At 73.5% G+C, this 82945-nt stretch carries 68 protein-coding genes (1 of these 68 running past the window's edge); 39 read left to right on the top strand and 29 right to left on the bottom strand.

Annotated features, from left to right (window positions below; genetic code table 11):
- Nucleotides 1-6105 (bottom strand): type I polyketide synthase (locus tag ABD343_RS34530; protein WP_344534070.1); only part of this gene is annotated, 6105 nt, incomplete at its 3' end.
- 224 nt (nt 6106-6329) lie between these two features.
- On the opposite strand from ABD343_RS34530, the gene ABD343_RS34525 reads away from it, so the two are divergent.
- The 4 genes from ABD343_RS34525 to ABD343_RS34510 are packed head-to-tail and all read left to right on the top strand — an operon-like array spanning nt 6330 to nt 10976.
- Entirely contained in the window at nt 6330-7247 is a 918-nt protein-coding gene (locus tag ABD343_RS34525) for a putative sugar O-methyltransferase (protein ID WP_344534068.1), read from the top strand.
- Nucleotides 7244-8263 (top strand): NAD-dependent epimerase/dehydratase family protein, encoded by a 1020-nt coding sequence (locus ABD343_RS34520; protein ID WP_344534066.1) that lies wholly within the window; start codon nt 7244-7246, stop codon nt 8261-8263. The genes ABD343_RS34525 and ABD343_RS34520 overlap by 4 nt, the downstream gene beginning before the upstream one ends.
- Nucleotides 8260-9564 carry a lipopolysaccharide biosynthesis protein RfbH gene (gene rfbH / locus ABD343_RS34515; RefSeq protein ID WP_344534064.1) on the top strand — a complete coding sequence of 435 codons (1305 nt, stop codon included), beginning with the start codon at nt 8260-8262 and terminating at the stop codon, nt 9562-9564. Before ABD343_RS34520 ends, rfbH begins: the two co-directional genes overlap by 4 nt.
- Nucleotides 9561-10976: an NDP-hexose 2,3-dehydratase family protein gene (locus ABD343_RS34510; protein WP_344534062.1), complete on the top strand. Its 1416-nt coding sequence runs from the start codon at nt 9561-9563 to the stop codon at nt 10974-10976. The genes rfbH and ABD343_RS34510 overlap by 4 nt, the downstream gene beginning before the upstream one ends.
- A gap of 25 nt (nt 10977-11001) precedes the next feature.
- Here ABD343_RS34510 and ABD343_RS34505 read toward each other — a convergent pair whose 3' ends face one another.
- The 6 genes from ABD343_RS34505 to ABD343_RS34480 form a co-directional block, all read right to left on the bottom strand.
- Complete coding sequence (locus ABD343_RS34505) at nt 11002-11997, bottom strand: Gfo/Idh/MocA family protein (protein WP_344534060.1); 996 nt, start codon at nt 11995-11997, stop codon at nt 11002-11004.
- 31 nt (nt 11998-12028) lie between these two features.
- On the bottom strand, nt 12029-13009 hold the full coding sequence (gene rfbB / locus ABD343_RS34500) for a dTDP-glucose 4,6-dehydratase (RefSeq protein WP_344534058.1): 981 nt from the start codon (nt 13007-13009) through the stop codon (nt 12029-12031).
- Nucleotides 13006-13914 carry a glucose-1-phosphate thymidylyltransferase RfbA gene (gene rfbA / locus ABD343_RS34495; RefSeq protein ID WP_344534057.1) on the bottom strand — a complete coding sequence of 303 codons (909 nt, stop codon included), beginning with the start codon at nt 13912-13914 and terminating at the stop codon, nt 13006-13008. The genes rfbB and rfbA overlap by 4 nt, the downstream gene beginning before the upstream one ends.
- 102 nt (nt 13915-14016) lie before the next feature.
- Complete coding sequence (locus ABD343_RS34490) at nt 14017-14865, bottom strand: SAM-dependent methyltransferase (protein WP_344534055.1); 849 nt, start codon at nt 14863-14865, stop codon at nt 14017-14019.
- Between the two features lie 279 nt (nt 14866-15144).
- A complete protein-coding gene (gene htpG, locus ABD343_RS34485; RefSeq protein ID WP_344534053.1) occupies nt 15145-17100 on the bottom strand; it encodes a molecular chaperone HtpG in 1956 nt (651 codons plus the stop codon).
- A gap of 107 nt (nt 17101-17207) precedes the next feature.
- Nucleotides 17208-18065 (bottom strand): TIGR02452 family protein, encoded by an 858-nt coding sequence (locus ABD343_RS34480; protein WP_344534084.1) that lies wholly within the window; start codon nt 18063-18065, stop codon nt 17208-17210.
- A 167-nt stretch (nt 18066-18232) separates the two neighbouring features.
- Here ABD343_RS34480 and ABD343_RS34475 point away from each other — a divergent pair, with 167 nt between their 5' ends.
- Nucleotides 18233-18940 (top strand): GNAT family N-acetyltransferase, encoded by a 708-nt coding sequence (locus tag ABD343_RS34475; RefSeq protein WP_344534052.1) that lies wholly within the window; start codon nt 18233-18235, stop codon nt 18938-18940.
- On the opposite strand, the gene ABD343_RS34470 is transcribed toward ABD343_RS34475, so the two are convergent.
- Both ABD343_RS34470 and gndA read right to left on the bottom strand, forming a co-directional pair.
- Complete coding sequence (locus tag ABD343_RS34470; RefSeq protein WP_344534050.1) at nt 18899-19105, bottom strand: hypothetical protein; 207 nt, start codon at nt 19103-19105, stop codon at nt 18899-18901. The genes ABD343_RS34475 and ABD343_RS34470 overlap by 42 nt on opposite strands.
- A 94-nt stretch (nt 19106-19199) precedes the next feature.
- Nucleotides 19200-20651, bottom strand: a complete 1452-nt coding sequence (gene gndA / locus ABD343_RS34465) for an NADP-dependent phosphogluconate dehydrogenase (protein WP_344534048.1) — start codon at nt 20649-20651, stop codon at nt 19200-19202.
- 136 nt (nt 20652-20787) lie between these two features.
- Between gndA and ABD343_RS34460 the strand changes: the two genes are divergently transcribed.
- Nucleotides 20788-21237, top strand: a complete 450-nt coding sequence (locus ABD343_RS34460) for an SRPBCC family protein (RefSeq protein ID WP_344534047.1) — start codon at nt 20788-20790, stop codon at nt 21235-21237.
- Nucleotides 21238-21458: 221 nt separating this feature from the next.
- On the opposite strand, the gene ABD343_RS34455 is transcribed toward ABD343_RS34460, so the two are convergent.
- Nucleotides 21459-21905, bottom strand: a complete 447-nt coding sequence (locus ABD343_RS34455) for a MerR family transcriptional regulator (RefSeq protein ID WP_344534046.1) — start codon at nt 21903-21905, stop codon at nt 21459-21461.
- Between the two features lie 28 nt (nt 21906-21933).
- Between ABD343_RS34455 and ABD343_RS34450 the strand changes: the two genes are divergently transcribed.
- A complete protein-coding gene (locus ABD343_RS34450; RefSeq protein ID WP_344534045.1) occupies nt 21934-22713 on the top strand; it encodes a methyltransferase domain-containing protein in 780 nt (259 codons plus the stop codon).
- A 7-nt stretch (nt 22714-22720) separates the two neighbouring features.
- Here the strand turns inward: ABD343_RS34450 and ABD343_RS34445 are convergent, their stop codons facing one another.
- Nucleotides 22721-24448 (bottom strand): bifunctional 3'-5' exonuclease/DNA polymerase, encoded by a 1728-nt coding sequence (locus ABD343_RS34445; RefSeq protein WP_344534044.1) that lies wholly within the window; start codon nt 24446-24448, stop codon nt 22721-22723.
- Between the two features lie 212 nt (nt 24449-24660).
- On the opposite strand from ABD343_RS34445, the gene ABD343_RS34440 reads away from it, so the two are divergent.
- Together ABD343_RS34440 and ABD343_RS34435 are read left to right on the top strand one after the other, a co-directional pair.
- Nucleotides 24661-25317 (top strand): TetR/AcrR family transcriptional regulator, encoded by a 657-nt coding sequence (locus tag ABD343_RS34440; protein ID WP_344534043.1) that lies wholly within the window; start codon nt 24661-24663, stop codon nt 25315-25317.
- An 85-nt stretch (nt 25318-25402) separates the two neighbouring features.
- On the top strand, nt 25403-25666 hold the full coding sequence (locus ABD343_RS34435) for a GlsB/YeaQ/YmgE family stress response membrane protein (protein WP_344534041.1): 264 nt from the start codon (nt 25403-25405) through the stop codon (nt 25664-25666).
- A gap of 106 nt (nt 25667-25772) precedes the next feature.
- Here ABD343_RS34435 and ABD343_RS34430 read toward each other — a convergent pair whose 3' ends face one another.
- The gene (locus ABD343_RS34430) at nt 25773-27038 is read right to left on the bottom strand and encodes a glycoside hydrolase family 18 protein (protein WP_344534039.1); all 1266 of its coding nucleotides are present in this window, start codon (nt 27036-27038) and stop codon (nt 25773-25775) included.
- 418 nt (nt 27039-27456) lie between these two features.
- Between ABD343_RS34430 and ABD343_RS34425 the strand changes: the two genes are divergently transcribed.
- Nucleotides 27457-28632: an acyl-CoA dehydrogenase family protein gene (locus ABD343_RS34425; protein ID WP_344534038.1), complete on the top strand. Its 1176-nt coding sequence runs from the start codon at nt 27457-27459 to the stop codon at nt 28630-28632.
- 282 nt (nt 28633-28914) lie between these two features.
- A complete protein-coding gene (locus ABD343_RS34420) occupies nt 28915-29862 on the top strand; it encodes an endonuclease/exonuclease/phosphatase family protein (RefSeq protein WP_344534036.1) in 948 nt (315 codons plus the stop codon).
- On the opposite strand, the gene speB is transcribed toward ABD343_RS34420, so the two are convergent.
- Nucleotides 29792-30928: an agmatinase gene (gene speB / locus ABD343_RS34415; protein WP_344534034.1), complete on the bottom strand. Its 1137-nt coding sequence runs from the start codon at nt 30926-30928 to the stop codon at nt 29792-29794. The two genes, ABD343_RS34420 and speB, sit on opposite strands and share 71 nt — an antisense overlap.
- A gap of 56 nt (nt 30929-30984) precedes the next feature.
- Between speB and ABD343_RS34410 the strand changes: the two genes are divergently transcribed.
- Complete coding sequence (locus ABD343_RS34410) at nt 30985-31974, top strand: ArsR/SmtB family transcription factor (RefSeq protein ID WP_344534032.1); 990 nt, start codon at nt 30985-30987, stop codon at nt 31972-31974.
- A gap of 58 nt (nt 31975-32032) precedes the next feature.
- Here ABD343_RS34410 and ABD343_RS34405 read toward each other — a convergent pair whose 3' ends face one another.
- Complete coding sequence (locus ABD343_RS34405) at nt 32033-32773, bottom strand: class I SAM-dependent DNA methyltransferase (RefSeq protein ID WP_344534030.1); 741 nt, start codon at nt 32771-32773, stop codon at nt 32033-32035.
- Nucleotides 32774-33060: 287 nt separating this feature from the next.
- On the opposite strand from ABD343_RS34405, the gene ABD343_RS34400 reads away from it, so the two are divergent.
- Complete coding sequence (locus tag ABD343_RS34400) at nt 33061-33636, top strand: hypothetical protein (protein ID WP_344534028.1); 576 nt, start codon at nt 33061-33063, stop codon at nt 33634-33636.
- A 166-nt stretch (nt 33637-33802) separates the two neighbouring features.
- Nucleotides 33803-35383, top strand: coding sequence for an MFS transporter (locus tag ABD343_RS34395; protein ID WP_344534026.1), 1581 nt, complete (start codon nt 33803-33805; stop codon nt 35381-35383).
- Here ABD343_RS34395 and ABD343_RS34390 read toward each other — a convergent pair.
- The 4 genes from ABD343_RS34390 to ABD343_RS34375 form a co-directional block, all read right to left on the bottom strand.
- Entirely contained in the window at nt 35370-36437 is a 1068-nt protein-coding gene (locus ABD343_RS34390; protein WP_344534024.1) for a methyltransferase, read from the bottom strand. The genes ABD343_RS34395 and ABD343_RS34390 overlap by 14 nt on opposite strands.
- Complete coding sequence (locus tag ABD343_RS34385; protein ID WP_344534022.1) at nt 36434-37261, bottom strand: helix-turn-helix domain-containing protein; 828 nt, start codon at nt 37259-37261, stop codon at nt 36434-36436. The genes ABD343_RS34390 and ABD343_RS34385 overlap by 4 nt, the downstream gene beginning before the upstream one ends.
- Nucleotides 37262-37460: 199 nt before the next feature.
- A complete protein-coding gene (locus tag ABD343_RS34380) occupies nt 37461-38123 on the bottom strand; it encodes an HhH-GDP family DNA glycosylase (protein WP_344534020.1) in 663 nt (220 codons plus the stop codon).
- A 104-nt stretch (nt 38124-38227) separates the two neighbouring features.
- Entirely contained in the window at nt 38228-39283 is a 1056-nt protein-coding gene (locus tag ABD343_RS34375) for a Gfo/Idh/MocA family protein (protein ID WP_344534018.1), read from the bottom strand.
- A gap of 152 nt (nt 39284-39435) precedes the next feature.
- Between ABD343_RS34375 and ABD343_RS34370 the strand changes: the two genes are divergently transcribed.
- The gene (locus ABD343_RS34370) at nt 39436-40590 is read left to right on the top strand and encodes an Rv3169 family protein (RefSeq protein WP_486387853.1); all 1155 of its coding nucleotides are present in this window, start codon (nt 39436-39438) and stop codon (nt 40588-40590) included.
- Nucleotides 40587-41696: a phosphotransferase family protein gene (locus tag ABD343_RS34365; RefSeq protein WP_344534016.1), complete on the top strand. Its 1110-nt coding sequence runs from the start codon at nt 40587-40589 to the stop codon at nt 41694-41696. Before ABD343_RS34370 ends, ABD343_RS34365 begins: the two co-directional genes overlap by 4 nt.
- A 106-nt stretch (nt 41697-41802) precedes the next feature.
- Here ABD343_RS34365 and ABD343_RS34360 read toward each other — a convergent pair whose 3' ends face one another.
- A complete protein-coding gene (locus tag ABD343_RS34360; RefSeq protein WP_425578348.1) occupies nt 41803-42234 on the bottom strand; it encodes a hypothetical protein in 432 nt (143 codons plus the stop codon).
- A 197-nt stretch (nt 42235-42431) separates the two neighbouring features.
- On the opposite strand from ABD343_RS34360, the gene ABD343_RS34355 reads away from it, so the two are divergent.
- From ABD343_RS34355 to fxsA, 5 genes are all read left to right on the top strand, one after another.
- Complete coding sequence (locus ABD343_RS34355) at nt 42432-42872, top strand: Lrp/AsnC family transcriptional regulator (protein WP_344534014.1); 441 nt, start codon at nt 42432-42434, stop codon at nt 42870-42872.
- Between the two features lie 75 nt (nt 42873-42947).
- Nucleotides 42948-44594 carry an amidohydrolase gene (locus ABD343_RS34350; RefSeq protein WP_344534012.1) on the top strand — a complete coding sequence of 549 codons (1647 nt, stop codon included), beginning with the start codon at nt 42948-42950 and terminating at the stop codon, nt 44592-44594.
- Between the two features lie 587 nt (nt 44595-45181).
- Nucleotides 45182-46975, top strand: coding sequence for an apolipoprotein N-acyltransferase (gene lnt, locus ABD343_RS34345; protein ID WP_344534010.1), 1794 nt, complete (start codon nt 45182-45184; stop codon nt 46973-46975).
- A complete protein-coding gene (locus ABD343_RS34340) occupies nt 46972-47739 on the top strand; it encodes a polyprenol monophosphomannose synthase (RefSeq protein ID WP_344534008.1) in 768 nt (255 codons plus the stop codon). The genes lnt and ABD343_RS34340 overlap by 4 nt, the downstream gene beginning before the upstream one ends.
- An 18-nt stretch (nt 47740-47757) precedes the next feature.
- Nucleotides 47758-48405 (top strand): FxsA family membrane protein, encoded by a 648-nt coding sequence (gene fxsA, locus ABD343_RS34335; protein ID WP_344534007.1) that lies wholly within the window; start codon nt 47758-47760, stop codon nt 48403-48405.
- Nucleotides 48406-48571: 166 nt separating this feature from the next.
- Here the strand turns inward: fxsA and ABD343_RS34330 are convergent, their stop codons facing one another.
- Both ABD343_RS34330 and ABD343_RS34325 read right to left on the bottom strand, forming a co-directional pair.
- Nucleotides 48572-48961: an RNA polymerase-binding protein RbpA gene (locus ABD343_RS34330; RefSeq protein ID WP_344534005.1), complete on the bottom strand. Its 390-nt coding sequence runs from the start codon at nt 48959-48961 to the stop codon at nt 48572-48574.
- Nucleotides 48962-49226: 265 nt separating this feature from the next.
- Nucleotides 49227-50648 (bottom strand): MFS transporter, encoded by a 1422-nt coding sequence (locus tag ABD343_RS34325; RefSeq protein ID WP_425578347.1) that lies wholly within the window; start codon nt 50646-50648, stop codon nt 49227-49229.
- Nucleotides 50649-50840: 192 nt separating this feature from the next.
- On the opposite strand from ABD343_RS34325, the gene ABD343_RS34320 reads away from it, so the two are divergent.
- On the top strand, nt 50841-51662 hold the full coding sequence (locus ABD343_RS34320) for an alpha/beta fold hydrolase (RefSeq protein ID WP_344534002.1): 822 nt from the start codon (nt 50841-50843) through the stop codon (nt 51660-51662).
- A gap of 44 nt (nt 51663-51706) precedes the next feature.
- Here the strand turns inward: ABD343_RS34320 and ABD343_RS34315 are convergent, their stop codons facing one another.
- Nucleotides 51707-52519 (bottom strand): glycerophosphodiester phosphodiesterase family protein, encoded by an 813-nt coding sequence (locus ABD343_RS34315; RefSeq protein ID WP_344534001.1) that lies wholly within the window; start codon nt 52517-52519, stop codon nt 51707-51709.
- On the bottom strand, nt 52516-53136 hold the full coding sequence (yczE, locus tag ABD343_RS34310; protein ID WP_344534078.1) for a membrane protein YczE: 621 nt from the start codon (nt 53134-53136) through the stop codon (nt 52516-52518). The genes ABD343_RS34315 and yczE overlap by 4 nt, the downstream gene beginning before the upstream one ends.
- 149 nt (nt 53137-53285) lie before the next feature.
- On the opposite strand from yczE, the gene ABD343_RS34305 reads away from it, so the two are divergent.
- On the top strand, nt 53286-54815 hold the full coding sequence (locus ABD343_RS34305; RefSeq protein ID WP_344534000.1) for an SCO1417 family PLP biosynthesis transcription factor: 1530 nt from the start codon (nt 53286-53288) through the stop codon (nt 54813-54815).
- Between the two features lie 317 nt (nt 54816-55132).
- Here ABD343_RS34305 and ABD343_RS34300 read toward each other — a convergent pair whose 3' ends face one another.
- The 3 genes from ABD343_RS34300 to thrS all read right to left on the bottom strand — a co-directional run bounded on the left by ABD343_RS34300 (nt 55133) and on the right by thrS (nt 58291).
- The gene (locus tag ABD343_RS34300) at nt 55133-56680 is read right to left on the bottom strand and encodes a P-loop NTPase family protein (protein WP_344533999.1); all 1548 of its coding nucleotides are present in this window, start codon (nt 56678-56680) and stop codon (nt 55133-55135) included.
- A 27-nt stretch (nt 56681-56707) separates the two neighbouring features.
- The gene (locus ABD343_RS34295; protein WP_344533997.1) at nt 56708-56902 is read right to left on the bottom strand and encodes a hypothetical protein; all 195 of its coding nucleotides are present in this window, start codon (nt 56900-56902) and stop codon (nt 56708-56710) included.
- 153 nt (nt 56903-57055) lie between these two features.
- Nucleotides 57056-58291 carry a threonine--tRNA ligase gene (thrS, locus tag ABD343_RS34290; protein ID WP_344533995.1) on the bottom strand — a complete coding sequence of 412 codons (1236 nt, stop codon included), beginning with the start codon at nt 58289-58291 and terminating at the stop codon, nt 57056-57058.
- A 210-nt stretch (nt 58292-58501) separates the two neighbouring features.
- Between thrS and ABD343_RS34285 the strand changes: the two genes are divergently transcribed.
- Together ABD343_RS34285 and ABD343_RS34280 are read left to right on the top strand one after the other, a co-directional pair.
- Nucleotides 58502-59824 (top strand): MFS transporter, encoded by a 1323-nt coding sequence (locus ABD343_RS34285; RefSeq protein ID WP_344533993.1) that lies wholly within the window; start codon nt 58502-58504, stop codon nt 59822-59824.
- 95 nt (nt 59825-59919) lie between these two features.
- Nucleotides 59920-60009 (top strand): K(+)-transporting ATPase subunit F, encoded by a 90-nt coding sequence (locus tag ABD343_RS34280; protein WP_344533991.1) that lies wholly within the window; start codon nt 59920-59922, stop codon nt 60007-60009.
- 661 nt (nt 60010-60670) lie between these two features.
- Here ABD343_RS34280 and ABD343_RS34275 read toward each other — a convergent pair.
- On the bottom strand, nt 60671-61897 hold the full coding sequence (locus ABD343_RS34275; protein ID WP_344533989.1) for a GNAT family N-acetyltransferase: 1227 nt from the start codon (nt 61895-61897) through the stop codon (nt 60671-60673).
- A gap of 216 nt (nt 61898-62113) precedes the next feature.
- Here ABD343_RS34275 and ABD343_RS34270 point away from each other — a divergent pair, with 216 nt between their 5' ends.
- Complete coding sequence (locus ABD343_RS34270; RefSeq protein WP_344533988.1) at nt 62114-63184, top strand: cation diffusion facilitator family transporter; 1071 nt, start codon at nt 62114-62116, stop codon at nt 63182-63184.
- A gap of 6 nt (nt 63185-63190) precedes the next feature.
- Here ABD343_RS34270 and ABD343_RS34265 read toward each other — a convergent pair whose 3' ends face one another.
- Nucleotides 63191-63985, bottom strand: coding sequence for a HEAT repeat domain-containing protein (locus tag ABD343_RS34265; protein ID WP_344533987.1), 795 nt, complete (start codon nt 63983-63985; stop codon nt 63191-63193).
- Nucleotides 63986-64020: 35 nt separating this feature from the next.
- On the opposite strand from ABD343_RS34265, the gene ABD343_RS34260 reads away from it, so the two are divergent.
- Entirely contained in the window at nt 64021-64560 is a 540-nt protein-coding gene (locus tag ABD343_RS34260; protein ID WP_344533985.1) for a pyridoxamine 5'-phosphate oxidase family protein, read from the top strand.
- Here ABD343_RS34260 and ABD343_RS34255 read toward each other — a convergent pair.
- A complete protein-coding gene (locus tag ABD343_RS34255; protein WP_344533983.1) occupies nt 64550-65074 on the bottom strand; it encodes a GNAT family N-acetyltransferase in 525 nt (174 codons plus the stop codon). The two genes, ABD343_RS34260 and ABD343_RS34255, sit on opposite strands and share 11 nt — an antisense overlap.
- Before the next feature lie 101 nt (nt 65075-65175).
- Here ABD343_RS34255 and ABD343_RS34250 point away from each other — a divergent pair, with 101 nt between their 5' ends.
- The 12 genes from ABD343_RS34250 to ABD343_RS34195 form a co-directional block, all read left to right on the top strand.
- The gene (locus ABD343_RS34250; protein WP_344534076.1) at nt 65176-65952 is read left to right on the top strand and encodes a GNAT family N-acetyltransferase; all 777 of its coding nucleotides are present in this window, start codon (nt 65176-65178) and stop codon (nt 65950-65952) included.
- Nucleotides 65953-66068: 116 nt separating this feature from the next.
- The gene (locus ABD343_RS34245) at nt 66069-68423 is read left to right on the top strand and encodes a GH92 family glycosyl hydrolase (RefSeq protein WP_425578346.1); all 2355 of its coding nucleotides are present in this window, start codon (nt 66069-66071) and stop codon (nt 68421-68423) included.
- Between the two features lie 186 nt (nt 68424-68609).
- Nucleotides 68610-70994 carry a phosphoketolase family protein gene (locus ABD343_RS34240; protein WP_344533981.1) on the top strand — a complete coding sequence of 795 codons (2385 nt, stop codon included), beginning with the start codon at nt 68610-68612 and terminating at the stop codon, nt 70992-70994.
- On the top strand, nt 70991-71566 hold the full coding sequence (locus tag ABD343_RS34235; RefSeq protein WP_344533980.1) for an HAD family hydrolase: 576 nt from the start codon (nt 70991-70993) through the stop codon (nt 71564-71566). The genes ABD343_RS34240 and ABD343_RS34235 overlap by 4 nt, the downstream gene beginning before the upstream one ends.
- 95 nt (nt 71567-71661) lie before the next feature.
- Nucleotides 71662-72618, top strand: coding sequence for a LysR family transcriptional regulator (locus ABD343_RS34230; RefSeq protein WP_344533978.1), 957 nt, complete (start codon nt 71662-71664; stop codon nt 72616-72618).
- A gap of 134 nt (nt 72619-72752) precedes the next feature.
- Nucleotides 72753-74150, top strand: a complete 1398-nt coding sequence (locus ABD343_RS34225; protein WP_344533976.1) for a carbohydrate-binding protein — start codon at nt 72753-72755, stop codon at nt 74148-74150.
- A gap of 134 nt (nt 74151-74284) precedes the next feature.
- A complete protein-coding gene (locus tag ABD343_RS34220) occupies nt 74285-75463 on the top strand; it encodes an acyl-CoA dehydrogenase family protein (protein ID WP_344533974.1) in 1179 nt (392 codons plus the stop codon).
- A 162-nt stretch (nt 75464-75625) separates the two neighbouring features.
- On the top strand, nt 75626-77971 hold the full coding sequence (locus tag ABD343_RS34215) for a serine/threonine-protein kinase (RefSeq protein ID WP_344533972.1): 2346 nt from the start codon (nt 75626-75628) through the stop codon (nt 77969-77971).
- Nucleotides 77972-78093: 122 nt separating this feature from the next.
- The gene (locus ABD343_RS34210; RefSeq protein WP_344533971.1) at nt 78094-79197 is read left to right on the top strand and encodes an NAD(P)H-dependent flavin oxidoreductase; all 1104 of its coding nucleotides are present in this window, start codon (nt 78094-78096) and stop codon (nt 79195-79197) included.
- Between the two features lie 225 nt (nt 79198-79422).
- Nucleotides 79423-80973, top strand: coding sequence for an acyl-CoA synthetase (locus tag ABD343_RS34205; RefSeq protein WP_344533970.1), 1551 nt, complete (start codon nt 79423-79425; stop codon nt 80971-80973).
- A 163-nt stretch (nt 80974-81136) separates the two neighbouring features.
- Entirely contained in the window at nt 81137-82612 is a 1476-nt protein-coding gene (locus ABD343_RS34200) for an amino acid permease (RefSeq protein ID WP_344533969.1), read from the top strand.
- A 10-nt stretch (nt 82613-82622) separates the two neighbouring features.
- Nucleotides 82623-82945, top strand: partial view of an alpha/beta fold hydrolase gene (locus ABD343_RS34195; protein ID WP_344533968.1) — the start only. The gene runs 394 nt beyond the window's last position; only the first 323 of its 717 coding nucleotides appear in the window; its start codon is at nt 82623-82625; the stop codon falls past the right edge of the window.

The raw sequence follows: 82945 nt of genomic DNA, 5'->3' as shown, positions 1-82945 counted from the left end.
CCGGCGCGGACGTTCGCCGCACGGCCACTCCACCGGCTCGGTCAGCAACCCCACAGCGCCGGACGACCAGTCCACGTGCGGCGAGGGCTCATCGACGTGCAGAGAGGCCGGAAGCACCCCGTGGCGCATCGCCTGCACCATCTTGATCACACCGGCCACACCCGCGGCCGCCTGCGTATGACCGATGTTCGACTTCACCGACCCCAACCACAACGGCCGCCCATCGGAACGCTCCTGGCCATACGTCGCCAGCAACGCCCCCGCCTCGATCGGATCCCCCAGCGTCGTCCCCGTACCGTGCCCCTCCACCGCATCCACATCGGCCGCCGTCAGCCGCGCACTCGCCAGCGCCGCACGGATCACCCGCTCCTGCGACGGGCCGTTCGGCGCCGTCAGGCCGTTGCTGGTGCCGTCCTGGTTGACCGCCGACCCGCGCAGCAGCGCGAGCACCCGGTGGCCGTTGCGCCTCGCGTCCGAGAGCCGCTCCAGCAGCACCAGGCCCACGCCCTCGCCCCAGCCCGTGCCGTCGGCCGCGGCGGCGAACGGCTTACAGCGGCCGTCCCGCGCGAGGCCGCGCTGGCGGGAGAACTCGACGAACGTCGCGGGTGTGGCCATCACGGCGACGCCGCCCGCCAGCGCCAGTTCGCACTCGCCCTGACGCAGCGCCTGGGCCGCGAGATGCATCGCGACCAGCGACGACGAACACGCCGTGTCCACCGTCATCGCGGGCCCTTCGAGCCCGAAGGCGTACGCGAGGCGGCCGGACATGACGCTCGGGGTACCGCCCGCGAGCAGGTAGCCCTCGACATCGGGGGCGGACGCGCTCCCGGCGGAGCCGTAGCCCTGGAAGGTGCCGCCGGTGAAGATACCGGTGTCGCTGCCCTGGAGGGACGCGGTGTCGAGGCCCGCGTTCTCGAAGGCCTCCCACGCGGTCTCCAGCAGCAGCCGCTGCTGCGGATCCATGGCCAGCGCCTCGCGCGGGCTGATCCCGAAGAACGCCGCGTCGAACCGCCCCGCGTCGTAGAGGAAGCCGCCTTCGCGTACGTAGCTGGTGCCGGGGTGGGCGGGGTCGGGGTCGTAGAGCGCGTCGAGGTCCCAGCCGCGGTCGGTCGGCAGTTCGGAGACGGCGTCCCTGCCTTGCGCGACGAGATTCCACAGGTCGTCGGGGGTACGCACGCCGCCGGGGAAGCGACAGGCCATGCTGACGATCGCGATCGGTTCGTCGTCGGTCCCCGCCTCGCGGGCCGGGGGGCGGCCGGAGGCGCGTCCGGCCGGGGCCGTCGTGCCGCTCAGCCGTCGGCGCAGGTACCCGGCGAGGGCCTGGGGCGTGGGCTGGTCGAAGACGACGGTGGGCGGCAGGTTCTCGCCGGTGAGGGCGGTGAGCTGGTTGCGGAGTTCGACGGCGGTGAGCGAGTCGAAGCCCAGTTCCTGGAACGGGCGCGAGGGCGGGAGCGCGGCCGGGTCCGGGTGGCCCAGGACGGCCGCGGCACGGGCCTGGACGTGGCGGAGGAGGATCTGGAGCTGCTGCGCGGGCGTGCTGTCCGCCAGTTCGCGGTGCAGCGGGTCGTCGCGATCGTGGTCGCGATCGCGGTCGCGCGCGCTGTCCGAGCGGGCGTCGCGGCCCCCGGGCTCCTGGTCCGCGTCCGGGACGAGCCCGTTCAGCAGCGGGCTGGGACGCCGCGCGGCGAACGTCGCGGCGAACGTCTCCCAGTCCACGTCGGCGACGGTGAGCGTCGTGTCGCCGTGGTCCAGCGCGCGGTGGAGGCTGGCGGTGGCGAGATCGGGGTCGAGCGCGGCGAGGCCGCGATTGCGCAGATAGGAGAGGGTTTCCTGGTCCGCGGCCAGGCCGATGTCGGCCCAGGGGCCCCAGGCCACGCTGGTGGCGGGCAGGCCGACGCCCCGGCGGTGCTCGGCGAGCGCGTCGAGGTACGCGTTGGCGGCGGCGTACGCGCCCTGGTGGCCGCTGCCCCAGGTCGCGGCGTTGGACGAGAACAGCACGAACGCCGTCAGGCTCAGGCCCCGCTCCCGGGTGAGTTCGTGCAGATGCCTCGCCGCGAGGGCCTTGGGGCCGAACAGGCCGTGCAGGTCCTCGGGCCCCAGCTCGGCGACGGGCCCGATGTCGGCCGTACCTGCGGCGTGCACGACGGCCGTGAGGGGGTGCGCCTCGGGGACCCCGTCGAGCAGCCGCCCCACGGCCGTATGGTCGGCCACGTCGCAGGCCGCGACGGTGACCTCGGTGCCCGACGCGCGCAGCTCGTCGGCGAGTTCGGCGGCGCCGGGCGCGTCGGGGCCGCGGCGGGAGACGAGGAGGAGGCGCGGCGCGCCCTGCTCCGCGAGCCGGCGGGCGAGGTGGGCGCCGAGTCCGCCGGTGCCTCCGGTGATCAGGGTCGTGCCCTCGGGCCGCCAGGGGGCGTCGTCGACGTCCTCCGGGGCGGGGGCCCGGCGCAGCCGTCGCGCGTAGGTGCCGGAGCCCCGGAGGGCCAACTGGTCCTCCGGGCCCTGGTCACCTGTCAGCAACGCGGCCAGCCGGTCGGCGGTCAGGGGCCCGGGTTCCGTCGGGAGATCGAGCAGGCCGCCCCACCGCCGGGGGTGTTCGAGCGCTGCCACCCGGCCGAGACCCCAGACGGCCGACTGGGCCGGATGGGGGAGAGGTTCGTCCGGCGAGACGGCCACGGCGCCCTGGGTCACGCACCACAGGGGAGCCTCGACCCCCGTGTCCCCGAGGGCCTGGAAGAGGGCGGTCGTCGCCGCGAGCCCGGCCGGGACCGCCGGGTGGTCCGGATGGACGGCGCCGCCGTCCAGGGGGAGGAGGCACAGCACGCCCGTCGGCGCCCCCGCCTCCTCGGTCATCTCGGCCACCTGACCGGCCAGCAGCGAACGAGCGGCCGTCGCGACGTCCACCTGGCCGAGGTGCACCTCGGCGCCCCGCGCACGTAGAGCCTGGACGGTCGTACGTACGGCGGAGTCGTCCTCGCTCCCCGAGGGCACGAACACCAGCCAGACGCCGCCCTCTCCACGTCCGCCCGGCTCTGTGGCGGGCAGGGGCGACCAGACGGCCCGGTACCGCCAGGAGTCCAGCCGCGCCTCCTCCCGCCGACGGCGCCGCCACTCGGCCAGGATCGGCAGCGCGGGCCGCAGCGTGTCGACGGCCCCACTGTCGTCGTCCAGCCGCATCCCGCTGGTCAGCGCCTCGACGTCGAGCTGCTCGATCGCCTGCCAGAGCCGTGCCTCGACGGCGTCGGGCCCGGCGGCCCGGGAGCCGTGCACGCTGGGCGGCGCGAGCCAGAACCGCTGGTGCTGGAAGGCGTACGTCGGCAGTGGCACGGCACGCGGTGGCCGCTCCTCCTCGGCCACGACGGCCGACCAGTCCACGTCGACGCCGGCGACGTGCAGCCGGGCCAGCGCCTGCAACAACCCGTCGACCTCGGGCTTCTTGCCCGACAGCGCCGGTACGACCAGCGGCTCCGCCCCGTCGTCACGGTTGGCCGCGACATCGTGGTGCTGAAGAGTGTGCTGGGCGGCGGTGGCCAGGACGGGGTCGGGGCCCAGCTCCAGATAGCTGCCGGCGTCGGGCCCGGTGCGGGCGAGGGCGGGGGCGAAGTGGACCGGTTGGCGGATGTGCTGGACCCAGTAGTCGGGGGACGCGATCGCGTCGTCGGCCGGTTGGCCGGTGAGGTTGCTGAGGAGGGGGATGACCGGCTGCCGGAAGTCCAGGCCCTCGATGGCGTGGTGGAAGTCCTCCAGCATCGGGTCCATGAGCGGGGAGTGGAAGGCATGACTCACGCTGAGGCGCTTGGTCTTACGTCCCTGGGCCTTCCATGCCTCGGCCAGTTCCAGGACGGGTTGCTCGGGGCCGGAGATGACGGTGCTGGTGGGGGTGTTGAGGGCGGCCACCGCCACACCCTCCGGCAGCTCCAGCTCCAGCTCCAGCTCCTCCGCCCCGGCCTCGATCGCGACCATCGCGCCGCCCTGGGGCAGTGCTCCCATCAACGTCGCCCGGGCCGCCACCAGCGCACACGCGTCCTCCAGGCTGAAGACCCCGGCCACATGGGCGGCGGCGACCTCACCAATCGAATGACCGATCACCGCATCCGGCCGCACCCCGAACGAACCCAGCAGCCGGGCCAGGCCGATCTGCAACGCGAACAGTCCGGCCTGCGCATACGTGGTGTGCTCCAGCTCGGATACCTGACCCTCGAAGACCACCTCACGCAGCGGCCGCTCCAGGTGCGGGTCCAGCAACCCGCACACCTCATCGAAGGCAGCAGCGAACACGGGGAATCGGCCGTACAGCTCAGCGCCCATGCCCACCCGCTGGCTGCCCTGGCCGCTGAAGAGCCACACCCGCTGCCCCGACGGGGCCGTGCCGCCGCCTCCGGGCACCACGACGTCTGGGTGTGCTCTCCCCTCGGCCAAGGCCTCGACCCGCGCGAGGAGTTCGTCCCGGCTCCCGCCGAGCACGAGGGCCCTGTGCTCGAAGAGCGTGCGCGTGGTGGCGAGGGACCAGCCGACGTCCCGTACGTCCGGTCCGGAGTCGGGGCCGGAGCCGGAGCCGGAGCTTGAGCCTGAGCCGGAGCTTGAGCCTGAGCCGGGGCCCGTGGTCAGCCAGTCGGCCAGGCGCCGTGCCTGGTCGCGCAGGGCGTCGGGCGTACGTGCCGAGAGCGCCCACGGGACGACGCCCGTGAGCGGTACGGGCGCGAGGGCGTCCTCGGCCTCCGAGTCCCCCTCTTCCAGGATCAGGTGGGCGTTCGTACCGGAGATGCCGAACGACGAGACGCCCGCGCGGCGCGGGCTCTCACCACGTGGCCAGTCCCGCTGTTCCGTCAGCAGTTCGATCGCGCCCGAGCCCCAGTCGACCTCGGGGGTGGGCTCGGTGAGGTGGAGCGAGGCGGGCAGGACGCCGTGCCGCATGGCCAGCACCATCTTGATGACGCCTGCCGCCCCGGCGGCCATCTGGGTGTGCCCGATGTTCGACTTGACGGAGCCGAGCCGGAGCGGGCGGCCCTCGGGGCGGTCCTGCCCGTAGGTGGCGAGGAGCGCCTGGGCCTCGATCGGATCGCCGAGAGTGGTGCCGGTGCCGTGGGCCTCTACGGCGTCGACATCCGCGGCGGTGAGCCGCGCGTCGGCGAGGGCTTCGGCGATGACGCGCTGCTGGGAGGGGCCGTTGGGGGCGGTGAGGCCGTTGCTGGTGCCGTCCTGGTTGATCGCGGATCCGCGGAGGACGGCGAGGACGCGGTGCCCGTTGCGCCGCGCGTCCGAGAGCCGTTCGAGCAGCAGGATGCCGACGCCCTCGGACATGGTCATGCCGTCGGCGTCGGCGGAGAAGGCCTTGGACCGGCCGTCGGGGGCGAGTACGCCGAGATCGGCGAAGCCCACGAAGGGCGCCGACGAGGACATGACGGCGACTCCGCCGGCCAGCGCGAGGGAGCACTCCGACTGGCGGAGCGCGCGCGACGCCAGGTGGAGCGCGACGGACGCCGAGGAGCACGCGGTGTCCACGGTGACCGCCGCGCCCTCCAGGCCGAGGAGGTAGGCCACCCGGCCGGAGACGACGCTGGCGGTGTTGCCGATGGTGAAGTACCCGGCGGAGCCGTCCGGCACCTGGGACGGGTCGGAGTAGTAGTCCAGGTGGTCGCAGCCGATGAAGGTGCCGGTCCTGCTGCCGCGCAGGGACCGCGGGTCGAGGCCCGCGTGTTCGATGGCCTCCCAGCACGTCTCCAGGGCGAGCCGCTGCTGCGGCGCCATGCCGATGGCCTCGCGGGGCGCGATGCCGAAGAACGCGGCGTCGAATCCGGCGACGTCGTCGAGGAAGCCGCCCTGGGTGGTGATGCCCGCGCCGGGACTTCCCGAGCCGGAACCGGCGAAGGAGTCCAGGTCCCAGTCGCGGTCCTCGGGCAGTCCGCCGACGCCGTCTCCGCCGCGCGCCACCAGGTCCCACAGCTCCTCCGGGGACCGTACGCCCCCGGGGAACCGGCAGGCCATGCCGACGATCGCGAGGGGCTCGTGCCCGGCCGCCTCGATCTCCTTCAACCGCCGCTGCGTGGTGCGCAGATCCGTGGTGGCCCGCTTGAGGTAATCGAGGAGCTTCTCTTCGTTGTTCGCCATGGCCCGCCTTGTCGCCCACTCCGCTGATGGTCGGGTGCCGGTGTTGTGGGACCACTCTCGGGGCGGTTCTAAAGGGCGCCTAATCCGGTCCTTTCGCCCGTCGGTGGTGGGTCGCGGGCGTCGTGGGCGGGGGTGTCCGGCGATATCCCGGGGTTAGACGGGCTTTAGAAGCGGCCGTGACGCTGGGCGGCAGGCAGCCGAGCGGCGATGGTGGGGAGAGTGGGATGGCACAGGCTTTCCAGGCGAGTCGGCAGTGGCAGCGCATCAGTGAGAGGTGGGTGACCGAGGAAGCGGCCGCCGATCTGACTGATTTCAAGTCCGACCCGAGAAACTTCCACCTCGCGCTCTGGGATCCGACCACGAACGGCGTCCGCTATCTGAAGGCGCTGCTGTACGAACTCGCGACGCGGCTCAGCCCGGAGGAATGGGCCCGGATCGAGAAAGTGCGCAACCGGGAGGTGGGAAACCCGCTTTCGGTGCGCATCGACGGCAGGCCGGTCTGCCTGGACTACCTCCAGGCCTCGCAGGAGCTGGGGTTCATCGAGAAGGCCGTCGAGCTGCGCGGCGCCCGCGTCCTGGAGATCGGCGCCGGTTACGGGCGGGTCTGCCACGCGATGCTGTCGAACTACGACCTCGCCGGGTACTGCATCGTCGATCTGCGGAACACGCTGGCGCTCAGCCGCCGCTATCTGCGCGAGGTGCTGGACGACGAGCAGTTCGCGAAGGTGCGGTTCGTGCCCGTGGACGAGGACGTGGAGGCCGCGTTGGAATCCTCCCGGTTCGACTTGTGTGTCAACGTCCACTCGTTCACCGAGATGGCCCCGGAAACGGTTTCCGCGTATCTCCGGCTCATCGACCGCTCGTGCACCGGATTCTTCGTGAAGAACCCGGTCGGAAAATACATCGACAAGAGCATGGACGGCTACGGCAAGGGCAACGAGGCCGTGCAGATGGCGCTGGAGAACGGGCCTCTCCGGCAGCTTCTCGACATTCACGACACCGAGGCCGTCAAGGCGGCCGTGCCCGCCTTCCTCTCCGCCTACCGGCCGGGCGAGGAATGGACCTGTGCCCGAGAAGGGCGCGGGCTCCCCTGGAGCTATTTCTGGCAGGCCGTGTACACGAAGAACAGCGCTCGCCCGTGACCGGCGGGCCGGTCCTCGTCCTGGGCGGATCCGGCTATCTGGGACGGCACATCTGCGCCGTGTTCGCCGATTCCGGTGCCACGGTCGTACGGGTGTCGCGGTCGGCGGCCCTGCCCGACACGACGCCCGGTGCGACGCCCGGTGCGAAGCTCGGTGCGACGCCCGATGCGACGTCCGCGGCGCCACCCCGCGCCGGGGCCCCCGCCCGTGCCGTCCGCATGGACCTGGCCACCGCCCGCACCGCCGAGCTGGCCGCGCTGTGCGCCGACACCGGGGCCCGCGTGCTGGTGAACGCCTGCGGCGCGGTGTGGGGCGGCGGAGAACGGGAGATGTCCGCGCTCAACGCCGACCTCGTCGGCCGCCTCACCGACGCCGTCGCCGGGCTGTCCCGCCCGCCGCGCCTCATCCAGCTCGGCAGCGCGTACGAGTACGGGCCCGCGCGGCACGGGGAGGCCGTCGACGAGGACTGGCCGCTGGAACCGGCCACCGCCTACGGGCGGACGAAGCTGCGCGGCTCGCAGACGGTCCTGCGCGCCGCGCGCGAGCACGGGCTGGACGGGGTGGTGCTGCGGGTCTCGGTGGCCTGCGGCCCCGGCGCGCCCCGCGCCAGTCTCCCCGGGCTCGTGGCCGCCCATCTCGTGACCGGCCGCGACGAGCTGCGGCTCGCGCCGCTGCGCTCCTACCGCGACCTGGTCGACGTACGGGACGTCGCCGTCGCCGTGCTCGCCGCCGCGCGGGCGCCCGCCCGCGCCGTCACCGGCCAGGTCGTCAACATCGGCCGGGGCGCGGCCGTTCCCGTGCGCAGGCTCGTGGACCTGCTGATCGCCTACAGCGGCCGTTCCCTGCGCGTGGTGGAGGAACGGCCGCCGGACGGGACCCGCTCCGACATGCCGTGGCTGCGGCTCGACATCGCGCGGGCGAGGCGGCTGCTGGGCTGGACCCCGCGCCGCAGCCTGGAGGACTCGCTGAGGGACCTGCTCGCGGACGCGGGCTGCCAAGGGAAGGACGGACGATGAACGAACGGGCCGCGCACATCCTCGACGAGGTCCGCAAGTACCACCAGGACATCCAGGACGGGGGCGGCTTCGTCCCCGGCGTCACCGAGATCTGGCCGTCCGGCGCCGTGCTGGACGAGGAGGACAGGGCGGCGCTCGTCGAGGCGGCCCTGGACATGCGGATCGCCGCCGGACGCAGCTCGCGCCGGTTCGAGTCCGCCTTCGCGCGCAGGATGAAGCGGCGCAAGGCCCACATGACCAACTCCGGCTCGTCCGCGAACCTCCTCGCCGTCTCCTCGCTCACCTCCCACCTGCTCGGGGACCGCGCGCTCAAGCCCGGCGACGAGGTGCTGACGGTGGCGGCCGGGTTCCCCACGACCGTCAACCCGATCCTGCAGAACGGGCTGGTCCCGGTCTTCGTCGATGTCGAGCTGCGCACGTACAACACGACCGTCGAGCGGCTGGAGCGGGCCATCGGGCCGCGCACCCGGGCCATCATCATGGCCCACACCCTCGGCAACCCCTTCGAGGCCACCGAGGTCGCCCGGCTCGCCGAGGAGCGCGAGCTGCTGCTGATCGAGGACACCTGCGACGCGGTGGGGTCCACCTACGACGGCCGACTGGCCGGCACCTTCGGCGACCTGGCCAGCGTCAGCTTCTACCCGGCCCACCATCTGACCACGGGCGAGGGCGGCTGCGTGCTGACCTCGAACCTGGTGCTGGCCCGGATCGTGGAATCGCTGCGGGACTGGGGACGGGACTGCTGGTGCGAGCCCGGCGAGAACGACACCTGCCGCAAGCGGTTCGCCTACCAGATGGGCACCCTGCCGACCGGCTACGACCACAAGTACATCTTCTCCCACGTGGGTTACAACCTGAAGTCGACCGATCTGCAAGGTGCCCTCGGCCTCAGCCAGTTGGACAAGCTCGACCACTTCTGCGCCGCCCGGCGCCGCAACTGGCGGCGGCTGCGCGAGGGCCTGGACGGGCTGCCGTGGCTGGTCCTGCCCGAGGCGACGCCCCGCAGCGACCCGAGCTGGTTCGGGTTCGCCCTGACCGTCGACCCCGAGGCGCCGTTCAGCCGGGCCGCGCTGGTCGACTTCCTGGAGTCCCGCAGGATCGGCACCCGCAGGCTGTTCGCCGGGAACCTCACCCGCCACCCGGCCTACATCGACCAGCCGCACCGGGTCTCCGGCGCGCTGACGAACAGCGATCTCATCACCGAGCACACCTTCTGGACCGGCGTCTACCCCGCCCTCACCGAGGAGATGATCGACTACGTCGTGGAGTCGGTCCGCGAGTTCGTCGGGAGCAACGGATGAGCGCCCCGGCCGGTACGCGCGGCGCCGCGTCCCTCCGTACCCCCGACGTGCGGCCTCGCGGCGACACCGGGCTGGCGGCCCGTATCGCCCGCTCGGCCGAGGCCCTCGCGGGCCCGGCGGCGGACACGGACGACGTCCTCGCCTGGCTGGAGAGCCGCCGCCGTGCCGTGCCGTTCGCGGTGGAGCGCATCCCGTTCGGTGACCTGGAGGGCTGGTCGTTCGCCCCGCACACCGGGAACCTCGTGCACCGCAGCGGCAAGTTCTTCACGGTCGAGGGGCTGCGCGCCACGATCGACGCGCGCAGGTGGAGCCAGCCGATCATCTGCCAGATGGAGGTCGGCATCCTCGGCATTCTCGCCAAGGAGTTCGACGGCGTCCTGCACTTCCTGATGCAGGCCAAGATGGAGCCCGGGAACCCGAACCTGCTCCAGCTCTCGCCGACCGTGCAGGCCACCCGCAGCAATTACACCAAGGTCCACAAGGGAGCGGCCGTCCGCTACCTCGAACACTTCACGGACCCGGCCCCCGGCAGCGTGCTGTCCGACGCGCTCCAGTCCGAGCACGGCTCGTGGTTCTTCCGCAAGCGCAACCGCAACATGGTCGTGGAGACGACCGAGGACGTGCCGCCGCACGAGGACTTCCGCTGGCTGACCCTCGGGCAGATCGCCGCCCTCCTGCGCCACGACCTCACGGTCAACATGGACGCCCGCTCCGTGCTCGCCGGACTCCCCGGACCGGACACCCCGCGCGCCCTGCACACCGACACCGGCATGCTGTCCTGGCTCGTCGAACGCCGCGCCGCCCACCAGACCTCCGCCGAGCGCGTCCCGCTCGCCGAGGTGCCCGGCTGGACGCGCGGGCCCGCGTCCGTCGACCACGAACGGGACCGCTATTTCCGCGTCGTGGCCGTCTCGGTGCGGGCCGGCAGCCGCGAGGTCGGCGCCTGGACGCAGCCGCTCCTCGAACCGCGCGGCCAGGGCCTCGTGGCCTTCCTCGCCCGCGACTTCGGCGGTGTCCCGCACGTCCTCGTGAGCGCCCGCGCGGAGGGCGGCTTCCTCGACACGGCCGAGCTGGGCCCCACCGTCCAGTGCACGCCCGGCAACCACGCGCATCTGCCCGCCGCGGAGCGGCCGCCGTTCCTGGACGAGGTGCTGTCGGCCGGGCCGTCGCGCGTCCGGTACGCGGCGCTGCACTCCGAGGAGGGCGGCCGGTTCCTGGACTCGGTCAGCCGCTGTCTCGTGGTCGAGGCCGAGGACGCGCACGAGCCGCCCGGCTTCCGCTGGATGTCGCACGCCCAGCTCGCCGCGTTCGCCCGGCACAGCCACTACGTCAACGTCCAGGCGCGCACCCTGCTGACCTGCCTGCGCGCGATGTCTTACGGCGACCGGCAGAACGGCTGGGGGGCGCCCTGAGCGAGCGGCGCGTCGGCGCGGCGCGTCAACGCGTGATCAGCACGGCTTTCTGTTCGACGTCCGCCAGCAGCCGCGCCAGCCGCAGACTCGACTCCGAGGCGTCGCCGGTGCCGCTGCCCGTACGGACGGCCCGTTCGAAGGCGCGCACCACGTTCGCGAACTGGTCATCGGCGCGCAGCGTGATCTCCTCGCGGTGGTCCTGCCGCTCCACCCTCAGCACCGGCCGGTGATCGGGCGGCGGGGTGAAGGCACGGTCGAGCGTCAGCCGTCCGGTACTGCCCGCGAACTCGCAGCTCGTCCGGTACGAGTGCTCCATGCCGAAGCTCAGATCCGCCGTCACGCCGGCCGCCGTGCACGCCAGGATCCGCCCGGCCACCACCAGGCCCGTGCCTGCCCGGAGGCGCAGCACGGCGTGGAGCACGCGCAGGTCGGGCCCGAGGTGGTGGAGCGCGGCCCGGACCGGGTAGAGGCCCATGTCCAGCAGGGCGCCGCCGCTCACGTCGGGCCGGTGGCGCATGTTGTCCTCGGGCAGCGGCGGGATGGTGAAGGCGGCGGCGAAGTCGCGGACCTCGCCGATCACGCCGTCGGCGAGCATCTTCCGCACGGAGGCGTGCTGGTCGTGGTGCGGGAAGGCGACGTTCTCCAGCAGCACGAGACCGCGCTCGGCGGCCAGCCGCAACAGGTGGCCGGTGTGCTCGGGGTCGTGGGTGAGCGGCTTCTCGGCCAGCACGTGCTTGCCGGCGCGCAGCGCCCTCTCGACCCACTCCGCGTGCAGCAGCGGCGGCAGCGGCACGTAGACGGCGTCGATCCCGGAGGAGGCCAGCAGCTCCTCGTAGCCGGCCGTCCCGCAGCCGAACGCGGCGGCGAACCTCTCCGCCCTCGCCGGGTCGCGGCTGGCGACGGCCACCGGTTCGACGCCGGGGGCGGCGGCGAGCGCCGGCAGCATGCGGCGCCACGCGATGTCCGCGCAGCCGAGGACGCCGCAGCGCAGCGGCCGTTCCGTTGTGTGCGAGGCCTCCATGGCCCGGCCCTCCCGAGGTCCGGTGTACGGGTCACGCGGTCAGACCGCGCTTGAGCGGCTCCCACCAGGCGCGGTTCTCGCGGTACCAGGCGACCGTCGCGGCGAGCCCGGAGGCGAAGTCGTGCCGCGGCCGGTAGCCCAGCTCCTCACGCGCCTTGGTGTCGTCGATCGAGTAGCGCCTGTCGTGCCCCTTGCGGTCGGGGACGTGGCGCACCCGGCTCCAGTCGGCGCCGCAGGCCGCCAGCAGCCGCTCGGTCAGCTCGCGATTGCTCAGCTCGGTGCCGCCGCTGATGTTGTAGACCCCGCCGGGTGTGCCCTCCGTGCGGACCAGCTCGACGGCCCGGCAGTGGTCCTCCACGTGCAGCCAGTCGCGCCGGTTGAGCCCGTCGCCGTAGAGCGGGACGTCACCGCCGTCGAACAGGCTGGTGAGGAAGAGCGGGATGACCTTCTCGGGGAACTGACCCGGCCCGTAGTTGTTGCAGCACCGGGTGATCCGTACGTCCAGGCCGTGGGTGCGGTGGTACGAGAGCGCGACGAGGTCCGAGGCCGCCTTGGACGCGGCGTAGGGCGAGTTGGGGTCCAGCGGGTCCTCCTCCGTGCTGGAGCCGTGCTCCACCGAGCCGTAGACCTCGTCCGTGGAGACATGGACGAAGCGCTCGACGCCGTGCCGCAGTGCCGCGTCCAGCAGCGTCTGGGTGCCCGTCACGTTCGTACGCACGAACTCCCCGGCGGCCGCGATCGAACGGTCCACGTGCGACTCCGCGGCGAAGTGCACGACCTGCCGGGCGCGGGCCGTCAGCCGGTCCACCAGGTCGGCGTCGCAGATGTCGCCCCGGACGAACGTGAGCCGGGGGTGGGTGAGGTCGAGGTTGTCGAGGCTCCCGGCGTACGTCAGCTTGTCCAGCACCGTGATCCGGGACACCCCGGCCGACTCCGCGGCGCCCGGCGCGAGCAGCATCCGCGCGTAGGCGGAGCCGATGAACCCGGCGGCCCCGGTGACCAGGAGATTCACAGCTCCTCCATGAACTCGGCCGGGGGCAGTCCCAGGCTGAAGTCGCGGGCGCGTTCCATGACGTACTGGCCGTAGGGCGAGTTGCCCATCGCGGCGCCCAGGGCGTGGCAGTCGTCGGGCCGGATGAAGCCCATGTACATGGCGATCTCCTCGACGCAGCCCAGCCGGGTGCCCTGCCGGTGCTGCACGTCGCGCACGAACCGGGCGGCGTCCAGCAGGGTCTCGTGGGTGCCGGTGTCCAGCCAGGTGACGCCCCGGCCCAGCCACACCAGCTCGGCCGTGCCGTCCTCCAGATACGCGCGCAGCACGTCGGTGATCTCCAGCTCGCCGCGTGCGGAGGGGGACAGGCCCTTGGTGACGTCCACGACCCCGCCGTCGAAGAAGTACAGGCCGGGGATCGCGAGGTTCGAGCGCGGCCGTTCCGGCTTCTCCTCGATGGAGACCAGCCTGCCGCGCGCGTCGATCTCGGCGACGCCGAACCGCTGCGGGTCGGCGACCTGGTGGCCGAAGAGGACGCAGCCGCGCAGCTTCCGGGCGCTGCGGCGCAGCAGGGAGGGCAGATTGGCGCCGTGGAAGAGGTTGTCGCCGAGGATCAGCGCGCACTCGTCGCCGCGGATGTGGTCGGCGCCGACGCGGAAGGCGTCCGCGATGCCGCGCGGCTCGTCCTGCGCGGCGTACGCGATGTCGAGCCCGAGCTGTCGGCCGTCGCCGAACAGGCTCTGGAAGACGGGCAGTTCGGCGGGCCGGGTGATGATGAGGATGTCCTGGATCCCGGCGAGCATCAGCACGGAGAGCGGGTAGTAGACCATGGGCTTGTCGTAGACCGGGGCGAGCTGCTTGGAGCCCACGAACGTGAGCGGCTGGAGCCGCGTGCCGTTCCCGCCCGCGAGAATGATGCCCTTCATCTCACCGCCCGCCCTCTCCGCGCGCTCCGCTTCGCGTCCACGGCATCGTCGGCCCCCGGTCCAAAGCCGGTCTAACGTGCGGCGAATCGACGACCCGCCCGTTCACGCGGCGACGGGCTTCCTGGCGGCGGCCACCAGACAGCCCACTGCCTCTCCGCCGCTCTGGGTGGCGGTGCCCGGGTGCGCGGGTTCGAGCGAGCCGAGCACCTCCTCGACGGAGACTCCGTGCTCCCGTTCGAACTCCCGGCGGCAGCGCAGGATCCCGTCGATCACCCGCATGAACGTGAACTTCGTGTGGTCGGTGACGTCGGTGAGCTCCTCCAGCTCCAGCCCCGCGTCGGCCATCAGCCCCGGATACGCCTCGAACCGGCCGAACGACGCGACGTCCCCGGAGTCGCCCGCCCCGTCGGTGCCGTCGCCCAGCGGAAAGGTGTCGGTGAGGACGATCCGTCCGCCGGGCCGCAGCACCCGCGCCATCTCGCGCAGCGCCACGGGCCGGTCCATGTGCACGATCGACTCGAAGGCGAGCACGGCGTCGAAAGAGCCAGCTTCGTGCGGCAGCCGCGTCACGTCGCCGTACTCGAAGCGCACGCGCTCACCCATCTCCGCCTCGCGGGCCAGCTCCACCGCCTGGCCGACCTGTTCCCGGCTGATCGTGACGCCGAGAACCCGCGCGCCCGTACGGGAGGCCACGCGCAGCGCGGGGCGGCCCACGCCGCACCCGGCGTCGAGCACGCGCTGGCCGGGCCCGACGCCGAGCCGGTCGGCGAGCAGGTCGGTGAAGCGGTCGGTGGCCTCCTCGGGGGAGCTGCGGTCCTGGGGCCCGTCCCAGTATCCGAAGTGCAGGTTGTCGCCCCACGCCATCCGCAGCAATGGGCCCAACGCGCTGTAGTAGTCGGTGATCTCTTCGCCGGTCGGGGACGTGGGGGGCGGGGCGGACGGGAACGTCATGCATTCCTCCCGGGGCTGGTGGTCCGGCACGGCTGCCGTCCCTAGACCCAGTCAGTGATCACCGAAGCCTCGGCAACGCCCGTCTAAAGTCCGAGGTCTCGCGCCCCGCGCCGCACAGCGCCCCGCGGATAGCCGGTCGCCGACTTCCGCACCCTTCTTCTCGATCGATCCATCAATTTCGGTTGTGGTCGATTCCGTCGCGATGTGGGCGAGCCGCATCCGCCGGTGTGCCCGCCCGTACGCCCGTGAGCGCGCACGGGCGGGCACACCGGCCGTGGGTCAGAGGCCCGCCGCCAGGCGGTTCGCGAGGAGGCGGGTGAAGCGGGACGGGTCGGCCAGTTCGCCGCCCTCGGCCAGCAGCGCCATCCCGTAGAGGAGTTCGGCGGTCTCCGTCAGGGCCGGGTCCTCCGCGTTCGCCGTGTGGGCGTCCTTGAGGCCGGTCACCAGGGGGTGGCCGGGGTTGAGTTCCAGGATGCGCTTGATGGGCGGCAGCTCCTGGCCCATCGCCCGGTACATCTTCTCCAGGTTCGGCGTGATGTCATGGGCGTCGCCGACGACGCACGCCGGGGACGTGGTCAGCCGGGAGGAGAGCCGCACCGACTTCACGTCCTCGCCCAGCGCGGTGCCCAGCCAGCCCAGGAGCGGCGCGAAGTCCTCGTCGCGCTGCTCGTCCTCGGCGCTCTTCTCCGCGCCCTCGCCGTCCCCGGAGCCGTCCGCCGCGTCCAGGTCCACCTGGCCCTTGGCGATCGACTGGAGCGGTGTGCCGTCGAACTCCCGGATCTGCTCGACCCACACCTCGTCGACGGGGTCGGTGAGCAGCAGCACCTCGTACCCCTTGGCCTGGAACGCCTCGATGTGCGGGCTGTTCTCCAGCCGGGTGCGCGACTCGCCGGTGAGGAAGTAGATGTGCTCCTGGCCCTCCTTCATCCGCGACACGTAGTCGCGCAGGCTCGTCTGCTCGTCGGGGTCGTGCGTCGAGGGGAAGGATGCCAGGCCCAGGAGGGTGTCCCGGTTGTCGAAGTCGGAGAGCAGGCCCTCCTTCATCGCCGGGCCGAACTCCCGCCAGAAGGTCCGGTAGCGCTCGGCGTCCTTCTCGCGCAGCGAGGTGACCGCCGAGAGGATCTTCTTCACCAGCCTGCGGTGCATGAGCTGGATCTGGCGGTCCTGCTGGAGCGCCTCCCGCGAGACGTTCAGCGACAGGTCCTGCGCGTCGACGACGCCCTTGACGAACCGGAGGTACTCGGGGAGCAGCGCGGTGCAGTCGTCCATGATGAACACCCGCCGCACGTACAGGTGCACCCCGCCGTGCCCGCCGCGCTGGTAGAGGTCCAGCGGCGCGTGGGAGGGGATGAAGAGCACCGCCTGGTACTCGAAGGTGCCCTCCGCGCGCGTGTGGACGGTCTCCAGCGGGTCCGTCCAGTCGTGGCTGACGTGCCGGTAGAACTCCTTGTACTCCTCCTCGGAGATCTCGTCCGCCGACCGGGCCCACAGCGCCTTCATCGAGTTGAGCGTCTCGACGGTCCGCTCGGGCGCCGCGTCCTCGCCCTCCGCGGCGTCCTCTGCCGGGCGCTCCACGGTCGTCCGTACGGGCCAGGGGATGAAGTCCGAGTGCTTGCGGACGATCTGGCGCAGCCGGCCGGTGTCCGTGTAGTCGAAGAGCCGGTCCTCCGAGTCCTCCGGCTTCAGATGCAGCGTCACCGCCGTGCCCTGCGGCGCCTCGTCGAGGGTCTGGACCTCGTACGTCCCCTCGCCCGCCGACTCCCAGCGGGTGCCGTGCCGCTCGCCCGCGCGCCGCGTCACCAGGGTGACCTTGTCGGCGACCATGAAGCTGGAGTAGAAGCCGACGCCGAAGCTGCCGATGAGGTCGGCGGAGGCGGCGGCGTCCTGGCTCTCGTTCGCCTCCTTCAGCTTGCGGGCGAACTCCGCCGTGCCGGACTTCGCGATGGTGCCGATCAGGCTCATGACCTCGTCGCGCGACATGCCGATGCCGTTGTCCCGCACGGTCAGGGTGCGCGCCCCGGGATCGGTTTCGAGCGCGACGTGCAGATCCGACGTGTCCGCTTCGAGTTCGCTGTCCCGCAGGGACTCCAACCGCAGCTTGTCCAGGGCGTCGGAGGCGTTGGAGATCAACTCCCGCAGGAAGACGTCCTTGTTGGAGTAGATCGAGTGCACCACCAGCTCCAGGAGCTGACGGGACTCGGCCTGGAATTCATGCGTCTCGACCTTGCCGCTCACGGCGATCCTCCCCAGAGTGCCTCTGACCTCACGAGGGAGGCGCTCCCCGGAACCGGGGCGCCTCCCGTCGGACCAGATCTTGCCTTTTCCGGGCGGGGGTGTGCCACCTACATCGGCTCCGCGCCGCCGAAGAGCGCACGGAACGGCTCGCGGACCGGCGAGGGCTCTCGACGGTCCAGGACCGCGAACGTGACGTGCGCGAAGGCCCCGGTGAGGGGCCCCTCGCCGCGCAGGTGCGCGGCGAAGGCCGCGGCGACGTCCGCGGGGCTGTTGCGGAACACGCCGCAGCCCCAGGCCCCGAGGACCAGGGCGCGAGCGCCCGACGCGGCGGCCACGCGCAGCACCTGGCCCGCGCGCCGGCGCAGTACGCCCGGGACCTCGGCGGACCGCTCGGGCGCCCGGCGCGCGACGACGCCCGCGTTGGGCGCCGGGCAGGTCAGGAAATCGGCGGTGAACGGGGCCTCCAGCAGGGTCCCCGCGTCGTCCCGGAAGACCGGCACGCCCGGGGAGTGGATCACCCGGTCGCTGTAGAAGGGGCTGCGGTCGGCGCGGTGCGCCGCGTAGAACTCCGGCACCTCGCGCAGGCAGCGGTAGAGCGCCGAGCCCCGGCACAGCGCCTCCTCCTGCGCCTGCGCTCCGTTGAGATAGCCGCCCCCGGGGTTGCGGGCGGAGGCGAAGTTGAGGACGGCGACCGGGAGTCCGGCGCGCCGCGTGAGCCGGTGCGCGGCCCGCAGACTGCCCTCGTCCGTGACCTCGACGACCGTACGGGCGGCGTCGGGGGCGGCCCCGGGGGGCGGCCCGGGCTCGGTCCCGGGGAGGGGCTCGGGGCCGTGGAGACGGGTGCGGGCGCGGGCCCGTCCGGCCGCCTCGCCGATCTCGGCGCGCCGCCCGTCCGCCGTGACGTACCAGCCGCGCTCCACGATCTCCTCGGTCTCCTTGGCGAGGGCCCGCATCCGCGCGCTCATCGCGCCGCCTCCGGACATCTCCCGCACCGCTGCCGCTGGTTGACGCACATGCCGGAACCGTAGCCGCACTCGCCGCCCGCCTCGAACGATATTTCAGGCGCCCCCGACGGCGGTCGCGTGTAATATGCCCAACGGCATTGAGGCCATTACGCGCCAGGGAGGTGCCGATGGACCGGGAGATCGTACGGGCCTGGGTCGAGGGATGGGTCGTCTCGCGCGGGGCGTCCCCGCCCGCCGAGGAGGAGTGGGGTTTCTACTACGACATAGGTCCCTTCCACAAGGCCGCCCGGTACGTGCTCGTGGAGCCCGACGAGGCGCGGGTGCGGGAGCTGACGCGCACCATCGGCGGCACCGGCGTCTGGCTCGCCGTCTTCGAGGAGCCCGAGCGCGTCCGCGAGTGGATCGCGCCGGGCTGGACGATCGGTGACCCGGGATACCTGATGACGACCACGTTCCGCCGGGCCGACACGTCCGGCCTGCCCGAGGGGTACGAGCTGCGGGTCTGGGAACGCGCGGGCGTCACCCGCGTCGTCGTCCGCGCCCCCGACGGCGGACCGGCGGCGCGCGGGCAGCTCGCCCTGCCGGACGGCGCCCGTACCGCCGTCGTCGACCAGATCGAGACCGTGGAGGCCCACCGCCGGCGGGGCCTCGGCCGCCTCGTCATGGGCGTGCTGGGCACCGCCGCGCTCGACGCGGGCGTCCGGGACGCGGTGCTCGCCGCGACCGACGACGGCCGGGCGCTCTACACCGCGCTCGGCTGGCGCGTGGCGGCCCCGCAGACCGACCTCTTCCGCGAGACGGCGGCAGGATCGGCCACGGAATCAGCCACGGAATCAGTCGCGGAACGAGCCGTCGGCGCGGCGCGCGTGGCCTGACAGCAGGTGGCGGCACTGCGGGCAGTGCCGCATCACGCCCTTCTTGACCAGGAACGCGATCCCGACCGTGACCAGATAGAGCAGGCCCACGGCCAGCTTCTGCGCGACCCGGCCCAGCCACGACTTGGTGCACGTCGCACAGTCCCGGCATCCGGTCTCCGCCATCACAAACCCCCTGTTCCGCGCGTCCCCCGTGGAGCGCCGTTCGAAGATCAGGACGCGGGAACAGGGCCGGGGAGTTGCGTTCCGCCGCGTTCGATCAGCCGCCGTCCGTACGGATCTCCTCGCGGTCGCCGCCCCAGAGGGTGTGGAACGTGCCCTCGCGGTCGGTGCGCTGATACGTGTGCGCCCCGAAGTAGTCCCGCTGGGCCTGGAGGAGCGCGGCGGGCAGCCGAGGGGCGCGCAGCCCGTCGTAGTACGCCAGCGCGCTGGACATGCCGGGTGCGGGGACCCCGTTGCGGACCGAGGCCGCGACCACGTCGCGCCAGGCGTACTGCGCCTCGCCCAGCTCCTTCGCGAACTCCGGGTCGGCCAGCAGCGTCGGCAGCCACGGGTCGCTGGTGAAGGCGGCGCGGATCCGGTCGAGGAACCGGGCGCGGATGATGCACCCGGCACGCCAGATCGCGGCCACGTCGGACAGGTCGATGTGCCAGTCGTACTCCTCGCTGCCCGCGCGGATCATGTCCCAGCCCTGGGCGTAGGAGATCACCTTCGAGGCGTAGAGCGAACGCTCCACCCCGTCGGCGAAGTCCGCCGCCTCGTCGCGGCCCATCGGCGTGCGCTGCGGGCCCGGCAGCGGGGACGCGGCGGTCCGCAGCTCGGTGTGGCCGGAGAGCGAGCGGGCGAAGACGGCCTCGGCGATGCCCGGCACCGGCGTCCCGAGCCCCAGCGCCGTCTGGACGGTCCAGCGCCCGGTGCCCTTCTGCTCCGCGCGGTCCGCGACGACGTCCACGAACGGCGCGCCGGTCGCCGCGTCGGTGTGGGTGAGCACCTCGGCGGTGATCTCGATGAGGTACGAGCCCAGGCGCCCCTCGTTCCAGCCGCGGAAGATGTCCGCGATCTCGTCGGGCGCGTATCCGGCGACGTCCCGCAGCAACTGGTACGCCTCCGCGATGAGCTGCATGTCCGCGTACTCGATGCCGTTGTGCACCATCTTCACGAAGTGCCCGGCGCCGTCCGGGCCGACGTGCGTCGTGCACGGGGTGCCGTCCGGCGCGCGGGCCGCGATCCGCTCCAGCATCGGGCCCAGCGACTCGTACGACTCGGGCGAGCCGCCCGGCATGATGCTCGGCCCGTTCAGCGCGCCCTCCTCGCCGCCCGAGACGCCCGTGCCGACGAAGTGCAGGCCGCGCTCGCGCAGGGCCGCTTCGCGGCGACGGGTGTCCTCGAAGTGCGCGTTCCCGCCGTCGATGATCACGTCGCCCGGCTCCAGCAGCTCGGCGAACTCCTCGATCACCGTGTCCGTCGGCCCCCCGGCCTTCACCATGATCATGACCCGGCGCGGCCGTTCGAGCGCGGCCACGAACTCCTCGGCCGTCTCGGCGGGCACGAAGTCCCCCTCGCCGCCGAACTGCTCGACCAGGTCGCGTGTCCTGCCGTAGGTGCGGTTGTGCACGGCGACCGTATAGCCGTTCCGTGCGAAGTTACGGGCGAGATTGCGCCCCATCACGGCCAGCCCCGTGACGCCGATCTGAGCCCTGCCACCACTCATGGTCCGCCGCTTCCCTTCCGCCGGTCCGCTGCTTCGTCGTCCCCGTCCTCCGATGGTCTCGCGCGCCGCCGGAATACGCCTCGCACGGCCGATTCGTTCAAGACCGAGGTGATCACGCGCGGCTACCGTCGCCCCCATGAACACCGAGAACGACACACCGCGCCGGTCCCGCCACATCGGCGTCCACGTCCGCCGCACCGCCGAGGACGTCTACGCCTTCGCCTCGGTCCCCGAGAACATGCCCGCCTGGGCCCACGGCCTGGGCCGCTCCCTGGAGAGGACCGGCGGCCACTGGGTCGCGGAGTCCTCGCCCATGGGCCGGGTCGTGGTCGACTTCGCGCCGGTCAACGAGCTGGGCGTCCTCGACCACGACGTCACGCTCCCCTCCGGCGAGGTCGTGCACAACCCGCTCCGGGTGATCGCCGACGGCACGGAGAGCGAGGTCGTCTTCACCCTCCGCCGCCGCCCGGGGATGAGCGACGCCGAGTTCGCACGCGACGCGGACATGGTCACGGCCGACCTGACCCGGCTCAAGGACCTGCTGGAGGGAGATACGGAGACGGAAGGGGAGGGGGAGGCGGGCTGAGGGGGGCGCGCCGCGCCGCGCCGCGTGGGGCGCGCTGAGCGGGCCACGCCGCGGGGGCCACGTTGAACGGGGGCGCCGAACCGGGGCCGCGCCCCGTGGGCCTCGCCGAGTGGGGGTGCCCGGCTCCTACGCGGCAGCCGAGCGAGGCCACGTCGAGCCGGGACCTCGCCGAGCCGGGACCTCGCCGAGCCGGGACCTCGCCGAGTGGGGGCGCCCGGCTCCTACGGGTCGCTCAGGAGGCGCCCGGCGTCCGCCGCCGTCACGCCCGCGCGCTCCCGTACCAGCTCCTGGAAGCGCGGGCACTCCGCGATGTCCTCGTGTGCGCAGTCCAGCGCGCACTGCACCAGCTCCAGCTCGGCGCGGGCCCGTGCCACGCGCTCGCGCAGCATGTCGCGCTGGGCGAGCAGCGTCGCCCGCTGCGCCGCCGGAGCGCCGCGCGTGAGGAGCGCCCGGGTCGCCTCCAGGCCCAGGCCCGCCTCCTTGGCGCGCAGCACGACCGCCACCCGGACCCGCTCCGCGTCCCCGTAGCGACGGCGGCCCGCGCCGTCACGGGGCGGGCGGAGCAGGCCGCACGCCTCCCAGTGCCGCAGCACATGCGGCGCGAGCCCGAACTCGTCCGCGAGCTGCCCGATGCCGACTCCCGTTCCGGGCCGCACTGTTGACCTCATGCCGACATTAAGTCGCAGCGTGGACGCCATGTCCAAGGACCAGCACACATCCGCTTCCCTTCCCCGCCTCGCCGAGCAGCTCGACCGCGCCGACGCCGCGCCCGGCGCTGCGGCCCTGCGGCAGCGCTCGTACGAGCTGCTCGGCCTCCGGGAACGTCCCGGCGCGCGCGTCCTCGACGCCGGCTGCGGCACCGGCCGTGCCGTCGGCGAGATGACCGGGGCCGGGGCACGCGCCGAGGGTGTCGACACCGACCCCGCGATGCTCGCCCTCGCGCGCGAACGGTGGCCCGGGGCCCGCTTCCACCGGGGCGACGCGCTCCGGCTCCCGTACGACGACGGGACGCTCGACGGCTACCGCGCCGACAAGCTCTACCACGCGCTGCCCGACCCGGCCGCGGCCCTGGCCGAGGCCCGTCGCGTCCTCGCGCCGGGCCTCGGCCGCGTCTGCCTGCTCGGCCACGACTGGGACGCGCTCGTCATCGACGCCGACGACCCCGGCCTCACCCGCGCCCTTGTCCGTGCCCGCGCCGCCGAACTCCCCTTCCCGCGCGCCGCGCGCGGCTACCGCAACCTGCTCCTCGACGCGGGCTTCCAGGACGTGCGTGCCGAGGCGCACACCTGGGTGCTCACGGGAGAGGACGCGCTGCCGCACCTGGCAGGCCACGTACGCGCCGCCGTCGCGAGCGGCGCGGTCGGCGCGGACGGCGCCGAGCGCTGGGGCCGCGAGCAGCGCCGCCGTGCCGCGGCCGACCGCCTCTTCCTCGCCATCCCCTTCTTCGTGGCGGCGGGCCGGGCGCCGGGCGACTGAGCGGTGGCTACTTCGCGTCGGCGTAGCACTCGACCACGGCGGTCGAGAACGCGAAGTTCACCGGTATCTCCCCGAAGATCACGCGGGTGGCCTGGGCGCCCGCCGCGCGGATCGCCTCCGCCGCCTGCCCGGCCTCGTCCTCCGGGCAGTGCACGATCACCTCGTCGTGCTGGAAGAAGACCAGCTCGGAGCGGGTCCCGGCGAGCCGCTGGCGCAGCGCGGCCAGCATCAGCACGGCCCAGTCGGCGGCGCTGCCCTGCACCACGAAGTTCCGCGTGAAGCGGCCCCGCGCGCGGGCCCCCGCCTCGGTGCGGCGCGGACCGGGTCCGCCGTCCCCGCCGCCCTCGGCGTCCGGCTCCGGGGCGGCGGGCCCGTCCTCGCCCTCCGTGCCGGCGGGCGGGCAGGTGCGTCCCAGGTACGTACGGACGAGGCGGCCCTCCTCGCCGGCGCGTGCCGCCTCGTCCACGTACGCGACGGCGGCGGGGAAGCGCTTGCGGAGCGCCGCGAGGTTCCGCAGACCGTCGCCGCTCGTCTGGCCGTAGATCGCGCCGAGCAGTGCCAGCTTGGCCTGGTCGCGGTCGCCGGAGAAGGCGCGCTCGGACAGCGCCGTGTACAGATCGCGCTCGGTGGACGCCGCCGCCATCAGGCCCGGGTCGCCGGAGACGGCCGCCAGGACGCGCGGCTCCATCTGCGCCGCGTCCGCCACCACCAGCCGCCACCCCGGGTCCGCGACGACGGCGCGCCGCACGACCTTGGGGATCTGGAGGGCCCCGCCCCCGTTCGTCGTCCAGCGGCCGGAGGCGGCGCCTCCCGGCACGTACTCCGCGCGGAACCTGCCGTCGCGCACCCAGGAGCGGAGCCAGGTCCAGCCGTGCGCGGTGTACAGCCGGTACAGCTTCTTGTAGCGCAGCAGGGGGGCCACCGCGGGGTGATCGACCTTCTCCAGCTCCCAGGCGCGCGTCGAGCCGAGCCGGACACCGGCGCGGGCGAACGCCTGGAGCACCTCGGCGGGCAGATCGGGCCGCACCCGCGCGCCGGGCCCGAAGGCCCGCGAGACCTCCTCCTCCAGCTCCACGAGCCGCCGGGGCAGGCCCCCGCCCGCGTACCGCTCGCCGAGCAGCTCGTCCAGCAGCTCCCGGTGCAGGTCGGCGCGCCAGGGGACACCGGCCCTGGTCATCTCGGCCGCCACCAGCGTCCCCGCCGACTCGCCCGCCAGCAGGAGCCGCATCCGGTCGGGGTGCACGGCCTCGCGGGTCCGGGCGAGCTGCGAGCCGTACACCTCCAGGAGCGCCTCCAGGGGGTCCACGCCGTCCGGCAGCGGGACGGGGCCCGCCTCGAAGAGCGAGGGCTGCGGGTCCGTCTCGCGGGAGACCGCGGGCGGGTCGGGCGGCTCCGGCAGCCGGTGCAGCCGCGCCCATGCGGCGGGCAGCGAACGGGGGCTCCCGGCCAGCCCCTCATGGCCGAGGAGCAGGGCCTCGGCGGCCTCCACCTCGTAACACCTCTCGACGCGGAGGCCCGCCGCGAGCATCGCCGGATAGACCGCGGCCGTCGAGCGCCACACCCAGCGCGCCACCCCGGGGCGCGCCCGCACGGCCGCGGCGGGCGACTCCTCCTCGCGCACGGGCCCCGCCGGGCGGCCCTCGCCGTCCAGCGGGCACACCAGGGCGCGGCCCCCGGCGGTCTCGGCGAGCGCCCACCGCTCGTGCGGCCGGACATCCTCGGCACTCTCGGTCATGTCAGCGAGTGTGGCAGCGGGGTCTGACAATCCCGTCCCGGCCTCGCCGTCACCGCCGGTCCGTACAGATCGCGCCGTCGACCCGCACCATACGGGCCAGAACTGAGCACCGTACGAACGATGGTGATATCCCGGACAACCACGGATGATGACGTTCTGTCATACTGCGGTCATTGCTTGGCACTTGGAGACATCGGACAGCAGGGACGGTCTTGGACGACAGCCAGCAGCGCGCGGCGGGCCCCGCGCCCGCCTCCTCCCGGGGTACGGAACGCTCCCAGGCGCGCCGTGCCGAACTTCTCGCGACGGGCCGCAGGCTGTTCGCCGACACGTCCTACGACGCGCTGTCCATGGACGACATCGCCCGTCACACGGGCGTCGCCAAGGGGCTGATCTACTACTACTTCACCAGCAAGCGGGGCTACTACCTCGCGATCATCGAGGACGCCGTCGCCGGGCTCGTCCTGCGCGCCGCCGGTGACCGGGACCTGCCGCCCGCCGAACGCGTCCACCGCACCGTCGACGGCTATCTGCGCTACGCCGAGCACCACCAGGCCGCCTACCGCACCGTCGTCACCGGGGGAGTGGGCCACGACGCGCAGGTCCTCGCCCTGCGCGACGAGGTGCGCGAGCGGCTGCTGGGCGCCATCGCGGAGGGCGCCTGGGGGACCACCGACGTCCCGCCGCTCGTCCGCGCCGCCCTCATCGGCTGGCTCTCCTCGGTCGACGGGGTCACCCTGGACTGGCTCGGGCGCCGGGAGCTGCCGCGCGACGCGGTGCGCGACCTGCTGGTCCGCACCCTGCGCGCGACTCTGGAGGCCATCGAGGAGTTCGAGCCGGACTTCCCCGTGCCCCGGTACGGACGCTGATTGGCGCAGCCCGGACCGACATACGGCGGCGTGCGGGGGACACTCGTATCCATGGGATCAGCGCAAAAAGGCTGAAAGGGAATCCATGGATATCTCAGGCATCATCAGCGCGATCGTGATCGGTCTCATCATCGGCGCGCTCGGTCGGCTCGTGCTGCCCGGGCGGCAGCGGGTCGGCCTGCTCTGGACGCTCCTCGTCGGCATCGTGGCGGCACTGATCGGTACCGCCATCGCGGGCGGGCTCGGTGTCGCCGACACCAAGGGCATCGACTGGATCGAGCTGGCCATCCAGGTGGTCCTGGCCGCGGTCGGCGTCGGCGCGCTGGACCGCGCGAAGGCCCGCCGCTGAGGCGGACGGGCGTACGGGCGTGGCCCCGGAGCGGTGTGGAGTGCTCCGGGGCCACATCATGGGCGACCCTCGGCCAGGGGGTCGTGCGGGGCGTGCGGGGTGACCGCTACTTGATGGCCTTGATCAGCTCACCGTCCGGGGTGTCGCCGCTCAGCTCCCAGAAGAACGTGCCGCCCAGCCCCTGCTGTGCCGCCCAGTCCCCCTTGGCGCCGATCGTCTCCGGGGTGTCGTAGCTCCACCACTGCTCGCCGCAGTGCGCGTAGGCCGTGCCGCCCACCTTGCCGGTGGCCGGGCACTTGCTCTTCAGCTCCTTGTAGTCGTCGATGCCCGCCTCGTACTTGCCGGGTGCCGGGCCCGTCGCCGTCCCGCCCGGCTCCGCCTGCTTGACGCCGGTCCAGCCGCGCCCGTAGAAGCCGAGGCCGTACAGCAGCTTGTCGCCGGGGACGCCGAGCTCCTTGAGCTTCGCGATGGTGTCCTCGGTGTTGAAGCCCTCCTTCGGGATGCCGTCGTACTTGGTGAGCGGGGAGTGCGGCGCCGTCGGCCCCTGCGCGTCCCAGGCGCCGAAGTAGTCGTACGTCATCGGGAGATACCAGTCGACGTACTGGGAGGCGGACTTGTAGTCGGCCTGGTCCATCTTTCCGCCGTCGGAGGCGTCGGCCGTGATGGCGGCGGTGACCAGCTTGTCGCCGAACTTGCCCCGGAGCGCCTTCAGCAGATTGGCGAAGGCGTCCTTGCCGCTCGTGTCACAGGTCAGACCACAGGCGTTGGGGTATTCCCAGTCGATGTCGATGCCGTCGAACAGGCCCTTCCACCGCTCGTCGTTGAGCAGGTTGAAGCAGGACTCGGCGAAGGCCTCGGGGTTCTTGGCGGCCTCGCCGAAGCCGCCGGACCAGGTCCAGCCGCCGAACGACCAGAGGATCTTCAGGTCCGGGTGCTTCTTCTTGAGCTTGAGCAACTGGTTGAAGTTGCCCTTCACCGGCTGGTCCCAGGTGTCGGCCTGGCCGTCGACGCTCTCCTCGGCCGTGTACGTCTTCTCGTAGTCGGCGAAGCTGTCGCCGACCGTGCACTTGCCGCCCTGGACGTTGCCGAAGGCGTAGTTGATGTGCGTGAGCTTGTCGGCCGAGCCGGACGTCTCGATGTTCTTGACATGGTAATTGCGCTGGTAGACGCCCCAGTTGGTGAAATAGCCGACGTTCTTCCCGGCCGCCGAGGCCGTGGGCTTCGCCGGTGCCTTCTGCTGGCCCGCCGAGGCGTTGACCGTCAGCATCGTGGTGGCGAGAACCGCCGCGCACGCCGCGCCGATCACGGCGAACAGCTTGCGGCGTGTGCCGAACGCGCGTCCTCGTGACCGTCTCTTCTCGGTTCCGAGCATGATTCTCCTCGCTTGTGGGGGAGTGGGGGGTGCTCAGTTCCGCGCGCCGTGTCCCGTACCCAGGGTGGTATGCGTGGGGTTGTGGCATGGACACGACTTGCGTTCTCCACGGCGGAATCTAGAAGGACTAGACCAGTGCGTCAATGGTTCGGACCAATTCCGTCGACGCGCGATGCCCGACTGCCGTTCAGGCGCCGGTCAGGGGCCGGTTCACACCCGTCAACCGGTGACGCGACGCGTCCGATCGGGCATACTCCAACTGCCCCGGCCACAGGTCAGCCCTCTTCGCGACCCGAAGAGGCAGGATCGCGGCGGGGCAGCGACACCCCTGGGCCTTCCCGGCCCGGCCAGAGACCCTACGGCGGCGTGCCACACCCCGGACGCGTCGTCGCCGAGCCTGACCGAAGGAGAGCGCGCCATGCCGCAGCACGGTCCGCAGCCGGTGGAACGCGAACTGCCCACCGAGGAGGCGCACGACCTGCTGGCCCTCGTACGCGATCTGGTGCAGCGCGAGATCAAGCCCAAGGCGGGCGAGGAGGAGGCCGCGGAGCGCTTCCCCCGTGATGTCTTCTCGCTGCTCTCCCGCTCCGGCCTGCTCGGTCTGCCGTACGAGGAGGAGTACGGCGGCGGCGAGCAGCCGTACGCGGTCTATCTCCAGGTCCTGGAGGAGCTGGCCGCCGCCCGGCTCACGGTCGGCCTCGGCACCAGCGTGCACGCCCTCGCCTGCTACGGGCTCGCGCACTTCGGCAGCAAGGAGCAGCGCGCGGAGCACCTTCCGGCCATGCTCGGCGGCGAGCTGCTCGGCGCCTACTGCCTCTCCGAGCCCTCCTCCGGCTCCGACGCCGCCTCGCTGCGCACCCGTGCCGTGCGCGACGGCGACGACTGGGTGCTGCACGGCACCAAGGCGTGGATCACCCACGCGGGCGTCGCCGACTTCTACACGGTCATGGCCCGCACCGGCGAGGAGGGCCCGCGCGGCATCACCGCGTTCCTCGTCCCCGGCGATGCCGAGGGGCTCAGCGCCGCGCCGCCCGAGCGCAAGATGGGCCTCAAGGGCTCGCCCACGGGCCAGCTCCACCTCGACGGCGTCCGGGTGCCCGACACGTGCCGGATCGGCGACGAGGGCCAGGGCTTCACCATCGCCCTCGCCTCCCTCGACTCCGGGCGCCTCGGCATGGCGGCCTGCGCCATCGGCATCGCCCAGGCCGCGCTGGACGAGGCCCTGGCGTACGCGGAGGGGCGGGCACAGTTCGGCCGCCCCATCTCCGACTTCCAGGGCCTGCGCTTCATGCTCGCCGACATGGCCACGCAGATCGAGGCGGGCCGCGCCCTGTACCTCAGCGCGGCCCGGCGCCACGACACGGGCAGGCCGTACTCCCAGCAGGCGGCCATGGCCAAGCTGTTCTGCACCGACGCGGCCATGCGCGTCACCACCGACGCCGTCCAGGTCCTCGGCGGGTACGGCTACACGGCGGACTTCGACGTCGAGCGCTACATGCGCGAGGCGAAGGTCCTCCAGATCGTCGAGGGCACCAACCAGATCCAGCGCATGGTCATCGCGCGCCGCCTGCTGGGCCCGGAGACCGCCCGCTGAGAGCAGTCGCCCCTCCGGGCCGGCGGACCTGGGGCGGGCGGGCGCCGGGGCGTCGCCCTCCACGGGTGCGTATCGCCGCGCGCGTACCGCCTGGGCGCGGACGGGATCGACGGTGGTGCCGCCGTTCCCGTCGGGCACGCCCGCAGGGGCGGCGGCGCTGGCCGGACGGCGCCCGGGCCGCCCCCGGCCGTTCGTGGTCCGGCCGCTCTCCGGCCACTTCCCCCACACCCGTGCGTCTGAGACTCTCCGGAAGTCCCCACCCGAACCGCCCCGGGAGGCACGATGTCCACGACGCCCTCGTCACGCTTCAGCCGTCGCACCGGTATCCGTACGGCCACCGCCGCGGCGCTCGCGGTCCCGCTGCTCGCCGGGACCGCCACCGCGCACGCCGCGCCCGCGGCCGGTGCCGAGAGACGGCCGGAGAAGGAGCGGGAGGGGGACGGCCGGGACGGGCGGGCCCTGCGCGTCATGTCGTTCAACCTGCGCTACGCCTCGGACACCCCGCCCCACAGTTGGCCCGAGCGGCGCCCCGTGATGCGGGCGCTGCTGCGCAAGGAGACGCCGCATCTGATCGGGACGCAGGAGGGGCTGTATCCGCAGCTCCAGGACATCGCCGCCGACCTGGGGCGGCGCTACGACTGGATCGGCACGGGGCGCGCGGGCGGCAGCCGTGACGAGTTCATGGCCCTCTTTTACGACACCCACCGCCTGGTACCGGTCGAGTTCGATCACTTCTGGCTGTCCGACCAGCCGAACCTGATCGGTTCCGCCACATGGGGCAACAAGGTCATCCGTATGGTCACTTGGGTCCGGTTCCGCGACCTGCGGACCGGCGGGCAGCTCTACCACCTCAACACCCATTTCGACCACCAGAGCCAGCCCTCCCGCGAGCGCTCGGCGGCACTCGTCACCGAACGGCTCGCGGCACTCGACCCCGCCGTCCCGCGCATCGTCACCGGCGACTTCAACGTCCCCGCCCACGGCAACCCCGTCTACGACACGATGCTCGGCGACGGCAAGCTCGCCGACACCTGGGACACCGCCGAGAAGCGCGGCAAGCTCTACGCCACCTTCCACGGCTACAAGCCGCTGGTGCCCGACGGCGAGCGCATCGACTGGATCCTCGCCTCGCCCAAGACCCGCGTACGCCGCGCCGTCATCAACACCTACTCCCGCGACGGCCAGTTCCCGAGCGACCATCTCCCCGTCCAGGCGACGCTGGAGCTGTGACTCCGGCGCGCTTCTTGTGGGCCAGGCCCGCCAGGACCTCCCAGATCAGCCGGTGGGCGTTGTTGACGGTCAGGTCCGCGTGGTCGTACGGCGGGCAGACCTCGGTGACGTCCAGCGCCACCAGGCGGGTCTCCAGGGCGACTTGACGCACGGCCCGGAGCAGGTCGGCCGGGGCGAGACCGCCCGGCTCGGGCGTTCCCGTCCCCGGCGCGAAACCCGGGTCGAGGACATCGATGTCGATCGAGAGATAGACGCCGTCCGTGCCGTCGAGCGCCTCGGCGATGACGTCGGTCATCACGTCCCTGATGCCGCGCTCCCAGATCTCCTGCATCGTGTGGTGGCGCATGCCCTGTGCGCGCATCCACTCCTGCACCTCGGCCGGTGGCCAGTAGCCCCGGAGCCCGACCTGGACGAAGTCCCGCCCGGCGATGGCCCCGGACTCGATCAGCCGCCTCATCGGCGTCCCGTGACTGGCGAGGTTGCCGCGCAGGATGTCGGCGGTGTCGGCGTGCGCGTCGAAATGGATCATCCCGATCCGGCCGTGGCCGTGATGGGCGGCGACCGCCGTCCCGCTCGGCCATGTCACCGAGTGGTCGCCCCCGATCACCACGGGCACGATCCCGCGGCTCGCCACCTCGGACACCCGCTGGTGGATGGCCTCGCGCGAGAGGTCCCACATGCCCGGCGAGACGAGCGCGTCGCCGTAGTCGACGACGGTGAGGTGATCGAAGATCTCGACGGCCAGGTCGAGGTGGTAACTGCCCGCGTCGTAGGCGTCGGCGCGCAGTGCCCGGGGCCCGAAGCGCGCGCCGGGGCGGTTGGTCGTGCTGTCGTCCCACGGCGCGCCGATCACGGCGACATCGGGCCGCCACGCGTCGAGCTCCTCCGGCTCGGTCAGGTGCGGCCGGAGGCCGAACGTCGGCACGCCCATGTACGAGGACGCGTCGAGCTGGGCCCGGAGGCCGGGCGGAAGCTCCGGCCTGGCGCCGGTCTCGCCGGTGCCGGGGGCCGGGTACGGGGCCGGGTCCGGGGCGGTCGCCGCGGGGGGCTGAGGGGTTCTCGTCATGCGGCGCAGTCCACCGCAACGGCGGGGCGGCGCCAATCAATGTAGCCTGCGGCTTAATGATCAGCTTCGTGCTCGGCGTCGAGGACCTGGCCGACACCCGCTTCGCCGTCTCGCCCGTGCAGGAAGCCGTGCTCAGCCTGCGGGTCCTGCGCGACCCGGGCCTGTCCGCGCTGCACCTGCCCTGGCGCAGGTCCGTCCTCCCGGGACTCGGCACCCTGGACACCGGTCTCCTGACGGCGCTGATCGGGGGCCGCCACACGCTGCCCGACTTCCTGACCCCGCGGCCCACGAGCTTCGCCCCCACCTTCGAGGAAGAGCTGGCCGCCGTACGCCGGACCCCGCCCGGCCTGATCCGGCGCGACCTGATCGCCGCGCACGCGCCGGACCCGCCTCCCGAGGCGCTGCGCGACGTCACCGCCGCCGACGACGCACCCGTCATCAGGCTCGGCGCCACCCTCTGCACGCTCCTGGAGCGGTACTGGAAGCTCGCGCTCGAACCCGTGTGGCCGAAGATGCGGCTCGTACTGGAAGCCGACATGACCTACCGCGCGCGGCAACTGGCCATGGGAGGCGCGCGCCGGCTCTTCAGCGACATGCATCCGAACCTGCGCTGGCACGAGGGAGTGCTGCACATCGACGGGGTGCCCGGCACGTACCGCACCGTGGCGTCCGGCCGCGGGCTGCTGCTGATCCCCTCCGTCTTCGCCCACAGACCCGCGCCGCCCCTCAGCCCCGACGACGCACCCGTGCTGGCCTATCCGAGCCGGGCGGTGGCCACGCTGTGGGCCCCGGCACCGGCCGCCGACGCGACGGCGCTCACCGGGCTGCTCGGCGCGCCCCGGGCCAGGCTGCTGCGTCTCCTGGAGGAACCGTTGGCCACGGTCGAGATCGCCCGCCGCCTCGGAGTGACCCCGAGCGCCGTGTCCCAGCACCTGCGCGTGCTGTACGCCTCGGGACTGGTCACCCGGGCGCGCCACGGGCGGCAGGTCCTGTACCGCCGCAGCTCCCTGGGGGACCAGCTCGCCGACCGGGATCGCGCCGCCTGAGGAGGACGACCGCCCCGTCCCGTCCGGTGCGCGGTGCCCGGCGCACGGGCGGCGGGCCTCAGACCGGTTTGCGCCAGACGGAGATGTGCTTCGCGGAGTCCTCGGTGAAGGGCGCCCCGTCCCAGTCGGCGACGCGGCGTTCCCGTTCGAGCCCGGCGATCCGGGCCATCAGGTCGAGCTCGGCGGGCCAGGCGTAGCGGTGCCGTGAACTGCCGCGGCGATAGCGGCCGTCGTCGCCGTCGCGCGTGAAATGGTGCGAGACGAGGAGCTGTTCGACGAGGTCGAAGGTGTCGAAGCCGAGGTGCCGCTCGGACACGTCGAAGGGCACCGCGACCTGGCCGGGCGGCAGATACCTCAGCGGCGGCACTCCCAGCTCGATGACGAACCGGCCGCCGGGCCGCAGATGCCGGGCGGCGTTGCGGAAGCACTCGACCTGCTCGTCCTGCGTCAGCAGGTTCGAGATGGTGTTGTAGACGAGATAGACCAGGGCGAACTCGCCGGGCACGACGGTGGTGGCCATGTCCCCGAGTACGACCGGCAGCGTGTCCTCGTCGACTTTGCGCCGCAGCACCGCCGCCATGTGCTCGGACAGCTCGATCCCCACGACGGGCACGCCGCGGGCCCGGAGGGGGACGCCCACGCGGCCGGTCCCGATGGCGAACTCCAGCGCCCGGCCGTCCCCGGCCAGGTCCGCGAGGAAGCCGAGGGCCGGTTCCAGGGCGGCGGCCGAGGACGTCTCGCTCTCCTCGGCGTCATAGCGCTCGGCAGTCGCACGGGTCCACATCTCGCTACTCGTCACGGTCGGCCACTCTGCCGGGCGCCCGGGAGCGCTGTCGAGGCATTTTCCCTCCGCCGATTCCCGTGGGCCGATCAGGGGAGTCTGCGTCTCCTTTTCGGACGCGTGCTCGTTGTCCGAGACGTTGAGCCATCGCACCAATACACGAATAGGTGGTTGTAATGGCCGTGAGTTGGGCAAAGAGCATTGCCATCGCTGAACCCGCACCCAGATCCGCGTATCTGGCGCGCTATCTGGCCCCTCGCTGGACCGGGCTCCTGTCCCTGAAGAGCGAGTACGGTATCGGATTCGTGCCCACGGTGGTGGCGGGCGCCGTCGTGGCCACCGCGCTCTTCGGCGCGGGCGGCGGCGCCGTGGCCGCGCTGATCGTGGAGATTTCCGGGAAACCCTGCCTGGCCTGGTCGTGGTTCGCGGTCGACGCATTCCTGGCCTGGTGCCTGTCCGTATCGTATTGGCTGGTCGGCCGGTACGGATTGAGATTCTACGACGAGGACCCGCCCGCGAATCCCGTGTGGCGTTCCGTCACCGTCGGGAATTCCGCCTGGCGGTCCCTGCCGAGCCGCCAGCGGAAGCACCAGCGGGCGAGGCTCCGCGCGCTGAACTCCACCGCGCGCCTCCTGCTCGCGGACCCGGACGACGAGGCGAGCCGGAAGGCGCTCACCTCGCACGCCGACGCGCTCCGGCGCCTGTCCACCGCCGTACTGACGGACAACGCCTCCGAACTCCTGTGGCCCACCGCCACTCCGCCCGGGCCCGTCCTGTCCCCCGAGGCCTATTTCGCCGTCCCGGCTCCGGCCCCGGCGGAGCCGGACAACGGAATGCGAATTGACAAAGGGCCCGGACTCGTGGCGTCGGGTACCCGCTGAATGCGGGACCGGAACGCCTCGAAGAATTGACACAGGGCTCGTCGATGTGCCCTCGGAATCGCTCGGAGAACGCCAACTTTCCTGACACCTCGCGGAATTGACACACGCTTGAGAATTCCTTACGGTCCCGGCCGTCAGGTTTTACAGGCCGAATCCGAAGGTGCTCATGACTGCATCCGCGTTGCCGAAGTCCCGGCGGCATCTGATACTTGCCGTGCTGATGGTGTGCTCACTGCTGATCTGGCTGGAGAACACCGTCATGAGCACCGCACTGGAGACACTCGCGGACCCGGTCCGAGGGCTCGACGCGGGCCCCGCCGCGCTCCAGTGGGCCACCGGGGCGTACACGCTGGCCTTCGCCACCCTGATGTTCACCGCGGGCGCGCTGGGCGACCGGTTCGGTCACCGGACCGTGCTCATGGCGGGCCTGGTGGTCTTCGCGGGCAGCTCGGTGTGGGCGGCGTACGCGGGCGACCCGGGGCAACTCGTCGCCGCCCGGGCGGCGATGGGGGTCGGCAGCGCGCTGATCATGCCGGCCAACCTGGCCCTCCTGATGTGGACCTTCACCGGCCCGGCGCGGTCGACCGCGATCGCCGTCTCCTCGACCTCCGCCGGTGTCGGGATGGCCGCGGGCCCGGTGCTCGCCGGGGTGCTTCTCGAACACTTCTGGTGGGGCTCGGTCTTCCTGGTCAACGTCCCGGTCGTCGTGCTGGCGCTGACCGGCGTCGCCCTGCTGGTCCCGAACTTCCGCAGCCCCGTGGCGCGGTCGCTGGACCCGGCCGGGATGCTGCTGTCGACCAGCGGCCTCGCGGCCCTCGCCTACGGACTGATCCGCGCGGGCCAGGTGACGGACTGGAACCGCGCGGACGTCTGGGCCCCGATCCTCCTCGGACTGCTCCTGCTCGCCGTCTTCGTCCGCGTCGAGGCGCGGATCAAATCCCCGAGCTTCGACCCCCGCCTGCTCGCCCAGCGCGCCTTCGGCGGCGGCAACCTGGCGCTCGGGCTGCTCCTCTTCGCCGTGGCCGCGATCACCTTCTTCAACGCGTTCTACCTGCAAGGAGCGCGCGGCTATTCGCCGATGGAGGCGGGACTGGCCAGCCTCCCGACCGCGCTCGGCGCGGTCCTCGGGGCGCCCCTCGGCGCGCGCCTGGCCCGCCGCCGTCCGCTGCGGCTCGTCGCCGTTCCGGCTCTCACGGTGGCGGCGCTGGCCATGGGGGCCGGCGGGCTCTACGGGCTGCGGACGCCCCTCGCCGGGATCGAGGTCCTGCTGCTGGTCCAGGGACTCTCCGTTGGCATGGTGATCGGCCCGGTGACGGCCGCGCTGATCAGCACGCTGCCGCTGGAGCGGGCCGGGGCCGGTTCGGCCGTCACCAACACCGTGCGCCAGACCGGCAGCGTGATCGGAGTCGCGGTCGGCGGCACGATCCTGTCACTCGTGTACCGGCGCGCGATGGAACCCTCGCTGGACGGCCTGCCCGCCCCCGTACGGGAACAGGCGCGCGTCTCCGCCGAACAGGCCCGTCACCTGGCCGCCACCACCCACCGGCCCGCGCTCGGGCGCGCGGCCGACGACGCGTTCATCCACGCCCTGCATGTCGGCGCCGCCTGGATCATGCTGATCACGCTGGCCGGGGCCGCCGTGCTGCTGTTCGCCCTGCGCCCGGCCCCCGAGACCCCCGCCGCCGACGACGCACCTGCCGGGAGCGAGGAGGCCCTCCCGGAGGCGCCGGGCGTCAGGCGGGTGTGACCTCGATCAGGTGGTAGGGAGGGGCCTGTTCGAGAGGGGTGACCGAGGCCAGGGCCAGGCCCGCGCGGCGGCACACCTCCGCGAAGTCGGCCCGGGTGCGTTCCCTGCCGCCCAGGTTGACCAGCATGTTGAGGTCGCTGAGATAGGTCAGGTCCGCGGTCGCCGGGTCGACCACCTCGGGCAGTACGGGCTCGATGATCAGCACCCGCCCCTCCGGCGGCAGGGCGCGGCGGCAGTGGGTGAGGATCGTGACCACCTGCTCGTCCGACCAGTCGTGCAGCACGCTCTTGATCACATGGAGGTCGGCGCCCCCGGGAACCGAGCGGAAGAAGTCTCCGGCCACCAGGGAGCAGCGGTGGGCGAGTTCGTGCCGCTCCAGGGTGGCCGGAGCCTGGGCCAGGCCCTCCTCGGTGTCGTACAGGATGCCGTTCAGGGCCGGGTGGGCGCGCAGGATCCCGCTGAGCAGGGTGCCGTCGCCGCCGCCGATGTCGGCGACGGTGGTGAACCGCCCGAAGTCGTACGCGTACGGCAGCGCGGCGGCGGCCTCCTGGACGGCCTGGCTCATGGCCGCGTTGAACTCGGCTGACAGTTCGGGCAGTTCCTTGAGGTGGCTGAAGAAGTCCGTTCCGTACACCGTGTCGAAGGCGATGTCCCCGGTGCGGATGCTCGTGTCCAGGTGCTCCCAGGCCCGCAGGATGGCCGGCTCGGTGAACATCCGTACCAGCGAGGCGAGCGAGTCGGGGCGCGTGGGGTCCAGCCGTGCGCCCGCCGGGGTGACGGAGAAGGAGTCCGGGGCGTGTTCGCGCAGGACACCCAGGCTCGTCAGGGCGCGCAGCAGCCTGGTCATGGGCTGGACGGCGGCCCCGGCGTCGGCGGCGACCTCGGCGGCCCGCCGCTCCGCGTCGCCGATCAGCTCCACCACGCGCAGCCGGAGGGCCGCGCGTACGGTCTGCGCGGCCATGCTGCCGAACACGAGCCCGACCAGCAGTCTCTCGTCCTCCTGCGGGCCCCGGCACGCCGCCTCGGCGGCGGCCACGGTGTCGGTGGTGGTCATCCGTGCTTCCCTTCGTCGACTGCTGCCGCACCGGTGGCGCCGGCCAGTTCGCCGGGCGTGCACCCGGCGAACGCGACCACGTCGCGGTGCAGATGGGACTGATCGACATAGCCGCAGCTCGCGGCGGCCTCGACGGGGTCCTTGCCCGCGCGCAGGGCGGCGACGGCGTGGTCGAACCGGACGAGCATCGCGGCGCGTTTCGGGGTCAGGCCGAGCTGGGCGTTGAACCGGGACCACAGCCGCTTGCGGCTCCAGCCGCAGGAGGCGGCCAGGTCGGCGACGCGTACCCGGCCCCGCCCGCGGACGATGCGCTCCCATCCGGCCGCCACCTCCGGGTCGACGGCCGGTGCCCGCGCGTTCCGCGCGCACCGTCCCGCCAGGAACTCGTCCAGCAGCGCGAAGCGCCGGGCCCCGGTCCCGGCGGCGGAGAGCTGCTCCCGCAGGCGTCCCGCCTCCGGCCCCCACACGTGCTCCAGGTCGGCCACCGTCCCGTCCAGCTCGTACGGGGCGACGCCCAGCAGGGAGGAGGCGACGGGCAGCGACAGATGCAGCTCCACACAGTCGACGCGCGTACCGCGCACCCGCGCGCGGCCCGGGAACGGCGCGGCCACCAGGCTCCCCAACGTCCGGCTGCCGCCCGGGTGCTCGACCGTCAGCATGTCGTCCGCGAAGCCGAGCACGACGGTCACCACCGGCTGCGGCACGACCCGCATGTCCAGCCCGGTGCCCAGCCGGTCGCGGAACTCCGCGACCTGGACACCGTCCACGCGGGTGCCCCCGGCCGGTACGGTCACCTCCCAGCCCGCTGCGGCTTCTGGACCCATGAGGTGCCCCTCCCGGACGGACGTGACGCTGGCGGACTGGCGGACTGGCGGACTGGCGGACTGGCGGACGGACGTGACTTCGGCGGACGGCCGACGGCGGAGTCCCCCGTGGCCCCGCCGTGCACGTCCGACTATCCCCGCCGTGGCCCCCGCGCGTCTTGGACGAATGTTCCCGGGCCGACGGGAAGGGACCCCGCCGCTAGACGCCCGCCGCCTCCCGTACGTCCTCGGCCACCTCAGAGCTGAGTGCCGCCCGCACCAGCCCCGCCGCCAGCCGTGCGAGGTCGTCCTTCGGGACCAGGTCCGCCAGCTTCTCCGCGGACTCGGGCAGGCCCAGTTCCCCCGCGCCCTGGAGCGCCTTGCGGTCCAGATACGGGCGGAACTCCGGCCACACCGCCTGCGCCTCCCGCAGGAAGATCGCCACGCCGACCGGGCCGATGCCCGGCACCTCGCGCAGCGCCTTGGCGACGTCGCCGTCCCGGCGGGCCTTGCGCAGGTCGCCGCCGTACTCGCTGAGCAGCAGCTCGGCGCCCTCGCCGAGCTGGGTGGACGTGCGCTCGTCGTAGCGCCGGTAGCCGCCCTCGCCCAGCGCGTCCACCCGCTGCTGCCACGTCGCGTCCGCCATGCGCCGGGGCGTGCGCATCCCCGCGTCCGACAGCGCGCGCGAGGCCGCCACCGCGATGTCGGCGCGGATACGGGCGCTCAGCAGCAGCGAGAGGACCAGCAGCCGGTACAGGGGCGAGGGCGTGTCACGCAGGGTGATGCCCGCCTCACGGGCGTATGTCTGCCCGTGCCGCTCCAGCAGGGCCCGGACCACCGCCTTGTCGCTCTTGTTCCGTGACGACGACTGCGACCGTGCCATGAGTGCCTCCTCTGTGCCGCTGCACGGGTTCCCGCCCGCGAAGCGCGTACGCACGAGGCCCCCGGGACCTCTTCCTCCCCCCCCCGGCGTGCGCGGAGACGCCCTCACCACCCCGCGACGTCCGGCATCCGCACCGGCACCGAGCCCTCCGCGAGCGAACGGGCCCCCGCCACGCCCACCAGCGAGGCGGCGACGGCGGCGCGCACGGGCACGCGCGGGGGAGCGCCCTCCACGACCGTGCGCCGGAAGCCCTCGACGATCAGTGCCGTGCCCGCCTCCATCGGGTCCACGGGCCCACCCGCGAGCCGTACCTCCTCCGGGGCCCGCACCTCGTCGGCGGGCTCGCCGCCGCGCGCCCAGCCCTCGCGGCGGACCCGCACGGACCACGCGTCGGGCCCGGGGGCGCGCAGCGACTCCGCGAGCCCCTCGGAGCCGCGCACCGACAGCCACGACCAGTGGCTGTCCGGCTCGCCCTGGAGGAACGTCTGCCGGGTCACGGCCAGCGCCCCCGTCGACAGCCGCGTCACCAGCACCACCGCCATCGGCCGCGCGCCCGGGCCGACCGGATGCGCGGTGACCTCCACCGGCCAGGCGCCGCTCACGTCGAGAACGGGGGAGAGGGTGTGGGTGCAGTACGCCGTCGGAGAGATCCGGCCGCGCCAGTGCGCCGGGTCCCCGGCGAGCGCGCGGATGTCGTCGGGCCCCAGCGCGTGCAGATAGTCGCACTCGACCAATTGCGCCTCGCCCACCTCCCCGGACCTCAGCGCCTCCGCGACCGTACGGACGTGAGGGTGCTCGACGTAGTTCTCGGCGAAGGAGTACGTGGCCGTCGACGCCTCGGCCGCCGCGACCAGCGCCCGGCCCTCGTCCTCGGTCACGCACGCCGCGCACTCGCTCAGCACATGGACCCCGCGCTCCAGGAAGGCGATCGCGGGTTCGGCGTGCCCGTCGAAGTCGTTGGCCAGCACCACCGCGTCCGCGCCGTCCGCCAGCACGTCCGCCCACCCGGACGCCGGACGCGCGGCGGGGAACTCCTTCGCGGCCGCCGCCAGCAGTCCCTCGTCCGGGTCGCACACCGCCGCCACCTCGAAGCCCAGCCGCTCGCACCACCGGGCCAGCAGCAGCCCGCGCCCCAGGCCGACGATCGTCACTCGTGTCATGAGCGACACCCTGGGCGGAACAGGCCCCGCCCGCAAGCGAATTGATCACCGTACGTCCACGGTGCGAGCGGCCGTTCGACTCTGGCCCCCTCCCGCGAGCTGACGTACCGTCAAATCCCTTTCCGTACGGCACGCAGCCCGGGAGGCAGCCCGTGACCGACGACGACCGTCCCGTCGCCCTCGACGAGTACCCCGTCCACCAGGCCCCGCTCTCCATGCGCCACGTCGTCACCGGCGACCGCAACGCCTACGACCGGTGCATCTTCCAGGTCCTGGACCACGCCGGGCACACGCTCCTGATCACCGGCCTCGGCGTGTACCCCAACACCGGCGTCATCGACGCCTACGCCACGCTGCGCACCGCCGACGGCCGCCTCCGCGCCGTCCGCGCCTCCGACGCGCTCGGCGACGACCGGACGCGGCTCGCCGTCGGCCCGCTCCGCATCACCGTCGAGGAGCCGCTGCGCCGCTTCCGCCTGCGGTGCGAGCCCGACCCGGACGACCCCGCCTCGCTCTCCTTCGACCTCGCCTGGACCGCGGACTTCCCCGCGCTCTGGGAGCCCCACCACACCCAGCGCCGGGGCGGCCGCCTCACCCTGGAGGCCCGCCGCTTCGTGCAGGCGGGCTCCGTCACCGGCACCGTCCGCGCGGACGGCGCCGTCATCCCCGTGACGGCGGGGGAGTGGACCGGGACCCGCGACCGGAGCTGGGGAGTGCGCCCCATCCCGGGCGAGGACGCCGGGCGCGCCGCAGCCGACCACCCCACCGAGGGCTTCCACTGGCTCTGGTGCCCCGCCCGCTTCGACGACCGCTTCGTGATGGTGATCCTCCAGGAGGACGCCGACGGCCACCGCACCCTGAACAGCGCCGTCGAGGTCCGCGAGGGCCGCCGCGACCGCCAGCTCGGCTGGCCGTACGCCGACATCGCCTACCGCCCCGGCACCCGCCACCCCGAGCGCGCCGTCCTCCACCTCACCGACCCCGCCGACCGCAAGCCCCTCGAACTCCGCGCCGAGGTCCTCACCTCCTCGCCCCTCGCCGTCGGCGCGGGATACCCGCCCGCCGACGACTGGCAGCACGGCACCTGGCAGGGCAGAGACTGGACCGACCGCCGTACGTACGACCTCACCGACCCGGCGGCCCATCCCCTGGCGGCCTACGGCGTGACGGACCACGCCGCCCGCTTCACGCTCGAAGGACGCACCGGGTACGGGATCTTCGAGCACGGCAGCATCGGCCGCCACGACCCCAGCGGCTTCACCGGGTTCGACTCGGTCGCGCCCGCCGCGGGTGAGGAGCGGCCATGACTGCCCAGGACCGCCCCCGTACGACCACACGCCGGCCCGGCGAACTCGGCCGCCGCCTCGACGCCTGGCTCGCCGCGCGGCTCCCCGGCGCCCGCGCCCTGGACCCCGTGGTGCCCGAGAGCAACGGGATGTCCAGCGAGACCGTCCTGTTCGGCCTGGACCACCCCGGGGCCCCGGCCACCGGGTGCGCCCTGCGCCTGGCCGCGGACCCCGCCGCGTACACGGTCTTCCCGCGCTACGACATGGCCCGCCAGTACCGCGTGCAGCGGCTCGTGGCCGAGCACAGCGACGTGCCCGTGCCCCGGGTGCTGTGGCTGGAGGAGGACGAACGGCCGCTCGGCGCCCCGTTCTTCGTGATGGAGCGCGTCGAGGGGCGCGTGCCACCGGACGTCATGCCCTACACGTACGAGGGAAACTGGCTCCACTCCGCCACCCCCGCCGAGCGTGCCGCGCTGGAGGAGGGCACGCTCTCCGTGCTGGCCCGGCTGCACGGCCAGGTCCCCGCGGACCGGGCGGGGTTCCTCGCCGAGCCGGGGCCCGGCGCCCCCCTGCGCCGGCACGTGGCCGCCCAGCGCCGCTACTACGCGTGGGTCGTCGCGGACCGGCCGCGCTCACCCGTGATCGAGCGGGGCTTCGCCTGGCTGGAGGCCAACTGGCCGGAGGACGACGGGGATACGGTCGTGTGCTGGGGCGACGCCCGTATCGGCAACATCGTCTACGACGGCTTCGCGCCCGCCGCCGTCCTCGACTGGGAGATGGCGGCCCTCGGCCCCCGCGAACTGGACCTGGGCTGGACGGTCTATCTGCACCGCTTCTTCCAGGACCTGACGGAGTCCACGGGACAGGAAGGGCTGCCGGACCTCTTCCGCCGCCGCGCCGTCGAGACGCGCTACGCGGAGCTGACGGGGCACACCCCGCGCGCGATGGACTTCCACACCTTCTACGCGGCGCTGCGGCACGCGATCGTGATGCTCCGTATCGCCTACCGCCGCGTCCACTTCGGCGAGGCCGTGCCGCCGCCGGACCCGGACGACCTGATCATGCACCGCGCCACGCTGGAGCGGATGCTGAAAGGCACGTACTGGGAGGAGCTGGGGGAGGCGTAGGAGAGGTCGTACTCATGTACGGGGAGTGGAGCCCCCTGCGGAAGGGGGCGCCTCTCGTGGTGCGTGATGCGTGGTGCGTGTGCGTGGAACAGGGGAGCGGGCCGCGTCAGCGCTGCGCGGGCACCCGCTCGCGCCGCATGGGCCGGGATCCCGGTCCACCGACGTGGGAGAAGGGCTGCGTCCTCCAGTCCAGTCCTTCCGGCAGCGTGAGCAGTTCGGCCACGGCGCGCTCCCTGGTCTCGCCCTCTCCGTCGCCGGACGGCGCCGCGTCCGCCACGGGACGGCCCGCGCCCTGGCACATCGTCAGTCCGAACGGGTCCCACGGCGTCGCGCACAGGGCGTGCACCGGAAGGTTCTCCTCCTGGGCGAACAGCGCGATGGGCTGCCCGCAGTCCGGGCAGTTCACCCGGTAGCTCTCGAAGGTCTCGCTGTCGAGGTCCCCGGTGTCGATGCCCTCGGCACCTGTCTCCGGGCCGCTCCCGGCGGCCACCGCCGCCGCGTCCTTCCGAACGGCGTGGACCGACTTCATCGTGCGCATGCAATCCCCCTCGGGTGGACCGACCGGGCTGGGCTCCGGCCACAGCAAGCACTTCCCGCCGTGCCACTCGCATAATCGCCACACACGGGAGGACACGGGCGCACAGATGTGGCCTTGGTCACACAACCTCCGGGGGTGTGCTCCGGCGGCACCGTCCGCTGTGCCGGAGCGTGCCCGGCGCAGTACGGTGATCCACCGTGGAGGAACTCGACCGACAGATCGTGGAACTGCTCGTCGGCGACGGGCGCATGAGCTACACCGACCTGGGCAAGGCCACCGGCCTGTCCACCTCGGCCGTGCACCAGCGCGTGCGCCGCCTCGAACAGCGCGGCGTCATCCGGGGGTACGCGGCGCTCGTGGACCCCGAGGCCGTCGGCCTGCCGCTCACCGCGTTCATCTCGGTCAAACCCTTCGACCCCAGCGCCCCCGACGACATCGCCGACCGCCTCGCCGAGATCCCGGAGATCGAGGCGTGCCACAGCGTCGCGGGCGACGAGAACTACATCCTCAAGGTGCGCGTCGCCACCCCCATCGAGCTGGAGCACCTGCTCGCCCGCATCCGCACCCTGGCGGGCGTCTCCACCCGTACGACGGTCGTCCTCTCCACCCCGTACGAGTCGCGCCCGCCCCGCGTCTGACGCCGCCGCCGTCGCGGCGGGTGACGCGCCGACCCCGCGCGCCGGGGGCGGGCCGCGGGGCGGGAGACTGTCCCCATGAGCGACAAGGCAGCCCTCCACCCCGACAGGCCCCGCACCACCCTGCTGCGCGGCGGCGAGGTCCACAGCCCGGCCGACCCCTTTGCGACCGCGATGGTCGTCGAGGGTGACAGCATCGCCTGGATCGGCTCGGAGGGGGCCGCCGACTCCTTCGCGGACGGCGTCGACGAGACCGTGGACCTCGACGGCGCGCTCGTCACCCCGGCCTTCACGGACGCGCACGTCCACACCACCGCGACCGGCCTCGCGCTGACCGGACTCGACCTCGCGGGCGCCCGTACGCTCGCCGACGCGCTCGCCCGCGTGCGCGCGTACGCCCGGGAGCGGCCCGGCGACCGGGTGCTGCTCGGCGCCGGCTGGGACGCGAGCGCCTGGCCCGAGCAGCGGCCCCCGCGCCGCGCCGAGCTGGACGAGGCCACCGGCGGCAGGCCCCTCTACCTGCCGCGCGTCGACAAGCACTCGGCGCTCGTCACCACCGCGCTCCTCGACCTCGTGCCCGGCGTCACGGGCCGCGAGGGGTACGCGCACGACGCGCCGCTCACCGACGACGCGCACCACGCCGTACGCGAGTTCGCCTACGGCACGCTCACCCCGGCCCAGCGCGCCGAGGCGCAGCGGGCCGCGCTCGCGCACGCCGCCTCCGTCGGCATCGGCAGCGTCCACGAGTGCGCGGGCCCGCGGATCTCCGGCGAGGAGGACTTCGCCGCGCTCCTCGCGCTCGCCGCCGGTGAGCCGGGCCCCCGGGTCTTCGGCTACTGGGCCGAACTCGTCACCTCAGCAAAGGAAGCCGCACGGGTGAGCGAACTCGGCGCCCTCGGCGCCGCGGGCGACCTCTTCGCCGACGGCTCCCTCGGCTCCCACACGGCGCACCTGTGCGCCCCGTACGCCGACGCTCCCGGAACCACCGGCTCCGCCCATCTCGACGCCGACGCGGTCGCCGCGCACGTCGCCGTCTGCACCGAGGCCGGGCTCCAGGCCGGGTTCCACGCCATCGGGGACGCCGCGATCGAGGCCGTCACCGGCGGCGTGCGCCGCGCCGCCGAGACCGTGGGCCTCGCCCGCGTCCGCGCGGCCCGCCACCGCGTCGAGCACGCCGAGATGCTCACCGCACGTACGATCGCCGACCTCGCGGACCTCGCCCTCACCGCCTCCGTCCAGCCCGCGTTCGACGCGGCCTGGGGCGGCGACGACGGCATGTACGCGCGCCGCCTCGGCACCGACAGGGCCCGCACCCTCAATCCGTACGCCGCCCTCCAGCGCGCGGGCGTCCCCCTCGCCCTCGGCTCCGACAGCCCCGTCACGCCGCTCGACCCCTGGGGCACCGTCCGCGCCGCCGCCTTCCACCGCACCCCCGAGCACCGCATCTCCGTGCGGGGTGCCTTCACCGCCCACACGCGCGGCGGCTGGCGCGCGCTCGGCCGTGACGACGCGGGCGTCCTCGTCCCCGGAGCGCCCGCCGACTACGTGCTCTGGCGCACCGGCGAGCTGATCGTCCAGACGCCCGACACCCGCGTCGCGAACTGGTCGACGGACCCCCGCTCCGGCACCCCTGGCCTGCCCGATCTCACCCCGGGCGGCCAACTCCCGGTCTGTCTGCGGACGGTGGTCGCTGGACAAACGGTCTACGCACGGCCGAACGAGTGATGTACGGTCGCCCGATACCGCCGAACGAGATCGCCTCGGCCTGTCGCGGTACGCGCACCCCCTCCGCACTGACCTGCTGATTTGCTGAAACACCCCAGGCCAGGAGGCTGTTGACAGGAAACGGCCGTGGGCGGGTAGGTTCGGCCGGGTCCACCACAGGACGTCCGACCGGGAAACTTCCGCGCAGTCGTCGAACGCCGCTGGGCCATGGGGTGGTGCGCCGCACCGGTACACCACCACTGGGAGCCAGGTCCAGCGCCCGCGGCACGGGGGCGGAAGCTTTTGGCTGGTCGGCAGGTGTGACCCGGGGCGGGGCCCGGACGCTCAGTAGACAACGGCTTTCGGTCGGCCCGCAGCCAGCGGGTCCCAGGTCGGCCCGAAGGGCACCGGGCCCCGATCCGCAGCCCCTCCCCGGGAGCCGGGGGGCGCCGAGGGTCCCGGGGGCGAGCCGGTCCATACCGGGCGGTAACCGCGTCACCTCGGCCTTCTCTCGCTTTCCACAGCTTTACGAACCCCCGCCCCGCGTGCGCCCTTCCGCGTTGTACGGTCACTTCACCACCGCACGACCTGCAAGGAAGGCCGCGACCTTGGCTTCGGGCCCTGACACCACCTCCGCTTCCCCCTCGGGCCAGGCACCCGGGGAGCAGGAAGCGGCATCGACCGTGCCCGGCGACGCGCCGGGACCCGAGGGCGAGCCGCGGCCCGACGAGAAGCGCGAGAGCGGCGCCGGCGGCGAGCGCCCCGAGCGCGCCCAGCGCCCCGGGCGGCTCGCCCGCCTCGGCGCGCTCGCGCGCCGCGAGGCGCTCCCCAGCGCCCTCGCCGCGCTGAGCGGCTGCGCCCTCGGCCTCGCCTTCCCGCCGTACGGGCTGTGGCCGCTCTCGCTCGTGGCCGTCGCCGCCTTCGCCCTGCTCACCCGGGGCCGCACGGGACGCCAGGGCGCCTGGCTCGGGCTCGCCTTCGGCTGGCCCTTCTTCACGCTGCTCCTGAAGTGGCTGCACGTCGTGGGCTGGGACGCGGTCATCGGACTGGCGTTCCTCCAGGGGCTGTTCGTCGTCGCCCTCGGCGCCGCGCTCGCGGTCACCTCGCGGCTGCCCGCGTGGCCGCTGTGGGGCGCCTGCCTGTGGGTGTGCGAGGAGTTCCTGCGCGACCGGATCCCCTTCGGCGGCTTCCCCTGGGGCCGGCTCGCGTTCGCCAACACCGGCTCGCCCTTCACCCCGCTCGCGGCCCTCGGCGGCGCGCCCCTGGTGACGTTCGCCGTCGCCCTGACGGGCGGCCTTCTCGCCGCCGCGGCCGTGGGTGCCTGGCGGCTGCGCACGGCGCCGCGCGAGTCCCGTACGTACGCGACGGCGGGCGGCGCGCTCGTCCTCGCCGCCGCCGTCACCTCGGCCGGGTTCGCGGTGCCCGTGCCGACCAAGGCCGACGACACCGTCCAGATCGCGGTGGTGCAGGGCAACGTCCAGCAGCCGGGGATGGACTTCCTCGGCCGCCCCATGAAGATCCTCAACAACCACGTCGAGGCCACCCTCGACCTCGCCGCGAAGGTCAAGGCGGGCAAGGAGAAGAAGCCCGACCTCGTCATCTGGCCCGAGAACGCCTCGGACCTCGACCCCTACAAGTACCCCGAGGCCGGGAAGCGCATCGACCGGGCCGTCAAGGCCATCGGCGTCCCCGTCCTCGTCGGCGCCCTGGTGGACCACCCCGAGAAGGAGGGGTACGTCGAGAACCAGGGCATCGTGTGGGACCCGAAGAAGGGCCCCGGCGCCTCGTACACCAAGCAGCACCCGGTGCCCTTCGGGGAGTACGTGCCCTTCCGCGACCAGCTCTCCAAGGTCATCACGCGGCTCCAGCGCGTCCCCCGCGACTTCTACCCCGGCGACCACACCGGCGTCCTCCAGACGGGCCCCGCCCGCCTCGGCGACGTCATCTGCTTCGAGGTCGCCTACGACGAGATCCCCCGCGACACCGTCAACGACGGCGCGCGTGCCCTCGTCGTCCAGACGAACAACGCGACGTACGGCGAGACGGGCCAGCCCGAGCAGCAGCTCGTGATGTCCAAGCTGCGCGCCGTCGAGCACGGCCGCGCGATCGTCACCGCCGCGCCCAGCGGCATCAGCGCCATCGTCGAACCGGACGGCACGGTCCGGCAGCGCACCGAGGAATTCACCCAGGACGTGATCACCGGTACGCTCCCGCTCCGCGACGGCAGGACGCTCGCCGACCGCGTCGGTGCCGCGCCGGAATGGACGCTCGCTATCGTGGGCGTCCTGTCCTGCGCCGGGGCATGGTTCCTCGGCCGCCGGGCCCGCAGGACCAGCGGGCGCCCCGGCGACACGCACGGCACCACCCAGCAGGAAGCGCGACAGGAGGAGCAGCACCAGTGACGGACGGCGGACAGCGGCGCTACGGCCCGCTCGGCACGGCCCTGGTCATCATCCCGACCTACAACGAGGCCGAGAACATCAAGCCGATCGTCTCCCGGGTGCGCGCGGCCGTTCCCGAGGCCCACGTCCTCGTCGCGGACGACAACAGCCCGGACGGCACCGGCAAGATCGCCGACGAGCTCGCGGCCGAGGACGACCATGTGCAGGTCCTGCACCGCAAGGGCAAGGAGGGCCTCGGCGCGGCCTATCTGGCAGGCTTCCGCTGGGGGATCGACAACGGTTACGGCGTGCTGGTCGAGATGGACGCCGACGGCTCGCACCCGCCCGAGGAGCTGCCCCGGCTGCTCACCGCGCTGGGCGGCGCCGACCTGGTGATCGGCTCGCGCTGGGTCCCGGGCGGGCGCATCGTGAACTGGCCGAAGTCGCGCGAGTTCCTCTCCAAGGGCGCCTCCACGTACTCCCGGATCCTCCTCGACGTCGACGTGCGCGACGTGACGGCGGGCTTCCGGGCCTTCCGCAAGGAGACACTGGAGGGCATCGGCCTGGAGAACATCGCCTCGCAGGGGTACTGCTTCCAGGTCGACCTCACCCGGCGCACGGTCCATGCGGGGTACCACGTGGTCGAGGTCCCCATCACCTTCGTCGAGCGGGAGCACGGGGACTCCAAGATGAGCCGCGACATCATGGCCGAGGCCCTGTGGCGGATCGCCGCCTGGGGCGTCGAGGACCGGGTGAAGAAGACTTTCGGCCGAAAGCGTGCCTGAGCCAGGCACACTTGCACTATGACGACGCGCGCACCGTTCCCGTACGAGCCGCAGAACGAGCAGCCGGGCGACGGCCCCGGCGGGCCCGGAGGAGCCGGAGGGAGGGGCCCGAAGCCCCGCCGCTCCCGGGCCCGGACCCTCCTGCCGCTCGCCGTCGCCGCCTGGATCGTGCTGGAGATCTGGCTGTTCATGCTGGTCGCCGAGGCGACCAGCGGGCTGCTGGTGCTGATCCTGATCCTCGCGGGCTTCGTGCTCGGCAGCGCCGTCGTCAAGCGCGCGGGACGCCGCGCCTGGCAGAACCTGGCGGAGACCGTCCAGCGCGCCCAGGACCAGGCCCGCGCGGGCGTCGCGCCGGACGAGGAGAGCCTCGCCGCGGGCAAGGGCCGCGGCAACGGGATGGCGATGCTCGGCGGCCTGCTGATCATGATCCCGGGCCTGCTCTCGGACGCCGCCGGGCTGCTGTGCCTCTTCCCGCCCACCGCGAAGCTGCTGCGCGGGGCCGCCAGGCGCTCGGTGGAGCGCCCCGGGCCCCATGCGCCGGGCAGCCTCGGCGAGGCCTATCAGCAGGCACGCAGCGCCGAGGAGCAGATCCGCATGCACCGGCCCGACGGCAAGGTCGTCCAGGGCGAGGTCATCCGCGACGACGAGCCGCCGGCGAAGGACTGAGCGCCCCCGAGGGCCGGGCGCCTCGGAAGACCGGGCGCCCGGAAGACCGGGACCGGGCGCCCCCGAAGGGTGCCGGAACAGCACAGCGAGAGGGCCTCAGACCACGGATGGTCTCAGGCCCTCTCGCTGTGTGCCGGTCGGGCGTGGCGCAGGCGCTGCCGCTCGGTCAGGCGGACTTGCGCTTGCCCCCGCTGTTGTCGTCACGCGGATGCACCGCGATGTTCATCGTGCCGGACCGCAGCACGGCGAGCCGCTCCTCGAGGACCTCTTCGAGCTCCTCGCGGGTACGGCGCTCCATGAGCATGTCCCAGTGCGTACGCGCCGGCTTCCCCTTCTTCTCTTCCGGGCCCTCTCCGTCCACAAGGAGCGCCTGTGCGCCGCACACCTTGCACTCCCACTCGGACGGAATCTCGGCCTCCACCGAAAACGGCATCTCGAAACGATGTCCGTTCTGGCATGCGTACTCCACGGCCTGGCGCGGGGCCAGGTCGATGCCGCGGTCGGTCTCGTAGCTGGTCACCACGAGTCGCGTGCCGCGAAGAGCTCGCTCACTCATGAATTCGTGCCTCCCGGGCTTGTCGCCCACAGGACAGGTGTCGCTGTCGTCGTCATCCGGTCAACGTCCGGTCGGCGGTGAAGATTCCCGTATGGGACACGCGTCGCCCGACTTGCCGCCGCCTCGTTGAATATGCGGTACCCCCCGGTGACCGGTTTGTCACAACTGACAGGAGATGTCACCCACTGTTCGCATCTCTTTGGCGTGCAGTAACGGTCCATCCGGTGAGCCAAAGGCGTACACTACCGCCCTTGCCCCCTTGTGGCTAAATCCGGCCCGGATCCGCATTCCCCACTGCGGCCGCCGCCCGTCTCACAGGTACCCGCCACAGCAGTGCGAAACCCAGGGCGAAGAACACCACCAGGGACAGGATCGCCACCCGGTACTCCCCTGTGAGCTGGTACGCCAGGCCGAACAGGAGGGGCCCCAGCCAGCTCGTGCCCCGGTCGCTCACCTCGTACAGCGAGAAGAACTCCGCCTCCTTGCCCGCGGGGACGAGCTGGGCGAAGAGCGAGCGCGAGAGGGCCTGGCTGCCGCCCAGGACCAGGCCGATCGCCGCCGCCAGCGCGTAGAACCACACCGGCTCCCCGGCGGGAAGCGCGAAACCGGCCGCCACCGTGACCGTCCACGCCACCAGGGACCCCAGGATCACGCGCCGCGCGCCGTACGAGCGGGCCAGCCGTCCCATCAGCAGCGCGCCCGCCACCGCGAGCACCTGCACCAGCAGCACCGCGCCGATCAGCGTCGTCTGGTCCAGGCCCAGCTCCTCCGAGCCGAAGACGGACGCCTGGGTGATCACCGTCTGGATGCCGTCGTTGTAGAGCAGGTACGCCAGCAGGAAGAGCAGGGTGAGGGGATACCGCCGCAGCTCGCGCACCGTCCCCGCCAACTGCCGCCACCCGTCGCCGAACGACACACGTCCGTATCCGCCGCCGACGCCGTCGCCCCGCCGCGCGTACGGGCGCTCGCGCAGCCGCAGCAGCGGGACGAGCGCGAACACCGCCCACCAGACCCCGGCCGAGGCCAGACAGATCCGCACCGCCATGGACTCGCTGACGCCCAGCGCGTCGTGGCCCAGGAACAGCCCGAGGTTCGCGACGAGGACGAGCGCGCCGGACGCGTATCCGAACGCCCAGCCGCGCGAGGAGACCTCGTCGCGCTCCGCGGGCTCGGCTATCTGCGGCAGGAAGGCGTTGTAGACGACCATCGAGACGGCGAGCGCCACGTTCGCCACCACCAGCAGCACGCCGCCCAGCAGATAGCGCTCGCCGTCCAGGAAGAACATCGCGGACGTCGCGCCCGCGCCCACGTACGCGGAGACGGCCAGCACCGGCTTCTTGCGGCCGGTGCGGTCCGCCAGCGCGCCCGCCAGCGGCATCACCGCCACCGAGAGCAGCACCGAGGCGGAGACCGCGTACGCGAAGAACGAGCCCGCGCGCACCGGGAGTCCCAGCGGATGGACATAGCCGTCCGCGTCCGCCGCGGCCTTGGCGACCTCCGTGAGATACGGGCCCAGGAAAACGGTGAGGACGCTCGTGGAGAAGACCGAGACCGCCCAGTCGTAGACGTACCAGCCCCGCTGCTCCCGGCGCCGCGCGAGCGCCTCCGCGTCGCCGGCGCCTTCACCGTCCCCGTCCCCCGGAACCGGTCCCTCCGGCTCCGCGGGACGTGCCGTCACCGTGCTCAACTCCGGCCCCGCCCCTCGTCGTACGGTCGTGATCTTCGGGGGAGACTACAGGCCGTGCCGCGCGGCCCCGGCGGGCCGAAAACCGGATGCCCGGCCGTCCGGGCGCTGGCATCCTGTCCCGCGCCTCACCCGCCCCTCTCCCGTCCCACTCCCCGTCCCTCAGCCGCCCCTCGCGAACGGAGCCGCACCGCCATGCCCGCAGACCCCTCCGCCGGGGAGTTCACCGAACACCGGATCACCCTCGACGGGCACTCCTTCAGCTATCTCGACAGCGGAGGGGACGGGCCGCCGCTGCTCGCGCTGCACGGGCACTTCGGACGCGGGCGGATCTTCGCGCCGCTCGCCCGCGCCCTCGCGGGCCGCCACCGGGTGATCGCCCCCGACCAGCGCGCCCACGGGCGCTCGGACCACGGCGGCACGCTCGTCCCCGGTACGTACGTCGACGACGCCGCGGCCCTCCTGGAGGCACTGGGCCTGGCGCCCGCCGCCGTCCTCGGCCACTCGATGGGCGGCGCCGTGGCCTATCTGCTCGCCGCCCGCCGCCCCGAACTGGTCTCCGCGCTGATCGTCGCCGACGGGACCGTCCTCAACCGGCGGCCCGAGACCGAGCCCGTGCTCGACGTGTCCGGGTGGCCGCGCAGGGCCCCGAGCCGCGAGGCGCTGGGCGCCGCCGTCGAGGCACGGGGCATCCCGGACGCCGGGTACTTCCTGGACAGCGCCGCCGAGTTCGAGGACGGCTGGGGCTTCCTCTTCGACACCTCGGAGATGATGGCCTCGCAGCGCTCGTTCGTGGGCGACTTCTCCGCCGACTGGCGCGCCTCACGGCAGCCCGCGCTGCTGCTCCACGGCGAGGAGAGCTTCCTGCTCGGCGCGGAGACGGCCCGCCGGATGGCCGGGGAGCGCGCGGACACCGAGCTGGTGGACATGCCCGGCTGCGGGCACTGGCTCTACGAGGACGACCCGGACGGCTTCGCCTCGGCCGTCGGCGACTTCCTCGGCCGCGTGGGCGGATAGGGCGCAGGGCTCAGGAGGCCGCGGGGCTCAGGGAGCCGCAGGGCTCAGGGGGCGGTGGGCCAGTGGCCCCGTGCGTCCAGCACGTCGCGGAGCATCTCCAGGTCGTCCGTCATGATCCCGTCCACGCCGAGGTCGAGCAGGGCTTCGGCGCGCTCCCGCTCGTTCACCGTCCACACGTGGACCTGCATGCTGCGGGCGTGCGCGGCGCGGACGAACGCGCGGTCCACCACCCGCACCGCGCCGTGCCGCTCCGGCACCTGGGCGCAGCGCGCGCTGGCCCGGATCCGCGCGGGCAGCCCGTACGCGCGCAGCCGCAGGCCCAGCACGCCGCTCGTGCCCAGGGAGGTCAGCAGCCGGAACCCGGCGTGCGACTGGGCCCGGGCGACCCGTGCCTCGTCGAACGAGCCGACGCACACCCGTTCCCAGGCGCCGGTCTCCTCCAGCAGCCGCAGCAGCGGGGCGAGCGCGGCCTCCGACTTCACGTCCACGTTCCACCGCACCCTGGGCAGGGCCCGCAGCAGTTCCTCGAACAGCGGCACGGGCTCGCTCCCCGCCACCCGGGCCCGCCGGACCTCCGACCACGGCAGCCGCGCGATCGGCCCGCTGCCGTCCGTCACCCGGTCCAGCGTCGCGTCGTGGAAGGCCACCAGCCGCCCGTCGGCCGTGGCGTGCACATCGGTCTCCATGTAGCGGTAGCCGAGCGCCGCGGCCCGCGCGAACGCCGAGAGGGTGTTCTCCGTGCCGCCCGCGGCCCCGCCCCGGTGGGCGAAGGCCAGCGGCCCCTCGTGCGCGAGGAAGGGGTGCCGGGAGGGGTTCCCGGAGGGGAGGGGCAGGCGTGGCCGTCGTCCGTTCGTCACCACCGCAGTATCGCGCGGCGCTTCTTCTGCCCTTCGGCCACCACCCGCGTCGGGCCGCTCCCGCCGGGCAGCGCGAACACCCGCAGGAAGAACTGCGACAGCGGGCCGATCGCCAGCGCGTACAGCACGGTCCCGATCCCGGCCGAGCCGCCGAGCAGCATCCCCGTCCCCAGCACCGCCACCTCGATACCCGTGCGCACCAGCCGGATCGAACGCCCCGTCACCTTGTGCAGGCCCGTCATCAGGCCGTCGCGGGGCCCCGGGCCGAAGCGGGCCGAGATGTAGAGCCCCGTCGCCACCCCGTTCAGCACCACGCCGGACACGAGCAGCGGGATCCGCACCGCCAGCAGCTCCTGGCCGGGCAGCAGCCACAGGGTGGCGTCCATCGAGAGGCCCACCAGGAAGACGTTCGAGAACGTGCCGAGCCCCGGGCGCTGCCGCATCGGCCACCACAGCAGCAGGACGGCCGCCCCGGCGATGATCGCGATCGTGCCGATCGACAGGCCCGTGCGCTCCGACAGCCCCTGATGGAAGACGTCCCAGGGGTCGAGGCCCAGCCCCGCGCGCACCATGAGCGCCGCGCTCGCGCCGTAGAGCACCAGGCCGACGTACAGCATCGTCAGGCGCCGCGCGAGGTGCCCTCCGGATCCCTTCACCGCGGACAAAGATCTACCCCCTTCTCGTGCCACTGGACTCACTCATGGCACTCTGGGGCCTGGAAGCAGGCCACTTCCATGGCCAATCCCGGAAAGGTGGACCGGAAACCATGGCGCACTGGAACTCGGCGGTGGGAGCACCGCAGCTCGCGCGGCTCCTCGGCTCGCAGCACACGGGCGCTGCCGCGCGGGCACACGGCGACGGCCCTTCCGGCGTGCCCGGCGCCCGTCGGGTGCCCGCCTACCGTTCCCTCGCCGACGGGCTCCGCCTCCTCGTCCTGGAGGGCCGCATCCCCGTCGCCACCCGCCTCCCCGCCGAGCGCGAGCTGGCCGCCGCGCTCTCCGTGAGCCGTACGACCGTGGCGGCGGCCTTCGAGGCGCTGCGCACCGACGGCTTCCTGGAGTCCCGCCGCGGCTCGGGGAGCTGGACCGCCGTCCCCGCCGGGAACCCGCTGCCGACGCGCGGCCTCGAACCCCTGCCGCCGGACACCGAGAGCTCGATGATCGACCTCGGCTGCGCGGCGCTGCCCGCGCCCGAGCCGCACCTCACCCACGCATTCCAGGAGGCCCTGGCCGAACTCCCGCCGTACGCCCACACCCACGGCGACTACCCCGCGGGCCTCCCCGTCCTCCGCCAGGCACTCGCCGACCGCTACACCGCGCGCGGCGTCCCGACCATGCCGCAGCAGATCATGGTCACCACCGGGGCCATGGGCGCCGTCGCGGCCCTCGCGCGGCTCCTGACCCCGCGCCGCGAACGCATCGCCGTCGAGCACCCCTCGTACGCCAACGTCCTCCAGCTCCTGCGCGAGACCGGCACCCGGCTCGTGCCCGTCCCCATGACCGAGGGGCTCGCGGGCTGGGATCTCACAGCCTGGCGCGAGACGCTGCGCGAGGCGGCGCCGCGCATGGCGTACGTCGTCGCGGACTTCCACAACCCCACCGGCGCGCTGGCCGGCACCGAGCAGCGCCGGGCCCTCGTGGCCGCCGCGCGCTCGGCGGGCACCGTCCTCGTCGCCGACGAGACCATGGCGGACCTGCCGCTCGACGAGGACTTCGAACCGCCCGCGCCCATGGCCTCGTTCGACCCGGGCGGTTCGACCGTCATCACCGTCGGCTCGGTCAGCAAGTCCGTCTGGGCCGGGCTGCGGATCGGCTGGGTGCGCGCGGCGCCCGACGTCATCCGCGGCCTGACCGCCGCGCGGGCCTACGCCGACCTCGGCAGCCCCGTACTCGAACAGCTCGCCGTCACCGCGCTGATGACGGGCGAGGGGTGGGAGCGGGCGGTCACCGAACGGCGCGTCCGCGCCCGCGAGAACCGGGACGCGCTGGTCGCCGCGCTCCGCCGGCACGTGCCGGACTGGGAGTTCACCGTTCCGCGCGGCGGGCTCACGCTGTGGGTGCGGACCGGGGGGCTGTCGGGCTCGCGCATCGCGGAGGCGGGCGAACGGCTCGGGGTCCGCGTCCCCTCGGGGCCGCGCTTCGGCGTCGACGGCGCGTTCGAGGGGTATGTGCGGCTGCCGTTCACCATCGCCGACCCCGTCGCCCGTGAGGCCGCGTCCCGGCTCGCGGCGGCGGCCGATCTCGTACGGTCCGGAGCGCCGACCGAGTTCGACGCCCCCCGCAGCTACGTGGCCTGACCTCCGCCGTTCCGGTGGCCCGGGTCTGCTCGCGGGCCGGGTACGGGGTGCCTCTTGCGGTGGCTTGCGGGGTGCGGGTGCGTCCTGGTTCCTCGCGCAGTTCCCCGCGCCCCTGAGGCCCCTTTCCCGTTGCCCGGGACTCGCCGGCCGGGTTCGGGTGCCTCTTGCTGTGCGTTGCGGGGTGCGCCTTTTGTTGTGGCTGGGCGCGCAGTTCCCCGCGCCCCTTTCCGGGCCGGTTCGTGCCGCGTTCGGTGCATTGCGGGGTGCGGGTGCGTCGTGGCTGGGCGCGCAGTTCCCCGCGCTCCTTCGGGGCACTTCTATGCGGTCGGGAGTGGGGCTTCCGGGTCTGGGTCGTCCAGGCCCGGGCGGTCCGGGAGGAGGGCCCGGACGGCCTCGCGTTCGGCCTCGCCCGCGGCCTCGTCGTAGGGGTCGGGGGTGGCGGGGACCTGGAGGCGGAGGACCGGGCCCGTGCCGAGGCGGGCGAAGCCGCGGCCGGGCGGGGTGTCGGCGGCGGGGCCCGACTGGGGGGCCTCGCCCAGGACCGCGCGTGCCTGGTCGCGGGTGACGGGGCCGAGGACGACGCGTGCCCGGGTGTACGCGCGTACCGCCTGGCCCAGGTCCTCCGCGCCCTCGAACTGCTCGGCCACCACCACGCTCACCCCGGCCGCGCGCCCGTGCCGCAGCGGCACCTGGAGCAGCTCCTGCGGGTCGCGCTGCCCCTCGGCGCGTGCCAGGTGGGTGAGGACGGCGGGGCGGTCGACCAGCACCCACAGGGGGCTCCGCGCGTCCTCCGGCACCTGTTCGCCGACCTGCCGCGCGCGGCTCGCGGCCAGCAGGCGGCGCTCGGTCTCCCGTACGACCCACTCGAAGGACGCCAGCGCGCCCGCGAGCGACGACTCGACGCCGAGCACTCCGCGCCGTGCGGCCAGGCAGGCGAACTCCCCGCCCCCGTCGCCGTCCACGACCAGCACCTCGCCGCGGCGCAGCGCCTGGAGCGCGACCGAGCGCAGCAGGGTGCTCGTGCCCGAGCCCGGTACGCCCATGGCCAGCAGGTGCGGTTCGGTGGAGCGGGCGCCGGTGCGCCACACCACCGGGGGGACGTCCACGGCGCCGTCCATCCCCGCGACGGCCACCGGCACGGTCCGCCGCACCGCGCCGCCGTCGGTGAACCCGAGGACCGTCTCGCCGGGGGCCGTCACGAAGCGCTGGGCGTGGATCCCCGTCAGGAGCGGGGCCAGCACCGTCATCTCCAGCCGGTTGCGCTCCTCGTCCCAGGCGAACCGGTACTCGCGCCCGCGCCCCGACTTCGCCGCGAGCAACTGCTCGACGCGCAGCCGCTCCTCGGGCTCCCCGTCGCGGAAGTGCGCGGGATAGCGCAGCCGGAGGGCGCTGAGCCGCCCCTCGGGGGAGAACTCGAACTCCTCGAACGCGCGTCCCCACTCCCCGTCGTGGGCGTACATCGGCTCCGCGTGCGGGTCGTCCGGCATCGCGAAGTACGGCACCAGCGCCTCGTAGAGCGCCTGGAGCCGGGCCAGTTCGTCCTCGCCCGGGCCCTCGTCCTCCTCGACGATCTCGCCCGCGCGCTCCCGTCCGTACCAGGCCGCCGCGGCGACGAAGGAGGCGACCGCGATCAGCGGCCCGTACGGCATCAGCCACAGCACCAGGCCGCACGCCACGACCAGGAACAGCGCGGGACCCCGCCGTTCCTTCGGGGTGCGCTTCCAGCGCGTCTTGGCGAGCGTCGCGAGCCGCCCGGCCCCGCGCACCAGCACGAGGACCGGGTACAGCACGTCGAGCATGCCGTCGGCGCCCGTGCGGACGAACTGCCGTCCGCCCCCTCGCCAGGGCAGCGCCCACCGGCTCACGCGCGTCTCCTCCCGTTCCGACGGCTCCTACAGCTTGATTCCGCTGAGCAGGCTCGCGAGGCTCTCGCCTCCCGCCTTGATCCCGGGCGCGATGGCCGTCCCGGCCAGGTAGAAGCCGAGGAGCGCGCAGACGAGGGCGTGGGACAGCTTGAGCCCGTCCTTGCGGAAGAAGAGGAAGACGATCACGCCGAGCAGCACGACGCCCGAGATGGAGAGGATCACCAGCACTCCTGATGTAGGGGACTGTCACCATGAGTGCCACCAGCTTCACAGAAAGTGCGAATGGTGTGAAACTGGCGAATGGGTGATTTCGCCCATTCCGGGCCCGTCGTGGGCTCCTCGCGGACCCCTTCACGGCCTTACGGCGTCACGGCGTCATGGCTTCCACAGCTCCGCGCCGTGCCCCGCGACCACGCCCGCGATCCGGTCCGCCGCCTCGGCCGCGGGCAGCGGGCCGAACCGCCGCCCGTCGCGCAACCGCAGCGCGACACGGCCGTCGGCGGCCTCCCGGGGACCGATCACCGCCTGGTACGGGACGAGCCGCGCCTCCCGTACACGGGCCCCCAGGCTGCCGCGCTCCGGCCCGGCGGTCTCGGCCCGCAGGCCCAGCCCGACGCAGTGCCGGGCGAACTCCTCCGCGTTCGCCCGTTCGGCCTCCGCCACCGGGAGGACGGCGAGCTGGACGGGCGCGAGCCAGGGCGGGAACGCGCCGCCGTGCTCCTCCACCAGGAGCGCGACGGCCCGCTCGACGCTGCCGACGACGCTGCGGTGCACCATGACCGGGCGGTGCCTCGCGCCGTCCGCGCCGATGTACGACAGGCCGAACCGCTCGGGCTGGTGGAAGTCGACCTGCACGGTCGAGAGGGTGGACTCGCGCCCGGCCCCGTCCGCGAACTGGACGTCGATCTTCGGCCCGTAGAACGCGGCCTCGCCCTCGCCCTCCTCGTACGCGAGCCCCGCCTCGTCCAGGACCCGCCGCAGCAGCGCGGTGGACCGGCGCCACAGCTCCGGGGCCGCGACGTACTTGCCGTCCGGGCCCGGCAGGGAGAGCCGGTAGCGCGCCGGGGCGATGCCGAGCGCCGCGTACGCCCGCCGGATCAGCTCCAGGGCCCCGCGCGCCTCGTCCGCGACCTGGTCCGGGGAGCAGAACACGTGCGCGTCGTTGAGCTGCATCGCCCGTACGCGGGTCAGGCCGCCCAGCACGCCGGACAGCTCCGAGCGGAACTGGCCGCCCAGCTCGGCCATCCGCAGCGGCAGCTCGCGGTAACTGCGCGCCCGGGAGCGGTAGATCAGTGCGTGGTGCGGGCACATGCTGGGCCGCAGCACGACCTGCTCGCCGCCCAGGTCCATCGCGGGGAACATGTCGTCGCTGTAGTGCGCCCAGTGGCCCGAGCGCTCGTACAGCTCGCGTTTGCCCAGCACGGGCGAGTACACGTGCCGGTATCCCGCGCGCCGCTCGGCCTCGCGGACGTACTCCTCCAGCGCGTGCCGCACCGCCGCGCCGTCCGGCAGCCAGTACGGCAGGCCCGCGCCCATCAGCGGGTCGGTGTCGAACAGGCCCAGCTCGCGGCCGAGTCTGCGGTGGTCGTTCTCGTTCTCGTTCGCCGACATGGGGCGGTCTCCTCACGGACAACCGGCGGCGAGCGGCCGACGAGCCCATGACGAAGCCCCGGGGCGCTCGCCCCGGGGCTTCGACTAGGACAACGGTCAGCGCGCCGGGACACTCTCCGGCGTCGTCGTCTGTGCGGCACGCTGACTCAGGCTCATGGGCGCGACCGTAGCAGGGCGGACGGCCCCCGGGGAAAGGGTTTTCCGGCGCGGATGACGCGCGTACGCGCGGGGCAGGAGTGCCCGACGGCGGGGGATGGCGTACGGCGTACGGGAGGGGTGTGGGGAGTGGGGCCGGGGGCCGAGTACCGGCGGATCTGGACGGGGAACGCGGCGTCGAACCTCGCCGACGGCCTCACGTTCGTCGCGCTGCCGCTGCTCGCCGCGGACGTGACCGACGACCCCGCGGCGGTCGCGGGACTGCCGCTCGCCTACACGGTGCCGCGGATCCTCGCCGTCCTCGGCGCCGGAGTGCTGATCGACCGGGCCGACCGGCGGGCCCTGCTCCACCTGTCCAACTTCTGCCGCGCGGCGGTCTTCGGCGCGCTCACCGCGCTGGTGGCCACCGGGCACGTCACGCTCGCATCGCTCTACGCCGTCTCCGTCGTGATGGGCCTGGCCGAGACCCTCTCCGACAACACGGTCTTCGCCGTCCTGCCGCGCGCCGTCCCGGAGGACGGCCTCGACCGGGCCAACGCGCGGCTCACCGGTGCCCAGTTGATCATCGACGAGTTCCTCGGACCGCCGCTCGGCGGGCTCCTCTTCGCCGCCGCTGCCTTCGCGCCGCCGGGCCTCACCGCGCTCGCGTTCCTGGCCGCCGGGATCAGCTTCTTCCGGCTCAGGGGCGACTACGGCCACCCGCCCGGTGCCGCGCGGCCCGCCGGGGTCCTCGCCGACATCCGCGCGGGCGCCGCCTGGACGTGGCGGCACGGGATCGTCCGTACGACGGTCGTGATCGGGGCGCTGGCCAGCGTGGGGTACATGATCCCGTTCTCGTACCTCGTGCTGTACGCCCGCGACGTCCTCGGCCTCGGCCCCACCGGGTACGGCGTGCTGCTGTCCGCCTCGGCGCTCGGCGGGCTGGCCGGGGCGTGGGGCGCGGGGCGGCTGCGCGCCCGCCTCGGCTACGGCCGGGCGATCGTCGCCGCACTCGCGCTCGGCTGCCTCGCGTTCACGGCCGTCGCGCTCACCACGCGCCTGGCCGTCGTGGCCGTCGCCCTCGCCGCCTATATCGGGCACGCGGCGCTCTGGAACGTCCTCGCGTCCTCCGTACGGCAGAAGGTCACGCCCGACGCGCTGCGGGGGCGCGTCATCGCGACGACGCGTCTGCTGTCGTTCTGCGGGCTGGCCCTCGGCTCGCTGCTCGGCGGGCGGCTCGCGGAGACGCTCGGGCTGCGGGCCCCGTTCCTGGTGGCGGCGGGGATTTTCGCCGTCGCCGTGGGGGTGGCGCTGGCGGGGCTGCGGCACTTCCGCGCCTGGGAGGACGCGCGCGCCCCCGGCGTCAAGGAGACGCCAGGGACGGGCGGAGGCGCGTGAGGAACGCGTACGGGAACGCCGCCCGTCGCCGCCGTACGGCACGCACGGCCCCACGCTGACGGTCGACCGCCGACCGTCGTGGAGGGAGTGGAGCGGTGACCACGGAGAACCTGGTGGGACTGCTGATCGCCGGTGCGCTCATCGGCTACCTGCTGCTGGCGCGCCGCCACCCGGACCGGTTCTAGCCGATGTGCCGACGCGCCCGTCCGCCCGGCCGGGTCACGGGGCCGGGCGGCCCCGGCGAGGGCGGCTCGGGGTCGGGCGGAGCCGGCGGCTCCGGATGCGGCCTCGGGTCCGGACCCGGGGGAGGCGTGGGCGGAGGAGCGGGCGCCGGGTCCGGCGAGGGCTCCGGCGGAGCGGGCGGCACGGGATCGGGCGCCGGCCCCGGATCGGGCCCGGGCCCAGGCCCAGGAGCGGGCCCCGGCGCGGGCCCGGGCTCGGGCCCGCCGGGTCCGCCCGGGCCGCCGGGTCCGCGTCCTCGTGCGGGTGTCGTCGGGGCCTCGGGGTGTCCGGGGGCGTGCCGGGCGGGCGGGGTGTTCGGGGCGCCGGGCCCGGGCTCGTGTCGCTGTCCCCGCACGGGCGTCGTTCGGGCCTCCGGGGCTCCGGTGGTGTGCCGGTGGCGTGGGGTGTTCGGGGTGTTCGGGGTGTGTGGTTCCGGGGTGGGGCCGCTCGGGTCGTCCGGGGCCCGGCCCCGTGCGGGGGTCGTCGCGTGCCCCGGGCGTCCGGTGGTGGGCCGGGTGCCCGGGGCCTTCGGGGTGTTCGGGGTCATGTCGCCGCCTCCCTGTCCGGTCCCGGACGGGCCGTGTTCCCCGGTGGCGCGGTCCGGAACCCGGAGGCGGGCGCGGGTCAGAACTCGTCGACCGTGTGCGGCAGCAGTGCGGTGCGCAGGGCCGCGTCCAGGGACGCCGCCGCGCCCGGCGTGTGCTCCGTGGCCACGCCCGCCGCGACGAGGTCCGTCGGGCGGGTGCCGCCGAGGTAGCAGGAGGCCAGGTCGCGTACGTCGAGGGCGAGGTCGGCGGCGTCCTCCGTGGGGGCGTAGGCGCAGCCCTCGGGGGACGCGGTCAGACGGTGGCGGCCCGCGTTGGCCGGGACGGTCTCGTCCCGTACGTCCAGCACGAGGTCCACCGGCGCCGCCCACGCGCGGGCCTCCAGCGCCGCGCGCACGTCCACGAGCCGCACCCACAGCGCGGGGAACTCGCTCGTGACCCGCACCTGGTCGCGGTCGCCCGCGAAGAGCAGCAGCGGATCGTCCACCGGGCGGCCCCAGGCGCGCACCGTGCCCGTCAGGTCGATCGAGGCGAGGTACCGCCACAGCGCCGCGGCGGCCTGCGGAGAGTCGGCCTCCAGGTCGTCCAGCCGGACGAGCCCGGGGGCGTCGTCGCCCGACTTCGTACGGTAGATCGCGTATCCCGCGACGGGCTCGCCGAGGGTCACGACGCGGGGCGGCGACATGTCGCTGTCGTCCTCGTCCTTCTCGGACATCCAGGCGTCCCGCCACCAGGACTCGGAGCGGGCGATACGCCCCGCGCGGGCGGCACGGGTGCGCGCGTAGTACGGGCCGAGCACGTCGGGGGCCTTGGCCGGGTCGATCAGGCGCAGCGGGCGCTCGTCCGGCTCGACGCGCAGGGCGAGCGGGCGGCGGGAGTCGATCTCGACGGTCGCGCCGTGCGTGCCGGGGCCGAAGCCGAACCGGCCGTAGATCGACGCCTCGGAGGCCCACAGCGCGGCGACCGGCGCGCCCCGCTCGGCGCACCGCCGGTACAGCTCGCCGATCAGCCCGGACAGCACGCCGCGGCGGCGGTGGGTCGGGGCGACGGAGACGAACGAGAGACCGGGACAGGCGAGTTCGCCGCCGGGGACCGACAGCTCGAAGGGGAGGGCGGCGAGGAGTCCGACCAGCTCGTCGCCCTCGTACGCCCCGAGGCGCAGCGAGCGGCGCAGCACGTCGTGGTGGTGCTTGCGGATGTCGTCCTCGTCCGGGACCTCGTGGAAGACGAGATACGCGTGCGCGAGGGCGCGCTCGATCTCGGTCTCGGGTATCTCGCGGAACTGGACGGCTGTGCGGGAGTTCATACCCGGACACTAGTTGTCCGCGTATCGCACGAGCATCCGGGTTTTCGCCGAGACGTCGCTCGCCCAGTCGGGTCCCGGGCGAGCCCTCCGGCGGCGAACTCGCCGACATGTTCCCGATGCGGGCCGACGTTGCGCAGTTGCGAGCGCGTCGCACCTGGTCAGAGGGTGTAGAACGGCAGTAGCCGCAACGGGGTTCGTGTGCCACGGTGGCGTGCCATGGAGCGTATGGAGGGGCACGGACGCGGGCACGAACACGGACACCGGCACGAGCACGAGCACCGGCACGGCCACGGGCTGCGGCATCGTGCCCGGCACGTGCTGAAGCCGCACAGCCACGAGGCGGCCGACAAGGTCGACGCCGCCATGGAGACCTCGCGCGAGGGGATGCGCACGCTCTGGCTCTCGCTCGCGGTCCTCGGCGCCACCACCGTCGTCCAGGCGCTGATCGTCGCGCTCTCGGGCTCGGTCGCGCTGCTCGGCGACACGGTGCACAACGCCGCGGACGCGCTGACGGCCCTGCCGCTCGGCCTCGCGTTCGTCCTCGGCCGCCGCGCGGCCAACCGCCGCTACACGTACGGGTACGGGCGGGCCGAGGACCTCGCCGGGGTGGTGATCGTGGGGACGATCGCGGCCTCGGCGGCCTTCGCCGCGTACGAGGCCGTGGACCGGCTGCTGCACCCGCGCGACGTCATCCACCTGTGGGCCGTGGCCGCCGCGGCGCTCGTCGGCTTCGCCGGGAACGAGTGGGTGGCCCGGCTCCGCATCCATACGGGCCGCAGGATCGGCTCCGCCGCGCTCGTCGCCGACGGGCTGCACGCGCGCACGGACGGCTTCACCTCGCTGGCCGTGCTGCTCGGCGCCGGGGGCGCGGCGCTCGGCTGGCGTCAGGCCGATCCCGTCGTGGGCCTGCTCATCACCGCCGCGATCCTGTTCGTCCTGCGCGACGCGGCCCGCGAGGTCTACCGGCGGCTGATGGACTCCGTCGACCCGGCCCTCGTCGACACGGCCGAGGCCGCGCTGCGCGACGTGCCGGGGATCCGCGCGGTCGGGTCGGTGCGGATGCGCTGGATCGGCCACGCGCTGCGGGCCGAGGCCGACATCGTCGTGGACCCCGGCCTGACCGTGGTGCGCGCCCACGCGCTCGCCGTCGCCGCCGAGCACGCGCTGATCCACGCCGTGCCCCGGCTGACCGCCGCGACCGTCCACACCGACCACACGACGGCCCCCGCCGACGGCCCCGACCCGCACGCGGAACTCGCCCACCACGGGCGGCCGTCGGCCCGCTGAGCGGGGTCAGTCCTCCAGGACCGCCTCCGCCGCCTCGCGGACGTCCGGGTGAGGGTCCCGGGCGAGGGAGGCCAGCAGGGCGCCGACGCCGGGCGTGGACCAGCGGCCCACCGCCCACACCAGCTCCTCGCGGACGCCGGGGTCGGGATGGGCGGCGAGGCGGGAGAGCGTGGCGAGCGGGCCCCGGCGGCGCATGCCGAACCAGTGCAGCGCCTCCCGCAGCACGGCCGGGTCCCCGGGGTCGCCCGCCGCCGCGACACGGGCCAGCAGGACCCGGACCGGGGGCGGCGGCCCGTCCAGCGGGTGGGGGAGCCGCTCGCGCAGCCGCCGTGACCCGTAGGCGCCGCGCTCCCGGCAGCCGTAGCAGGTGCAGGGGCGTACGCCGTGCGCGTCGGGGCGGTAGCGCCAGCCGACGGTCTGCGGCACGCCCCGGATCCGGTGGACCTCGCGCGGGCGGACCGCGCGGGGGACGAACACCTCCCAGCCGCGCGGGTCGTCCAGCTCCGCGATCCGCCGCACCGCCTCGGCCGCCGGTACGGACTCCCGCTCCGCCCCACGCCCGTACGGCCCGACGAGCACCGGCTGCGCGTCGTCCAGCCGCACATGGACGGCGACGAGCCCGCCCCTGGTGCCGAACCGGCCCAGCTCGCGCAGCCATTGGTGGGTGAGCGTGTACGACGGCAGTACCGGGAAGCAGTACACGCCGCGCCCGCCCTCCCGGCCGTGGCTCGCGGCGCGGATCCCGGACCGCCGCACGCGCGGCGCGTTCGCGGCCGACGTGAGGTGAACGAACATCGCCATGCCGGGATGGTACGGCGGGGCCTACCGTGGACCGTATGAGGGAGGCGGGGGCACTGCCCGACCCCGTGCCGGAGGCTCCGGTCATGTTCGGCGTGCGGATGCCGCCGGGCGAACTCCTGCCCTGGACCTGGGCGGCCGAGCGCCTCGCCGCGGCCCGTACGTACTGGATCGCGACGACGCGCCCCGAAGGCAGGCCGCACACGCGCCCGGTGTGGGGGGTCTGGCTGGCGGACGGGTTCTGGTTCAGCACGGGTTCGCTCGCCCGGCAAAACCTGCCGCGCAATCCGGAGATCTCGGTCCACCTGGACGACGGCGTCCGGCCGGTGATCGTGGAGGGCATGGCGGAGGCGGTCGCGGGGGAGAGGCGGCTGCGCCGGTTCGTGGCCGCGTACAACGCCAAGTACGACTGGGACGTCGTCGCGGCCGACGAGGGCGTGGCCGACGGTTCCGGGGCCGCGGGACCCGCCTTCCTGGTCCGGCCCCGCGTGGTCCTCGGCTGGGACTCCGACATGCGGGCCCCGACGCGCTGGCGGTTCCCCGGCTCCGGCGCGCCCGGCCGCGAGGCTACGGCGTGACGTAGCAGCGGACGGAGACGCTCCCGCCGTCCGGGCCCCAGGGCTGCTCGACCGTGTCCAGGTACTCCCAGCCGAGCCGCTCGTACAGCGCCACCGCCGCGACGTCCTTGGCGACGACGTCCAGCACCGGACGCAGGCCCCGGGCCCGCGCCTCGTCCGTCGCCTTCGTCAGCAGCAGCGCGCCGATGCCGTGGCCACGGGCCGCCGGGTCGACGAAGAGACGCCCGACGACGACCGTGCCCTCGTCCCCGGCGCGGGCGCGCCAGAGCGCCGGTGCCGCGTCACCCGGGGCCGGGCGGGCCAGCGCCGCGTGGCCGACGACCCGGCCGTCCAGCTCCGCCACCCAGGCGCCGAGCAGGGACGGCTCGTCGAGCCAGGCGGCGGGGCGCTCGGGCCAGTTCACCGGGTAGCCGTCGCGAGCGTGGACGGCCGCGAGGGCGCGTACGCAGGCGTCGAGGTCGTGTGCGGTCCGCGGGCGGACGGAGACCGGGGGGCGGCCGTTCGAGTGCGTCATCGCGGCATGGAATCACGGTGCGGGCAAAACGCGCGTGCCCGCACCTCAAGGCCCGTGATGGGATCGGCGCCATGGAACCCATGCACGACCTGCTCGACCGGATGGAGCGCAATCTCGCCGAGCACGCCTGCCATCCGCACCGGCACATGCCGGGCGCGACGGTCACCGAGACCGGCGATCTGCTGATCGCGGACAGCGGGCTCGACGACGACACGTTCAACATCGTGGCCATGGCCCGCTTCCGGCCCGGGGCCGCCGACGCGCGGATCGAGGAGACCGTCCGGGACCTCGCCGCGAGCGGGCGGCACTTCTCCTGGTGGACCGGGCCCGCCTCCGGGCCGTCCGACCTCTCCGCCCGGCTGACCGCCGCCGGAGTGGCCGCCTCCGAGCGGGAGACGGCGATGTGGGCCGAGCTGACGGACGCGCCGCCCCGGGCGCACGCCGACGGGCTCGACATCCGGCCCGTCACCACTCCCGCCCGGCTCGCCGACTACGCGGCCGTGCTCGCCGCGAACTGGGACCCGCCCTCGGCCACCGTCCCCGAGTTCTACGAGCGGGCCGCGCCCTGGCTGCTCGCGGAGGAGAGCCCGTCCCGGTTCCTCGTCGGCTACGCGGGCGGGCGCCCCGTCTCCTCGGCCGAGGTCGTCCACCACGCGGGCGTCGCCGGGATCTACAACATCTGCACGCGCGCCTCCCACCGCCGCCGCGGCTACGGGGGCGCGATGACCCTCGCCGCGCTGCACGCCGCCCGCGAACGGGACGCGGGGGAGCGGCCCGTCGCCGTCCTCCAGGCCTCGGCCGAGGGCGAACCGGTCTACGCCCGCCTGGGCTTCCGGGCCTGCGGCCGGTTCACGGAGCACGCGGTGGAGCCCGCCTGACGGTGCGACAGGTGTGAACGGGGGTATTGACAGAGACTGTTGGTCTCACGAGCCTGTCAGGGAACGCCCACCCGACAACGTTGTCACTCGTTCAGTCGTTCGCTCGGAGGCCCGCCTTGGTACGTGCCCGCCGCATCCGCGGTCTCATCGGACTCGCCGTGTCCGCGCTCTGCGCCGGACTGCTCAGCGCACCGCCGCCGGCCGCCGCGGACGGCGGCGGGGAGCGGCTGACCGACCTCGTGAACCCGTTCATCGGCACCCGCAACGAGGGCAACACGTTCCCCGGCGCCGCCGTGCCGTTCGGCATGGTGCAGCTCTCCCCGGACACCGGGCACACCACCGGATACGACTGGGAGCACAAGTCGATCCGCGGCTTCTCCTCCGTCCACCTCTCCGGCGTCGGCTGCGGGCTCGGCGGCGACCTGCCCGTCATGCCCACCACCGGCGACATCACCAGCACGGACAACGAGAAGTACGCCGCGTCCTTCAGCCACGACAAGGAGAGCGCGTCCCCCGGCGCGTACGACGTCACGTTCGACGACTACGGCGGTACGCGCGCCGAGCTGACCGCCGGGAAGCGCACCGGCCACCAGCGCTACACGTTCCCGGCGACGGGCAAGGCCAACGTCCTGCTCAACACCGGGCAGGCCCTGCACAAGGTCACCAAGAGCACGGTGCGGGTCCTCGACGACCGGACCGTCCAGACGTCCATCACGGGGCGCGGCTTCTGCCAGGACACCCGCGAGTACACGGTCCATACGCTGACCCGCTTCGACCGGCCGTTCGACGAGAGCGGCACCTGGAGCGGCGAGGAGGTGACCGAGGGCAGCCGCGCCTCGGAGGGCGGCGGGAAGCGCGGCGCGTACGTCCGTTTCGACACCCGCGGCGGCGACCGGGACGTGGAGGCCACGACCTCGCTCTCGTACGTCGACGCCAAGGGCGCGGCCCGTAACCTCGCCTCGGAGAGCGGGCGTTCGTTCGACGCGACCCGCGAGGCGGCGCGCGCCGCGTGGGAGAAGCGGCTCGGGCAGGTGCGCGCCGAAGGCGGCAGCGAGGAGCGCCGGCGGGTCTTCTACTCCTCGCTCTACCGCGCCCTGCTGCACCCCAACATCGGCGAGGACGTCGACGGCCGCTACACCGGCTGGGACAACAAGGTGCACCGCTCGAAGGGCTTCACGTACTACCAGAACTGGTCCCTGTGGGACACCTACCGCACCCAGGCCCAGCTCCTCGCGCTGCTCGCCCCGCAGGAGTCCCGCGACATGGCGCTCTCCCTGCTCAAGGTCGACCAGCAGGGCGGCTGGCTGCCCAAGTGGGGCTACGGCACGGTCGAGACGAACATCATGACCGGCGACCCCGTCACCCCCTTCCTCACCAACGCCTACCGGCAGGGCCTGCTGAAGGGGCACGAGGAGGAGACCTACCGGGCGCTGAAGAAGAACGCCGACGGGGTGCCGCCCGCCGACTCCCCGTACGTCGGCCGGATGGGCAACAAGCAGTATCTGAAGGACGGGTTCGTGCCCTTCCTGCCCGACGGGGAGCGGGAGAAGCCCGGCGACTCCGACTTCGAGCACGGCGCCTCCGCCACCCTCGAATACGCCCTGTCCGACGCCGCCCTCGCCGAGATGGCGCACGGGCTCGGGCACCGCAAGGACGCCGCGCGGTACGCGAAGCGGGCCCAGCACTACCGCGACGTCTACGACAAGAGCACCGGCTTCTTCCGCGCCCGCGACGGCGAGGGGAAGTTCACGGGACCGGCCGACCCGGCCAAGAGCAAGGGCTTCCACGAGGGCACGTCCTGGCAGTACATGTGGCTCGTGCCGCAGGACCTGCCCGGCATGATGTCGCTGATCGGCGGGCGCGAGGCCACGGGCAAGCGCCTGGACTCCTTCTTCGCCTACGAGGAGCTGCTCAAGGACCCGGAGAAGACCGCGCGCGAGGTGTGGGTCAACGGGCCGTACGACTACTACAACGCGGACAAGTACAACCCGCAGAACGAGCCCGACCTCATTGCCCCGTACACCTACCTCTCCACCGGGCAGCCCTGGAAGACGACCGACGTCACCCACGCCGCGCTCACCCTCTTCACCGACGGGCCCGACGGCGTGACCGGCAACGACGACCTGGGCACCATGTCGTCCTGGATGGTCCTCACGTCCCTCGGCGTCTTCCCGGCCTTCCCCGGCACCGACACCTGGGGCCTGTCCACGCCCGTCTTCGACAAGGTGACGCTCTCCCTCGACCGGCGCTGGTACCCGCGCGGCCACTTCACGGTCGAGGCCGAGGGCACCGACCGCGAGAACCGGTACGTCCAGTCCGTACGGCTCGGCGACGAGGACCTGTCGCGCACCTGGATCACCACGGACGACCTGCGGCGCGGCGACCTGTCCTTCGAGACCGGTCCGAAGCCGTCCGACTGGGGCACCGGGGAGGGCGCGGCGCCGCCCTCCACCCCGTCCCGCGTCGGCTGAGCCCCGGCGGGCGGCGCGGCTCTCACGTCACGCGCGCCGCCCGCCGGACATGCGGCCCTTCCCCGGGCGCAGTACCCTCCGGGGAAGGGCCGGCGTGCTCCCCGCACCACCACGCGGGGAGGAATATCCGCTGACCACGGGGCACTCGATGCGCACGTACACGCCGTGAGAGCGGGAGGAGACGCCGTGCACGAGACGCCCGCAGCCACCGAGGAGGACCCGCGTGCGGTCGATCCGCGCGCGCTGGACGCGCACTGGCGCGCGGCGAACTACCTCGCCGCCGGGCAGCTCTATCTCCTCGCCAACCCGCTGCTCGCCGAGCCGCTGCGCCCCGAGCACATCAAGCCCCGCCTGCTCGGCCACTGGGGCTCCGTGCCGGGGCTGAACCTGGTCCACACCCACCTCGACCGGGTCATCCGCGCCCGCGCGCTGCGGGCGCTGTGCGTGTGGGGCCCGGGGCACGGGGCGCCCGCCGTCTTCGCCAACTCCTGGCTGGAGGGGACGTACAGCGAGACGTACCCGGACGTGAGCCGGGACGCGGCCGGGATGGAGCGGCTCTTCCGGCAGTTCTCGTACCCCGGCGGGGTGCCCAGCCACGCCGCCCCCGACCTGCCCGGCTCGATCCACGAGGGCGGCGAGCTGGGGTACTCGCTGGCGCACGCCTACGGGGCCGCGCTGGACAACCCCGAGCTGCTCGTGGCCTGCGTCGTCGGCGACGGCGAGGCCGAGACCGGGCCGCTCGCCACCTCCTGGCACTCCACGAAGTTCCTCGACCCGGTGCACGACGGCGCGGTCCTGCCGATCCTCCACCTCAACGGCTACAAGATCGCCAACCCCACCGTCCTCGCCCGCCTCCCCGAGGCCGAACTCGACGCGCTGCTGCGCGGATACGGCCACGAGCCGCTGCACGTGACGGGGAGCGAGCCCGGCGAGGTCCACCGGGAGATGGCGCGGGCCATGGACACCGCGCTGGACCGGATCGCCGCCATCCAGCACGCGGCCCGCGAGGAGGGCCGCACGGAGCGCCCGGCGTGGCCCATGATCGTGCTGCGGACGCCCAAGGGCTGGACGGGCCCCGCCGAGGTCGACGGGGTGCCCGTCGAGGACACCTGGCGCGCGCACCAGATCCCGCTGGACGGCGTGCGCGACGACCCGGCGCGGCTGCGGCAGTTGGAGGAGTGGCTGCGCTCGTACCGCCCCGAGGAGCTGTTCGACGCGGACGGCGCGCCCCGGGACGAGGTCCTGGCCTGCGTCCCGGACGGGGACCTGCGCCTCGGCGCGAGCCCGTACGCCAACGGCGGGCTGCTCACCCGGGAGCTGCCGCTGCGCGGCCCCGAGGCGTTCGCGGTCCCCGTCGAGAAGCCGGGTGCGGCGCGGCACGAGCCGACGCGGGTGCTGGGCGGGATGCTGGAACAGCTCATGCGGGACACCGCGGAGCGGCGGGACTTCCGTCTCGTCGGCGCCGACGAGACGGCCTCCAACCGCCTCCAGGACGTCTACCGCGCCACCGGCAAGGCGTGGCAGGCGGCGGAGCTGCCCACGGACGAGCACCTCAGCCGCGACGGGCGGGTGATGGAGATCCTCTCCGAGCACGTCTGCCAGGGCTGGCTGGAGGGGTACACGCTCACGGGCAGGCACGGGCTGTTCTCCTCGTACGAGGCGTTCGCGCACCTCGTCGACTCGATGGTCAACCAGCACATCAAGTGGCTGAAGATCTCCCGCACCCTGCCCTGGCGCCGTCCCGTCCCCTCGCTCAACTACCTGCTGACCTCGCACGTGTGGCGCCAGGACCACAACGGCTTCTCCCACCAGGACCCCGGCTTCATCGACCACGTGCTGAACAAGAGCCCCGAGGTCGTCCGCGTCTATTTGCCCCCGGACGCCAACACCCTGCTCTCGGTGGCCGACCACGCCCTGCGCAGCCGGGACTACGTGAACGTGATCGTGGCGGGCAAGCAGCCCGGCTTCGACTGGCTGTCCATGGACGAGGCCGTGGCGCACTGCGCGCGCGGCGCGGGCATCTGGGAGTGGGCCGGCAACGGCGACCCCGGCGCCGAGCCGGACGTGGTGCTGGCGGCGGCCGGTGACGTGCCGACCGAGGAGACGCTGGCCGCGGCCTCGCTGCTGCGGGAACGCCTGCCGGACCTCGCGGTCCGCGTCGTCAACGTCGTGGACATGACGCGGCTGATGCCGCACGAGGACCATCCGCACGGCATGCCGGACGCCGAGTTCGACGCGCTGTTCACCCGCGACAAGCCGGTGATCTTCGCGTACCACGGCTACCCCTGGCTCCTGCACCGGCTCGCCTACCGCCGCGCCGTCCACCCGCACCTGCACGTGCGCGGCTACAAGGAGTCGGGCACCACGACGACCCCGTTCGACATGGTCGTGCGCAACGACCTGGACCGCTTCCGGCTGGTGATGGACGTCATCGACCGCGTCCCGGGCCTCGGGGTACGCGCCGCGCCCGTACGGCAGGCCATGGCCGATGCCCGTACCCGCCACCACGACTGGATCCGCGAGCACGGCACCGACATGCCGGAGGTCGCGGAGTGGACCTGGGCGTCATGAGCGGGCTGGAGGGCTTACGGGCGGTCGTGCTCGGGACGGAGGGCGTGCTGACCGGGCCCGCCGCGGACGGCGCCCGCGCGCCGGGGGCCGGGGTGCCGCCCGGCGCCTGGTGGCTGCTGCGCGCGCTGGAGGGCGCGGGGATCTCCCGCGCGGCCGTCGCGCGCGGTCCCGGCGCCCGCGAACTCCTGGGCCGTGCCGGGCTGGCGGAGCTGCTGGACGCCGTCGTCGACGACGAGGACGTCGCGCGGCTCGGCCCGGCGCCCACGGGCGGGCCGGACGCGCGCCCGTACCAGGAGGCGGCGGCGCGGCTGGGCGTGGTCCCCGGCGACGCGGCGGTGATCGAGTCCACCCCGGAGGGGGTGGCGGCCGGGCGCGCGGGCGGCTTCGGGCTGGTCGTCGGCGTCAGCGGCGTCAGCGGCGTCGGCGGCGCCCCGGCTGTCCAGGGCGGCGGCGACGGTTTCGCTCGCGGCGCGGGCGGCACCGGGGTGACCGGCGCGCTGCGCGCGCACGGGGCCCGCCTCGTCGTCGGCGACCTGTCCGAACTCCTCGCGCCCCGGGCCCAGGAGGGCTGACGCCGCGGGCGGGGGACGGGCGTTCACTGCCTACTGGCAGGTCACGGGCCGCACGAACCTTGCGGGACCGGGGGGCCAGGCCCAAGCTGTGGCGCATGGATCTGGAGCTGCGGCATCTGAAGGTCATCTGGGCCATCGCGGAAGCGGGCAGCCTCACCCGTGCGGCGACCGGCCTGGGCCTTGCCCAGCCCGCGCTCAGCGCGCAGTTGAAGAGGCTGGAGAGGTCACTCGGGGGTGAGCTGTTCGTCCGGGGACAGCACGGCGTACGGCCCACGCCCCTGGGCGAACTGGTGCTGGACCGGGCCCGGGTCCTCGTGCCCGCGGTGACCGAGCTCCAGGAGGAGGCCCGCAGGTTCAGCCAGGAGCGCGCCGCCAGCACCCGGTTACCGCGCTTCCGGCTGGGCGGCACCCACGGGCCGCTGCTCGGCGGACTGGTGGACCGGCTGGCGACCGAGCACCCCGAGGCGCCCGTCACCACCTACACCACCTGGTCGAACAGCGAACTGGCCGCGCTGCTGATCGAGGGCCGTATCGACTACGCGCTCACCGGCGTCTGCGGTGAGAGCCAGCCGCCCTGCTCGGGGCGGCTGGTGTGGCGCGAGGTCGCCGTCGACCCGGTCTTCCTGATGCTGCGCGAGGACCACCCGTACGCGGCCCGGGAGGAGGTCGCGCTCGGCGACCTCGCGGACGAGCGCTGGGCGAACGTGCCCGGGGACGGCTGCTTCGCCGAGTGCTTCGCCGCCGCCTGCGCCCGCGTCGGCTTCACCCCGGACGCCGTCTACGAGACGGACACCGCCTCCTGCGTGCACCTGGTGCAGGTGGGGCGCGCGGTGGGGCTGTGCCGGGCGACGTTCCCGCCCACGCCGGGCATCGAGACCCGGCCCATCGCCGGATCCCCGCTGATGTGGCGGCACGTCCTCGGCTGGTACCCAGACTCGCCCGCGGCCGAGGCGGGCACCTCCGCCCTCGACCACGCGCGCGCGGCGCACGAGCAGGCCGCGGCGGCGAGCCCCGCGTACGCGCGCTGGCGCCGCGCCCACCCGCGCGCGTGAGGACGAGATGGATGGCAGGGACATGTGTTGACAGGGGGCCATAACACGGGAGGAGGGGGCAAGTTGAGAGGTCCAGACCTATAGCGGGCGCCGCTACGGTTTCGCCAACCCCCGACGAAGCCAGGGAGACCCCCATGGTCACTTCCGTGAAGCGTGCGATGCGCCGCAGACGCACCGCCACGGCCGCGGCGGCGGCGACCCTCGCCGCAGGCGCACTCGTGGTCGCCGGGCTCACCGGCCCGGCCTCCGCCGGGCCCGGCTCTCCGGACCGCTCCTCCGACCGTTCCCCCGCGGCGGAGAATCTCTCACCCGGCCTCATCAAGGCCATGAGCAAGGACCTCGGCCTCACCGAGGACGAGGCGCGGACCCGCCTCGGCAACGAGGCGGAGGCCGCCGAGACCGCCGCCAAGCTCCGCAAGGCCCTCGGCGCCGGCTACGCCGGTGCCCGCCTCAGCGGAGACACCGCCGAGACGCTCACCGTCTCCACCACCGACTCCTCCGAGACCGCCCGGATCACCGAGGCGGGCGCGACTCCCCGCGTGGTCGACCACAGCCTGGCCGACCTGAACGGCGTCAAGAAGGCGCTGGACCGCACGGCCGAGAAGGCCGACCCCAAGGACGTCTCCGTCTGGTACGTCGACGTGAAGGACAACCGCGTCGTCGTGGAGGCCGCGCGCGACGCCGCCGCGCACGCCTTCGCCGACCGCGCCGGACTGGACCGTTCCGACGTGGCCGTACGCCACTCCACCGCGAAGCCCCGCCCGTTCTACGACGTCCGGGGCGGAGACGCCTACTACATCGGCAGCTCCAGCCGCTGTTCGGTCGGCTTCTCCGTGACGCGCGGCGGCAGCCAGGGCGGCTTCGTGACCGCCGGCCACTGCGGCAGGGTCGGCGCCACGACCACGGGCTTCAACCGCCAGCCGCAGGGCACCTTCCAGGGCTCCACCTTCCCCGGCTACGACTACGCGTGGGTCGCGGTCAACAGCCAATGGACGCCCACCCCGAAGGTCAACGGCTACGGCCAGGGCGACGTGACGGTCGCCGGCTCCACGGAGCAGGTCGAGGGCGCCTCCGTGTGCCGCTCGGGCTCGACGACCGGCTGGCACTGCGGCCGCATCCAGCAGCGCAACACCAGCGTCACCTACCCCGAGGGCACCATCAACGGCGTGACGCGGACGAGCGTCTGCGCCGAGCCCGGCGACTCCGGCGGCTCGTACATCACCGGCAGCCAGGCGCAGGGCGTGACCTCGGGCGGCTCCGGGAACTGCTCGTCCGGCGGCACGACGTTCTTCTTCCCCGTCAACCCGATCCTCCAGGCGTACGGGCTGACGCTCACCACGGAGGGCGGCGGTCCCACGGACCCGCCGACCGATCCGCCCACCGACCCGCCGAGCACCTGGTCGACGGGGAAGAGCTACAAGATCGGCGACACGGTGCAGCACGGCGGGGCCTCGTACCGCTGCATCCAGGCCCACACCTCGCAGCAGGGCTGGGAGCCGCCGAACGTGCCCGCGCTGTGGGAACGTTCGTGACCTGAACCGCATCACCCCTCCGTCACCGGCCATTCCCATGTGATGGAACACGTTCTACCGTGAGCGCCGCCGCCCGGTGCCCTGTCACCACCGGGCGGCGGCATGGCCGTGTGCGGCAGAGACGGAGGGACGACGTGTACCTCGACTACACCGAAGACCAGCGGCGGCTCCGCGCCGAACTGCGCGCGTACTTCGCGGACCTCGTCCCCGAGGACGCGCACGCGCGCTACTCCGAGCCCGCGGCGCAGAAGCGCTTCTACCGCGAGACCGTGCGCCGCCTCGGCGCCGACGGCTGGCTCGGCGTCGGCTGGCCCACCGAGTACGGCGGGCGGGGCATGTCGGCCATGGAGCAGTTCGTCTTCTTCGACGAGGCGGCCCAGGCGGGCGTCCCGCTCCCGCTGATGGCGCTCAACACCGTGGGCCCCACGATCATGCAGTTCGGCACCGAGGAGCAGAAGGCGTACTTCCTGCCCCGGATCCTCTCCGGCGAACTCGACTTCGCCATCGGCTACAGCGAGCCCGAGGCGGGCACCGATCTCGCGTCGCTGCGAACGCGGGCCGTTCGCGACGGCGACGACTACGTCGTGAACGGACAGAAGATCTGGACCACCAACGGCGACACCGCCGACTGGGTCTGGCTCGCCGTCCGCACCGACCCGGAGGCCGAGCCGCACAAGGGCATCACCCTCCTGCTCGTACCGACGAGCGATCCCGGCTACTCCTGCACCGTGATCAACACCCTCGCCTCGCACGACACCACGGCCAGCTACTACGAGGACATCCGCGTCCCCGTCACCCGCCGGGTCGGCGAGGAGAACAAGGGCTGGCGCCTGATCACCACTCAGCTCAACCACGAACGCGTCACCCTCGCCGCGCACGGCACCATGGCGATCCGCGCCCTGCACGACGTACGGCGCTGGGCCGCCGCCACCAAGCTCTCCGACGGCCGTCGCGTCCTCGACCTCGGCTGGGTCCGCACCCTGCTGGCCCGTACGCACAGGCGCCTGGACGCGATGAAGCTCCTCAACTGGCAGATGGTCGACGCCCTCGACAAGGGCACGCTCACCCCGCAGGACGCCTCGGCGGCGAAGGTGTACGGCAGCGAGGCCCGCCGCGACGCGTACGCCTGGCTCATGGAGGCCGTCGGCGCGGCGGGCCCCCTCACGGAGGGCTCGGCGGGCTCCGTCCTCCGCGGCGACCTCGAACGCGGCTACCGCAGCGCGGTCATCTTCACCTTCGGCGGCGGCAACAACGAGATCCAGCGCGAGATCATCTCCTGGATCGGCCTGGGGATGCCGCGCGTCCGACGGTGAGGCCGGGTGCGGCGGGCGGGAGCGCGCGTAGGCCCTCGGTGCTCTCGCGCGCCCCCCTGGTGAGAGACGGACGGGGCACCGCGGGGCATACCCACGTCCGGACGAGGCAGCCATACTGGGCAGACAGGGGAGGGACCGGAGCTACGGGGGGCGACACACGCCATGGCGGACAGCACCCTGATCCAGGGCCGTTACAGGCTGCTCGACCTCATCGGGCGCGGGGGGATGGGAGAGGTGTGGCGCGCCCGCGACGAGTCGCTGGGGAGGCGCGTCGCGGTCAAATGCCTGAAGCCGCAGAACGCGCAGGGCGACGGCTCGGTGATGCGGGTGCTGCGCGAGCGGTTCCGCCGAGAGGCGCGGGTCGCCGCCGCGCTCCAGCACCGGGGCGTGACCGTCGTGCACGACTTCGGCGAGCACGAGGGGCTGCTCTTCCTCGTGATGGAGCTGCTGGAGGGCCGCAACCTCAGCCAGGCGCTGGAGGACAACAAGCAGCACCCGCTGCCCGTTCCCGAGGTCGTCGACATCGCGGAGCAGGTCGCCGCGGCGCTCGCGTACACCCATGACCAGGGCATCGTGCACCGCGACCTGAAGCCCGCCAACGTCGTGCGGACAGCCGACGGCACCGTCAAGATCTGCGACTTCGGCATCGCCCGCCTCGGCCACGACATCGGCTTCACCTCCAAGCTCACCGGCACCGGCATCGCCATGGGCACGCCGCACTACATGTCGCCCGAGCAGATCGCGGGCACCGCGGTGGACCACCGCAGCGACCTGTACTCGCTGGGCTGTGTGCTGTACGAGCTGGCGACGGGCGTGCCGCCCTTCGACCACGGGGACGCCTGGGCGGTGCTCGTCGGCCACCGCGACACCCCGCCCGAGCCCCCGCGCGCCCACCGCCCCGAGCTGCCGGGGCCGTTGGAGCGGGCGATCCTCCAGTTGCTGGAGAAGGATCCGGACGCGCGTCCGTACAGCGCCGCCGAGCTGGGCGGCGAGCTGGCGGAGGCGCGCGGCGCCGTGCCGGGCGCCGTCCCCGGCGCGGGCCCGGGGGCCGGACCGCCGCCCGGCGGGATGTACGCGAGCGCGCCGCCGCGCCTCGCGCCGTGGCCCTCGCCCCGGCTCACGCCGCCCGTGCCGCCCGCCGTGCCGGGCGAACTGCCCTCCTGGTCGCGGGGGATCAGCGGCGGCTCGCGGGCCAGCGGATCCTGGGCCGTCGGCACGGTCACCCCGCCCGGCGCCCTGGACACCCCGCCGGAGCTGACCGGCCGCTGGACCCCGGCGACGGGCGCGGGGGCGCACGGCGACGGGCCCCCGCGACCCGCGGAGTCCGCCACGCCCGCGGAGTCCGCCACGCCCGCGGAGGCGCGGCGCTCGACCCCGCCGCCCGAACTCGTGGCCGTCCTCACCAGCAGACACAACGCGGGCCTCAGCCTCGCGCGGCTCGGCCGCTGGGAGGAGGCCCGCGAGGTGCACCTCGCGGTCGCCGAGGAGCGCGCCCGTACCCTCGGCCCCGACCACGCCGACGCGCTGGCCAGCCGTTACGAGCTGGGTTTCACCCTCAGCCGCCTGGGCCGCCACGCCGAGGCCCTGACCGCGTACGAGCGGGTGGCGGCGGGCCGCGCCGCCGGGCTCGGCCCGGAGCACCCCGACACCCTCGCGGCCCGGCAGGAGTCGGCGTACGTACTGGGCCAGCTCGGGCGGCACACCGAGGCCCACCGGGCGTACGCCGAGGTGCTCGAAGCGCGCGAGCGGACCATGGGCGCCGACCACCCGGACACCCTGCGCTGCCGCCACAACCTCGCGTTCAACCTCAGCAGGCTCGGCCGGCTGGAGGAGTCGTACCGGATGGCCGACGAGGTCGCCGTCGCCCGCGCCCGCGTGCTCGGCCCGGACGACCCGGACACGCTCGTCACGCGCTACGAGGTGGCGTACGCGCTGGGGCGGCTGGACCGCTGGGACGAGGCGCTCACGGCGTACCGGGAGGTCGCCGCCGCCCGCTCCCGCGTCCTCGGCCCCGACCACCCCGACACGCTGGCCGCGCGGTACGAGACGGGCATCTGCCTGGGCAGGCTCGGCCGCTGGGACGAGGCCCTCGACCTCTACCGCGAGCTGACCGCCGCGCGGACGCGCGCCCAGGGGCCCGCCGACCCCGAGACGCTGCGCGCCCGGCACGGCCTGGGCGTCAACCTGGGGCGGCTCGGGCGCTGGCCCGAGGCGCTGACGGAGGCCCGCGAGGTCTGCTCCGTACGGGAACGCGTGCTGGGCCCCGACCACCCCGACACCCTGGTCAGCCGCCGCGAGATCGCCGTGGGCCTCGGCTGGCTGGGCCGCTGGTCCGAGGCGCTGGAGGTCTACCGGCACGTGGCCGCCGTGCGGGAGCGCGTGCTGGGCCCCGACCATCCGGACACCCTCGCCAGCAGGAACGACGAGGCGCACTGCCTGGAGCAGCTCGGGCGCTCGGGAGAGGCGGCGGAGGTCTACCGGGAGGTCGCGGCGTCCCGGCGGGGCTGAGGGCGTCCCGGCGGGGGCTGAGGGTGTCCTGGTGGCGCTGAGGCGTCCCGGCCCAGCAAAAATCTGACGCGTCATCAGAAAGTGTCTTCCCTCCGCCGCCCCGCTGCGGCATCCTGCGCCCCATGCAGACGGAGCTGAGCAGGCAACTGGGCATCGAGCACGCCGTCTTCGGCTTCACGCCGTTCCCCGCCGTGGCCGCCGCGCTCACCCGCGCCGGGGGCTTCGGCGTGCTCGGCGCGGTGCGCTACACGTCCCCCGACGAGCTGAAGCGCGACCTCGACTGGATGGAGGCGCACACCGACGGACTGCCGTACGGGCTCGACGTCGTCATGCCCGCCAAGAAGGTCGAGGGCGTCACCGAGGCCGACGTCGAGGCGATGATCCCCGAGGCCCACCGCGAGTACGCCCGCGACACCCTCGCCAAGCACGGCGTTCCCGAGATGCCCGAGGGGGAGGAGGGCGGCTGGCGCATCACCGGCTGGATGGAGAACGTCGCCCGCACGCAGCTCGACGTCGCCTTCGACTACCCCATCAAGCTGCTGGCCAACGCGCTCGGCTCACCGCCCCCCGACGTCGTCGCCCGCGCCCACGACCTGGGCATCCCCGTCGCCGCGCTCGCCGGGAGCGCCCGGCACGCGCAGCGGCACAAGGAGGCCGGGATCGACATCGTGGTCGCCCAGGGCTACGAGGCCGGCGGCCACACCGGGGAGATCGCCACGATGGTGCTCACCCCCGAGGTCGTACGGGCCGTCGATCCGCTGCCCGTGCTCGCCGCGGGCGGCATCGGGAGCGGCGAACAGCTCGCCGCGGCCCTCGCGCTGGGCGCCCAGGGCGGCTGGCTCGGCTCCGTCTGGCTCACCACCCGCGAGGCGGAGATGCACTCGCGTGCGTTGACCCGGAAGCTGCTGGCTGCCGGGTCAGGGGACACGGTGCGCTCGCGTGCGCTCACGGGGAAGCCCGCGCGGCAGCTCCGTACGGAGTGGACGGACGCCTGGGACGACCCCGAGGGCCCCGGCACGCTGCCGATGCCGCTCCAGGGCCTGCTGGTCGCCGAGGCCAACTCCCGCATCCAGCGCTGGGAGGTCGAGCCCCTCCTGGGCACGCCGGTTGGCCAGATCGTCGGCGCGATGAACTCCGAACGGGCCGTGCAAGAGGTCTTCGACGACTTGACCAGGGGTTTCGAGCGGGCCGTTGCGCGGCTGCGCGGCGTTGCCGGGGGCGGCTGAGGGCTCGGGGGTGCGCGAGCGTTGCCGGGTGCGGCTGCGCCGTGGCCGGTCGCGCAGTTCCCCGCGCCCCTTCGGGGCGCAGCCCCTGCTTCTCCGCGCTGTGCTTGGGAGGTCTGCGCGGAGGAGCAGGGCTGGCAAGCGCAGCCCCCTGCTCCGGGCACGGCAGCACCAGGGGCCCGCGCCTTGGGGCGTGGCAAGGCACACCCATTCGCGAGAGGAGACACCATGGCGGAGCAACCCAACGGGTTCTGGGCGCAGGCCCAGGCGGACCCGGACCGGATCGTCCTGATCGCGCCGGACGGCGAGGAATGGAGCGCCGCCCAGCTTCACGGGGCCTGCAATCAACTCGTCGGCGGACTCCGCGAAGCGGGCCTGCGCGAGGGCGACGCGTTCGCGGTCGTGCTGCCCAACGGGCCCGAGTTCCTGACGGCCTATCTGGCCGCCTCCCAGGCCGGGTTCTACATGGTGCCGGTCAACCACCACCTCGTCGCGCCCGAGATCGCCTGGATCGTGGCCGACTCCGGCGCCAAGGTCCTCCTCGCGCACGAGCGGTACGCGGACGCGGCCCGGGACGCCGCCGACGAGGCGGGGCTGCCCGGCGAGCGGCGGTACGCGGTGGGGGACGCCGACGGCTTCCGGCCGTACGAGGACCTGCTGCGCGGCCAGTCCGAGGCGCCGCCCGAGGGGCGTACGAGCGGCTGGGTCATGAACTACACCTCGGGGACGACGGGCCGCCCGCGCGGCATCCGGCGCCCGCTGTCCGGCAAGCGGCCCGAGGAGACGTACCTCGGCGGCTTCCTGGCGATCTTCGGCATCCGGCCCTTCGACGGCAACGTCCACCTCGTGTGCTCGCCGCTCTACCACACGGCCGTCCTCCAGTTCGCGGGCGCGGCCCTGCACATCGGGCACCGGCTGGTGGTGATGGACAAGTGGCTGCCGGAGGAGATGCTGCGGCTCATCGACACGTACGGGTGCACGCACACGCACATGGTGCCGACCCAGTTCCACCGGCTCCTCGCGCTCCCGGAGGAGACCAGGGGCGCGTACGACGTCTCCTCCATGCGGCACGCCATCCACGGGGCCGCGCCCTGCCCCGACCATGTGAAACGAGCCATGATCGACTGGTGGGGCGGCTGCGTCGAGGAGTACTACGCGGCGAGCGAGGGCGGCGGCGCCTTCGCGACGGCCGAGGACTGGCTGAAGAAGCCCGGCACCGTCGGCAGGCCGTGGCCCATCAGCGAGCTGGCCGTCTTCGACGACGACGGCAACAGGCTGCCGCCGGGCGAGCTGGGGACCGTCTACATGAAGATGAGCACCGGCGGCTTCGCGTACCACAAGGACGAGGGCAAGACCCGGGCCGGACGCATCGGGGACTTCTTCACGGTCGGCGACCTCGGCTACCTCGACGAGGACGGCTATCTCTTCCTCCGGGACCGCAAGATCGACATGATCATCTCCGGCGGCGTGAACATCTACCCCGCCGAGATCGAGTCCGCGCTGCTCACCCATCCGGCCGTGGCCGACGCCGCCGCATTCGGGGTGCCGCACGACGACTGGGGCGAGGAGGTCAAGGCCGTCGTCGAGGCCGCGCCGGGACACGAGGCCGGGCCCGCGCTGGCCGAGGAGATCCTGGCCCACTGCGAGCGGGACCTCGCCCGGTACAAGTGCCCGAGGTCCGTCGACTTCGTGCCCGAGATGCCCCGCGACCCCAACGGCAAGCTCTACAAGCGCCGACTGCGCGAACCGTACTGGAAGGGGCGTGAACGCACACTCTGACCCCCGCTGAGCTGCGCCGACCGCGCCTCCGGCAGGAACTTTGCGCAACGTAGACCTGCGGACACTTCTCACATGCACACAGCCCCGCCATGATGATCGACTGGTAGTTGTCAGACCAGCAACAACACCGGCATCAACTGCAACAACGGCAGGAAGAGGAACCATGGCCGGGCTGTGGAGCGGGAGCGGCGTGCTGCGCCGCAAACCGATCGAACACATCGAGGAAGCCGAGGGCGGTGCGGGCGAACAGCTCTCCCGTTCCCTCGGTCTGAGGCATCTGACCGCCATCGGCGTCGGCGGCATCATCGGCGCGGGTGTCTTCACCCTGGCGGGGACCGTCGCCAACGGCAAGGCGGGACCCGCGGTCCTGATCTCGTTCCTCATCGCGGGCCTCGCCAGCGCCTGCGCCGCGCTCTCCTACGCGGAGTTCGCCGGTCTCATCCCGAAGGCGGGCTCCGCCTACACGTACGGTTACGCCGTGCTCGGCGAGATCGGCGGCTGGTTCATCGGCTGGGACCTGCTGCTGGAGTACACGGCCATCGTGGCGGTGGTCGCGATCGGCATCTCCGGCTACTTCTCCTTCCTCATGGAGGAGATGAACGTCGAGCTGCCGAAGGCGATCCTGGGAGCGCCCGGAACGGGCGGCGGCCACAAGGTGGACCTCTTCGCCATGGTGCTGTGCCTGCTGATCGCCTTCGCCCTCACCCGGGGCGTCAAGAGCGCGGCCCGCTTCGAGCTGATCGTGGTGGTCATCAAGGTCGCCATCGTCCTGCTCGTCATCGGCGTCGGCGTCTTCCACATCCGGACCGGCAACTACGAGCCGTTCTTCCCCTTCGGCGTCTCCGGGGCCTTCACGGGAGCGGCGACCGTCTTCTTCGCCGTCTTCGGCTACGACGCGATGAGCACGGCGGCCGAGGAGTCCCAGGACGCCCAGAAGCACATGCCGAAGGCGATCATCTACTCCCTGGTGATCTCGATGGTGCTCTACGTGCTGTGCTGCCTGGTCCTCACCGGCATGCAGGACTACAAGGACATCGACCCGGAGAGCGGCTTCTCCACCGCGTTCAAGGCGGCCGGGCTCAGCGGCGTCGCGGACATCATCGCGGTCGGCGCGATCGTCGGCATCCTCACGGTGATGTTCACCTTCATGATGGGCGTCACCCGCGTCTGGTTCGCCATGAGCCGCGACGGGCTGCTGCCCAAGTGGTTCGCCAAGACCCACCCCGTACGGAAGGTGCCCACCCGGGTCACCTGGATCGTCGGCGTCGGCTCCGCGCTGATCGCGGGCTTCCTCCCGATCGAGGAGGCGGCCGAGATGACCAACATCGGCATCCTGCTCGCCTTCGTCGTCGTCTGCGTCGCCGTCATCGTGCTGCGCTACCGCCAGCCCGACCTGCCCCGCAAGTTCCGCTGCCCCGGGATGCCGGTGGTGCCGATACTGGGCGTGGTCTTCTCCATCTGGCTGACGACGTACCTCACCTGGGAGACCTGGATGCGGTTCGGCGTCTGGTTCCTGATCGGGCTCGTCGTCTACTTCGGGTACTCGTACCGCCGCTCGGAGATGGCCAAGCAGGGCGCCGTCCCGGAGCGCTCAGCCGAGAGCGAAGACGCCCCCGGAAAGGACGCTCCCGGGGAGTAACGTCCCCCGCATGAGCGGAAACGCAAGCGGAACCAGCGGAACCAAGACCGTCCGCACGGACGGCGGGCGGCTCGTCTACCGCGCCTGGGGCGCGGAGGCGGGCCGCCCCGTCGTGCTGCTGCACGCGCTCGGCGAGGACGGTGAGGACTGGCGCGGCCCGCTGATCTCCCAGCTCGCCGCCGACCACCCGATCTACGCCCTCGATCTGCGCGGCCACGGCGACAGCGACTGGCCGGGCGACTACGCGATGGCGCGCTTCCGCGAGGACCTGCTGGCCTTCCTCGACGCGCTCGCCATAGACCGCGCCATCCTCATCGGGCACTCCTTCGGCTC

The sequence above is a fragment of the Streptomyces albiaxialis genome, assembly GCF_039530985.1.
GTDB lineage: Bacteria > Actinomycetota > Actinomycetes > Streptomycetales > Streptomycetaceae > Streptomyces > Streptomyces albiaxialis.
This window is presented reverse-complemented; position numbering and strand designations above follow the sequence as displayed.

What these genes read in the sequence shown, in the direction of transcription:
- ABD343_RS34525 (WP_344534068.1), top strand. Translation starts at nt 6,330, where the DNA reads ATGGCACAGGCTTTCCAGGCGAGTCGGCAGTGGCAGCGCATCAGTGAG.
- rfbH (WP_344534064.1), top strand. Translation starts at nt 8,260, where the DNA reads ATGAACGAACGGGCCGCGCACATCCTCGACGAGGTCCGCAAGTACCAC.
- ABD343_RS34510 (WP_344534062.1), top strand. Translation starts at nt 9,561, where the DNA reads ATGAGCGCCCCGGCCGGTACGCGCGGCGCCGCGTCCCTCCGTACCCCC.
- ABD343_RS34505 (WP_344534060.1), bottom strand. Translation starts at nt 11,997, where the DNA reads ATGGAGGCCTCGCACACAACGGAACGGCCGCTGCGCTGCGGCGTCCTC.
- rfbA (WP_344534057.1), bottom strand. Translation starts at nt 13,914, where the DNA reads ATGAAGGGCATCATTCTCGCGGGCGGGAACGGCACGCGGCTCCAGCCG.
- ABD343_RS34490 (WP_344534055.1), bottom strand. Translation starts at nt 14,865, where the DNA reads ATGACGTTCCCGTCCGCCCCGCCCCCCACGTCCCCGACCGGCGAAGAG.
- ABD343_RS34480 (WP_344534084.1), bottom strand. Translation starts at nt 18,065, where the DNA reads ATGAGCGCGCGGATGCGGGCCCTCGCCAAGGAGACCGAGGAGATCGTG.
- ABD343_RS34475 (WP_344534052.1), top strand. Translation starts at nt 18,233, where the DNA reads ATGGACCGGGAGATCGTACGGGCCTGGGTCGAGGGATGGGTCGTCTCG.
- ABD343_RS34470 (WP_344534050.1), bottom strand. Translation starts at nt 19,105, where the DNA reads ATGGCGGAGACCGGATGCCGGGACTGTGCGACGTGCACCAAGTCGTGG.
- gndA (WP_344534048.1), bottom strand. Translation starts at nt 20,651, where the DNA reads ATGAGTGGTGGCAGGGCTCAGATCGGCGTCACGGGGCTGGCCGTGATG.
- ABD343_RS34460 (WP_344534047.1), top strand. Translation starts at nt 20,788, where the DNA reads ATGAACACCGAGAACGACACACCGCGCCGGTCCCGCCACATCGGCGTC.
- ABD343_RS34455 (WP_344534046.1), bottom strand. Translation starts at nt 21,905, where the DNA reads ATGAGGTCAACAGTGCGGCCCGGAACGGGAGTCGGCATCGGGCAGCTC.
- ABD343_RS34450 (WP_344534045.1), top strand. Translation starts at nt 21,934, where the DNA reads ATGTCCAAGGACCAGCACACATCCGCTTCCCTTCCCCGCCTCGCCGAG.
- ABD343_RS34445 (WP_344534044.1), bottom strand. Translation starts at nt 24,448, where the DNA reads ATGACCGAGAGTGCCGAGGATGTCCGGCCGCACGAGCGGTGGGCGCTC.
- ABD343_RS34435 (WP_344534041.1), top strand. Translation starts at nt 25,403, where the DNA reads ATGGATATCTCAGGCATCATCAGCGCGATCGTGATCGGTCTCATCATC.
- ABD343_RS34430 (WP_344534039.1), bottom strand. Translation starts at nt 27,038, where the DNA reads ATGCTCGGAACCGAGAAGAGACGGTCACGAGGACGCGCGTTCGGCACA.
- ABD343_RS34425 (WP_344534038.1), top strand. Translation starts at nt 27,457, where the DNA reads ATGCCGCAGCACGGTCCGCAGCCGGTGGAACGCGAACTGCCCACCGAG.
- ABD343_RS34420 (WP_344534036.1), top strand. Translation starts at nt 28,915, where the DNA reads ATGTCCACGACGCCCTCGTCACGCTTCAGCCGTCGCACCGGTATCCGT.
- speB (WP_344534034.1), bottom strand. Translation starts at nt 30,928, where the DNA reads ATGACGAGAACCCCTCAGCCCCCCGCGGCGACCGCCCCGGACCCGGCC.
- ABD343_RS34410 (WP_344534032.1), top strand. Translation starts at nt 30,985, where the DNA reads ATGATCAGCTTCGTGCTCGGCGTCGAGGACCTGGCCGACACCCGCTTC.
- ABD343_RS34395 (WP_344534026.1), top strand. Translation starts at nt 33,803, where the DNA reads ATGACTGCATCCGCGTTGCCGAAGTCCCGGCGGCATCTGATACTTGCC.
- ABD343_RS34390 (WP_344534024.1), bottom strand. Translation starts at nt 36,437, where the DNA reads ATGACCACCACCGACACCGTGGCCGCCGCCGAGGCGGCGTGCCGGGGC.
- ABD343_RS34385 (WP_344534022.1), bottom strand. Translation starts at nt 37,261, where the DNA reads ATGGGTCCAGAAGCCGCAGCGGGCTGGGAGGTGACCGTACCGGCCGGG.
- ABD343_RS34380 (WP_344534020.1), bottom strand. Translation starts at nt 38,123, where the DNA reads ATGGCACGGTCGCAGTCGTCGTCACGGAACAAGAGCGACAAGGCGGTG.
- ABD343_RS34375 (WP_344534018.1), bottom strand. Translation starts at nt 39,283, where the DNA reads ATGACACGAGTGACGATCGTCGGCCTGGGGCGCGGGCTGCTGCTGGCC.
- ABD343_RS34365 (WP_344534016.1), top strand. Translation starts at nt 40,587, where the DNA reads ATGACTGCCCAGGACCGCCCCCGTACGACCACACGCCGGCCCGGCGAA.
- ABD343_RS34360 (WP_425578348.1), bottom strand. Translation starts at nt 42,234, where the DNA reads ATGCGCACGATGAAGTCGGTCCACGCCGTTCGGAAGGACGCGGCGGCG.
- ABD343_RS34350 (WP_344534012.1), top strand. Translation starts at nt 42,948, where the DNA reads ATGAGCGACAAGGCAGCCCTCCACCCCGACAGGCCCCGCACCACCCTG.
- fxsA (WP_344534007.1), top strand. Translation starts at nt 47,758, where the DNA reads ATGACGACGCGCGCACCGTTCCCGTACGAGCCGCAGAACGAGCAGCCG.
- ABD343_RS34330 (WP_344534005.1), bottom strand. Translation starts at nt 48,961, where the DNA reads ATGAGTGAGCGAGCTCTTCGCGGCACGCGACTCGTGGTGACCAGCTAC.
- ABD343_RS34320 (WP_344534002.1), top strand. Translation starts at nt 50,841, where the DNA reads ATGCCCGCAGACCCCTCCGCCGGGGAGTTCACCGAACACCGGATCACC.
- yczE (WP_344534078.1), bottom strand. Translation starts at nt 53,136, where the DNA reads ATGCTGTACGTCGGCCTGGTGCTCTACGGCGCGAGCGCGGCGCTCATG.
- ABD343_RS34305 (WP_344534000.1), top strand. Translation starts at nt 53,286, where the DNA reads ATGGCGCACTGGAACTCGGCGGTGGGAGCACCGCAGCTCGCGCGGCTC.
- thrS (WP_344533995.1), bottom strand. Translation starts at nt 58,291, where the DNA reads ATGTCGGCGAACGAGAACGAGAACGACCACCGCAGACTCGGCCGCGAG.
- ABD343_RS34285 (WP_344533993.1), top strand. Translation starts at nt 58,502, where the DNA reads ATGACGCGCGTACGCGCGGGGCAGGAGTGCCCGACGGCGGGGGATGGC.
- ABD343_RS34275 (WP_344533989.1), bottom strand. Translation starts at nt 61,897, where the DNA reads ATGAACTCCCGCACAGCCGTCCAGTTCCGCGAGATACCCGAGACCGAG.
- ABD343_RS34270 (WP_344533988.1), top strand. Translation starts at nt 62,114, where the DNA reads ATGGAGCGTATGGAGGGGCACGGACGCGGGCACGAACACGGACACCGG.
- ABD343_RS34265 (WP_344533987.1), bottom strand. Translation starts at nt 63,985, where the DNA reads ATGGCGATGTTCGTTCACCTCACGTCGGCCGCGAACGCGCCGCGCGTG.
- ABD343_RS34260 (WP_344533985.1), top strand. Translation starts at nt 64,021, where the DNA reads ATGAGGGAGGCGGGGGCACTGCCCGACCCCGTGCCGGAGGCTCCGGTC.
- ABD343_RS34255 (WP_344533983.1), bottom strand. Translation starts at nt 65,074, where the DNA reads ATGACGCACTCGAACGGCCGCCCCCCGGTCTCCGTCCGCCCGCGGACC.
- ABD343_RS34250 (WP_344534076.1), top strand. Translation starts at nt 65,176, where the DNA reads ATGGAGCGCAATCTCGCCGAGCACGCCTGCCATCCGCACCGGCACATG.
- ABD343_RS34235 (WP_344533980.1), top strand. Translation starts at nt 70,991, where the DNA reads ATGAGCGGGCTGGAGGGCTTACGGGCGGTCGTGCTCGGGACGGAGGGC.
- ABD343_RS34230 (WP_344533978.1), top strand. Translation starts at nt 71,662, where the DNA reads ATGGATCTGGAGCTGCGGCATCTGAAGGTCATCTGGGCCATCGCGGAA.
- ABD343_RS34225 (WP_344533976.1), top strand. Translation starts at nt 72,753, where the DNA reads ATGGTCACTTCCGTGAAGCGTGCGATGCGCCGCAGACGCACCGCCACG.
- ABD343_RS34215 (WP_344533972.1), top strand. Translation starts at nt 75,626, where the DNA reads ATGGCGGACAGCACCCTGATCCAGGGCCGTTACAGGCTGCTCGACCTC.
- ABD343_RS34210 (WP_344533971.1), top strand. Translation starts at nt 78,094, where the DNA reads ATGCAGACGGAGCTGAGCAGGCAACTGGGCATCGAGCACGCCGTCTTC.
- ABD343_RS34205 (WP_344533970.1), top strand. Translation starts at nt 79,423, where the DNA reads ATGGCGGAGCAACCCAACGGGTTCTGGGCGCAGGCCCAGGCGGACCCG.
- ABD343_RS34200 (WP_344533969.1), top strand. Translation starts at nt 81,137, where the DNA reads ATGGCCGGGCTGTGGAGCGGGAGCGGCGTGCTGCGCCGCAAACCGATC.